This window comes from Tessaracoccus flavus (assembly GCF_001997295.1).
GTDB classification, from domain to species: Bacteria; Actinomycetota; Actinomycetes; order Propionibacteriales; family Propionibacteriaceae; genus Arachnia; species Arachnia flava.
This window is the reverse complement of the sequence record NZ_CP019605.1, coordinates 1-110,581: the sequence shown is the minus strand read 5'-3', so window position 1 is coordinate 110,581 and position 110,581 is coordinate 1. Positions and strand designations below refer to the sequence as shown.

At 67.8% G+C, this 110,581-nt stretch carries 114 protein-coding genes and 3 pseudogenes (1 of these 117 cut by a window edge); 56 read left to right on the top strand and 61 right to left on the bottom strand.

Features of this window, described 5'->3' with window-relative positions; translation table 11 throughout:
• Both RPIT_RS00570 and RPIT_RS00565 read right to left on the bottom strand, forming a co-directional pair.
• Window positions 1–348 carry the 5' portion of a DegT/DnrJ/EryC1/StrS family aminotransferase gene (locus RPIT_RS00570; protein ID WP_077339509.1) on the bottom strand. The gene continues 741 nt to the left of window position 1, outside the view, so only the first 348 of its 1,089 coding nucleotides appear in the window; its start codon is at window positions 346–348; the stop codon falls past the left edge of the window.
• Window positions 345–941: an acyltransferase gene (locus RPIT_RS00565; RefSeq protein WP_077339507.1), complete on the bottom strand. Its 597-nt coding sequence runs from the start codon at window positions 939–941 to the stop codon at window positions 345–347. The genes RPIT_RS00570 and RPIT_RS00565 overlap by 4 nt, the downstream gene beginning before the upstream one ends.
• Before the next feature lie 200 nt (window positions 942–1,141).
• Here RPIT_RS00565 and RPIT_RS15475 point away from each other — a divergent pair.
• Both RPIT_RS15475 and RPIT_RS00555 read left to right on the top strand, forming a co-directional pair.
• Window positions 1,142–1,576: pseudogene (locus tag RPIT_RS15475) on the top strand (glycosyltransferase family 2 protein); the annotation flags it as partial.
• A gap of 385 nt (window positions 1,577–1,961) precedes the next feature.
• Entirely contained in the window at window positions 1,962–2,888 is a 927-nt protein-coding gene (locus RPIT_RS00555; protein WP_077339503.1) for a TIGR03557 family F420-dependent LLM class oxidoreductase, read from the top strand.
• 37 nt (window positions 2,889–2,925) lie between these two features.
• On the opposite strand, the gene RPIT_RS00550 is transcribed toward RPIT_RS00555, so the two are convergent.
• Window positions 2,926–3,423 carry a hypothetical protein gene (locus RPIT_RS00550; RefSeq protein ID WP_077339501.1) on the bottom strand — a complete coding sequence of 166 codons (498 nt, stop codon included), beginning with the start codon at window positions 3,421–3,423 and terminating at the stop codon, window positions 2,926–2,928.
• A 1-nt stretch (window position 3,424) separates the two neighbouring features.
• Window positions 3,425–3,661, bottom strand: coding sequence for a helix-turn-helix transcriptional regulator (locus RPIT_RS00545; protein ID WP_077339499.1), 237 nt, complete (start codon window positions 3,659–3,661; stop codon window positions 3,425–3,427).
• A 402-nt stretch (window positions 3,662–4,063) separates the two neighbouring features.
• On the opposite strand from RPIT_RS00545, the gene RPIT_RS00540 reads away from it, so the two are divergent.
• Both RPIT_RS00540 and wecC read left to right on the top strand, forming a co-directional pair.
• On the top strand, window positions 4,064–4,450 hold the full coding sequence (locus RPIT_RS00540; RefSeq protein ID WP_077339497.1) for a hypothetical protein: 387 nt from the start codon (window positions 4,064–4,066) through the stop codon (window positions 4,448–4,450).
• A 103-nt stretch (window positions 4,451–4,553) separates the two neighbouring features.
• Window positions 4,554–5,780, top strand: a complete 1,227-nt coding sequence (gene wecC, locus RPIT_RS00535; RefSeq protein WP_226996292.1) for a UDP-N-acetyl-D-mannosamine dehydrogenase — start codon at window positions 4,554–4,556, stop codon at window positions 5,778–5,780.
• An 8-nt stretch (window positions 5,781–5,788) separates the two neighbouring features.
• Here wecC and wecB read toward each other — a convergent pair whose 3' ends face one another.
• Window positions 5,789–6,931 carry a non-hydrolyzing UDP-N-acetylglucosamine 2-epimerase gene (wecB, locus tag RPIT_RS00530; RefSeq protein WP_226996291.1) on the bottom strand — a complete coding sequence of 381 codons (1,143 nt, stop codon included), beginning with the start codon at window positions 6,929–6,931 and terminating at the stop codon, window positions 5,789–5,791.
• Between the two features lie 486 nt (window positions 6,932–7,417).
• Between wecB and RPIT_RS00525 the strand changes: the two genes are divergently transcribed.
• Window positions 7,418–8,464 carry an IS110 family RNA-guided transposase gene (locus tag RPIT_RS00525; protein WP_077339480.1) on the top strand — a complete coding sequence of 349 codons (1,047 nt, stop codon included), beginning with the start codon at window positions 7,418–7,420 and terminating at the stop codon, window positions 8,462–8,464.
• A 728-nt stretch (window positions 8,465–9,192) separates the two neighbouring features.
• Here RPIT_RS00525 and RPIT_RS00520 read toward each other — a convergent pair.
• The 5 genes from RPIT_RS00520 to RPIT_RS00500 form a co-directional block, all read right to left on the bottom strand.
• Window positions 9,193–10,089, bottom strand: coding sequence for a glycosyltransferase family protein (locus tag RPIT_RS00520; protein ID WP_143028231.1), 897 nt, complete (start codon window positions 10,087–10,089; stop codon window positions 9,193–9,195).
• A 221-nt stretch (window positions 10,090–10,310) separates the two neighbouring features.
• Complete coding sequence (locus tag RPIT_RS00515) at window positions 10,311–11,180, bottom strand: ABC transporter ATP-binding protein (protein WP_226996290.1); 870 nt, start codon at window positions 11,178–11,180, stop codon at window positions 10,311–10,313.
• Window positions 11,158–12,012, bottom strand: coding sequence for an ABC transporter permease (locus RPIT_RS00510; RefSeq protein ID WP_077339476.1), 855 nt, complete (start codon window positions 12,010–12,012; stop codon window positions 11,158–11,160). The genes RPIT_RS00515 and RPIT_RS00510 overlap by 23 nt, the downstream gene beginning before the upstream one ends.
• Window positions 12,013–13,188 carry a glycosyltransferase gene (locus tag RPIT_RS00505; RefSeq protein WP_077339474.1) on the bottom strand — a complete coding sequence of 392 codons (1,176 nt, stop codon included), beginning with the start codon at window positions 13,186–13,188 and terminating at the stop codon, window positions 12,013–12,015.
• A gap of 3 nt (window positions 13,189–13,191) precedes the next feature.
• A complete protein-coding gene (locus RPIT_RS00500) occupies window positions 13,192–15,744 on the bottom strand; it encodes a glycosyltransferase family 4 protein (protein ID WP_077339460.1) in 2,553 nt (850 codons plus the stop codon).
• Window positions 15,745–15,803: 59 nt separating this feature from the next.
• On the opposite strand from RPIT_RS00500, the gene RPIT_RS00495 reads away from it, so the two are divergent.
• Window positions 15,804–16,202: a DUF1801 domain-containing protein gene (locus RPIT_RS00495; protein ID WP_218121590.1), complete on the top strand. Its 399-nt coding sequence runs from the start codon at window positions 15,804–15,806 to the stop codon at window positions 16,200–16,202.
• A gap of 58 nt (window positions 16,203–16,260) precedes the next feature.
• Here the strand turns inward: RPIT_RS00495 and RPIT_RS00490 are convergent, their stop codons facing one another.
• Genes RPIT_RS00490 through RPIT_RS15470 form a run of 3 tightly spaced genes read right to left on the bottom strand, consistent with a single transcriptional unit; the run spans window position 16,261 to window position 17,829 of the window.
• Window positions 16,261–16,701 carry a VOC family protein gene (locus tag RPIT_RS00490; protein ID WP_077339457.1) on the bottom strand — a complete coding sequence of 147 codons (441 nt, stop codon included), beginning with the start codon at window positions 16,699–16,701 and terminating at the stop codon, window positions 16,261–16,263.
• Window positions 16,702–16,741: 40 nt separating this feature from the next.
• Complete coding sequence (locus RPIT_RS00485) at window positions 16,742–17,611, bottom strand: helix-turn-helix domain-containing protein (protein WP_077339455.1); 870 nt, start codon at window positions 17,609–17,611, stop codon at window positions 16,742–16,744.
• Window positions 17,612–17,661: 50 nt separating this feature from the next.
• Entirely contained in the window at window positions 17,662–17,829 is a 168-nt protein-coding gene (locus RPIT_RS15470; RefSeq protein WP_218121589.1) for a hypothetical protein, read from the bottom strand.
• A 9-nt stretch (window positions 17,830–17,838) separates the two neighbouring features.
• Here RPIT_RS15470 and RPIT_RS00480 point away from each other — a divergent pair, with 9 nt between their 5' ends.
• Window positions 17,839–19,005: a nucleotide sugar dehydrogenase gene (locus tag RPIT_RS00480; RefSeq protein ID WP_077339453.1), complete on the top strand. Its 1,167-nt coding sequence runs from the start codon at window positions 17,839–17,841 to the stop codon at window positions 19,003–19,005.
• A gap of 25 nt (window positions 19,006–19,030) precedes the next feature.
• On the opposite strand, the gene RPIT_RS00475 is transcribed toward RPIT_RS00480, so the two are convergent.
• From RPIT_RS00475 to RPIT_RS15170, 4 genes are read right to left on the bottom strand one after another with little or no spacing between them, the layout of a single operon-like run.
• Window positions 19,031–19,627, bottom strand: a complete 597-nt coding sequence (locus RPIT_RS00475) for a hypothetical protein (protein ID WP_077339451.1) — start codon at window positions 19,625–19,627, stop codon at window positions 19,031–19,033.
• On the bottom strand, window positions 19,611–21,260 hold the full coding sequence (locus tag RPIT_RS00470; protein ID WP_077339449.1) for a glycosyltransferase: 1,650 nt from the start codon (window positions 21,258–21,260) through the stop codon (window positions 19,611–19,613). The genes RPIT_RS00475 and RPIT_RS00470 overlap by 17 nt, the downstream gene beginning before the upstream one ends.
• Entirely contained in the window at window positions 21,215–21,700 is a 486-nt protein-coding gene (locus tag RPIT_RS15175; RefSeq protein ID WP_162274452.1) for a glycosyltransferase family A protein, read from the bottom strand. The genes RPIT_RS00470 and RPIT_RS15175 overlap by 46 nt, the downstream gene beginning before the upstream one ends.
• A complete protein-coding gene (locus RPIT_RS15170) occupies window positions 21,697–22,092 on the bottom strand; it encodes a hypothetical protein (protein WP_093664882.1) in 396 nt (131 codons plus the stop codon). Before RPIT_RS15170 ends, RPIT_RS15175 begins: the two co-directional genes overlap by 4 nt.
• Window positions 22,093–22,153: 61 nt before the next feature.
• Here RPIT_RS15170 and RPIT_RS00460 point away from each other — a divergent pair, with 61 nt between their 5' ends.
• From RPIT_RS00460 to RPIT_RS00435, 6 genes are all read left to right on the top strand, one after another.
• Complete coding sequence (locus RPIT_RS00460; RefSeq protein ID WP_143028230.1) at window positions 22,154–22,576, top strand: hypothetical protein; 423 nt, start codon at window positions 22,154–22,156, stop codon at window positions 22,574–22,576.
• A 96-nt stretch (window positions 22,577–22,672) separates the two neighbouring features.
• Complete coding sequence (argG, locus tag RPIT_RS00455) at window positions 22,673–24,103, top strand: argininosuccinate synthase (RefSeq protein WP_218121588.1); 1,431 nt, start codon at window positions 22,673–22,675, stop codon at window positions 24,101–24,103.
• Window positions 24,104–24,178: 75 nt separating this feature from the next.
• On the top strand, window positions 24,179–24,889 hold the full coding sequence (locus RPIT_RS00450) for a type 1 glutamine amidotransferase domain-containing protein (protein WP_077339441.1): 711 nt from the start codon (window positions 24,179–24,181) through the stop codon (window positions 24,887–24,889).
• Window positions 24,890–25,430: 541 nt separating this feature from the next.
• On the top strand, window positions 25,431–25,964 hold the full coding sequence (locus RPIT_RS00445) for a WhiB family transcriptional regulator (RefSeq protein WP_077339439.1): 534 nt from the start codon (window positions 25,431–25,433) through the stop codon (window positions 25,962–25,964).
• A 64-nt stretch (window positions 25,965–26,028) separates the two neighbouring features.
• Complete coding sequence (locus RPIT_RS00440; protein WP_077339437.1) at window positions 26,029–26,988, top strand: TIGR03885 family FMN-dependent LLM class oxidoreductase; 960 nt, start codon at window positions 26,029–26,031, stop codon at window positions 26,986–26,988.
• A gap of 9 nt (window positions 26,989–26,997) precedes the next feature.
• Window positions 26,998–28,659 (top strand): alpha-amylase family protein, encoded by a 1,662-nt coding sequence (locus tag RPIT_RS00435; protein WP_077339435.1) that lies wholly within the window; start codon window positions 26,998–27,000, stop codon window positions 28,657–28,659.
• A gap of 356 nt (window positions 28,660–29,015) precedes the next feature.
• Here RPIT_RS00435 and RPIT_RS00430 read toward each other — a convergent pair whose 3' ends face one another.
• The 3 genes from RPIT_RS00430 to serS form a co-directional block, all read right to left on the bottom strand.
• Window positions 29,016–29,558 carry a type 1 glutamine amidotransferase domain-containing protein gene (locus RPIT_RS00430; RefSeq protein ID WP_077339433.1) on the bottom strand — a complete coding sequence of 181 codons (543 nt, stop codon included), beginning with the start codon at window positions 29,556–29,558 and terminating at the stop codon, window positions 29,016–29,018.
• Between the two features lie 65 nt (window positions 29,559–29,623).
• A complete protein-coding gene (locus tag RPIT_RS00425) occupies window positions 29,624–30,424 on the bottom strand; it encodes an HAD family hydrolase (RefSeq protein ID WP_077339420.1) in 801 nt (266 codons plus the stop codon).
• A 49-nt stretch (window positions 30,425–30,473) separates the two neighbouring features.
• Window positions 30,474–31,742: a serine--tRNA ligase gene (serS, locus tag RPIT_RS00420; RefSeq protein WP_077339418.1), complete on the bottom strand. Its 1,269-nt coding sequence runs from the start codon at window positions 31,740–31,742 to the stop codon at window positions 30,474–30,476.
• A 183-nt stretch (window positions 31,743–31,925) separates the two neighbouring features.
• On the opposite strand from serS, the gene RPIT_RS00415 reads away from it, so the two are divergent.
• Together RPIT_RS00415 and RPIT_RS00410 are read left to right on the top strand one after the other, a co-directional pair.
• Entirely contained in the window at window positions 31,926–33,119 is a 1,194-nt protein-coding gene (locus tag RPIT_RS00415) for an MFS transporter (RefSeq protein ID WP_218121587.1), read from the top strand.
• A gap of 27 nt (window positions 33,120–33,146) precedes the next feature.
• Window positions 33,147–34,760 carry a bifunctional phosphatase PAP2/diacylglycerol kinase family protein gene (locus tag RPIT_RS00410; RefSeq protein ID WP_077339416.1) on the top strand — a complete coding sequence of 538 codons (1,614 nt, stop codon included), beginning with the start codon at window positions 33,147–33,149 and terminating at the stop codon, window positions 34,758–34,760.
• Here RPIT_RS00410 and pheA read toward each other — a convergent pair.
• Window positions 34,697–35,599 carry a prephenate dehydratase gene (gene pheA / locus RPIT_RS00405; protein WP_077339414.1) on the bottom strand — a complete coding sequence of 301 codons (903 nt, stop codon included), beginning with the start codon at window positions 35,597–35,599 and terminating at the stop codon, window positions 34,697–34,699. The two genes, RPIT_RS00410 and pheA, sit on opposite strands and share 64 nt — an antisense overlap.
• Before the next feature lie 199 nt (window positions 35,600–35,798).
• Here pheA and RPIT_RS00400 point away from each other — a divergent pair, with 199 nt between their 5' ends.
• Together RPIT_RS00400 and RPIT_RS00395 are read left to right on the top strand one after the other, a co-directional pair.
• The gene (locus tag RPIT_RS00400; protein ID WP_162274451.1) at window positions 35,799–36,089 is read left to right on the top strand and encodes a WXG100 family type VII secretion target; all 291 of its coding nucleotides are present in this window, start codon (window positions 35,799–35,801) and stop codon (window positions 36,087–36,089) included.
• Window positions 36,086–36,364: a hypothetical protein gene (locus tag RPIT_RS00395; protein WP_077339410.1), complete on the top strand. Its 279-nt coding sequence runs from the start codon at window positions 36,086–36,088 to the stop codon at window positions 36,362–36,364. The genes RPIT_RS00400 and RPIT_RS00395 overlap by 4 nt, the downstream gene beginning before the upstream one ends.
• 19 nt (window positions 36,365–36,383) lie before the next feature.
• Here the strand turns inward: RPIT_RS00395 and RPIT_RS00390 are convergent, their stop codons facing one another.
• The gene (locus tag RPIT_RS00390) at window positions 36,384–37,559 is read right to left on the bottom strand and encodes an alpha-amylase family protein (RefSeq protein ID WP_077339408.1); all 1,176 of its coding nucleotides are present in this window, start codon (window positions 37,557–37,559) and stop codon (window positions 36,384–36,386) included.
• 53 nt (window positions 37,560–37,612) lie between these two features.
• Here RPIT_RS00390 and RPIT_RS00385 point away from each other — a divergent pair, with 53 nt between their 5' ends.
• Window positions 37,613–38,263, top strand: coding sequence for a TetR/AcrR family transcriptional regulator (locus tag RPIT_RS00385; protein ID WP_218121586.1), 651 nt, complete (start codon window positions 37,613–37,615; stop codon window positions 38,261–38,263).
• A 12-nt stretch (window positions 38,264–38,275) separates the two neighbouring features.
• On the opposite strand, the gene RPIT_RS00380 is transcribed toward RPIT_RS00385, so the two are convergent.
• Genes RPIT_RS00380 through aat form a run of 3 tightly spaced genes read right to left on the bottom strand, consistent with a single transcriptional unit; the run spans window position 38,276 to window position 40,706 of the window.
• Entirely contained in the window at window positions 38,276–39,076 is an 801-nt protein-coding gene (locus RPIT_RS00380; RefSeq protein ID WP_077339404.1) for a DUF1206 domain-containing protein, read from the bottom strand.
• Window positions 39,077–39,114: 38 nt separating this feature from the next.
• On the bottom strand, window positions 39,115–39,978 hold the full coding sequence (locus RPIT_RS00375) for an Fpg/Nei family DNA glycosylase (protein ID WP_077339402.1): 864 nt from the start codon (window positions 39,976–39,978) through the stop codon (window positions 39,115–39,117).
• Complete coding sequence (gene aat / locus RPIT_RS00370) at window positions 39,978–40,706, bottom strand: leucyl/phenylalanyl-tRNA--protein transferase (RefSeq protein WP_077339400.1); 729 nt, start codon at window positions 40,704–40,706, stop codon at window positions 39,978–39,980. Before aat ends, RPIT_RS00375 begins: the two co-directional genes overlap by 1 nt.
• Window positions 40,707–40,827: 121 nt before the next feature.
• Here aat and RPIT_RS00365 point away from each other — a divergent pair, with 121 nt between their 5' ends.
• Window positions 40,828–41,520: an EcsC family protein gene (locus tag RPIT_RS00365; RefSeq protein WP_077339398.1), complete on the top strand. Its 693-nt coding sequence runs from the start codon at window positions 40,828–40,830 to the stop codon at window positions 41,518–41,520.
• A 22-nt stretch (window positions 41,521–41,542) separates the two neighbouring features.
• Here RPIT_RS00365 and alr read toward each other — a convergent pair whose 3' ends face one another.
• A complete protein-coding gene (gene alr, locus RPIT_RS00360) occupies window positions 41,543–42,658 on the bottom strand; it encodes an alanine racemase (protein ID WP_077339396.1) in 1,116 nt (371 codons plus the stop codon).
• A 425-nt stretch (window positions 42,659–43,083) separates the two neighbouring features.
• On the opposite strand from alr, the gene RPIT_RS00355 reads away from it, so the two are divergent.
• On the top strand, window positions 43,084–43,791 hold the full coding sequence (locus RPIT_RS00355; RefSeq protein WP_077339394.1) for a DUF4282 domain-containing protein: 708 nt from the start codon (window positions 43,084–43,086) through the stop codon (window positions 43,789–43,791).
• 214 nt (window positions 43,792–44,005) lie between these two features.
• Here RPIT_RS00355 and RPIT_RS00350 read toward each other — a convergent pair whose 3' ends face one another.
• Genes RPIT_RS00350 through pdhA form a run of 3 tightly spaced genes read right to left on the bottom strand, consistent with a single transcriptional unit; the run spans window position 44,006 to window position 47,589 of the window.
• On the bottom strand, window positions 44,006–45,529 hold the full coding sequence (locus tag RPIT_RS00350; RefSeq protein ID WP_077339392.1) for a dihydrolipoamide acetyltransferase family protein: 1,524 nt from the start codon (window positions 45,527–45,529) through the stop codon (window positions 44,006–44,008).
• Window positions 45,530–45,538: 9 nt separating this feature from the next.
• Entirely contained in the window at window positions 45,539–46,516 is a 978-nt protein-coding gene (locus RPIT_RS00345; RefSeq protein ID WP_077339390.1) for an alpha-ketoacid dehydrogenase subunit beta, read from the bottom strand.
• A complete protein-coding gene (pdhA, locus tag RPIT_RS00340) occupies window positions 46,513–47,589 on the bottom strand; it encodes a pyruvate dehydrogenase (acetyl-transferring) E1 component subunit alpha (RefSeq protein ID WP_077344138.1) in 1,077 nt (358 codons plus the stop codon). Before pdhA ends, RPIT_RS00345 begins: the two co-directional genes overlap by 4 nt.
• A 277-nt stretch (window positions 47,590–47,866) precedes the next feature.
• Between pdhA and RPIT_RS00335 the strand changes: the two genes are divergently transcribed.
• Window positions 47,867–50,311: a bifunctional metallophosphatase/5'-nucleotidase gene (locus RPIT_RS00335; protein ID WP_077339388.1), complete on the top strand. Its 2,445-nt coding sequence runs from the start codon at window positions 47,867–47,869 to the stop codon at window positions 50,309–50,311.
• Between the two features lie 516 nt (window positions 50,312–50,827).
• Here the strand turns inward: RPIT_RS00335 and argF are convergent.
• Together argF and RPIT_RS00325 are read right to left on the bottom strand one after the other, a co-directional pair.
• Window positions 50,828–51,820, bottom strand: coding sequence for an ornithine carbamoyltransferase (gene argF, locus RPIT_RS00330; RefSeq protein ID WP_077339386.1), 993 nt, complete (start codon window positions 51,818–51,820; stop codon window positions 50,828–50,830).
• A gap of 103 nt (window positions 51,821–51,923) precedes the next feature.
• The gene (locus tag RPIT_RS00325; RefSeq protein ID WP_077344137.1) at window positions 51,924–52,394 is read right to left on the bottom strand and encodes a low molecular weight protein-tyrosine-phosphatase; all 471 of its coding nucleotides are present in this window, start codon (window positions 52,392–52,394) and stop codon (window positions 51,924–51,926) included.
• Between the two features lie 89 nt (window positions 52,395–52,483).
• Between RPIT_RS00325 and RPIT_RS00320 the strand changes: the two genes are divergently transcribed.
• From RPIT_RS00320 to RPIT_RS00305, 4 genes are read left to right on the top strand one after another with little or no spacing between them, the layout of a single operon-like run.
• The gene (locus tag RPIT_RS00320) at window positions 52,484–53,170 is read left to right on the top strand and encodes a response regulator transcription factor (protein ID WP_077339384.1); all 687 of its coding nucleotides are present in this window, start codon (window positions 52,484–52,486) and stop codon (window positions 53,168–53,170) included.
• On the top strand, window positions 53,167–54,588 hold the full coding sequence (locus RPIT_RS00315; protein ID WP_226996288.1) for a sensor histidine kinase: 1,422 nt from the start codon (window positions 53,167–53,169) through the stop codon (window positions 54,586–54,588). The genes RPIT_RS00320 and RPIT_RS00315 overlap by 4 nt, the downstream gene beginning before the upstream one ends.
• Window positions 54,585–55,286 carry an AzlC family ABC transporter permease gene (locus RPIT_RS00310; protein ID WP_077339383.1) on the top strand — a complete coding sequence of 234 codons (702 nt, stop codon included), beginning with the start codon at window positions 54,585–54,587 and terminating at the stop codon, window positions 55,284–55,286. The genes RPIT_RS00315 and RPIT_RS00310 overlap by 4 nt, the downstream gene beginning before the upstream one ends.
• Entirely contained in the window at window positions 55,283–55,591 is a 309-nt protein-coding gene (locus RPIT_RS00305) for an AzlD domain-containing protein (RefSeq protein WP_077339381.1), read from the top strand. Before RPIT_RS00310 ends, RPIT_RS00305 begins: the two co-directional genes overlap by 4 nt.
• Window positions 55,592–55,608: 17 nt before the next feature.
• Here the strand turns inward: RPIT_RS00305 and RPIT_RS00300 are convergent, their stop codons facing one another.
• The 5 genes from RPIT_RS00300 to RPIT_RS00280 all read right to left on the bottom strand — a co-directional run bounded on the left by RPIT_RS00300 (window position 55,609) and on the right by RPIT_RS00280 (window position 60,275).
• A complete protein-coding gene (locus tag RPIT_RS00300) occupies window positions 55,609–56,085 on the bottom strand; it encodes a heme-binding beta-barrel domain-containing protein (RefSeq protein WP_077339379.1) in 477 nt (158 codons plus the stop codon).
• A gap of 132 nt (window positions 56,086–56,217) precedes the next feature.
• Window positions 56,218–57,693 (bottom strand): IS1380 family transposase, encoded by a 1,476-nt coding sequence (locus tag RPIT_RS00295; protein ID WP_226996287.1) that lies wholly within the window; start codon window positions 57,691–57,693, stop codon window positions 56,218–56,220.
• A 224-nt stretch (window positions 57,694–57,917) separates the two neighbouring features.
• Window positions 57,918–58,427 (bottom strand): hypothetical protein, encoded by a 510-nt coding sequence (locus RPIT_RS00290; RefSeq protein WP_077339377.1) that lies wholly within the window; start codon window positions 58,425–58,427, stop codon window positions 57,918–57,920.
• Between the two features lies 1 nt (window position 58,428).
• Window positions 58,429–58,635 carry a helix-turn-helix transcriptional regulator gene (locus tag RPIT_RS00285; RefSeq protein WP_226996286.1) on the bottom strand — a complete coding sequence of 69 codons (207 nt, stop codon included), beginning with the start codon at window positions 58,633–58,635 and terminating at the stop codon, window positions 58,429–58,431.
• An 812-nt stretch (window positions 58,636–59,447) separates the two neighbouring features.
• On the bottom strand, window positions 59,448–60,275 hold the full coding sequence (locus tag RPIT_RS00280; protein WP_077344134.1) for a TniQ family protein: 828 nt from the start codon (window positions 60,273–60,275) through the stop codon (window positions 59,448–59,450).
• Between RPIT_RS00280 and RPIT_RS00275 the strand changes: the two genes are divergently transcribed.
• Window positions 60,246–60,509: a response regulator transcription factor gene (locus tag RPIT_RS00275; protein ID WP_226996285.1), complete on the top strand. Its 264-nt coding sequence runs from the start codon at window positions 60,246–60,248 to the stop codon at window positions 60,507–60,509. The genes RPIT_RS00280 and RPIT_RS00275 overlap by 30 nt on opposite strands.
• Window positions 60,510–60,548: 39 nt before the next feature.
• Here RPIT_RS00275 and RPIT_RS00270 read toward each other — a convergent pair whose 3' ends face one another.
• Entirely contained in the window at window positions 60,549–60,884 is a 336-nt protein-coding gene (locus RPIT_RS00270; protein ID WP_077339373.1) for a DUF6966 domain-containing protein, read from the bottom strand.
• A gap of 112 nt (window positions 60,885–60,996) precedes the next feature.
• Here RPIT_RS00270 and RPIT_RS00265 point away from each other — a divergent pair, with 112 nt between their 5' ends.
• From RPIT_RS00265 to RPIT_RS16060, 9 genes are all read left to right on the top strand, one after another.
• On the top strand, window positions 60,997–61,386 hold the full coding sequence (locus tag RPIT_RS00265) for a LysE family translocator (protein ID WP_077339371.1): 390 nt from the start codon (window positions 60,997–60,999) through the stop codon (window positions 61,384–61,386).
• Window positions 61,387–62,528: 1,142 nt separating this feature from the next.
• Window positions 62,529–63,365: a C39 family peptidase gene (locus RPIT_RS00255; protein WP_162274450.1), complete on the top strand. Its 837-nt coding sequence runs from the start codon at window positions 62,529–62,531 to the stop codon at window positions 63,363–63,365.
• Complete coding sequence (locus RPIT_RS00250) at window positions 63,362–64,600, top strand: hypothetical protein (RefSeq protein ID WP_143028229.1); 1,239 nt, start codon at window positions 63,362–63,364, stop codon at window positions 64,598–64,600. The genes RPIT_RS00255 and RPIT_RS00250 overlap by 4 nt, the downstream gene beginning before the upstream one ends.
• Window positions 64,601–64,688: 88 nt before the next feature.
• Complete coding sequence (locus RPIT_RS00245; RefSeq protein WP_061613716.1) at window positions 64,689–64,919, top strand: hypothetical protein; 231 nt, start codon at window positions 64,689–64,691, stop codon at window positions 64,917–64,919.
• 2 nt (window positions 64,920–64,921) lie between these two features.
• Complete coding sequence (locus RPIT_RS00240; protein WP_077344133.1) at window positions 64,922–65,416, top strand: glyoxalase superfamily protein; 495 nt, start codon at window positions 64,922–64,924, stop codon at window positions 65,414–65,416.
• Window positions 65,413–66,249 (top strand): nuclear transport factor 2 family protein, encoded by an 837-nt coding sequence (locus RPIT_RS00235; RefSeq protein WP_162274449.1) that lies wholly within the window; start codon window positions 65,413–65,415, stop codon window positions 66,247–66,249. The genes RPIT_RS00240 and RPIT_RS00235 overlap by 4 nt, the downstream gene beginning before the upstream one ends.
• Before the next feature lie 297 nt (window positions 66,250–66,546).
• Window positions 66,547–66,861: a hypothetical protein gene (locus tag RPIT_RS00230; protein WP_077339363.1), complete on the top strand. Its 315-nt coding sequence runs from the start codon at window positions 66,547–66,549 to the stop codon at window positions 66,859–66,861.
• Window positions 66,858–67,256, top strand: coding sequence for a hypothetical protein (locus tag RPIT_RS00225; RefSeq protein WP_077339361.1), 399 nt, complete (start codon window positions 66,858–66,860; stop codon window positions 67,254–67,256). The genes RPIT_RS00230 and RPIT_RS00225 overlap by 4 nt, the downstream gene beginning before the upstream one ends.
• Window positions 67,257–67,713: 457 nt before the next feature.
• The gene (locus RPIT_RS16060; protein ID WP_418361362.1) at window positions 67,714–68,358 is read left to right on the top strand and encodes an ApeA N-terminal domain 1-containing protein; all 645 of its coding nucleotides are present in this window, start codon (window positions 67,714–67,716) and stop codon (window positions 68,356–68,358) included.
• Here the strand turns inward: RPIT_RS16060 and RPIT_RS00220 are convergent.
• Window positions 68,277–69,515, bottom strand: a complete 1,239-nt coding sequence (locus RPIT_RS00220) for an IS256 family transposase (protein WP_077339359.1) — start codon at window positions 69,513–69,515, stop codon at window positions 68,277–68,279. The genes RPIT_RS16060 and RPIT_RS00220 overlap by 82 nt on opposite strands.
• Window positions 69,516–69,736: 221 nt before the next feature.
• On the opposite strand from RPIT_RS00220, the gene RPIT_RS00215 reads away from it, so the two are divergent.
• From RPIT_RS00215 to RPIT_RS00195, 5 genes are all read left to right on the top strand, one after another.
• Window positions 69,737–71,065 (top strand): ISL3 family transposase, encoded by a 1,329-nt coding sequence (locus RPIT_RS00215; RefSeq protein ID WP_193432232.1) that lies wholly within the window; start codon window positions 69,737–69,739, stop codon window positions 71,063–71,065.
• Window positions 71,066–71,172: 107 nt separating this feature from the next.
• Window positions 71,173–72,504: an ISL3 family transposase gene (locus RPIT_RS00210; RefSeq protein ID WP_193432231.1), complete on the top strand. Its 1,332-nt coding sequence runs from the start codon at window positions 71,173–71,175 to the stop codon at window positions 72,502–72,504.
• 669 nt (window positions 72,505–73,173) lie between these two features.
• A complete protein-coding gene (locus RPIT_RS00205) occupies window positions 73,174–73,674 on the top strand; it encodes a class I SAM-dependent DNA methyltransferase (protein WP_218121620.1) in 501 nt (166 codons plus the stop codon).
• A gap of 974 nt (window positions 73,675–74,648) precedes the next feature.
• Window positions 74,649–74,909, top strand: a complete 261-nt coding sequence (locus RPIT_RS00200; RefSeq protein ID WP_157633314.1) for an MGH1-like glycoside hydrolase domain-containing protein — start codon at window positions 74,649–74,651, stop codon at window positions 74,907–74,909.
• A 51-nt stretch (window positions 74,910–74,960) separates the two neighbouring features.
• The gene (locus tag RPIT_RS00195; RefSeq protein WP_218121621.1) at window positions 74,961–76,769 is read left to right on the top strand and encodes a glycoside hydrolase family 13 protein; all 1,809 of its coding nucleotides are present in this window, start codon (window positions 74,961–74,963) and stop codon (window positions 76,767–76,769) included.
• A 51-nt stretch (window positions 76,770–76,820) separates the two neighbouring features.
• Here the strand turns inward: RPIT_RS00195 and RPIT_RS00190 are convergent, their stop codons facing one another.
• Window positions 76,821–77,492 carry an amino acid permease gene (locus RPIT_RS00190; protein WP_218121622.1) on the bottom strand — a complete coding sequence of 224 codons (672 nt, stop codon included), beginning with the start codon at window positions 77,490–77,492 and terminating at the stop codon, window positions 76,821–76,823.
• Between the two features lie 255 nt (window positions 77,493–77,747).
• Between RPIT_RS00190 and RPIT_RS00185 the strand changes: the two genes are divergently transcribed.
• On the top strand, window positions 77,748–78,347 hold the full coding sequence (locus RPIT_RS00185; protein WP_077339349.1) for an O-methyltransferase: 600 nt from the start codon (window positions 77,748–77,750) through the stop codon (window positions 78,345–78,347).
• A gap of 1 nt (window position 78,348) precedes the next feature.
• Here RPIT_RS00185 and RPIT_RS15465 read toward each other — a convergent pair whose 3' ends face one another.
• The 6 genes and pseudogenes from RPIT_RS15465 to RPIT_RS00155 all read right to left on the bottom strand — a co-directional run bounded on the left by RPIT_RS15465 (window position 78,349) and on the right by RPIT_RS00155 (window position 83,365).
• Window positions 78,349–78,549: a VOC family protein gene (locus RPIT_RS15465; RefSeq protein ID WP_077339347.1), complete on the bottom strand. Its 201-nt coding sequence runs from the start codon at window positions 78,547–78,549 to the stop codon at window positions 78,349–78,351.
• 7 nt (window positions 78,550–78,556) lie between these two features.
• A complete protein-coding gene (locus tag RPIT_RS00175; protein WP_077339345.1) occupies window positions 78,557–79,297 on the bottom strand; it encodes a hypothetical protein in 741 nt (246 codons plus the stop codon).
• 47 nt (window positions 79,298–79,344) lie between these two features.
• Window positions 79,345–81,375, bottom strand: a complete 2,031-nt coding sequence (locus RPIT_RS00170) for an ATP-dependent DNA ligase (protein ID WP_237267836.1) — start codon at window positions 81,373–81,375, stop codon at window positions 79,345–79,347.
• Window positions 81,376–81,592: 217 nt separating this feature from the next.
• Window positions 81,593–82,153, bottom strand: a pseudogene (locus tag RPIT_RS00165) (FGGY family carbohydrate kinase); the annotation flags it as partial.
• Window positions 82,154–82,167: 14 nt separating this feature from the next.
• Window positions 82,168–82,710, bottom strand: a complete 543-nt coding sequence (locus RPIT_RS00160; RefSeq protein ID WP_077339341.1) for a hypothetical protein — start codon at window positions 82,708–82,710, stop codon at window positions 82,168–82,170.
• A 16-nt stretch (window positions 82,711–82,726) separates the two neighbouring features.
• Window positions 82,727–83,365, bottom strand: coding sequence for an ATP-dependent DNA ligase (locus RPIT_RS00155; protein ID WP_077339339.1), 639 nt, complete (start codon window positions 83,363–83,365; stop codon window positions 82,727–82,729).
• A 22-nt stretch (window positions 83,366–83,387) separates the two neighbouring features.
• Here RPIT_RS00155 and RPIT_RS00150 point away from each other — a divergent pair, with 22 nt between their 5' ends.
• The 5 genes from RPIT_RS00150 (at window position 83,388) to RPIT_RS00135 (ending at window position 88,999) form a co-directional block, all read left to right on the top strand.
• Window positions 83,388–83,615, top strand: coding sequence for a hypothetical protein (locus tag RPIT_RS00150; RefSeq protein ID WP_040284067.1), 228 nt, complete (start codon window positions 83,388–83,390; stop codon window positions 83,613–83,615).
• 5 nt (window positions 83,616–83,620) lie between these two features.
• Window positions 83,621–83,890, top strand: a complete 270-nt coding sequence (locus RPIT_RS00145; RefSeq protein WP_226996284.1) for a hypothetical protein — start codon at window positions 83,621–83,623, stop codon at window positions 83,888–83,890.
• 260 nt (window positions 83,891–84,150) lie between these two features.
• On the top strand, window positions 84,151–84,513 hold the full coding sequence (locus RPIT_RS00140; protein ID WP_077339337.1) for a hypothetical protein: 363 nt from the start codon (window positions 84,151–84,153) through the stop codon (window positions 84,511–84,513).
• A 278-nt stretch (window positions 84,514–84,791) separates the two neighbouring features.
• The gene (locus RPIT_RS15160; RefSeq protein WP_162274448.1) at window positions 84,792–85,184 is read left to right on the top strand and encodes a hypothetical protein; all 393 of its coding nucleotides are present in this window, start codon (window positions 84,792–84,794) and stop codon (window positions 85,182–85,184) included.
• Entirely contained in the window at window positions 85,181–88,999 is a 3,819-nt protein-coding gene (locus RPIT_RS00135) for a family 16 glycosylhydrolase (RefSeq protein ID WP_162274447.1), read from the top strand. The genes RPIT_RS15160 and RPIT_RS00135 overlap by 4 nt, the downstream gene beginning before the upstream one ends.
• A gap of 117 nt (window positions 89,000–89,116) precedes the next feature.
• Here the strand turns inward: RPIT_RS00135 and RPIT_RS00130 are convergent, their stop codons facing one another.
• Genes RPIT_RS00130 through RPIT_RS00120 form a run of 3 tightly spaced genes read right to left on the bottom strand, consistent with a single transcriptional unit; the run spans window position 89,117 to window position 90,544 of the window.
• A complete protein-coding gene (locus RPIT_RS00130; RefSeq protein ID WP_077344132.1) occupies window positions 89,117–89,755 on the bottom strand; it encodes an MOSC domain-containing protein in 639 nt (212 codons plus the stop codon).
• A 22-nt stretch (window positions 89,756–89,777) separates the two neighbouring features.
• On the bottom strand, window positions 89,778–90,113 hold the full coding sequence (locus tag RPIT_RS00125; protein ID WP_077339333.1) for a transcriptional regulator: 336 nt from the start codon (window positions 90,111–90,113) through the stop codon (window positions 89,778–89,780).
• On the bottom strand, window positions 90,110–90,544 hold the full coding sequence (locus tag RPIT_RS00120; protein WP_077339331.1) for a hypothetical protein: 435 nt from the start codon (window positions 90,542–90,544) through the stop codon (window positions 90,110–90,112). Before RPIT_RS00120 ends, RPIT_RS00125 begins: the two co-directional genes overlap by 4 nt.
• A gap of 95 nt (window positions 90,545–90,639) precedes the next feature.
• Between RPIT_RS00120 and RPIT_RS00115 the strand changes: the two genes are divergently transcribed.
• Together RPIT_RS00115 and RPIT_RS00110 are read left to right on the top strand one after the other, a co-directional pair.
• Window positions 90,640–91,314, top strand: coding sequence for a TRM11 family SAM-dependent methyltransferase (locus RPIT_RS00115; RefSeq protein ID WP_077339328.1), 675 nt, complete (start codon window positions 90,640–90,642; stop codon window positions 91,312–91,314).
• Between the two features lie 86 nt (window positions 91,315–91,400).
• Window positions 91,401–92,570 carry a nucleotide disphospho-sugar-binding domain-containing protein gene (locus tag RPIT_RS00110; RefSeq protein WP_077339326.1) on the top strand — a complete coding sequence of 390 codons (1,170 nt, stop codon included), beginning with the start codon at window positions 91,401–91,403 and terminating at the stop codon, window positions 92,568–92,570.
• Window positions 92,571–92,587: 17 nt separating this feature from the next.
• Here the strand turns inward: RPIT_RS00110 and RPIT_RS00105 are convergent, their stop codons facing one another.
• From RPIT_RS00105 to RPIT_RS00090, 4 genes are all read right to left on the bottom strand, one after another.
• The gene (locus RPIT_RS00105) at window positions 92,588–92,818 is read right to left on the bottom strand and encodes a hypothetical protein (protein WP_077339324.1); all 231 of its coding nucleotides are present in this window, start codon (window positions 92,816–92,818) and stop codon (window positions 92,588–92,590) included.
• A 191-nt stretch (window positions 92,819–93,009) separates the two neighbouring features.
• Window positions 93,010–93,540 (bottom strand): O-acetyl-ADP-ribose deacetylase, encoded by a 531-nt coding sequence (locus RPIT_RS00100; protein WP_077339322.1) that lies wholly within the window; start codon window positions 93,538–93,540, stop codon window positions 93,010–93,012.
• Window positions 93,541–93,549: 9 nt separating this feature from the next.
• Complete coding sequence (arfB, locus tag RPIT_RS00095; RefSeq protein ID WP_077339320.1) at window positions 93,550–93,996, bottom strand: alternative ribosome rescue aminoacyl-tRNA hydrolase ArfB; 447 nt, start codon at window positions 93,994–93,996, stop codon at window positions 93,550–93,552.
• Window positions 93,997–94,035: 39 nt separating this feature from the next.
• Window positions 94,036–94,650, bottom strand: coding sequence for a YdcF family protein (locus RPIT_RS00090; RefSeq protein ID WP_077339318.1), 615 nt, complete (start codon window positions 94,648–94,650; stop codon window positions 94,036–94,038).
• Window positions 94,651–94,763: 113 nt separating this feature from the next.
• Here RPIT_RS00090 and RPIT_RS00085 point away from each other — a divergent pair, with 113 nt between their 5' ends.
• Both RPIT_RS00085 and RPIT_RS00080 read left to right on the top strand, forming a co-directional pair.
• Entirely contained in the window at window positions 94,764–95,210 is a 447-nt protein-coding gene (locus RPIT_RS00085; protein ID WP_143028275.1) for a hypothetical protein, read from the top strand.
• A 12-nt stretch (window positions 95,211–95,222) separates the two neighbouring features.
• Window positions 95,223–97,490, top strand: a complete 2,268-nt coding sequence (locus RPIT_RS00080) for a VWA domain-containing protein (RefSeq protein WP_077339314.1) — start codon at window positions 95,223–95,225, stop codon at window positions 97,488–97,490.
• Window positions 97,491–97,725: 235 nt separating this feature from the next.
• Here the strand turns inward: RPIT_RS00080 and RPIT_RS00075 are convergent, their stop codons facing one another.
• Entirely contained in the window at window positions 97,726–98,205 is a 480-nt protein-coding gene (locus RPIT_RS00075) for a nucleoside deaminase (RefSeq protein WP_077339312.1), read from the bottom strand.
• A gap of 74 nt (window positions 98,206–98,279) precedes the next feature.
• Here RPIT_RS00075 and RPIT_RS00070 point away from each other — a divergent pair, with 74 nt between their 5' ends.
• On the top strand, window positions 98,280–98,651 hold the full coding sequence (locus tag RPIT_RS00070) for a nuclear transport factor 2 family protein (RefSeq protein ID WP_077339310.1): 372 nt from the start codon (window positions 98,280–98,282) through the stop codon (window positions 98,649–98,651).
• Between the two features lie 67 nt (window positions 98,652–98,718).
• On the opposite strand, the gene RPIT_RS00065 is transcribed toward RPIT_RS00070, so the two are convergent.
• Complete coding sequence (locus RPIT_RS00065) at window positions 98,719–99,186, bottom strand: 5'-nucleotidase C-terminal domain-containing protein (protein ID WP_226996283.1); 468 nt, start codon at window positions 99,184–99,186, stop codon at window positions 98,719–98,721.
• On the opposite strand from RPIT_RS00065, the pseudogene RPIT_RS00060 reads away from it, so the two are divergent.
• From RPIT_RS00060 to RPIT_RS00050, 3 genes and pseudogenes are all read left to right on the top strand, one after another.
• Window positions 99,143–100,075 (top strand): annotated as a pseudogene (locus RPIT_RS00060) (acyl-CoA carboxylase subunit beta); the annotation flags it as partial. The gene RPIT_RS00065 and the pseudogene RPIT_RS00060 overlap by 44 nt on opposite strands.
• A gap of 12 nt (window positions 100,076–100,087) precedes the next feature.
• Entirely contained in the window at window positions 100,088–100,348 is a 261-nt protein-coding gene (locus tag RPIT_RS00055; RefSeq protein ID WP_176789343.1) for a hypothetical protein, read from the top strand.
• A gap of 18 nt (window positions 100,349–100,366) precedes the next feature.
• Window positions 100,367–100,726, top strand: coding sequence for a biotin/lipoyl-containing protein (locus RPIT_RS00050; protein WP_077339306.1), 360 nt, complete (start codon window positions 100,367–100,369; stop codon window positions 100,724–100,726).
• Window positions 100,727–100,974: 248 nt separating this feature from the next.
• Here the strand turns inward: RPIT_RS00050 and RPIT_RS14770 are convergent, their stop codons facing one another.
• Window positions 100,975–101,781: a hypothetical protein gene (locus RPIT_RS14770; protein WP_143028276.1), complete on the bottom strand. Its 807-nt coding sequence runs from the start codon at window positions 101,779–101,781 to the stop codon at window positions 100,975–100,977.
• 134 nt (window positions 101,782–101,915) lie between these two features.
• Between RPIT_RS14770 and RPIT_RS00040 the strand changes: the two genes are divergently transcribed.
• Window positions 101,916–102,398 (top strand): precorrin-2 dehydrogenase/sirohydrochlorin ferrochelatase family protein, encoded by a 483-nt coding sequence (locus RPIT_RS00040; protein WP_077339304.1) that lies wholly within the window; start codon window positions 101,916–101,918, stop codon window positions 102,396–102,398.
• On the top strand, window positions 102,398–103,156 hold the full coding sequence (cobA, locus tag RPIT_RS00035; protein ID WP_077339302.1) for a uroporphyrinogen-III C-methyltransferase: 759 nt from the start codon (window positions 102,398–102,400) through the stop codon (window positions 103,154–103,156). The genes RPIT_RS00040 and cobA overlap by 1 nt, the downstream gene beginning before the upstream one ends.
• 367 nt (window positions 103,157–103,523) lie before the next feature.
• On the opposite strand, the gene RPIT_RS00030 is transcribed toward cobA, so the two are convergent.
• Genes RPIT_RS00030 through cysD form a run of 6 tightly spaced genes read right to left on the bottom strand, consistent with a single transcriptional unit; the run spans window position 103,524 to window position 110,279 of the window.
• Window positions 103,524–104,585 (bottom strand): 2-oxoacid:ferredoxin oxidoreductase subunit beta, encoded by a 1,062-nt coding sequence (locus tag RPIT_RS00030; protein WP_077339300.1) that lies wholly within the window; start codon window positions 104,583–104,585, stop codon window positions 103,524–103,526.
• Window positions 104,582–106,432 carry a 2-oxoacid:acceptor oxidoreductase subunit alpha gene (locus RPIT_RS00025; protein WP_226996282.1) on the bottom strand — a complete coding sequence of 617 codons (1,851 nt, stop codon included), beginning with the start codon at window positions 106,430–106,432 and terminating at the stop codon, window positions 104,582–104,584. Before RPIT_RS00025 ends, RPIT_RS00030 begins: the two co-directional genes overlap by 4 nt.
• Window positions 106,433–106,457: 25 nt before the next feature.
• Window positions 106,458–107,138: a sirohydrochlorin chelatase gene (locus RPIT_RS00020; RefSeq protein ID WP_077339298.1), complete on the bottom strand. Its 681-nt coding sequence runs from the start codon at window positions 107,136–107,138 to the stop codon at window positions 106,458–106,460.
• On the bottom strand, window positions 107,135–108,046 hold the full coding sequence (locus RPIT_RS00015; RefSeq protein WP_077339296.1) for a sulfite exporter TauE/SafE family protein: 912 nt from the start codon (window positions 108,044–108,046) through the stop codon (window positions 107,135–107,137). Before RPIT_RS00015 ends, RPIT_RS00020 begins: the two co-directional genes overlap by 4 nt.
• On the bottom strand, window positions 108,046–109,359 hold the full coding sequence (locus RPIT_RS00010; RefSeq protein ID WP_077339294.1) for a sulfate adenylyltransferase subunit 1: 1,314 nt from the start codon (window positions 109,357–109,359) through the stop codon (window positions 108,046–108,048). The genes RPIT_RS00015 and RPIT_RS00010 overlap by 1 nt, the downstream gene beginning before the upstream one ends.
• Window positions 109,359–110,279 carry a sulfate adenylyltransferase subunit CysD gene (gene cysD, locus RPIT_RS15410; protein WP_157633360.1) on the bottom strand — a complete coding sequence of 307 codons (921 nt, stop codon included), beginning with the start codon at window positions 110,277–110,279 and terminating at the stop codon, window positions 109,359–109,361. The genes RPIT_RS00010 and cysD overlap by 1 nt, the downstream gene beginning before the upstream one ends.
• Window positions 110,280–110,581 lie beyond the last annotated feature (302 nt).

Genomic DNA, 110,581 nt, shown 5'->3' with positions numbered 1-110,581 from the left:
CTCGACCGACTCGGGATCGAGCGTGAAGTCGTCCAGCGCGATGTCGGCGAACACGGGGGTGGCGCCGGTGAGCGCTACCGAGTTCGCGGTGGCGGCGAACGTGAAAGACGGCACGATGACCTCGTCGCCCGCCCCGATGCCGGAGCTCAGCAGACCGAGATGGAGGCCGGAGGTGCCGGAGTTGACTGCCACGCAGGCGCGCCCCAGCCCGAAGTGCTCGGAGAACTCCTGTTCGAACGCGGCCACCTCGGGGCCCTGGGCGATCATGCCGGAGCGCAGCACGCGATCGACGGCTTCACGCTCCTCGTCGCCGATGATCGGCTTCGCCGGGGGGATGAATTCGGTCACTGTGTTACCTCCACGAGGGTTTCGTCTTGTTCCTGGTACTGCGCGCCGGTCTGCGGGCACACCCACAGCCCCTCGGCGTCGCCCCGCTCGAGCGGCACGCCAGCGCGGCCCACCCAGCGGATGCGCTTGGCGGGAACGCCCGCCACCAGCGCGAAATCGGGGACATCCTTGGTCACGACCGCGCCGGCCGCAACCATGGCCCAGCTGCCGATCGTCACGGGCGCCACGCACACCGCGCGGGCACCGATCGACGAGCCCTTCTTGCAGGTCACGCCGACGGGCTCCCAGTCGTCGCCGCGCTTGAGCTTCCCGTCGGGGTCGATCGAGCGGGGGAAGTGGTCGTTGGTGAACACGACGGCGGGGCCGACGAAGACGCCGTCCTCCAACTCAGCGGGTTCGTACACGAGTGCGTAGTTCTGCAGCTTGCAGTTGTCGCCCATCTTCACGCCGGTGCCGACGTACGCGCCTCGTCCGACAATGCAGTTCTCGCCGAGCACTGCCCCTTCGCGCACCTGAGCCAGATGCCAGATGGAGGAGCCTTCGCCGATAACTGCGTCGGGAGAAACGTCGGCGCTGTCCTGGATGCGAACCATTCACCAATCCCTTCGATCGCTGAGAGCGAGCATACCGCCTGAGCACTTGCCGACCGTTGTCGCCCTAGGAGCAGATCGCCCGATCCGGTGCGCCTCAGCCGAAGGATGATTGTTCAGCAGGCCCCCAGAGGAGCGCAGTCCCTCGACATCGCTCTCACTGGGTAGGCTCGCCGCAAGAACTCCGACTCGAAGGGCCCAGGATGGCCGACCATCACGCCCCAGCAGGCACCGAGCAGGACGATCCGGGCCTGGACGGCACCGACCACCGGATCCCGAGCGGCCCAGCCGATGGGCTGAGGATCTCCGTGGTCATCCCCTGCCACCTCGCACTGCCGTTCCTACCGAGTTGCGTGGACACGCTGACCAGCCAGACGCTGCCCCGCGACGACTTCGAGGCCATCTTCGTCTTCAACGGCCCCGAGGACGGCGGCTACGACGTCGCCCGCGACCTGCTCGCCGAATCCGGCCTGCACCACCAGCTGGCCCGCTCGAGTCGCGGCATCAGCCCTGCCCGCAACGTAGGGGCATCCGTCGCCCGCGCGCCCTGGCTGACGCTCCTCGACGTCGACGACTCCCTCACCCCGAACTACCTGGAGGCCATGCTCGCCTCAGCGACCGACGAGACGGTCGTCCCAGTGGCGGGGATCGTCGACGTCGGGGACGACGGGGTGGAGATGTCGTCACACATCAACGAGACGATCCTCGCCCGGGAGGGCATCGTCGACCCCGTCGACCTCATCCGGCCCCTGTCCATCTCGACGCTCAAGCTGGTCCCCATCGCGGCCATGCGACGGCACCCCTTCGACCCCGCCATGAGAAGCGGCGAGGACGTGGCGCTGTGGACCGACCTGTTCGAGGCCGAGGGACTGCGCTTCGACACGACGCCGGCGTTCAGAGGTGCTCGCTACCGGCGCGCCGTGCGGGAGCACTCCCACGGCCGCCAGGGCATGACGTGGGACTTCATGGTGGTCCAACGACTCGACGTCATCGAGGAACTCACGCGCCAGCAGCTGCGGGGCGGTGACCTGGGCGCCATCCGCACGTACCTCATCAACACCCAAGCCGACTTCATCGCGCGGTACCTCACTGAGCACCCCGATTCCCGGCCCGCACGCCTGGTCGGTGCTGGGCGCGGTGGCCCACGCCACCGAGCGGGTCGAGCTGATGACCTACGTGACCTGCCCGACGATGCGCTACCACCCGGCCGTCGTCGCGCAGAAGGCAGCCACCCTCCAGCTGCTCGCGGACGGCCGCTTCACCCTCGGGCTGGGCAGCGGGGAGAACCTCAACGAGCACGTGACCGGCGAGGGCTGGCCCACCGTCGACACCCGTCAGCACATGCTCGCCGAGGCCATCGAGATCATCCGGCTGCTGCATACCGGTGAGCTCGTCGACCACCACGGCGACCATTTCGACGTCGCCTCCGCCCGGATCTGGGACCTGCCCGAGGACGGCGTCGAGATCGCGGTCGCCGTCGGCGGGGAGAAGGCCGTGGACGAGCTCGCGCCGCTGGCCGACCACATGGTCGCCACCGAGCCGAGCGCCGACCTGCTGAAGGCCTGGGACGGCACCAAGGGCGCCCCGAAGATCGGCACGAAGGCCCGCGCGATCGGGCAGATCCCGATCTGCTGGGACCCCGACGAGGACACCGCGATCCAGCGGGCCCACGAGCAATTCCGCTGGTTCGCCGGCGGGTGGGCCGTCAACGCCGACCTGCCGACCACGGCCGGCTTCGACGGTGCGACCCAGTTCGTCCGGCCGGCGGACGTCGCCGACCAGATGGTCTGCGGCCACGACCTCGACAAGGTCGTCGAGGCCGTCAGGCCCTACTGGGAGGCCGGCTTCACCGACATCGCACTCGTCCAGATCGGTGGCGACACCCAGGAGGCGTTCCTCGCCGAGGTCGCCGAGCCGCTGCTCGAGAAGCTCCGCAAGGCGGCCGGCTGAGGCCCTCGTCGCACCGGCGCCCCCTCGTCGCTCGACGTCAGGCTTCCAGCCGGGCCAGCTTCTTCTCAACCCCGCGGGCTGCGGACTCGCCCAGGACCCAGTTGAAGGCGTAGAAGATCGCGAAGCCGCCGACCAGCTCGAGCGCGGCGAGCAGCGCCAGGCCCAGGGGACCCTCGATCGGCAGCAGGTCGCTCGCGTCGCCCAGCAGGATGCCGCCGAAGGTGAGCACGGTCATCGCCACGGCGAACAGCCCGGCGTCGACGGCGTAGGCGCGGCGGCGCTCGGCCCTCTCCGGCGCCGAGGGCCCGGTCGGCAGCTCCTGGCCCAGGAAGGTGCGCGGCGCCTCGGCCCCGAACATCCGCTGGATCAGCACGAACAGGCCCCCGGCCCCCAGCATGACCACGATCGCCGCCGTGTTGGTGACCTCCTGGGTGCGGAGATACTCCCACCCCAGGACCGCCACGCAGCCGATCATCAGCACGGCCAGTACGATCATCGCGGCGCGGCCAGCGTTGAGCTCTTGTCGCTCGTCCATCTCAGTTCTCGCTTTCTTCCCAGAAGAGGGTGTTGAGGTCGGTGTCCAGCGCGCGGGCGATGTCGATGCACAGGCGCAGGGTGGGGTTGTGGGCGCCCGCCTCGATCAGGCTGATCGTCTGCCGTGACGCACCGACCAGCTTGGCCAGGTCGGCCTGGGTCAGGCCCTTCGCGGCGCGAGCCCCTCGCATGCGCAGGTTGATCTCCTGCGCTTCCCCTGCTCGCTTCCCGGGTACCATATGTCATTTATACCTGACATCGTGACAGGTATGCAAGACACCCTGGCAACTATCTCTGACAGGCGGTCAGGAAGAGGAGCGGGTATGCAGTCAGCCGGGCGGCCGCATACCTCACCTGCCGCTCTGGCATTTTCGCACCCGTGCCCTACCTCACCTCTTTGTCGCTGGCCACGGGCTACGACGCGCTTCTGGTCAGCGACGTCGCCACCCGCGGCACCGGCCCGAAATTCAACCCTTACGTGCCCGGCGCTCTGAGCGATTACCGGGCGCAGGGCGCCCCATCTTGGCCCACAGCGAACCTGGCTCGATGCTGTCGCGCGAGCAGGTCGATTACCGTTCCCGGCTGGGCGATGCCCGATCCGTCGCCTCCGTCCTGTCAGCCCTCTCATCCCAGGAGAACCCATGAATGACACGAAGACCCTGTACCGCGCGAGCCTTGCCGGCTCGCTGGGTGCCAGCGCCCTCGCCACGATCCTCGCGGCGCTCGGCCTCAAGAACTGGGCGCTCGCGATGCTGGGTGTCGCCACCGGGGGATCCGTCGCCGCCTCGCATCTGAGGATGCGGCTGGTGGGCGGACAACGTCGGCGGGACCAGCGCGCCGAGGCAGCGCGGCTGTCGGCCATCGTGACCGAGCTCGAGCGGGTCCGCAGCTCACTCGACGGGTCCGTCGGCAGTGCTCGCGAGCACCTCGAGGCGCGGCTGGCCGACGTCGAAGCGGTGATCGCCAGCACTGAGGGTGTCATCCTCGGTGAGCTCATCACCCATCGGGATGACTCCGAGGGGGCCTAACGGCTCTCGCCGTGCGTCGCGGCTCGCTCTGCACCCATGGCGTAGAATCCGGCACGTCGCTCAGCCCCGATGGGGCAGTCCAACGAACAGAGATGGTGAAGACGTGTCCCAACCCGACGTCTGCGTAGTCGGCCTCGGCTACATCGGCCTGCCAACCGCCGCGATCTTCGCGCACAAGGGCCTGCGGGTCCACGGCGTGGACGTGAGTCCACGCACCGTCGACGCGATCAACGCGGGCAAGGTGCCGTTCGTCGAGCCCGATCTGGGTGGCTACGTCCAGCGCGCCGTCGCGGCCGGCAAGCTGACCGCCTCCGGCGATCCGGTGCCGGCCAAGGCCTTCATCATCGCCGTGCCGACGCCGTTCAAGGACGGGCACGAGGCCGATCTGTCCTACATCGAGTCGGCAACGCGGGCAGTGGCGCCGCACCTGAGCGGTAACGAGCTGCTGATCCTCGAATCCACCTCGCCGCCCGGGGCCACCGAGTTCATGGCCTCGATCGTGGCCGAGGAGCGCCCCGAACTGGCCGACGCGGACCTCAAGTTCGCCCACTGCCCCGAGCGGGTGCTCCCCGGCCGCGTGATGGTCGAGCTCGTCATCAACGACCGCATCGTCGGCGGGCTGACGCCGGAGGCCGCACAGGTTGCCGCGGAGCTCTACCGCGTGTTCTGCGAGGGCGAGATCCTCCTCACCGACGCGAAGACCGCCGAGATGGCAAAGCTCGTGGAGAACTCGTTCCGCGACGTCAACATCGCCTTCGCCAACGAGCTGTCGGTCATCGCCGACGAGCACGGCATCGACGTCTGGGAGCTCATCGAGCTGGCCAACCACCACCCGCGCGTCAACATCCTGCAGCCCGGCCCCGGCGTCGGCGGCCACTGCATCGCCGTCGACCCCTGGTTCATCGTCTCCTCCACCCCGACGCTCTCGAACCTCATCCGCACCGCCCGCGAGGTCAACGACGCCAAGCCGGACTTCGTCATGGACAAGGTGAAGGCCGCCATCGACGGCGTCGACTCGCCGAAGATCGCGGCGCTCGGCCTGGCGTTCAAGCCGAACATCGACGACCTGCGCGAGTCGCCCGCGCTCGCCATCACGGAGCGGCTGAGCGCAGAGCTGCCAGGGGCCCAGATCCTGGCGGTCGAGCCCCACGTCGACGAGCTTCCGGCCAAGCTCGCAGGACACCCCAACGTGTCGTTGGTAGCCACGGAGGCAGCGGTGCGCGAGGCGGACGTCGTGCTCGTCCTCGTGGACCACACCGCCTTCAAGAGCCTCGACCGCTCGCTCCTCGAGGGCAAGACTCTCATCGACACCCGCGGCCTCTACCGCTGACGACGCCTCTACCCGGCGAAGTCGGGGAGCCGTTCACCGACCTCGAGCAGCTGGGCGATCGCGGCCGCGCTGCGTTCGGCGGCGTTGCCGTCACCGTACGGGTTGACCGCGTGGCTCATCGCGTCGTAGGCCGCCCGGTCGTCGAGTAGGCGCACCGCCTCGTCGACGATCCGCTGCCGATCGGTGCCGATGAGCTTCACCGTGCCGGCCACCACAGCCTCGGGGCGCTCGGTGTTCTCCCGCAGCACCAGGACCGGCTTACCGAAGCTCGGCGCCTCCTCCTGGACGCCGCCCGAGTCGGTCAGGATGAGGGTGGCCCACTTCTGGGCGTGCACGAACTCGGGATAGTCGAGCGGCTCGACGATGACCACGTTCTCCAGCCCCTCCAACAGCGGGTACAACACGTCGCGCACGACGGGGTTCTTATGGGCCGGGAACACGAACAGCGTCTCGGGGTAGCGTCGGGCCAGCTCCGCGATCGCGGCGCCGATGTCGCCCATCGGCTCGCCCCAGTTCTCCCGGCGGTGGGTCGTCAGCAGGACCATCCGACGCCCGGCGGAGGACGCCTCGGCGAGCCGCTCGTCCTCGAACTCCACCGACTCCCCCGCCGACCAGTTGAGGGCGTCGATGACGGTGTTGCCCACCACTGCGATCGTGGCCGGATCGATCCCCTCCCGCAGGAGGTTGTCGCGCGACGTGGTGGTCGGCGCGAGGTGCAGCGACGTCACCTGGCCCGCGAGTCGACGGTTGGCCTCCTCCGGGAACGGAGAGAACAGGTTCCCCGACCGCAGGCCCGCCTCGAGGTGCACCACGGGGATCTCGTGATAGAAGCACGCGATCGCGCCGACGGCGACCGTCGTGGTGTCGCCCTGCACGACGACCGCATCGGGCTGAGCGTCGCGGAGCACCTCCGGCAGCTTGTCGAGGATGCGGGAAGCCAGCTCCGTCAGCGACTGGCCGGCCTTGAAGACGCCCAGGTCGAGGTCGGGCGTGATGCCGAACCACTTGTTGACCTGGTCGAGCATCTCGCGGTGCTGCCCGGTGCTCACGACGATGGGCGTCAGCACCTCAGACGCTTCGAGGGCCCGGATCAGCGGAGCCATCTTCACCGCCTCAGGACGGGTGCCGTAGATGACCATGACCTTCTTCAAAGCGTTCCTCCTGGCTCAGGGCTCCCGCCCGACGTCCGGCCCAGTCTATGGTCCCTGAGCTTGTCCTGCTGACCCCTGAGCTTGTCGAAGGGTAACGGCCGTGACTGTGGTCGCCGCCCTTGTGGTCGGGGCGGCGGTAGGCCACGACGCCGTTACCCTTCGACGGACGCTCGCTCGTTCCTCGCGAGCTGCTCAGGGACCTGTAAGTGTTGGTCTTGGCTGGCCCGGGGCTGGCTGGCAGGGTTTGGGTGTTAGTACCCGGGCCGTGGTGTGACCCGTCAGGGACCTGACCACATGTTCACTGGGTGTGTGTCTTCCTCTCGACTTGTCCGCTGTGGTGTGGGGGCTGGCGCCTGGCCCGGCCCACTTCAATGGCCTGATCAGAAGCTTGTCCAATCGTGACCCATTACAGGTCTGCCTTGTCGTGACTCTTCCCGGGACCAGACGCCAGCTGGCGACGGTATCGAGAAAGGGACACACATCGCCATGACCATCGTTGCAGACATCTATCCCTATGTCGTGGGCGTCGACACCCACGCGCGATCTCACACGTTCGCGATCCTGAGCCGCGGGCGGCTGGTCGACACGCAAACGTTCCCGACCAACCAAGCCGGACTCGCACGGGCGGTCGACTGGATCGGTCGCCGCACCGCAGGCGAGATCAGTGACACCGTGGTCTCGGCCGAAGGGACCTCCAGCTACGGGGCGCAGCTGGCGGGCATGTTGGCCGAGCACGGTTACCGGGTGGTCGAGGCCCCCACCCCCCACCGGGGACGTGACGGGAAAACCGACGCCCTCGATGCGCAGCGCGCCGCCCGCGGCGTGATCGACCTCGAGGACACCGCGTTGCGTGACCACCGCCGTCACGGTGACCTACGTGACGCGATCGCCGCGTTGAGCACGCTGCGTGCGCATTACACCGATCAGCGCACCGCGCTGATCAACATGCTCACCGCTCTGCTGCGGGTCACTGACCTGGGTATCGACGCCCGCGGCCCTCTCACCGCCACCCAGATCACCCAGATCGCCGGCTGGCGGCCCCGCCGCGAACCGGAACCGCTCCACATCCAACGCCAGATCGCCATCGCCCACGCCCGCGACATCGGCGACCTCGACCGTCGTCTGGCGGCCAACAAGAGCCAACTCGCTGACCTGACCGCCCGTCACAGCCCCCAGCTGCTCGACATCTACGGCGTCGGCCCAGTGAGCGCTGCGGTGATCATCGCCGCCTGGTCCCACCCCGGCCGGGTACGGTCCGAGGCGGCGTTCGCGAAACTCGCCGGTGTCTGCCCGATCCCCGCGTCCTCGGGTAACACCACCAGACACCGCCTCAACCGCGGCGGAGACCGACGACTCAACTGGGCACTGCACCAAATCATCACTACCCGCCTGTCCCACGACCCCCGCACGAAGGCCTACGTCGCCAGACGCGAAGCCGAAGGCAAAACCCCCAAAGAAATCCGACGCTGCCTCAAGCGCTACCTCGCCAGACAGATCTACCGAACCCTCACCGCACCACTTGACAACACATAGAAGCGTCGATCTAGGTCCCTGAGCTTGACAGGCTCAGGACCAACCAGCGTCGCCCTGAACGAGGAACGAGCGACCGCGCCTCCGTCTCCCCGAGTGGGGCGCGAGGAACGGCCGTTCGTCCCTCACGGCCGCTACTCAGCTTTTTGGCCGCGACGGCACCGTGACCGAGGGAAGCTGTGCGCCGTGTGAGGTGCCGAACGCCAACGCAGAAGACCGGAAGCCAACGAAGAGACCGGAACGCCAACGAAGAGACCGGAACGCCAACGAAGAGACCGCAATGCCAACGAAGAGACCGCAACGCCAACGTAGATCGGAACTCGCCGACGATAAACATCGACGCCCCCGATATTTCGGGGGCGTCGATGGGTTCCGGGGGCGAGTAGGTGAAACCGTTGGCGTTGCGGTGAAACCGTTGGCGTTGCGGTGAAACCGTTGGCGTTCCGGGGGAGCCGTTGGCGTTGCGGTGGAGCCGTTGGCGTCAGGGATGTCGTCGGGCACAGCTACCAGGTTCCGAGCCCTGACCCTCACCCCGGCTCAAGGCCGACTTCCAGGTGAGGTAGACGTGGTGGGCCGGATGCTCGTTCCTCGTTGTCTGATCCACTGCGTCTCCCCCGGTCAGCTTCGCCGCCGTTCCGGCACCGTGGGTGAGGGAAGGGGCACGTCCCGAGGGGTGCCATTCAGCGACATGTACGACCACTGTGGTCGTACATGTCACCAAATTGCCCCCTTCAGAGTGGGTCAAGAGAGGGTCCACTTCCAGGCGAGGGAGACGTGCAGAGGGCGGCGATCCGGCGGGCGGCCTCGTCGTAGGTGCTCGGCTTGTCGCGGAGCGCCTGGCCGGCGGCGCGGGCGTTGGCGACCAGCCGGGCGCGCTCGGCGTCGTCGGTGGCGAAGCGGCGCAGGGCGTCCGTGGCGGCGGTGGCACTGCCGACGATCATGCCCGCGCCCACCTCGTCGAGGAGCGCCTGGACGCGCGGGAGCGGCGTGGCCAGCGTCGGTAGGCCCATCGCGAGGTACTCGTAGACCTTCGACGGCATCGCGTCGCGGAAGGCCGGGGTGTCGGCCAGCAGGCAGAGGCCGACGTCGGCGCGCTCGGCGATGCGCCACGCCTCGCCGGGCGGGAGACGGTCGTGGAACGTGACGTGGCGCGCGTCGGGGCGCGACATCCGCTCCTCGAACCACTCTCGGTCGCCGGCTGCGACGGGACCAACGAGGTCAAGCCGCCAGAATCCCTCGTCGTCGGCGGTGCCGGCGACGGCCTCCACCATCGTCTTCAGTCCGCGGCTCTCCCGGTTGTCGCCGATGTAGATCGCGGTGAACGGCGCGGAGCGCTCCGACGTGTGTGCCGGCATCGCAGGGAGCACGGTGACGTCGGGCTCGTTGCGCATCACGTAGCGGCGCGGAGCCATGGGTGGGACGTGGTCGTCGGCCACCAGCACCAGGTCGGCACGCGAGATCATCCAGTTGAGCGCCGAGACCGCCGCCCGCAGCACCCTCAGCAGCGGTGCAGGCACCCACGAGCGGTCGCGCAGCAGCTCGCGGTAGTCCTCGTGGACGTCCGCCACCCACCGTCCGGGCCTGAGCCACGCCGTCAGTGACGTGTCCGGATCGATCGTGATGAGCACGTCGCATTTCCCCCGAAGCGGCCACACGAGCGCGCGAAGGCCACGCCGGAGCTTCCCGGCCGCCGGAGCAGTCGAGATCCGCGCGCCGGCCGGGCCCTTGGCGGGATCGCCGAGGCCGCGCACCCAGACGTCGCAGCCGGCACGACGAAGGGCCGCGACGGTGCGGTGCAGGCGGGCGTCGGCGACGTCGTGCCCGGTGGTGACGATGCCGACGGTGCCGCTCAGAAGTCCTCCATGACAATCGAGTCGTCGCCGACCTTGAGGAATTCGAGGTAGGCGTCGCAGATCTCCTTGGGCTCCCCCCGCTTGATGAGCCGGCCCTTGTGCAGCCAGATCACCTCGTCGGAGAGCTCCTGGATGGTGCCAAGGGCGTGGGAGACGAGCAGCATCGTGCCGGCCGTACCCATCAGCTCGCTCATCTTCTGGCCCGCGCGCTCCTTGAACTTGGCGTCACCTGCCGAGAGGGCCTCGTCGATGATGAGGATGTCGGGCTCCATGTGCACCGACACCGAGAAGGCCAGCCGGGAGAACATGCCCGAGGAGTAGGTGCGCATGGGCATGTCGATGAAGTCGCCGAGGTCGGCGAACGCGGCGATCTCGTCGAACTTCGCCTTCACCTCGGCCCGCGTCAGCCCGGCCGCGAGGCCGCCGAGCACCACGTTCTCGCGGCCGGTCAGGGCGGTGTTGAACCCGACGCCGAGCGCCAGGAGGGTGGAGACCTTCCCGTCGATCTCGATGCGGCCCTTCGTCGGCGGGAGGATGCCGGCCACCGCGCGCATGAGCGTCGACTTGCCTGCCCCGTTGGCGCCGATGACACCCGTGCACTGGCCCTTGGGCACGTCGAAGGTCACGCCCCGCAGGGCGCGGACCTCGCGGTAGTTGACCTTCTCGCCCTTCATGCCCTTGACCAGGGCGTTCTTCAGGGAGTTCTTGCGTTCGAGGTTGACCTTGTACGTGATGTGGAGGTCGTCGACGATGATGGCCGGATCGACGTGCGTGATCGAGGGGTCGACGGAGGCGTCGGCCACAGGCTCGGCGGCACCGGGGTCGCGCTCCAGGAAGTGGGGATCAGAGGCGGACAGCGAAATCACGCTCCCTCGAGATGAAGTAGATCGACCCGATGAGGAAGACGCCGAGGCTCCAGCCCACCGCCAGGGCGATGAACTTGCCCTGCACCGGGTTGCCGTTCAGGGCGTCGGACCAGACCCCGAACAGTCCGAACAACGGGTTGACGTACTGGGCGACCTGCCCGATGGTCCGGTCACCGAAGTGCTCGAGGAAGAACTCCGCCGAGTACAGCACCGGGGAGATGTACATCCAGATGCGGATGAAGTACGGCAGGAACTGTGCGGTGTCGCGGAAGTACACGTGCCACGTCGCCGTCATCGCGCCGAGGCCGGCCGCGAAGAGACTCATCAGCATGATGACGACCGGCACCCACAGCAGGTGCCAGGTGATCGGCTTCTGGTACGCCACGTGGATGATCGCGTACACCACCAAAGTCGGGACGAAGCGGCGAAGCGCGAGGTACAGGTTCGAGAGGATCAGCAGGTACTTGGGGAAGTTCATGTTGAGGATGAGCGACCCGGCGTTGGTCACCGACGTCGCACACGCCGTCACGACTCCCGACATGAAGAAGTACAGGAACAACCCGCCGGTGATCTGGCCGAAGTCGGCGCCCTGGCCGCGGCCGACGATGACGATGAGCAGGTAGTAGACCACCGCGAGCAGGAGCGGGTTGACGACCAGCCAGGCCTGGCCGAGCACAGTGTTGGTGTTGGCGGCACGCATGTTGGTGTCGCTCAGTTCCTTGGCGAAGTCCAGCCGGCGCCACAGTTCCCCGAAGTAATCGCCCAGAGGCGGGAGCCCAGCCTTGTGCGGGGTGTACACCCGGCGGGTGGGCTTCTCAGCTACCTTGGCCACTTAACCTTCTCCCCGAGTCCCGGCGGCGCCGGAGAACAGACGTGCATAGACCGCCACGAGGCGGGCGGCGTCGGCGTCCCAGCTGAGTGCCTCGCGCGCGGCCTCGACATTACACGCGTACCGCTGGAAATCGTGAACGACCCTGCGCATCGCGCCGGCCAGCCCCGCCGCGTCCCCGGGCGGGTACAGCGCCCCCAGGTCGTGCTCGCGCACCACCTTCGCCAGCTCGCCGGTGTCGGTGGCAACCACCGGCAGACCGAGACCGACGGCGTGGAACAGCTTGTTGGGCTGAGCCAGCCGGTGGTTGGCCCAGCGGTCGGAGTGGGTCACCAGTGAGATCCCGTTGGCCTGCATGAGGCGCGACGCCTCGTCCAGCGGCAGCGCCGGCAGCACCGTGGCGCGGCCCGGGTCGAACGTGCCCAGCCACGTATCGTCGGCCGGTCCGACGATGGTGACGGGCAGGTCGACGAGGTGGCTGGCCGCCGCAATGGCCTCAAGTTCGCGGAAGGCCGCCACGCGTCCGGCGTACACGAAGCCGGTGGGCTCGTCGGGGACGTCGGGCTTGCCGGGGTTGAGAGGGAAGGTGTTGCGCACGACGGTGACGTGGTCCCAGCCGTACTGGTCGCGCAGCGCGCCCGCGACTCCGTCGCCGACGGTGATCACGGCGTCGGCCCGCGAGCCCAGCCGCTGCTCGACGCGGCGCTCGCGGCGGTCCTGCAGCGGCGTCGGCCGGTACTCGCGCGGCAGGCCGGTCCAGAGCTCGTGGGAGTCGTAGACGAGCGGGACGCCCCGCTCGTCGGCAAGGGTGGCGCCGGCCTCGAGCGCGGTGAAGTCGTGCGCGTGGACCGCGTCGAACTGGCGGCCGCGGGAATCGGCCAGAGCGCCGTCGGCCCACCGCCCGAACGCGGAGCGGCGGTGCTGCGGCAGCAGCGCCCAGCGCGCGAGCTTCATCGGGGGCGAGAGCTTCCGGCCCGCCAGCGACTGTCCACCCTCGGGGCGGAACACCGAGGAGGTGCCGATCGAGCTGACCGTGATGCCGGGGTCCGGCTGGAACGTGTCCGGCACCGAGCGACCGATGATGTGCACCTCGTGGCCGGCGCCGACGAGGGTCCGAGCCTCGCGCAGTACCCGGGTGTCCGTGGCGACCGTCGTGGCCACCAGCATCAGGATCCGCATCCGCTACAGACCCATGAACTCGGCCAGCACCTGCGCGCTGTGCGAGCCGTCGTGCCAGCGGGCCACGTAGGCGCGCCCGGCGTCGGCCAGCTCGGCGGCCCGGTCGGGTCGGCCGATGAGGTCCAGCAGCACGTCGCGGAGGTTCTCGGCGGACGCCTCGACGATCGGGACATCGCCGTCGATGCGCTCGCGCACCCGGTCGGCCACGTGACCGATGACGACCCGGCCACCCGACATCGCTTCCACCGCGGTGATGCCGTAGTCGCCCAGCTTCAGCTGGTCGATGACGATGTCGGCCGCGAGCATCTCGGCGCGCATCTCGTCGCGGGAGAGCGCCGAACGGCCGACGTAGCGGATGCGCCCCTCCTCCTCGAGATCCCTGGCGATCTGATCGACGACGTCGGAGCCCTTGAGAGAGCGGCGCGACGGCGTGTGGAACACGACCGGAAGCCCTGCGTGCGCCATCGGCTGCTCCGCGTTGGACCACTCGACGGTATCGACGACCACCGGCAGCCACGTGGCATCGGGCAGGTAGTCCACCAGGTCGTTGGTGGTGACGAATTTCGGCCCCTCGAAGGCCAGCACGTGCGGGGTCAGGTCGTCGACCTGCTTCTGCAGGACCGCCGTCAGCTCCTCTTCCGGATCGCTGAACGGCGAGTCGGGTTCCGCGGCGGCGTGCCAGCGGGGGTTGCGGATGTCCGAGCCGTGGAACAGCAGCCCCTGCGTGATGCCCGCGTTGCGGAAGTAGTCGACCTCGTCGTAGAAGAACTTGCCGAACTTCGCGCCAAGGACGGGGCGCCCCGACTCGGTCAGCACGTGAGTCACGCGGTCGCGGAGCTTGGCGTCGAGCTGCTTCTGCCAGGCCGGAGAGATCCACTGGTGATAGGTGATCGTCTCGTCGACGGGGAACGTGAACGGCTGCTCCCGATGGAGCCACACGGACTCGGCGATCGCCTCCGGGTGGCGGCGCATGAGCGCACCTGCCCACAGCAGCGGCTGGCCGCCGGTGTTGGTGCAGCCGATGCGCAGCCACGGACGCTTCGCGAACAGGTCGGAGTCGGCCAGCCCGGCGCGGCGCCGCAGCATGTCGCGGCGGATCTCCGTGAGGTGGCTGGTGAGGTCGCTGGGCTCCAGCCCGGCGAGAAGCTCGGGAGTGGTGACGGCCTTCGCGACGTCCTGCACCGTCTCCTGGAAGTGCTCGAAGGTGTGCTCGGCGATCAGCTCGTCGGTGATCCTGGCGCGGTACTGCTCCAGGTTGCTGAGCAGCTTGCCCGTCTGCCGGACGATCGACGCAGGGTTGGAGTGCTCGAAGACCTCGCCGATGCCGAGCCGCGCGACCCGTTCCGAGAGCCACTCCATGTTGGAGGTGAGGATGGGCAGACGGGCCTGGACGGACTCGAAGTACTTGTTCGGCGCAGCCCAGACGTGGTTGCCGACCGGCAGGAAGGGGAAGATCGCCGCCGTCGCCGACGCCAGGTACTCCGCCACCTCGTGGGTGGGGGCGAACGGCACGAAGTGCATGCGGTCGCTGACGCCGTGCTGCCTGGCGAGTTGCTCGAGCTCCTGGGTGTAGGAGCTGCCTCGTCGCGCGCCGATGGCGAGGTGGACTCCCGGGAGGTCGGCCAGGGCCACCACGACGTCGTGCACACCGCGGTGGTAGCTGAGCCCGCCGGCGTAGACGAGCAGCGGCGCATCGCCGACGTCGAGGAAGTCGCGGATGGTCATCGGGCGTCCGGCGTCGGGGAGGTTCCCGATGGGTGCGTTGGGCACCAGCGGCGGGGTCACCGCGAGGTCATAGCGACGCTGGAGGAAGTCGGCGATCGGCTCACAGACGGTGACGGTGGCGTCCACCCGGTCCATGAACTCGGCCTCCAGGGCCGGGAAGCCCTTCGTGATGTTGGGGTCGTCGCTGGCCAGACCGTAGACGTACTCGCGCGCGTCGTAGACCAGACCCATCTTCTTGCCCTTGGCCGCCTGAAGCTCGGCGATCTTCACGCCCAGCGGCAGGAGGTGGACGTCGGTGACGATGACGTCGGGGTCGAGGCGGCCGACCGTGGCGCTCATCGCGTCGATCATCGTGGGCACGATCGGCAGCGCGGTGCGCCAGTCGAACGGCGCGTTGGGGTCGGCGGGCTCGGGAGCGGGGGCGACCTCCTCGACCTTGTCACGGGCCTTGGAGACGACGTCGCGCGCGGGCTGCACGACCCGGCGGTTCGCGGCCCGCGCGGCAGACGCGGCGGTCTCTTCAACGAGGGCGACGGCGCGCGCGACCTGCTGCGGCGGGCGCCGCTTGAAGGCCACCTGGAAGCCCTTGCGCACGACCCTCGAGAGGAGCGGCGGTTTGCTGCCGGGCGCGGCCGGGGCCCCAGGCTTGGGCCTGGCCTGGCACAGGTGGTACGGAATGCCGGCGATCTGGCCACGGTTCGGCAGACCCGTGCCGTAGCCCACCATGGTGACGCGATATCCGGCCGCGAGCAGGGCCAGCGCGTTGCGGTGCGCGCGCGCATCGATCTCGATGTTGTTGGGCAGCGCTATCACGGCGTGCGGCTGGGTCATGATCCTCCTCGCGTGGGGGCGGCGGTTCCTCCACCCCGGCCATCCTAACGGTGGAGGCCTTGCCCGAGCGGCGCAAAGCACAGGGGCAGGAGCTGTTGAGCCTCTTCGCGTCGGAGACCGGCGCGCACCCCCAGATGTGGGGCCCGTCCATCGTCGGTTTCGGGCACGTCCGGTACACCTACGCCACAGGCCGTTCCGGGGAGATGCCGCGCGTCGGGTTCAGCCCGCGCAAGGCGGCCCTCAGCCTCTACGGGCTCACGCTCTACGGCAGCAACGAAGACCTGCTCGAGCGGCTCGGCAAGCACAGGGTGGGCAAGGGCTGCCTGTACATCAACAAGCTCGATGACATCGACCTCGACGTGCTTCGTCAGCTCATCCGGCGGGGGTGGGCGGGGTCGACGGAGAACTTCTCCGACACCCACGACGGCACCCGGATCGAGGCCCTCGACGGTAGCTGATGCCCGGGCAGCCAGCGGGGCGGAGCCGCAGTGTGCGGCTCGGCCCCGCTTCAGGCACTCACTCCTGGGGCTGGTCGGTGCCGCCGACGTCGAACGACCACATGACGCCGAACTTGTCGAAGACCTGCCCGTAGTGGCCGCCCCAGGGGGCGGGCTCGAAGGGCATGTTGATGGAGCCCCCGCCGTCGACCATCTTCTGGATGTAGCCGCGGGCCTCCTCGACGTCGTCGAGGGTGTAGAGCATCGAGTAGACGGTGTCCTTCACCACGTAGCTCTCCCCCGGCATGGCGTCGCCGCCGGCGATGGTTCCGCCCGGGAGCTCCAGGGTGGCGTGGGCCACAGAGTTGGGATCAGGGGTGAAGGGCATGCCCTCCATCGGCGGCACGTCGCCGTAGGTGAGCACCTTGAGCTCGCCGCCGAAGATGTCTCGGTAGTGCTCGAACGCGGTCTTCGTGCTGCCGACGCCCTCGTAGGCGATGTAGGTGGCGAGAGTGGCCATGAGTTCCTCCTTGGAACGTGATTGATCTGGCAGCCTCAGCCTAGGATCGGCCACCGACAGATTCTTGTCCTGAGTTGCTGGCCTCCACAGTGACGCTGCTGAGGGCCCCCTCGAAGAAGAGCTTGGGCAGGTTGGGGGTGATCGGCGGGTCGGTCGGCACAAGATCCCGCAGCGTCAGGACGATCTCGGTGGGCTCGCTGAGCGGAAACGTGATGGGCTCGCGGCGGAGCTGTCGACGGTTGCGGTCCATCTGGAAATAGGCGCGCATCCCCGCCGAGCGCGGCACCTCCACCACCATCGCGTAGTACGTACCGTCGGGGATCTCGGAGACGGTGTACCCGCGGGTCCCGAGCAGGGCCACCCCCAGGTTCGGGGCTCCTTGGAGGATCAGGCTCGAGTTCAGCGCCACGAACAGGGCGCTGCCCGCCTGCGCGCCGTCGACGCTGATCCGCAGCTGAACCTGTTGGGGATGGGAGACCTCCGGGAAGTTCCGGTGGACGGCGACGAGCGGGTCGGTGCTGTCCATGTGCCGGATGAGGTAGGCGGCCAGGAACCGAAGCTGATCGCGGTATCGCGACGGCGCCATCCCGGTGTGCCGGGCGAACGAGCGGCTGAAACTGGAGGCCGACTCGTGCCCCGCCTCCACCTGCGACCGGATGACGTCGTGGCCGGCCACCAGCGCCTCGATGCCCCGCTCGACTCGGAGCGCGGCGAGGAAGTCGCGAAGCGGAAAGCCGAGATGCTCACGGAGCAGTCGCGAGAGGTGGAACCGGCTGAAGTGCGCGCTGGCCGCCATCTCCTCGAGCGTCGGTGGCGCGACATCGTCGGCTCGGACCGTGCCGAGGAGGCGGTCCAGTTCGGGGCGGGGGGTTGCCTGTTCTCCGCTGGCGTGAGCGGTGCGAGTCTGCACCCGCCCATCATGGCAACCCCCGCGACCGGGCACCAGAGGCAAACGTGCGGTCAGAAGCTGAACGTCGTGGCGCCGTCGCCGATCCACTCCCAGAACTGGACGGTGCCCGCCACCTCTGCGTTGCCCAGGAGCGGGGCCAGCCCCAGACGAAACTTCCAGTACAGCGCCGGGTTCGCGCTATTGTCGAGCGGGCCGCTTGAGAGGGTCAGGGGCCGCAAGGGGGAGCGATGAAGATCGGCGTAGTCGGGCTCGGGTACGTGGGTGCTGCGATGTCAGTGCTGCTGGCCGTGCGTCACGAGGTGAGGGCCGTCGACATTTCGGCGTCTCGGGTGCAGGCGATCGAGGCACGACGCGCGCCCATCGCCGACCCGGAGCTTCAGCACCATCTCGACACCCAGCCGCTCACTCTGACCGCGACGACCGATCCGGCCGAGGCCCTGCCCGGCTGCGACTTCGTCATAGTCGCCACCCCGACGAACTACGACCCGGAGCTCGACTTCTTCGACACCTCCACCGTGGAGAGCGTGATCGAGGACGTGAAGCGGCTCGCGCCGGAGTCGACCGTCGTCATCAAGTCGACGATCCCCGTCGGGTTCACCGCCCGCATGCAGCGGGAGCACCCCGACCTGACGATCCTCTTCTCCCCCGAGTTCCTTCGGGAGGGGCGCGCGCTCTACGACAACCTGCATCCCAGCCGGATCGTGGTGGCCGGGGACGGGCCCCGAGCCTCCGAGTTCGCCGAGCTGCTGCGCGACAGCGCCGAGGACCGCGAGGTCCCGGTCCTCATCACGGGCACCGCGGAGGCCGAGGCCATCAAGCTGTTCGCCAACACCTACCTCGCGATGCGCGTGGCCTACTTCAACGAGTTGGACACGTTCGCCGCGAACCACGGCCTCAACACGCGCGACATCATCGAAGGTGTGGGGCACGACCCGAGGATCGGCAACTTCTACAACAACCCGTCGTTCGGGTACGGCGGGTACTGCCTGCCGAAGGACACCCAGCAGTTGCTCGCCAACTACCGCGACGTGCCGCAGAACCTCATCCGGGCGATCGTCGACTCCAACCGGACGCGCATGGACTTCATCGCCCGCGACATTCTGGCCCTGGGGCCGGAAACCGTCGGGGTCTACCGGCTGGCGATGAAGGCGGGGTCGGACAACTTCCGCGAGTCCAGCATCCAGGGTGTGCTCGCGCGGCTCCGCGCTGCAGGGGTCGACGTCATCGTGCACGAGCCGCTGCTCCGCACCGACGAGTTCGTCGGCTGCGAGGTCGTCAACGACGTGGCCGAGTTCAAGCGCCGCTCGGATGTCATCGTCACCAACCGTCGCGCCCCGGAGCTGGGCGACGTCCAGGGCAAGGTCTACACGCGAGACCTCTACGGCTCCGACTGACGTAGCGATTCAGCAGCGCCCCGGATCAGGCGAGGCTCAGCCCGGCGCGGTGGAGGAGCCTACTGAGGGGCTCCGGCACCGCCACAGGCAGGTGCAGCTCGCGCACGTCCAGGTCGCCTGCCAGCAGGCACCCGATCGCCAGCGCGACGTCCAGTTCCCTCGCCTCGGTCTCAGCCAACATGAACGCGTTGCTGGGGAGCCACACCGACTGCGCAGTGCGCAGTGCGCCCGAGGCCTCATCGCTGCGGAGAAGGTTGACCGTCATTCCGCCCGGCGGCGGCTCCGATGAGTGGTCGGTTCGCCAGGCGAGACGAAGTGGCCGTCTCCCCGGCGGGCCGGTGCGCGGCGTCAGATCCACCGGTCCCGGCTGGACGGAGCAGACCGCGTGCAGCGCGGCGATAGCCTCCGCCAAAGCCGGCGACACCGGCGAGGGGAGTTGGAGCGGCCCGCTCGCCCAGGGTCGGAACAGCAGGTAGGCGGCCAACGCCAACCGGTCCGGGTGGACGGACCGCGGGGCGTAGTCCATGCGGAACGTATTGACGCCGGGACTGCCGTCATACTCCTGCGGTGTCGCCACCACCAGGTACTCGTCGAGCACCCCCTCCTCAACCGAGATCAGCATGTCGTCGCTCCTCCCCTGCCACAGCCCGGTACCACGCGTCCCGCAACGCCGGGAGCGTGCTGGCGTTCGACACTATGGCCTCACCCGGCCGGGCCAGCCATTCGCCCCACCAGTGGGGCGGCCGGGCCGGGTCGGCGACCGTCCCCGACTCGATGATCACGGTGGGGTGCCCGTCGAGAGTGATCCGGGCATACCCACCCTCGTCCCCGCGGTGGGCCATCGCGACGTCACCGGGGCGCTCCCCCACCGCCTCCCGGAGGACCCGCTCGGCCTCGGCGTCCTGCAGCGAGTGCAGGATCTGGGGGTCGAAGCTGTAGCGGCCAGTCCCCACAGGGGCCGCGAAGAGGTACGACGAGGAGGCCTCAGGACCCAGTTCGACCAGCTGATCCCAGGTCGGGGCGTCCAGCACGAAACCCTCCCGGACGCCGTCAGACCTCTCGATGGTGATGCTGGGCACCGCGTCGATGCCGTTCAGTTCCATCCGACGCAACCGGACGCGGCGGACGAGGTGATCGGGTAGGTACGCGGCCACCAGCTCATCCACGCGGCCCGTCTCGAGGAGCTTCACCCTCGGCTCCCCCGCCGAGGCCTCGCGCGTCGCGTCGAGCTGGTGGAGGGACGCGGTGAACGTGAGCCTGTTGTAGGCGGCGGATGCCGACCCCAGTTGATTGGTGTTGTCGGAGACCGTCACCTGATGCTCGTGCATGCGCCGGAGCACCACCGCTCTGCCGCAGGAGGCCCACCGCACGCCCGCTCGCAGGAGTCTGAGGGCGAGGTCGTTGTCGACCCCGCTGGTGAGGTTCTCGTCGTAGCGGACCCTCGCCATCCACTCCCGCGGAATAAGCCAGGTGCTGTGCCCCGGGGCACCTCCGGCGAGGGCTGCGGTCAGGACCGTCATCTCCTTGACCGACGTGAGCACCATCTCGCCCGTCGCGTCGTTGAAGTTCACGAAGCTGCCGAACACGGCGGTGAGCGAGTCCTCGACCGCCGCCAGCTGGCATTCGAGCCGCCAGGGCAGCATGAGGTCATCGTCGTCGAGGACGGCGATGAACTGGCCGCGCGCCTCGTCGGTGCCCCGGTTGCGGGCCGCGGCGATGCCCGCGTTGTCCTGGCGCACGTACCGGACCCGCGGGTCGGCGATGGAGGACACGTAGTCGGCGGTGTCGTCGGTGGATCCGTCGTCGACGACGACGATCTCGAAGTCCTGCATGGTCTGGATGAGGACGGAGTTGATCGTGTCTTGCAGCATGCGGCGCCTGTTGAAGGTGGACACGACGACGCTGACCAGCGGCGCCGCACCCCGCAGCGGGTGCCGCCACTGCATGGAGTTACGCACGAAGGTCCGGTCGTTTCTGACGATGTCCTTGTTGCGCCGGATCTGCCGGGTGGCCTCAGCCGACAGCGCGTGCGCCGCCGAGGTGAGCGGATGCCACATGTGGAACAGGTGGAAGGCGTCGTCGTGGGGCCAGCAGACCCGGGCACCGGCTCGACGCACCCGCTGCGCGAAGTCGTTGTCCTCCCCGCCGTAGATGACGAACCGCTCGTCCCAGCCGCGCACCCTCTCGACGATCTGCCGCGAGACCGCCGTCAGTCCCATCCCCCACCGGGGCCGCAGGGTCGCGACGCGACGCATCTCCTCCCAGTCGAAGCCCCTGTCCGCGACCGCCGCGTCCCCCCAGTCGGCAGGAAGGTCGAGGCAGCTGTACTGGATGCGAGGTTGGGGTCTGCCCCGATGATCTCGGCCGTGCGCTGCAGACAGTCGGGCGGCACGACCATGTCGGCGTCGGCGGCGACCAGCACGCGCCCCCTGGCTACGGCCATCCCGGCGTTCAGCGCCCTCGATCGGGACCACACGCCGTCGGTCTCCGTGCGCACGTAGACGGCGCCGCGGGACTCGAGGTAGGAGCGGAAGTGATCGAGTTCCTCACCCTCGAACTCAGACCCGTAGTCGGAGACGATCACCTCCCCCGGAATACCGCCCAGCGAGGCCCGTGCCGACTCGACGGCCAGCCCGATCCGACGCAGCCCCCAGTCCTTGAACGGGATGACGTACGACAGCTCGAGGTCGCTCACGAGGCCACCACCCAGCGCGCGGTGGTGGAGGTGGCCAGCGGACGGCCGTGAGCCAGGTCGGGCAGGATCGTTGCCATGACCCCCGCGCAGACGTCGGCGCCGCTGGCGACCGCCGTCGGCCAGGACACCAGGTCGACCGACAACCCCGCGATGGCGCGGCTGAACTTCACGGTGATCAGTGTGACCCCCGGCGGACCCGCGGGGAGGTAGACGAAATGGGCGTTGAGCTGCTCCGAGAAGGGCATATCGACGGGGATCACCTTCTCGTGGATGACCTGTGGCTGCGGATCGACCAGCACCAGCATCGAGCGATCCTCCACGGGAGCGGTCATCGCGAACGCCAATTCGATCGGTTCGCCGCTGTCGGCCTCGACCTCAATCCGCCATGTCATCGAGTTCCCCACTTCTCTCGCCCAGCCAGTCACAGTACCGAGGATCGCTAGCATGTGGCGCATGAATCGCACGCGCCTCGCCTATTCCGCAGTCACCGTCGTCGGGGCGATCGCCGCCCTCGCCGCGGCGGGGCTGGCGATCGGCGGATTGGGGAACTGGGCGCTGGCCTGCCTCGCCGTCGCCGTCCTTGGATTACAGGCCGCGGGCCACCTGCGCAACCGGATGCGGATCGCCAGTGACCGGAAGGCGCTGCTCGCCGCCCTCAACCGCATCGGCCGGGTCGAGCGCATGGTGAGCGAAATGGTCGATCGCGCCGCGCCTCCGGCCGACTGGGGGCAGCAGCTCGAGGCGACGGAGCTCAGGTCGCGCACCGAACTGGCGGCGATCCGCTCGACGTTGACGTCGCTCAGCGCATCGTTCGCCGACGTTCAACGAGCGGCGATCGAGGCTCGGGCGGTCGCCAACCAGCAGCGCCTCTCGTAGCCGGGGGTACGACCCGCTAGCACGCAGCCGACTAGCCGTCGCGTCGCGTCTTGTGACTCTGAGCAGCGGACGGACACCCATCCGCCACGCGTTAGAGTGACCGGCGTGTCTAAAGTTCTGACTTCTCTCCCTGTCGGCGAGCGCGTCGGCATCGCATTCTCCGGTGGCCTCGACACCTCGGTGGCCGTCGCCTGGATGCGCGAGCTGGGCGCAGTGCCGTGCACCTACACCGCCAACATCGGCCAGTACGACGAGCCGGATATCGACTCAGTCCCGGGCCGCGCCCTCCAGTACGGGGCCGAGCTCTCGCGCATGGTGGACTGCCGTTCCCAGCTGGTCGAGGAGGGGCTGTCGGCACTCGCCTGCGGCGCGTTCCACATCCGGTCGGCCGGCAAGGCCTACTTCAACACCACCCCCATCGGTCGAGCGGTCACCGGCACGCTCCTGGTCCGGGCGATGGTCGAGGACGACGTCTTCATCTGGGGCGACGGGTCCACGTACAAGGGCAACGACATCGAGCGCTTCTACCGCTACGGGCTCATGGCCAACCCGATGCTTCGGATCTACAAGCCGTGGCTCGACGAGGAGTTCGTGCATCAGCTCGGCGGTCGCGACGAGATGAGCCAGTGGCTCCTCGAGCGCGATCTGCCCTACCGGGACTCCAAGGAGAAGGCGTACTCAACCGACGCCAACATCTGGGGCGCCACCCACGAGGCGAAGACCCTCGAAGATCTCGACGTGTCCCTGGAGACGGTCCAGCCGATCATGGGCGTCAAGTACTGGGATCCGTCCGTTGCCATCGAGACCGAAGACGTCTCGGTACGCTTCGAGCTCGGTCGCCCCGTCGCGATCAACGGCACCCGGTTCGACGATCCCGTGGCGCTCGTCATGGAAGCCAACGCCGTCGGCGGACGCCACGGTCTCGGTATGAGCGACCAGATCGAGAACCGCATCATCGAGGCCAAGTCCCGCGGCATCTACGAGGCGCCCGGCATGGCGCTGCTGTGGATCGCCTACGAGCGGCTCCTCACCGCAATCCACAACGAGGACACCCTGGCCAACTACCGCACCGAGGGACTTCGGCTCGGGCGGCTGCTCTACGAAGGCCGCTGGCTGGATCCGCAGTCGCTGATGCTGCGCGAGTCGATCCAGCGCTGGGTCGCCTCGGCGGTCACCGGCGAGGTGGACATCCGCCTTCGTCGCGGCGACGACTACACCATCCTCGACACGCGCGGCCCGCACCTCAGCTACCAGCCGCACAAGCTGTCGATGGAGCGTGTGGAGGACGCAGCGTTCGGGCCGACCGACAGGATCGGGCAGCTCACCATGCGCAACCTCGACATCGCCGACTCGCGCGAGAAGCTGGAGCTCTACGCGGCCCAGGGCACCCTGCTGGCTGAGCACCAGGACCTCATCGGTCGTCTCGAGGCAGGCGGCGCCGCGGCGATCGCCGAGCTCGGGGCGACCGGCCCGTCCGAGGTGGACGACGCCGTCGCCAGTTCCTCGTTCGACACCGGCACGGACTGACGATTCCCCCCCAGCGGGGGTTCCGTCCGCGCGGCGGGGATGGCAGAGTGGAAGCACCGAACCACGGAGGCACCCATGTCGAAGACCACCCCCGCCCGCGTGCTCATCGTGACGACCAGCACGCCGTCCTACGAGAGGGCCGGGTACCGCACCGGCCTCTGGCTGGGTGAGCTGACCCACTTCTGGGACGTCCTTGAGAAGGACGGCCACCACCTCACGATCGCCAGCGTCGACGGCGGTCAGGTGCCGATCGACCCGGAGAGCCTCAGCGCCCCCGTGCTTGCCATGGGGGGCACGAAGAAGCGCTATGAGGACACCGGCTTCATGTCGATACTCGACGACACGGCCTCCCTCGACGATGTGGCCAGCGATGGCTGGGACGCCGTCTACCTCACCGGCGGTCACGGCACGATGTTCGACTTCCCGTACAACCCCGTGCTGGCCGATCTCCTCGTCACCACCTACGAGGCGGGCGGCATCGTAGCGGCGGTCTGCCACGGACCTGCTGGCTTCGTCGGGGCCACAGGATCCGACGGCAACCCACTCATCGCCGGGAAGAAGGTGACCGGCTTCTCGTGGCCGGAAGAGAAGCTGGCGGGGCGGGACAAAGTCGTCCCGTTCCGCCTCGACCACGCCCTCAAGGAAGAGGGCGCGACGTACACCAAGGCGCTGCGCCCCATGGCCGAGAAGGTCGTGCGCGACGGCACCCTCGTCACCGGACAGAACCCGACCAGTGCCGAGGGCGTCGGCAAGGCCGTCGCGAAGCTGCTCGCCAAATCCCGCTGAGCTACGTACAAGACCTGGTCGTGGTGAGCCTCTCGAATCGGGGGTTCGTTCCTCGCCCCCCCTGAAAGGGTCACTTTGGTGACATGTACGACCACAATGGTCGTACATGTCGCTGAACTGCACCTTTCGGGACGTGAGCCGTCCCTCACCCACGGCGCCGGCACGGCCAGAGCCCCGAGTAGGGAGCGAGGAACGGCCGTACCCAACGTCTCCCTGAGTAGGGAGCGAGGAACGGCCGCCGTACCCAACGTCTCCCTGAGTAGGGAGCGAGGAACGAGCGACCGTATCGAAGGGCTACGCTCGATTTCCCGCTGACCAGGGAGGGCGCCGCGGTATCCAGCCCTTTGATACGCCTTCGCTCGTCCCTGGTGAACGCTGCTCAGGGAAACGGTCTTAAGTACCGATACTCAGAGCTGCTTTCGCTGCGTACCCATTCAAAACTGGTAGATCGCCCCACGTCTGAGTGGCTCGGACCCATGCTTTCCTTGACAGTCTGGGGCTACTCATTTTGGACTCAAGATTTTGTCGAGAGGGATACGCGATGACCGCCGCCACACCGTGCGTTGTCTCCCCCAATGTCTTCCTGCATCCCCTGCTCGACGACGCTCCCCCGACAAACCGGGGAGAGCGCCGCGAGCAGGCGATGTTGCGAACCCAGGCGGCGAAGATGTGCGCGGCCTGTCCTCGACGGGGGCAATGCCTGACCGAGGCGGTCACGAAGTTCGACGTGGCGGGTTTCGTCGGGGGAACGACAAAGCGGCAACGCGCCGAGATCCGGGCCCGGCTCGGGGTGTCTGTGTCCCCGGAGGACCTGGACGGCTTCGCCGGGGTGAACTCGGGTCGGCAATTCAACAAGCACGAGATTCACCGCCTACGCGCCGCCAACCCCGACCAGCCGCTGAGCGTCATCGCCGCCAAGATCGGCTGCTCGGTCTCCACGGTCAAGCGCCACCTCAGACGGATCGAGGAGGAGGGCGGTCTCCACACAGCACCTGCCGCTGAGCCCCCCTCGATCGACGCAGTCCTCGCGGCGGCCGACGCCGTCTGCGGATCTCGTACGGATTCGGCGGCCTGACCCACTCGCTGCCGCGTCACCGACGGCCCTTGAATTCTCTGCGGTGACCGGGTGAGGTGGAGCCATGACGCGCATCGGTTTCCACGCCTCCCACGAGCAGATCGCCCCCGGCCAACTCCTCTCCGACGTCCAGCACGCTGAGCGCATGGGCTTCGACATGGCAATGTGCTCGGATCACTTCGCGCCCTGGTCCGAGCGGCAGGGGCATTCGGGTTACGCCTGGGCCTGGCTCGGCGCGGCCCTCGCCACCACCGGTCTCGAGTTCGGCTGCGTCTCCGCTCCCGGCCAGCGCTACCACCCTGCCGTCGCGGCCCAGAAGATCGCGACGCTGGCGGCCATGTTCCCTGGTCGGTTCTGGACCGCATTGGGCAGCGGAGAGGCGATGAACGAATCCATCACCGGGGAACGCTGGCCCGCAAAGCACGAGCGGGTGGCTCGGCTCGAGGAATGCGTCGACATCATCCGCCGCCTCCTCGCCGGTGAAGAGGTGAGTCATCAGGGGCTCGTCACCGTCGACCGGGCGCGGGTCTGGGACCGCCCCGACGAACAGCCACTTCTCATCACTCCCGCGGTGTCGCCGGAGTCTGCCGAACGGTCCGCCAGATGGGCCGACGGCCTCATCACGGTGAACCAGGACCCGGACACCCTCCGCGAGGTCATCGCAAGCTACCGCGGCGCCGGCGGACGCGGGCGCGTGGCGCTGCAACTGCACCTGTCCTGGGCGCCGACGCTCGAGGAGGCTGAAGCGATCGCCTTCGAGCAGTGGCGCAGCAACGTCTTCGGGGCTCCCCTCAGCTGGGACATCGATTCGGTCACCGGGTTCGACGCGGCAGCAGAGCACGTGACGATGGAATCGGTCCAACGGTCGGTGCGTATCTCGGAGCGACCGGAGCAGCACCTGGAGTGGATCCGGGAATACGCCGAGATGGGCTTCGACGACGTGTATCTGCACTTCGTCGGCCAGGAGCAGGGGGCGTTCCTCGACACCTTCGGTTCGGACGTGCTGCCGAAGTGCGATTGGTAGGGTCGAACGATGCGCATCACCGACACGAGCGACCTCTGGTGGAAGAGCGCGGTCATCTACTGCCTCTCCATCGACACCTTCCTTGACACCGACGGCGACGGTTCCGGCGACCTCGCGGGCCTGGCCCACCGCATCGACTACCTGGCCCAGCTCGGCGTCAACTGCCTGTGGCTGCAGCCGTTCTACCCGAGCCCCGGGCGCGACGACGGGTACGACGTCAAGGATTTCTACGGGGTCGACGACCGGCTGGGCAACCACGGTCAGCTCGTCGAAGTCATCCGCACCGCTCACGACCGCGGCATGCGGGTCATCACCGACCTCATCGTCAACCACACCTCCGACCAGCACCCGTGGTTCGTCGCCTCGCGCAGGAGCACCTCCAACCCCTACCGCGACTTCTACGTCTGGCGTTCCACCGACCCCGGCGACACGTCGGACGAGACCGTCTTCCCCGGAGAGGAGGACGGGATCTGGACCAAGGACGACCGCACCGGCGAGTGGTACCTGCACCACTTCTACTCCCACCAGCCCGACCTCAACCTCGCCAACCCCAAGGTCATGGACGAGTTGCTTCGCATCGTCGGGTTCTGGCTCCAGCTGGGGGTCGACGGGTTCCGGGTCGACGCCGTCCCGTTCCTGTTGCAGAACGACGACAACACCGGCACCAGCACGATGCCCGTCGATCCCCATCAGGTGATCAAGCAGATGCGATCGTTCCTGCAGCGACGCAAGGGCCACGCCATGCTCCTGGGCGAGGTCAATGTGCCGTTTGAGGAACAGCTCAAGTACTTCGGCGGCGACGTCGGCGACGAACTGCACATGATGTTCGACTTCATCTCCATGCAGGCCACCTATCTCGCCCTGGCGCGGCAGGATCCGGCCCCACTCGTCGAGGCGATCCAGTCCAGGCCGGAGATCCACCCGACCTGCCAGTGGGCCACCTTCCTGCGCAACCACGACGAGCTGACACTCGACAAACTGAGCGAGGAGGAGCGCCAGGAGGTCTTCGACGCCTTCGGCCCCGAGCCGGAGATGCAGGTGTACAACCGTGGTCTCAAGAGGCGCCTGCCACCCATGCTGGGCGGCGAACCACGGCGCATCCGGATGGCTTACAGCCTGATGTTCTCCCTGCCGGGCACCCCCGCCATCTACTACGGCGAAGAGATCGGGATGGGCGAGGACCTCGAGGCGCACGGACGGATGTCGGTGCGCGCCCCCATGCAGTGGAGCTCCGGCAAGAACGGAGGTTTCTCCACGGCGCCGCCGTCGAAGCTGATCCAGCGCATGGTCCCAGACGGCTACGGCCCCGACCACGTCAATCACGCCGACCAGGAGCACGATCCCGAGTCGCTGTGGAACTTCATGCGGATGCTCATCGGCATGCGGCGTCGTCGCCCGGAGATCGGCTGGGGAGAGTTCTCGGTCATCGACGTCGACGCCACGTCGGTCATGGCCCACCGCGTCGTGCTCCCCGAGTCCGCGATCGTGGCGGTCCACAACTTCTCCCCCGACCCGGTCACGGTGTCGCTGACCAAGGAGATCGCGCCGGAGGACGTCATCACGGACCTCCTCGACGGCGAACGTGTGGTCGAGCACGACGGCTCGCTCGAGGTGAATCTTGAGGGCTACGGCTTCCGCTGGTTCCGGATGAGCGCAGACTCCCAGGACTGACCGACGAGCGGAACCTGTTAGCAGTGCCAGACAACGTCCCTGACGCCAACGGTTCTACGGGGACGCCAATGGCTCCCCCGCAACGCCAACGGTGTCACCAATACGCCAACGGTCACGCCCATTCGCCCCCGGAACTCATCGACGCCCCCGAGATATCAGGGGCGTCGATGAGTCTCGCGGGCGATACCGGGTGAAGGTTGGCGTTCAGTTCGGCCCGTTGGCGTTGCGCGCTGCCCGTTGGCGTTCGGTTTTCCCTGGTGGCTGACGGGCGGTCCAGTTCCGTCCGTGTATCGCCGTGCCGACGGAACGACGACCATCCGTACGCCGGGCGCTCATCGCGCAGGCTCAGGATCGGGCTAGGCCTCGGCGAACGCCTTGACGATGCCCTCGTTGAACGCGGGGAGGTCGTCGGGGTTGCGGCTGGTCAGGAGGTTGCCGTCGCTGACGAACTCCTCGTCGACCCAGTCCGCGCCCGCATTCTTGAGGTCCGTGGAGATCGCTCCGGTGGACGTCATCCTGCGGCCGCGCACCGCGTCGATCTCGACCAGCACCCACGCGCCGTGGCAGATGGGCGCAACCGGCTTGCCCGCCTCCATGAACGCCCGGACGAAGGCCTGGGCCTTCTCCGACTGGCGCACCTCATCCGCGTTGAGGGTGCCTCCCGGCAGCACGAGGGCGTCGAAGTCGTCGGGATCGGCGTCGTCGAGGGTGAGGTCCACCGGGAAGTCGTCCCCGCGGTCCCAGTCGCCCTTGAGCGCCGTGATCGTGCCCGGCTTGTCGCTGATGAGGACCGGCTGTCCGCCCGCTTCCTGCACAGCCTGCCAGGGCTCTGTCAGCTCGGGCTGCTCCACGCCCCGTACCGAGATGAACGCGATTTTCTTACCGTCAAGTGTGCTCATCCCTCATGCCTACCCGATCAGATAGCCGAAGGACACCCCCTTACGGGGGTTGTTCACCGCGGAGGTCAGCTCGCCTCGGCGAGCGCCGGAAACCAACGCTCCAGTTCGTCGACGGTGCCGAGGTCGGTGAAGAAGCCGGTGACGTCGTCTGCCACCGCCTGGACCTCGTCTGGAGCGTCCCCCATCGCGACGCCCCGCCCAGCCCAGGCGAGCATCTCAATGTCGTTGCGACCGTCGCCGATCGCGAGGACGTCGGAGGGGTCGATGCCGAGCTCGCTGCAAACGATGCCCAGTCCGTGCGCCTTGTCGACTCCCATGGGTGCGATGTCGAGCCACGCCGACCACCCCACGAAGTAGCTGACCTCATGCAACCCCAGGTCCTCCACCATTGCGGCGAAAGCCTCCTCGGTGGTCTCCGGGTCGCGGACGATCACGCGCGAGACGGGGCGGGCCGCCAACTCCTCGATCGACTCGATCTTCACCCGTCCGAGCAGCTCGCCTTCGGGGAAGTGCCGTGACGCGCGCCAGTGCAGACCGTCACCGACGGCGATCAGGGCGTTCGGGGCCAACGCGGACACGCGACGGATGGTCTCCGCGGGGTCGAAGCGCGTCTCGTGGACGATGGTGAGCGGCGGGTTCGTCACCACCATTGCGCCGTTACTGGACACCGCCCAGCCCGACGGCAGGTCGAGCTCGTCGAAGACCGGTTCGGTGCCAAGCCACGAGCGGCCGGTGGCGAGCACGACGGGGACGCCCGCGTCGACGACGCGGCGCACCGCCCGACGGATGGGCGCCGGCATGACGCCGTCCATGTCGACGAGGGTGCCATCGATGTCGAGGGCCACGAGTTTCGGTGTGAATGTCATATCGATCTCCTTGGCCGCGTGCGGTGCTGTCACACGCGGCGGCGGTTGGTTAAGGCTCAAGCCTCTCCCGACCGCCCAGGTAGGGCCGCAGCGCCTCCGGCACGTGGATGGAGCCATCGGCCTGCTGGTGGTTCTCGAGAAGCATGATGATGATGCGGGTCATGGCACACAGCGTGCCGTTGAGCGTCGCGACGGGGCGTACGCCGTCGTCGAAACGAGCCCGAATACCGAGGCGGCGTGCCTGGAACTCGGTGCAGTTCGAGGTGGAGGTCACCTCTCGGTACCGCTGTTGCGTGGGAAGCCAGGCGTAGCAGTCGTACTTGCGGGCGGCGGAGAGCCCGAGGTCTCCCGAGGCCACGTCCAGCACCTGGAACGGCACTTCGAGCGCGGTCAGGAACTCCTTCTCGAAGCCGAGCAGCTTCTGGTGCCAGTCCTCGGCATCGGCTGGGTCGCAGTGGACGAACATCTCCACCTTGTCGAACCAGTGGACGCGGAAAATGCCGCGGGTGTCCTTGCCGTAGGAGCCCGCCTCGCGCCGGAAGCACGGGCTGTACGCGACGTACTGCCGGGGCAGCGTTCCCGCGTCGAGGATCTCGCCGGCGTGGTAGGCGGCGAGCGCGACCTCGGAGGTGCCGACGAGGTAGAGGTCGTCGGCCTCCAGGTGGTAGACGTCCTGGGCAGCCTGCCCGAGGAACCCGGTGCCCTCCATCGCGGACGGTTTGACGAGCGCCGGGGGGATCATGGGCGTGAAGCCCCACTCCGTGGCCTTCGCCATCGCCAGGTTGAGCAGGGCGATCTCCAGCTGAGCGCCGACGCCGGTGAGCACGTAGAACCGCGAGCCCGAGATCTTCGTCCCGCGCTCCATGTCGATGGCGCCGAGCTTCTCGCCGAGCTCAAGGTGGTCCCTGGGCTCGAAGCCCTCTGCGGCGAAATCGCGCGGCGTCCCGATCGTCTCGATGACGACGCCGTCGTCCTCGCCGCCCTCCGGCACGCCGTCGAGGACGAGGTTGCCGAGTTGCTTCATGAGGTCGTCGAACTTCGCCTCGGCCTCGACCGTGGCGCCCTGGGTGGTCTTCACGTCTGCGGCGAGCTGCTTGGTCCTCGAGAGCAGTTCCTGCTTCTCCTCGCCCTGGGCGCGGGCCACCTGCTTGCCGAGCGACTTCTGCTCGGCGCGCAACTGCTCGGACGTGAGGATGGAGGCGCGGCGGGCCTCGTCGGCTGCGATCAGCTCGTCGACGAGCTCGACCGAGGCCCCGCGGGCGGCCTGGGAGCGTCGGATGCGATCGGGGTCGCTGCGCAGCCACTTCGGATCAATCATGGTCCCACCTTACCGACGCCCGCTCCCCTCCCCCGCACCGACGGCGTGCGCGAGGGCCGGGAGAGTTGAGCAAGTGAGATGGGTCAACCACGCGACACGCCGGGGTAACAGCGTTACGGATTCGACGACCCATCTCATTTGCTCAACTCAGCCCCCACGACCGGACCAGCGTAGGGTTGGTGGGTGAAAACGAGGGAGCCGATCTCGGCGGAGATCTGGGTGTTGATCGCGGCGGCGATGATCATCGCGCTCGGGTTCGGCTTCGTCGCCCCGATCCTCCCGCAGTTCGCGGCGTCCTTCGACGTCGGGGTGATGGCCGCCTCGGCGATCGTCTCGGTGTTCGCGTTCATCCGCCTGATCTTCGCCCCGGCCGGCGGCGCGCTGGTCAACAAGTTCGGCGAACGCAACATCTACGTCCTCGGGCTCAGCATCAACGCCATCTCGACGGCGCTGTGTGGCCTCGCTCCCGACTACTGGACCCTCATCGTCTTTCGTGGGTTCGGCGGCCTCGGATCGGTGATGTTCACCGTCTCGTCGATGGCCCTGCTCGTGAAGCTCTCCCCACCGTCGCAGCGGGGCCACACGGCCTCGCTGTACGGCACCGCGTTCCTGCTGGGGAGCATCGCCGGCCCGATCCTCGGCTCGGCCCTTTCCGGGCTCGGGCTGCGGGCCCCGTTCTTCATCTACTCCGGGGCTGTGTTCATCGCGATCGCGATCGTGCTGATCTTCCTGCGGGACGCCGCGGGGGGACGCCCGACGTCGACGGATACCCGTGAGCGCATGTCGCTGGCAGAGGCCATGGGCATGCCCTACTACCGCGCCCTGCTCATCACCGCCTTCGCCCACGGCTGGGCCAACTTCGGCGTGCGCATCGCCCTCCTGCCGCTCATGGCAGCCTCAGTGCCCGCCATCGGTGCCGCCTGGGCGGGCATCGCGCTGACCCTCTTCGCCGCCGGTAGCGCCATCGCCCAGCAGGTCACCGGCAGGCTCGTCGACCGCTACGGGCGGCGCCCCTTCCTCGTCCTGGGGCTGGCCGTCTCCGCGCTCGCCACCGCGTTCTTCGGGTGGGGTGAGAATCTGTTCTGGTTCCTCGGCCTCTCGGCGCTGGCCGGCGTCGGCGCGGCGCTCCTGGGGCCCGCTTCGCAGGCGCTGCTGGGGGACCTCATCGGCACCGAACGAAACGGCGGCCAGGCGCTGTCCACCTATTCGATGGCACTCGACCTCGGGTCGATCGCCGGGACGATGCTCGCCGGCCTCATCGCCGACGTTCTCGGCTTCGGCTGGGCCTTCGCCGCCACCGGCCTCGTCCTCGCGGCGGCTGTCCTGCCCTGGCTGTTCGTCCGACGTCCACCCCGCACGCGCCTGCGTCCGGCCTGACCCCGGCCCCCGTGCCACAATCACGCCATGGTCAGGCGCTCTGAGTTCACCATCGTGGCCGCCGCACTCAGCGGGGCAGCGCTCCTGACCTGGACGCTCACCGCCCCGGTGGACCTCGACCCGCTCTGGAGGTGGACGGCCCCGCGCAGGGGTTGGGAGAGCGTGGCCGCCCACACGATGGCAACACTCACCTTCCCACCCTTCCTCTACGCGATGGCTCTCCTGATCGCACTGTGGGCGTCGCGGCGTCGGCTCAGCGCGCTGGCCGGTGCGACCGTGTTGGCCGTCACGCTGGCGGCGTCGCTGGCGCAGCTTTTCGCTTACTTCATCGCCGCCGCACCCGTCTCAGCACCCTGGCGCGCCCTGGCTGCTGACGCCTACCCCTCCCCGCGGGTCACGGCCGCGGTCACCCTGGGCATGACGGTGGTCACCATCGTCGTCGCAACCCGACGACGCGGCGGTCTCGTTGCCGCCTGGACGGCCGCCTCCACGCTCCTTGTCGCGGCCGTCGCCGCCAACGGCCTCTACCTGTCCGCCAGCCGCCCCACGGGGGTGATCGGGGCCGTGCTGCTGGGCGCCTTCGCCTGGTCGCTGGCTGGGCTGCTCGCCGACGTGCACCTCCTGCGTCCGCTCACCCCCGGCTCCGGCGCGGGGCGCGCCGCCGTCATCTACAACCCCACCAAGGTGCGCGACCTCGGCCTCCTGCGCCGCACGGTCGACGGGACCCTCGCCGACGAGGGATGGCGCCCTGCGCTCTGGTTGGAGACGCGCGCCGACGACCCGGGCCCGGGCATGGCCGAGGCCGCGCGGGGCGCGGGCGTCGATCTGGTACTGGTGGCCGGGGGCGACGGCACAGTCCGCAGCGTCTGTGGCGCCCTCGTCGGCGCCGACGCCACCGTCGGCCTGCTGCCCCTGGGCACCGGGAACCTGCTGGCCCGCAACCTGGGCATCCCGCTCGACCTTCAGCGCGCACTGGAGCTCGCTCTCACAGGCGTCCCCGGCCCGCTGGACCTTGTCCGGGTCACCGATCTCGACGACGGCAGCCAGTCCTTCGCCGCCGTCATGGCGGGGCTGGGTGCCGACGCTGCCGTGCTGCAGGATGCCGACGAGAATTTGAAGAACCAGCTCGGACCGGTGGCTTACCTGGTGGCGGGACTCTCGCACATCCGGGCCACCCCCGTGCCCGTACGGGTCACAGTCGACGACTCCGAACCCATCGAGCGCGATGCCTCCCTCGTGGAGGTGGGCAATGTGGGCGATCTCCAGGCCGGGGTGTCCCTGATGCCGCACGCAAGCGCCAGCGACGGGCTGCTCGACCTCCTCATCGCCTCTCCCAGGCATGTCGCCGACGTCGCGCAGATGATGGCCGGCGTGCTGACGCACTCCACCTACGAGCCGCTCCTCGACCGGGTCCGTGGTCACCGCGCGGTGGTGGAGGCCGCACGGCCGGTCCTGTTCCAGATCGACGGGGACGTGGTCGGCGAGGTGCTGCGTGTCCAGTTCGACGTGGTGCCGGGCGCAGTCCGTGTCGTGGTCCCACCGCGAGCTGCAGGCGCGGGTGGGGGCACTGCGGTGGCTCAGCCCCCGAGGCTCGCGACCCACTCCGCGGCAGCGTCGAACTCCTCGTCGGTGGAGCCGTAGCCGACAGCCGGCCTGCGCCCGTCCGCCCGGGGGTAGGAGCCGAGGAAGTGCACGCGCGGGCACACGCGGTGGAGTCCCTCGAGCGCCTCGGCGACACGCTTGTCGTCCAGGTGCCCCTCCACGTCGATGGAGAAGCAGTAGCTGCCCAGCGTCGTCTTCGTCGGCCGAGACTCGATGCGGCTCAGGTTGACGCCACGCACGGCAAACTGCTCGAGGATCTCGAGCAGGGCACCCGCGTGGTCCTCGCGCATGTACGCCACAAGCGTCGTCTTGTCCGCGCCGGTGCGCTCCGGGACCGACCCGGCCAGCCCCACCTCGACGAACCTGGTGACGGCCCCCGGGTTGTCCTCGATCTGATAGGCCAGCTCCGTCAGGCCGTAGAGCTGGCCGGCGACCCTCGCGCACACTGCGGCGTCGTACCGGGACTCGGGGCGCGCAACCTCGGCCGCAGCGCCGGCGGTCGAGCCGGCCTCCGTGACGGTCGCCTGCGGCACCATCAACGCCAACCAGTCGCGGCACTGGGCCGCGGCGTGACCGTGGGTGAGCACCTCACGCACCTCGTGCAACTGCGTGCCCGGACGCACGTAGAGGCCGAACTCGACGGCGATCACGATTTCACGACGGATGGCCAGCGGTTCGCCCGCAATCAGCTCGTCCAGCGTGGCCGACACGCCTCCCTCGACCGAGTTCTCGATGGGCACGACGGCACCGAGCAGTTGGCCCTCGCGTACTGCCTCCAACGCCTCGCGGACGCTGGCGAACGCCACCGCGTCCTCGGCCGAGATGGTGCGCAGCGCCTGGTGAGTGAAGGTCCCCGCGGGGCCGAAGTATCCGAGCACGGCTCTACATTAGGCCACCTGCGTGACCCGGCCCGTCCGCAGTCGGCGGGATGGAAGGACGGACGTCGGTTCTATTGGTGCGTGGACGACGCTGATATTTGACCCCATCGGCGCATAGTGTCGATGGTGCAGTCGGCATGGGGGGTGACGTTGCGCTACTGAGCCGGGGGGCTCACCGTCGACGATGAGGGAGCAGATCATGAGCGAACCCGCGGGCAACCGCGAAACGATGCAGCGCGCGGCCCAGCGCGTCGAATCCCGCCACCAGCAGATCCACGCCCTTCAGACCAGACTGCAGGGGCAGATGGCGGAGCTGGATTCCCGCTGGCACGGGCGGGCGGCATCCGCGTTCCAGGGCGATTACCGCCGCTTCGACACCGAGTTCGAGCGGGTGAAACAGGGCCTCGACCTCATCCATTCCTCGCTCGTGGAGTCCCTCCGCGAACAGGGTGGACGCAGCGCCACCCCCATCGTCGGGCCGGGTCGATGAACGTCGACATCAGCCACGGACGTCCGGGTCAGCCGGTGCGGCGCGCGTCCATCCCGACCGACGACGGCCTCGCGGAAGGCCTGGCCCGCCTCACCGCCGCTCAGGATGCGCTCGCCTCGCTGCTGGCCGACCTCCAGTCGGAGCTGAACGGCACCTCGGCCCTCTGGGGAGAGCGCGCCCGTCAGGCCTACGTGGAGGCGCAGCGCTCCTGGGAAGCGTCGACGGCGCGGCAGCGGCAGATCGTCGCGGACATACCCGCTCACGCCAGGGCCTGAGGGGGCGTGATCGGGTTCGCTAGACGACGAGGTGCTCGCCCGAGCCCTCGATGGTGACGCCCCCACCGACGAGGTCGATGTGGACATCCAGCGTGTTCCCGCTGCCCGTCACCCGGTAGGAGATGGCTTCGTTGGCGCGTCTGGTCACCTCGACATCGGCCGTCGCGAGCCAGGGGTTGCGACGGCGCAGCGCGATCGCCGCCTGGTAGTGGTGGAGCATGCCGGCACCGAGCGCCGAGAGGTCGGCGGGAGACGCAGGCAGGGGTGGCCGCACGTCGTCGTCGCCGCCGAGCCGGTCGGTCTTCAGCCCCGTAAACCCCTGCTCGTCGCCGTAGTACACCGACGGCGCGCCGGGGAGGGTGGTGAGCAGGTACGGGGTGATCGGCAGCTGGTGGGGCTCGACGAGGCTCGCCATCCGGCTGACGTCGTGGTTGCCGGTGAACGTGTTGGGAATGAACTCCGCGCTGAACGCGGCGTGCCGCTCGATGGCGTGGGCCAGCTCCCAGCCGTTGCGGTCCACCAGCGAGCTCCAGATCGCCTTCCACAGCTCGTACTGGGTCACCGAGTCGAAGGTGGAATCCCGCGCGATGACCGCGTAGTCCCCGTGGATCACCTCGCCGAGGAAGATCGCGGACGGGAACTCCGCGCGGACCCGACCAAGGACGTCGCGCCAGAAGTCCGCGGGCACCGCGTAGGCGACGTCGAGACGCCATCCCGCCACGCCCCGGCGCAGCCAGTGCGCCATGATGTCGGCCACCATCGCGCGCACTTCCGGGTGATCGTGGTTGAGCTCGACGAGGTCAGAATGGCCCTCCCACCCCTTCGGCTGATCACCCTGCCAGCGGATCATGTCCGGCCGGGCCGCGACCAGAGGATGTTCGCGGGCGACGTGGTTGAAGACTCCGTCGAGCACCACGTGGAGACCACGGCTAGCCGCCGCAGCGACCAGAGCGTCGAAGTCCTCCGTGTCCCCCAGCCGCGGGTCGATGCGGTAGTGGTCGAGAGTTTCGTACCCATGGGCCACCGAGGCGAAGACGGGGTTGAGGAGCAGGCCGTTGCACCCCAATTCGACGGCGTAGTCCAGCCACGCCTCCAATCGGCGCAGGCGCGGCTCGGGCGCACCGTGCTCCCCGCGAATCGGGGCGCCGAGGGCACCCAGGGGGTAGACGTGCCACCAGACGGCGTGCTCAAGCATGCGATCTCCTTAGTGAGTTGGAGTCAATAACTTTTACTGACTCTAGTTCAGTAATGGCTTTTCGGCAACTGGCCCGCTACTGTGCAGCCATGGCCCGCACCGACCGAACCCCACGAACCCGGATGGCCGCGGACGCTCGGCGCGATGACATCCTCGCGGGCGCCGCAGCCGCCTTCCGGGCGAGACCGTACGCCGACGTCCGCGTTGCCGACGTGGCGGAAGGGGTCGGCGCCTCGCCCGCACTGGTCTACCGGTACTTCACGTCGAAGGCGGGACTCTACGCGGCGGTGGTCCAGGCGGCCGACGATGCGCTTGCCTCTCAGCAGCGCTCCGCCGTCGCGTCGCTGCCCACAGGCTCCCCACCACGGGACAAGGTGCGGGCGCTACTCGAGGCGTACCTCGACCACGTCGCGGCCGATCCGACGTCCTGGACCAACCCGTTCCTCGCCGGCGATGAGCCGCCCGAGGCCCTGGCCGTTCGCGAGGAGGGCAGGTTGCGCCACGTGGCGGACCTGCGTGCATCCCTGGGGCTCACCCCCGACGCCTGGGCGCGGCACGAGATGTCGCTGCACGGTTATCTCGGATTCGTCGACCAGGCCTGCCTCCGCTGGGCCAACTCCGAATGCTCGCCTGACCTGCGGTGGGCAGTGATCGAGGCGTCACTCGGGGCGCTCGAGGGGGCGCTCGGCGACTGGCGGGTCTAGAAGGGCGGGGCCCTAGGCGGGCTTCGCCTTCCTCGCGCGGGCCAGGCAGAAGAGCCCGTAGGTGATCAGCCCGACGGCGATCCCGAACAGCACGACCCGCCCGAACGGCAACTGGGTGAAGGACTTCAGGGCGCCGTCCAGGCCACCGGTCTGCGACGGGTCACTCGTCCACACTGCGACGACGAACAGCACCCCGACGGCAGCCACGGCCAACCCCTTGGCCACGTAGCCTGCGATCCCGAGCGGGACGAACCACTTCTGGGATTTGGGCGACACGTCGACGTGCCGCATGAAGCGCTGACGCACTCCGCTGACGATCATCCCCACCCCGATCGCGACGATGGCGAGGCCGACGATGACCAGCAAGATCGAGCCCCAGCCGGTGGCCATGAGGCGAGCGCTGAGTGATTCGGTGGTGCCCTCTCCGCTGGAGGTGCCACCCGTGGCGTAGGTCAGTGCCACGACACCGACGGCGAAGTAGGTGACCATCCTCCCCAGGTCCTTGAGCCCCTGCCACAGGTCGTCCCGGAGCTGTCCGATGGCGGTAGCCAGGGTGTAGAGGCCGAGCCCGACCATCGACACGCCCACGACCCAGAGCGAGATCTCACCCAGCGGCGTCGATTCAATGGCGCGCATCGCTCCGCCCTGATCAGCCTCACCGGCAGCACCGCGTGCGATGCTGATCGCGATCAACCCGATCACCGCGTGCACGATGCCGTTGGCGACGTGCCCGGCGGCCGCCACCCACGAAGCTGCCGGGTGATCCTCAACGTCTTTGGCCGCGTCCTCGACCTTGCCCATCGCGTCTGACATGACGACATCGTAGGCCCACCCTGTCGGCCGCAGAGCCGCTACTTCAACAACTTGGAAAGCCGACGGTCAGCCAAGGGCTTTCCTCCGGTCTGGCACCCCGGGCAGTACTGGAGCGACGAATCGACGAACGACACCTCCGCGATCGTCGTCCCGCACTCGTCACACTGCTCGCCGGTCCGGCCGTGGACCCGCATGCTGGCCCGCTTCGCGTCCTTGAGTTCCTCGATGGGGTGGCCGCTCGCCGCAACGACGGCGTCGCCCAGGACCTGGCGGATGTGCCGGTACAGCTCGTCCACGCCCTCCTTTTCCAGGGAGTTGGCCGGCTTGAACGGGCTCAGCCTGGCTGCGTGCAGGATCTCGTCGGAGTACGCATTGCCGATTCCTGCCAGAGTCTTCTGATCGCGCAGGACGCCCTTGAGTTGCGCTCGGCCCGCGTCGGCCAGGATGCGGCCGAGGTCGTCTGCCGTGAAGCCTTCCGCCAGCGGGTCGGGACCCAGGGCCGCGATGCCCGGCACCTCGGCAGGGTCCTCGACGATGTAGACGGCCAGATGCTTCTGGGTGCCGGCTTCGGTGAGGCTGAATCCGGAGCCGTCGTCGAGGACAACGCGCAGGGCGAGCCCGGACTTCCCCGCCCGGGCTGGCACAGCGGGCACCTCGTCGTGCCACTTGACCCAACCGGCCCGGGCGAGATGGAAGATGAGGTGGATCCCCTGCGCCTCGATGTCGAGAAACTTGCCGTGTCTGGTGACACTCCCGATCTCGAGTCCGGCGAGGGCCTCCAGGCCGATGCGGTAGGTCTTGAGCGCCGAGAACGACACGAGGTGGCCAGCGGCGATCACCCGGCCCCGCAGCTTCTCTTCGAGCGCCTGTGCGAGCGCTGCTACTTCTGGGAGTTCGGGCATTACGCCTCCTCGGGACGTGGTGGTGGATGACTGTTCGGGGGTCCCACCCGCCGGCCTGGGACCGTGAGGGCGCCCGGCCACGGCGATTGCGGGAGGCCGAGCGCTACGTTGAGACGGCTCAGGTAGACGCGCCGCGGCACCTCGTAGGCGCCCAACGAGCCAAGGTGATCCGTCAGCCACTGCACGTCGACGAGGATCACCCCCGCGGCGGTGAGCTCCTCGACGAGCCTCATCAGCGCCACCTTCGAGGCGTCTCGACCAAGCTCGGGGTCGTGGAACATGGACTCGCCGGCGAAGAGTCCTCCGACGTGAACCCCGTAGAGGCCTCCGACGAGGCGTCCGTCGCGGTCCCAGGTCTCGACCGAATGGGCCCAGCCGGTGGCGTGCAGCCGGGCGTACGCGGTGCGGATGCGGGTGTCGATCCAGCCGTGGGGACGGTCGGGGTCGGCACAGGCGGCGACGACGTCGTCGAAGGCCGCGTCAACCGTCGTGGTGTAGCGCTTCGCGGCTCGTCGCATCGACCTCGTGACGTGCAGCCCGTCCACGGGTAGGAGCCCGCGCTGCATCGGGGACCACCAGCCCATCTCGGAATCCCCGGCGTTGATCGGCATGGGGAACACTCCGCAGCGATACCCCTCCAGCGCCAGGGCAGCGCTGAACTCATCGGTGTACCCGATGAGGTCCTGGCTCGGCCACTCGGACGGCAGGCCGAAGGTCACGCCCAGCATTTGTCCAGTCTGACAGGACGCTCCGACGTTCGTGAGTGTTTACCCGGGGGATTCCAGGGTCGGTAAGGGTCGACTCGCTTGGAGCGGTGTGCGAACCTAGGGTCACTGGAAAGGGGCCAGCATGAGTGAGCAGAATGTCATCGCCGTGGCCGAGGGGCTGACGGCCAACGTCTTCCACGAGATCCTCGACATCGCCATCGAGGGCAAGGGGAAACTGCCGGGCGCGAAGCATGCCGCCAAGCAGTTGCTCACCCAGCGCAACGATCCGGAGGCCGCGATATCGCGGATGGTCGCCCAGCACATCGCGATGGCCGGCGGCCAGGGATTCGCGACGAACTGGGGCGGGTTCCTGCTCTCCCTCGTCACCATCCCCGCCAACCTGGCTGCCGCGACGTTCGTCCAGGCGCGGCTGGTGGCGGGCATCGCGCATCTGCGCGGCTACGAGCTGTCCGACCCCCGTGTCCGCACGGCGATCCTCATGGTGATGCTCGGCCCCAGCGCCAACGCCGATCTCGTCAGCCGTGGCGTGCTGCCGTCGTCGCCCCTCGTGGTGGCCACCGCCCCCGTCTTCGATGCGCGGCTGGACGGCCAGGTCTCCCGGGCGCTGTTCGATCGGGCCATGAACCAGATGAGCGGAAAGCGCATGGGGGTGTGGGCTGCCAAGCGGATCCCGCTGGTCGGCGGCGGAGTCGGCGCGGCCGTCGACGGCTGGTCGACCTCCACCATCGCCCGCCACGCCATGGCCGAGTTCCCCAGCCGACGTCCCCGGTTGTCGCAGGGCAGCGTCGAGATGGGCGACGCCCCGAACAGCTGACGGTGTCGCTCGGTCACGCCGGTCAGTAGACGCGCGGGACCCGGTCGGTGATGAGGCAGGTTACTTCGTAGGTGATGGTGCCCATCAGCTCCGCAATCTCCTCGACCCCGATGCGCTCCTTCCCGCTGGTACCCAGCAGGACCACCTCGTCGCCCACCCCGACCGTCGGCAGGTCAGGGCCCAGATCGATCATCGTCTGGTCCATGCACACGCGCCCGATCACGGGGTACGAATGCCCGTCCACCAGCATGCGGCCGCGCGACGACAACAGTCGGGAGTAGCCGTCCCCGTAGCCGACGGCGACAGTCGCCACCCAGGTGTCGACCGGCGCCGTCCACGTGCGTCCGTAGCCCACCGTCTGCCCCGCCTGGACCCGCTTCACGAAGGTGATGCGCGAGGTCCACCGCGCCACATCGCTCAGCGGGTGGTCGCGGGGGGTGTGCGGATCCGGATAAGAGCCGTAGATCATGATGCCGGGCCGCACCATCGTGGACCTGCCGAGGTCGTGACCCAGGACTGCGCCGGAGTTGGCGCAGTGTACGAGCGGGACTGTGCCCACGACTCTTTCGACGTCGGCGACCACATCGTCGAACAGGCGGAACTGGGCTCGGGTGAACTCACCCCCCTCCGGAACGTCGCTCACCGGAAGATGGGTGAAAATGCCGCCGACCCGCAGGTTGGGCGAGTCGGCCAGCTGGGCTCCCAGCAGGGCGGCGTCTCCGGGTTCGGCCCCAACGCGGCGCATGCCGGTGTCGATCTTGAGATGGACCTCGACGATGCGCCCCCGAGCGGCCGCCGCCAACTGCGCGGCGCGGATCGCGCCGGCGTCGCCGACCGAGAGGGTCAGCTCGGCCGTGATGGCGTCGTCGAGGTCGTCCGCGAGCGTCGGTGTGAACTTCAAGATGGGCAGCGTGATGCCTGCGGCGCGCAGCTCCTCGGCTTCGCTCGTCAGCGCGACCCCGAGCCAGTCGGCCGACCCGCGCTCCTGGATGGAGCGCGCCACCGGAACGAGACCGTGCCCGTAGGCGTTGGCCTTCACCGCAGCCAGCACCGACCGCCCGTTGGCGCGGTCGCGGGCCAGCGCCAGGTTGGCGTGGATCGCCTCGAGGTCGACACGGAGCTGCGTGGGAGTAGGCATGCGCCTAGTGTCTCAGGTGTTGCGCGCGCTGCCCGAGCTCAATGACGCCAACCGGCAGCCCCGACCGCCAACGGGACGCACCGACGCCAACGGGTACGCACCGACGCCAACCCGCAGCACCCAACGCCAACGAGAACTCACCCGACGCCAACCCGCAGCACCCAACGCCAACCGACATCCGGTCGTACCACCGAAACTCAAGGATGCCCGCGATATATCGCGGGCATCGGTGTGGATCGCCGGCGTCCTCGCTTGCCAGATGGCGTTTGCCGCTCCTCGTTGGCGTTGCAGTGTCCCTGTTGGCGCTGCAGCTTCCCTGTTGGCGTCCGGACCAGATGGCTTCAGGTCTGGGTCCGGATCCTCGTGGCCCAGGGGGCGCGCGCTGACAAAGCTCAGCGGTCGGGCCGCCGTGGCAGACTTTCGGCATGTCGAACCAACAGTGGAACAGCGGGTCGCACGAGTGGAGGCCCAGCTCGGACGACGCCCAACAGGCCCCCGGCTGGCCGCAGGCACCAGATCCCACTCGGGAGTGGGAACGGCAGCAGCCGCAGGCTGCTTCGCAGGAGTGGCAGCCCCAAGGCGAGGCGGACACCCACGAGTGGCGACCACAGACGACCGGGTCCGGCGATGTCCACGCATCCCAGGACTGGTACACCTCCGCTCCAGGGTGGCAGGGCCAGGGTGGAGCTCAACAACCTCAGGCCCATGGCTGGCAGGGACAACCACCCGGCCAGGACTGGCAGGCGCAGCAGGCTGGGCCGGCCTGGCAGCAGGGTGGCGGTCAGTGGCCGGCCCAGCAGTCCGAGTGGGCGCAGCAGGGCTGGGGTCAACCACCCGCCGCACCGCAGGCACGATCGACGGCGAAGGCCGAGGCCAGCGGCCTGTTCGACTTCAGCTTCAGGAAGTTGGCCCTGCCAGGATCGGCTGGGCTGATCTTCACCATCGGTGTCGCCGCCGTCGCTGCGGAATGGCTGTTTCGCGTCGTCGGCCTGCTGATGAGCGAGTTCGCCCCAGGCATGGCCGTGGTGGAGGCGCTTGTCGTCGGGCTGGCCGCTGCGGTGTTCAAGATCCTCGTCCTGCGCGTCCTCATCGAGATCGGTGTGGCGCTGATCAGCCGCAACACAGGTCCCTGAGCAGTGACGAGCGCTCTGCGCGAGGAACGTCCGTCGAAGGGTGGTCCCTGAGCAGGGCCAGCTCGCTCTGCGAGCAGCCCGTCCGTCGAAGGGTAACGGCCCCGCGCCCTCCCGCCGCCCCCGACCACAAGGGCGGCGACCACAGTGCCGGCCGTAACCCTTCGACAAGCTCAGGGACCACGGACGACAAGCTCAGGGACCACGGACGACAGGCTCAGTAGAGCAGCGCCAGGGCCGGCTCAGCTAGGATCGAGGCGACATCGTGCAGGAACCGCGACCCCTGCTCACCGTCGACGATCCGGTGGTCGAACGCGACCGCGAGCGTCGTCACCCAGCGGGGCACCACCTTCTCGTCAGCGCCCTCGCCCACCACCCACGGACGGCGCTCGATCGAGCCCATGCAGAAGATCGCCGACTCGTCGCCGTTGATGATCGGTGTGCCGGCGTCGATGCCGAAGACCCCGACGTTGGTGATGGTGAACGTCCCCTGCGAATAGTCGCCGGGCTGGAGCTTGCCCTCCCTTGACACCTGCACCAACTGGTTGATGGCCTGACAGAGCTGCAGCAGGCTGAGGCGCTGCGCCCCCTTGATGTTGGGCACCATGAGCCCGCGTGGCGTCGCCGCAGCGATGCCGAGGTTGATGTCGCCGTAGTAGACGATCTCTTGACGCTCCTCATCCCACGAGGTGTTGAGGTCGGGGTTGCGGGTGAGCGCCAGGCAGATGGCCTTGGCGTAGACGAGCAGCGGTGAGACGCGCAGCCCGGTGAATTCGCGACGCTGCTTGAGCGTCTCGACGAATTCCATCGTTCCCGTGACGTCGATCGTGATCCACTCGGTGACGTGGACGTGGGTGTTGACGGATTTCACCATGTTGTCGGCCGTCACCTTGCGCACGCCCTTGATCGGCACGCGCCGCTCCGCCCGGCCCTGGTTGGGGTCGAACCCGCCGAGGCCCTCCGTCGGACCGAAACCTCCGCCGAACGCCGACCCGCTGAACGACGTACCGGCGTGCGACTGCCCCCCGGGCGCGCCGGATGGACTCCCCTGGAACGACGCCTGGTCGTTGAGGATGCGCCCCTGCTTGGGCTCGTCGTCGAGCATGCGGAAGGCCGCCGCCGCCTCAACGTCGCGACGGGTCACCGTGCCGTCCGGCCCGGTGCCGACGACGGAGTTGAGGTCGACCCCCAGGTCCTTGGCGTACTTGCGCACCGGTGGCTTGGCGCGCGCATCGCCGGGGTCGGAGGCGAGCACCAACTGCGATTCCGAGGGAGCGCGACCCGGGGTCGGCAACGGATCGCCCGATGCCTGCGCGTGAACGGTGCCCGCCGGATGCACCTCGTCAGCGCGACGTCCCGGCTCGTGCTGCTCGTAGGCGGCAGACATGGCGTCGGAGACCGAGCCCCGATCGGGCTGGCCGCGGCGCCGTCGGCGGGCGGCCCCCGTGTCCGAGGCTCCGTAGCCGACGAGGTTGGGGCCCGCCGCCTCGTCGGGCGCGTCGGCGCCGTCGTCGATCTCGACGATCGGGGCACCCACCTCGACGGTGGTCCCCTCGGCCACGATCAACCGCGTGACGGTGCCGGCGAAGGGGGACGGGAGCTCGACGAGCGACTTGGCCGTCTCGATCTCGACCAGGACGTCGTTGACCTCGATCACGTCGCCCTCAGCGACCCGCCAGGCGACGATCTCGGCCTCGAGCAATCCTTCGCCCGGGTCCGGGAGCAGAAATTCGCGCTTCACAGGTGCCTCCTAGTAGGCGAGCGATCGGTCGACGGCGTCGAGGATGCGATCCACCGATGGTAGATACTCCTCCTCCACCCGGGCGGGCGGATACGGCATGTCGTAGCCGGCCACCCGCAGGACGGGAGCCTCCATGACGTAGAAGAGGTCCTGCGCGAGCCGGGCAGCCACCTCAGACCCGAGACCGAGCGTGAGCGGAGCCTCGTGGACGACGATCGCCCGCTTGGTCCGACGGACCGACGACGTGATCGTGACCCAGTCGATCGGGCTGAGCGTGCGCAGGTCGACGACCTCGAGCGAGGTGCCCTCCTCCCCCGCAACCGCGGCCGCGTCGAGGCACGTCTTCACCATGGGTCCGTAGCACAGCAGCGTGGCGTCGGTGCCGTAGCGGGCGATGTTCGCCTGGTGCATGGGGGCGGGCCGCGCGGAGAAGTTCACCGTGTCCTTGACGTGGTAGCGCCGCTTGGGCTCCAGGAAGACGACCGGATCGTCGGACTGGATGGCCTGCTGGATCATCCAGTAGGCATCGTTGGCGTTCGAGCAGGAGACGACCTTGAGCCCGGGGGTGTGCGCGAAGTACGCCTCGGGCGACTCGGAGTGGTGCTCGACCGCGCCGATGCCGCCGCCGAACGGGATGCGGATGACCATGGGCATGGGGTTCTGCCCGGCGGTGCGCATGTGCAGCTTGGCCACCTGGGTGACGATCTGGGAGAAGCCGGGAAAGACGAAGCCGTCGAACTGGATCTCCACCACGGGCCGATAGCCCCGCATGCACAGACCCACCGCGGTGCCGATGATGCCCGACTCCGCCAGCGGCGAGTCGATGACGCGGTTCTCGCCGAACTCGGCCTGCAGTCCCTCGGTGATGCGGAACACACCGCCGAGCTTGCCGATGTCCTCCCCCGCCAACAGCACCTTCGGGTCGGCCTGCAGGGCACGCCGCAGCCCCCGGTTGAGGGCCTTGGCCATGGTCAGGGTCTCGCTCATGCGTTCTCCTCGAAGCTGGCCGCGTACTCGGCGTACTCGCGCCGCTGCGCCTCCAAGGCGACGGTGGGTTCGGCGTAGACGGTGGCGAAGAGCTTGTCCATCGTGGTGTCCTCGAGCTGCGGGATGGACGCCCGCGCGTCGGCCCCCAGCGCCTTGCCCTCGTCGTCGATGGCGGCCAGCCACGCGTCGTCGATGGCCCCCTCGTTGCGGAGGTACGTGGTGAGCCGCGCGACGGGGTCGCGCCCCTTCCAGGCCTCGTCCTCAGCGGCGCGGCGGTACTTCGTCGGGTCGTCGGACGTCGTGTGGGCGCCCATGCGGTAGGTGAAGGCCTCGATGAAGCTCGGTCCCTCCCCCGCACGCGCGCGCTGCATGGCCCAGTCGGTGACGGCCTTGACCGCGAGGACGTCGTTGCCATCCACCTGGACGCCGGGGAACCCGAAGCCCTGGGCGCGCTGGAACAGCGGGATCCGCGACTGCAGCGCGATCGGCTCGGAGATCGCCCACTGGTTGTTCTGGCAGAAGAACACGACGGGCGCGTTGTAGCTGGCGGCGAAGACGTAGGCCTCGTTGACGTCGCCCTGGCTGGCTGCGCCGTCGCCGTGGTACACGATGACCGCCGAGTTGTCGGCGTCATCGTCGTTGCCGACGGCGCCGTCGAACTGCAGCCCCATCGCGTAGCCGGTGGCGTGGAGGGTCTGGCAGCCGATGACGATCTGGTAGTTCTTGAAGGTCTCGAGCTTCTCCCAGTCGCCGCCGTTCGACCCCCGGAAAAGCCCGAGGAGGTTGGTCAGGGGCACTCCCAGCACCATGGCGACGGCGTGCTCGCGGTACGACGGGAACACGACGTCGCCCTCGCGCACTGCGCGGGCCGAGCCGACCTGCGCCGCCTCCTGGCCGAGCAACGGCGTCCACAGCCCTAACTCGCCGTGGCGCTGCAGAGCCGTGGCCTCCGCGTCGAACCGCCGGGCGAGGATCATGTCCCGTAGGAATCCGACGAGGTCGTCGGTGGTGCCCGTGAAGGCAAACTCATCGTGCTCGAGCCGCTCCCCGTCTGGGGTGAGCAGCTGCACCATGTCGTGGCTCTGACCGCGCACGCGGCCTCCTTCCGCAACTTACGTTTCCGTAGGTTACGCCAGCGTAGCTTATGGATTTCTCTCGGCCGGCGCCGTCGCCTTCTAAGAATGCCAGCCTCCTCGCGTGCCTTGTGGGAAGTAACCAAACCCCACCTAAAAGGTGTAGAGAGCGTTAACAACCCGGTATCGGCTTGACCCGCCCGCGTTTTGCGGAGAGAGTGACCACTGAGTCCCCTCGGGGGGGAATCTTCTCTATTCATCGATCCAACGGAGAGTCATGAAGAAACTGACCACCCGGGTGACGGCAAACCTGGCCGCTTCGGCCTTGGTAGCGAGCGGCCTTGCCTTCGCAGCCTTCACCCCTACTGCTACCGCCGCAATCGGCGAATGCGTTGCTGCTGACGAGAAGGTCAGCATCTTCGCCATCAACGACTTCCACGGGCGCCTTTCCGCCGTGCCGCGCCTCCTCACCCCGATCGAGCAGGCACGTATCGACGAGGGCGAAGACAACGTGCTGTTCATCAGCTCGGGCGACAACATCGGCGCCTCGACCTTCGAGTCGATGATCCTCGACGACGAGCCGACCATCGACATGCTCAACGCCGCCGACCTCGACACCAGCGCCGTAGGCAACCACGAGTTCGACAAGGGCTGGGACGACCTGGCCGGTCGTGTCGTGCCGCTGGCCGACTTCTCCTACCTCGGCGCCAACGTGTACGAAGAGGGCACCACCACCGTGGCCGCGCCCATGAAGGAATACGAACTGTTCGAGAAGGGCGGCGTCACCATCGGTGTCGTGGGCGCTGTCACCGCTGACATGCCCTCCCTGGTTTCGCCCGACGGCATCGCAGACCTCACCTTCGGTGACCCGGTCGAGGCCGTCAACCGCGTCACGGCGCAGCTCCTCGACGGCGACGACGCCAACGGTGAGGCCGACGTCGTCATCGCCTCGTTCCATGAGGGCGCCGGTTCCGGCTCCCTGACGGCCGAGCAGAACGCTGCCGAGTCCGAGGCGTTCGACGCGATCTTCAACGACGTCGACGACCGCGTGGCCGCCATCTTCAACTCGCACACCCACCAGGTGTACACGTACGAGACCGACGGCGGCGTGCCCGTCGTCCAGGCCGGCTCCTATGGCGAGCGACTCTCGCGCGTCGACCTCAGCGTCGACTCCGTCAACGATGGCGTCTGCGATGCCACGGCGAGCATCATCGACGTGCGCGGCGTCACCCCCATCGAGACGCCCCGCATCACGGCCGTGAACACGATCCTCACCGCCGCGAACGCTTCCGCCGCGGAACTCGGCGCACAGGTGATCGGCTACGCGACCGACGCCATCTCGACAGCTGTCGACGGCAGCGCGAACAACCGCAACGTCGAGTCTCCCATGGTCAACATGGCGGCCCAGATGTTCCACGACATGCTGGCTGGCGACGACGACGAGTTCATCGGTCTGCAGAACGCCGGCGGCACGCGTGACTCCTTCAACCAAGGCGACATCACCTACCGCGAAGCGGCCCTGACGCTGCCGTTCGCCAACTCGCTGTTCACCACGCAGATCACGGGCGAGCAGTTCGTCACCGTGCTGAACCAGCAGTGGCAGCCTGACGGCTCCTCCCGGCCCTTCCTCCAGCTCGGTCTGTCGGACAACGTCAGCTACACCTACGATGAGTCGCTCCCCGAGGGCGAGCGCATCACCGGCGTGTGGATCAACGGCGAGCCCATCGACATGGACAAGCTCTACACCGTCGGCTCCGGCTCGTTCCTGATCTCGGGCGGCGACAACTTCACGGAGCTCGGCAACGGCGTCAACACCCGCGACACGGGCCGCGCCGACCTCGAGGCCTGGGTCACCTGGGTCGCGTCCTTCGACGAACTCAGCCCTGACTACAGCAAGCGTGGCGTCTCCGCCAAGCTCGCCACCGGCACCCTGGTCGAGGGTGGGCCCGCGCTCACCTACACGTTCGGCCAGCCGCTCTCCGGCGGGGTTGCGCCGCAGACCCTCGACATGGATCTGAACCCGATCCCGGTCGACCTGACCGAGGAGCAGGAGGCTGCCTGGAAGGTCAGCCCGCCGCTCGACAACACCGAGGTCTACGCCTTCATCGGCGACGAAGAGGTCGGCTACGGCACCGTCGTCGACGGCGTCGCGACGGTCAGCGTCCAGCTGCCGAACGGCACCTCGGTGGAGGCCGGCGAGCAGATCGTCGACTTCCTGGTCCTGGATTCCGAGACGGTCATCCATGCCCTGGTCAACGTGCAGTTGAACCGTTACGTCCGCACCGCGCCGTACACCCTCGAGGGCATGCACACGATCAACGGCCGTCAGTGGCGCACCACCTGTGAGGACTACTCGCAGACCGAGCGCTGCCGCACCGAGATCTGGGCCTCCGTCGTCAAGCGCACCGGCAACACGTTCACCATCGAGCGTGGCTGGGCCTTCAACAACCTCACCTACCTGCCGTACATGACCCGTGCGCAGTGGGCGAACAACCCCATCGGCAAGACCGGCACCTTCGTCGGCACCGACGGCCAGCAGTGGCGCACCGAGTGCGACACCGCAGCCACCGGTGGCAACGGCTGCCGCACCTACCGCTGGACCACCGTGTACAACGCGGTCAAGTCCGAGAAGACCGGAAGGTACGACTTCACCCAGGAGAACAAGTGGGTGTTCAACAACCTCGTGCTGTTCGGTAACTACTACCGTCCCACGTTGAGCTGACACTCCCTGCTAGACCAGAGGTGCCCCGTCGCGTAAGCGGCGGGGCACCTCTGTCTCCCTGCACTACGTCGCCCTGAGTAGGGGGAGAGGAACGAGCCGCCTCCACGTCGGTGAGGGTCTCCCCCCCGTCGGCGGAGGTCTCCCCACGTCGCAACGCCAACCACTCGACGTCGAACGCCAACGGAAAGACGCGAACGCCAACGGAAAGACGGAAACGCCAACGGAAAGACGGAAACGCCAACGCGAACAGGGAAAGGCCAACCGTCAGCCGCAAATGCCAATCGACAAGGCCATACGCCGACGACACCCAGTGACGCCGGCGATATATCAGGGGCGTCGCTGAGTCTCGTCGGCGTCACGGGTTGTCGATTGGCGTTCCGGGCTAACCGTTGGCGTTCCGGGCTAACCGTTGGCGTTCCGCGGTGCCCGTTGGCGTTTCGCCGTGCCCGTTGGCGTTTCCCGTTGTCGGTTGGCGTCAGGACCCCCGCGTCGTCGCGGCTGCCACAGACGCAGAGGTCAGGTGAGCGTGGCCACCAGGATCGCCTTGATGGTGTGCATGCGGTTCTCTGCCTGGTCGAACGCGATGTTCGCCGGCGACTCGAACACGTCGTCGGTCACTTCCACGCCGTTGAGGCCGAACGCGGCATGCAGGTCGCGGCCGACGGTGGTCTCCAGGTCGTGGAACGCTGGCAGACAGTGCATGAACTTCGCGTGGGCGTTGCCGGTCTTCGCCATGAGCTCGGCATTGACCTGGTAGTCGCGCAGCAGTTCGATGCGTTCCGCCCACACCTCCTTGGGTTCGCCGAGCGAGACCCAGACGTCGGTGTAGACGAAGTCGACGCCGGCGACCCCCGAGGCGACGTCGTCGGTGATCGTGATGCGCGCGCCTGTCCGCTCGGCGAGGTGCCGTGCTTGAGCAACGATCTCGGCGGCGTTCTGCAGCGACTCCGGAGCCACCATCCGCACATCCATGCCCATCAGCGCGCCCGAGATCAGCAGCGAATTGCCGACGTTGTTGCGCGCGTCCCCGACGAAGGCGAAAGCGATCTCCCCGATAGGCTTGTCGCTGTGCTCCAGCATCGTCAACTGGTCGGCCAACATCTGGGTGGGGTGCCACTCGTCGGTGAGCCCGTTGTAGACCGGCACGCCGGCGTGGGCCGCGAGGGTCTCGACGACGTCCTGCCGGTAGCCCCGGTACTCCAGCGCGTCGTACCAGCGGCCAAGCACCCTCGCCGTGTCGGCCGCGGACTCCTTGTGCCCGATCTGTGAGCCGGCGGGATCGAGGTAGGTCGTCGTGCCGCCCTGGTCGGCGACTGCCACCTCGAATGCGCAGCGGGTCCGCGTGGAGGTCTTCTCGAACAGCAGGGCAACCTGCTTGCCCGCCAGACGCTTGGTCTCACGGCCTTCGCGGCGCTCGCGCTTGAGCTCGGCCGCCAGGTCGAGCAGCCCGCGCCACTCCTCCGGGGTGAAGTCGAGTTCCTTGAGGAAGCTTCGTCCTGTGAGGCTCATCCGCCGCGCCTTTCGCTGGTGAAGCCCTCAGGGTAACGCGCTGGCCCCACCCCGGCGTCCGGCTCCCGCTGACTGGTCAACCAAGGCCGGTCGACGGCTCATCTCAGCGACGCGCGGCCCGTTCCTGCACGGCCCGCAGGATGCCCTCCATCGCTGCCTCGAGGTCGTCGAGCGTCTCCTGGAAACCCGCCTCGTCCCCGTACCACGGGTCGATGAGCGGGGTGCCGGGGTCCATCGCGGGGTTGAAGTCGTTGAGCAGCACGATGTTGGAGGCGCCTGGAGCGATGCGCTGGAGGCGGTCGACGTGCAACGGCTCGGCGGCCACGACGAGATCGGCTGACTTGATGTGGGCAGCGCCGATTTTCCGGGCACGGTGCCCGTCGGGGTCGTAGCCCGCCTTGATGAGGGTCCGCGCGGCGCGGCGGTCGATGGGGTTGCCCGCCTCCTCCTCGGAAACGCCGAAGCTCTCGACCTCGATGTCGAGACCCTGCTCGTCGATCATCCGGCGCGCGATCCGCTCCGCCATCGGGGATCGGCAGATGTTGCCCCAACACACAAAAACAAGCCGTGCCATGGCGGACACCATACCCATCGGTCGGTCGCCGCGCCGCACCGGCAGCCGGGTACCATGAGACCGTCAGAGGAAGGTGGCAGGGTAGGGCTATGCAGATCTTGGTGGTGGATGACGATCAGGCTGTGCGCGACTCGCTGGCCCGGTCACTGACCTATTCCGGCGACGAGGTGGTCACCGCAGCCGACGGCGTCGAGGCGCTGGCGAAACTCGTCGGCTACACGCCCGACGCCATCATCATGGACGTCATGATGCCCCGCCTCGACGGGCTGGAGACCACGCGGATGCTCCGCCAGGGCGGCAACGACACGCCCATCCTCATCCTCACCGCGCGCGATGCCGTCGGAGATCGCGTCGACGGTCTGGACGCAGGCGCTGACGATTACATGGTCAAGCCCTTCGCCCTCGACGAACTCCTGGCCCGCCTTCGCGCGCTGACCCGTCGCTCCAAGCCGTCGACCGAGACCGAAACGAAGGTGCTGACCTTCCAGGACGTCACCCTCGATACCCAGCACCGCGAGGTCACCCGGGCGGGCCAACACATCTCGCTGACCCGCACTGAGTTCGCGCTGCTGCAGGTGTTCATGGAGCATCCCCGGCGCGTGCTGGAGCGCAACACCCTGCTCAATGAGGTCTGGGGCTTCGAGTTCCCGACGACCGCCAACTCCCTCGAGGTCTACATCGGCTACCTCCGGCGCAAGACGGAGGCCGGCGGCAAGCCACGGCTCATCCACACCGTCCGGGGGATCGGATACGTCCTGCGTGAAACTCCCCCGTGATCGGTAGCTGGTGGATCAGGTTCCGCCGCGGCCTCGGCCGTCTCCTGAGTGGCCAGTCGCTTCAATGGCGGCTGGCCTTCATGACGGGGGCGTCCGTGGCACTGTCGGTGCTGCTGGTCGGCTCCGCCGTCTTCGCGATCACCCGCTGGTCGCTGCTCGAGCAGCTCGACCGTGAGCTAGTCGGGGTCGCCCAGTCCGCCGCCCGGTCGATCCAGCAGAGCGTTGCCGACGGTCAGGACGGGTTCCGGCTGGAGCTGTTGGGCTCGGCGGACGGCCTGCTGAGCGTCGTCTCCTCCGACGGCACTGTGGTCAGCCTCCCCGGGGAGAGCGCAGCGATCCTGCCGCAGTCGGACGAGATCGCGGTGGCGCGGCTGCGCTCGGGGTCGTCGGCGAGGACCGTGATCGCTGACGGCATCACCTACCGCGCCGTGTCGGTGCCGCTGAATCTGACCGACGGCGACTACGCCGTTATGTACGCGCGGCCCACCGCCGCCCTCGAGGCCACCCTGGCGTCGCTGTGGCTGGTGATGGTGGCGGCCGGGATCCTGGGCCTCATGACGTCAACCATCGCCGCGCTGTGGACGGCCCAAGCCGTGCTCGCACCCGTGCGGCGACTCTCCCAGGCCGTCAAGTCCGTCACCCAGACCGACCAGCTCAACCCCATCCGGATCTACGGGCGCGACGATCTCGGGGAGCTCACCCGCTCGTTCAACACGATGCTCAAGTCGCTCCAGACGTCAAGGGAGCAGCAGACGCAGCTCATCGCCGACGCCGGGCACGAACTTCGCACGCCGCTCACGTCGATGCGCACCAACGTCGAACTGCTCGTGGCCGACGAGAAGTCCGGCATGCTCCCCGACGGCGCGCGGGCTGTGATCCTCGCCGACGTGGCCGCTCAGCTCGGGGAGTTCTCGGCCCTCATCGGCGACCTCGTGGCGCTGACCCGCGACGATCATCTGCAACGCCCCCACGAGCCCCTCGACCTGGCCGAGGTGGTGGATTCCGCCATCGCCCGTGCCAAGCGGCGCGGCCCCGGAATCCACTTCGACATCCAACTCGAACCCACCCCGATCATGGGCGACGCCTCGACTCTGGAGCGCGCCATTACGAACCTGCTCGACAACGCCGTGAAGTTCTCTCCGCCGGACGGCACGATCACCGTCCACCTCGAGGGCGGGGCACTCACTGTCATCGACGACGGCCCTGGCATCGACGAGGACGACCTGCCGTTGATCTTCGACCGGTTCTTCCGGTCCGACAAGGCCCGCAACACTCCCGGCACCGGGCTGGGCCTGTCCATCGTGCTGCACACCACACACGCCCACGGAGGCACCGTCAAGGCCAGCAACGCGCCCGGCCGCGGGGCGAGGTTCGTGCTGCGCCTGCCTGTCGTCGACCTCGTCGAGCACGAGCAGTGAGCCTCGCACCACCGATCGCCTCCACGGTCCGCGCCCTCACCCCGGCACAGCGTCGAGGCCTTTCCGTGGGTCTGGCCACGGGCCTCTACGGGATCTCGTTCGGAGCTCTGGCCGTCACCGCCGGGCTCAGCGTGTGGCAGGCCTCGGCGCTCAGCGCGCTGATGTTCACCGGAGGCAGCCAGTTCGCCTTCATCGGGGTCGTCGCCGGGGGCGGCGCACTCGGATCCGCGACGGCTGCGGCGTCGCTGCTCGGGGTGCGCAATGCCCTGTACGGGGTGACGGCCAACGCCATGCTGCGCCCCCACGGCTGGCGCAAGCTGCTCGCCGCGCAGGTGACGATCGACGAGTCCATCGCGACCGCGTCGGGTCAAGATGATCCGGATGAGGAACGGCGCGGCTTCTGGACCGCGGGTGCAGCGGTCTTTGTGCTGTGGAACCTCTTCACGCTCGTGGGAGCGCTGGCCGGCAACGCGTTGGGCGATCCGACGGTCTGGGGTCTCGACGGCGCGGCCGTCGCGGCCTTCCTCGGCCTGCTCTGGCCGCGGCTGAGCGGTCGGGACCCGATCGCGATCGCGGTGGTCGCGGCGGCCGTGACGCTGCTCGCGGTCCCGGTGGTGCCAGCAGGGCTCCCGATCATCCTGGCCGCATTGGTGGCGGCCCTGATGACGTGGGCGCACGTAAGGAGTAGGCAGCGGTGAGTGTCTGGCTCTGGATCCTTGCGGCGTGCCTCATCGCCTTCGGCACGAAGCTGGTCGGCTACCTGCTCCCCGAGCGATGGCTCGAGAACCCGTGGGTGCTGCCGCTCAGCCATGGGGTGACCGTCGGCCTCCTGGCATCGCTGGTTGCCACGAGCACGTTCAGCTCTGGGCAGTCGCTGGCGGTGGACGCACGGCTCGTTGCGTTGCTGGCCGCTGCCGCGGCGCTCCGGGTCAAGGCTCCGTACCTCGTGGTGGTCATCGTCGGCGCGGTTGCCGCTGCGCTCGCCCGCCTTATCGGGCTCTGAGAGAAGGCGCCCGCGGCTCAGCGCGTCGCGACCCGCTTCAAGGTTGAGGTGAGGTGGCGCCCCATCTCCTCGCCCACCGCCTCCATGTCGAAGGTGGTCGCCAGCTGGTCCCCGACCAGGTGGTAGGTGCGCTTGGTGGCGTGGACCACCTTGGCGGTGGTGGTGTTGGTGACCTTGGCGTTGAGGGTGAGCGTCAGCACGCCGTCCTCCACGGTGAGGGTGCCCTCGCAGGATTCCGTCTGGCCCATGGGCTGGGCGATGGTCATCTCGATGTGCCCGCCCTCCCCGATCCTGAGGTATCCGCTCTCGGTGTGCATCGGACGCTCGCCGTCGGCAGACCAGGTCCGCTGGACGTACTGGAGGAACGGCTTCCCGACGTCGGCGAACGTCAACTCCTCGCGGTACTCGAAACCCTCGATCGTCGGGTACTCCCCGCGCCCGAGGCCGACGTAGGTCCCGGCGAGCGCAGCGGCGGGCAACAGATTCACGTGCATACCCACAGGCTACGGATTATCCACAGGGTTGTCCCCAGGTGGGGAAAAGTTACGAGGCTGTAATTCGCTGCGGTAGCCGCCGCCTTCCCCTTGATGTTGTCGAGCCGCAGCCAAGATTGAACAAACGGCCCTCTATTTAAAATACCGTTCAAAGTAGAGCGTCGCCGAGCGATCACCCGACCCCAAGAGGCTGTGGTTGCTGTCATACGGAGCCGCAATATGACCCCCTACATGAGGCGTCATATAGGGGGTCATATTGCGCTGCCCAAGGCTCGTCTTGAGCGCAACCGCTGTATCACTGCCTGTATTGCGCGACGTATAGGGCGTCATATGCCAGAGAAGGGGCACGGGGAGATGCCCTCCCGGAGACCTCGCGTTTCGGCAAGCGCGCCCCACTCCTCCTAGGAGCTTGAGCCAGGCGACCAGGTCCGCGGCGATCATGGTCAGTGTCAGCCAGGTCTGGTTGATGCTGAACTCGCGCGACGGGAACCGGCCCAGGCCCGAGTCTTTGGCGTGACGGATCCGGTCCTCGACTCGGGCATGGGCCCGATGCCGGGCCTCGAGGAACTGGAGAGTCCCGCTCGCGGTGTTGGTGACGAACGCCTGGTAGCGCCAGCCGTCGGCCTCTTCGAACAGCGACAGTTGAGCCCCGGGGTGGGGACGTTCACGGCGAAGGATCACCCTCATCCCCGCCGGCCAGCCATCGAGATTGAGCAGTCCGGTGATCTCGGCAACTTCCCCGCCCTCTCGGACCTGACCATCGGCCTTCAGCGCCGCGGACCAGGACCCGACGGGCAGTTCGGTGATGGCGTGGCGCACGTTCTCCCCGATCGTGAACCCCACGCTGTAGTCCAGGCTGCGGCCTCTGACCTGGCCTTGCGCATGAAGCCAGTCCAGCAACTGGTGAGAGGCGCCGGCAGCGTCGCAGCGGATCAACAGGGTCCGGCGAGACGGCATCGGGATCTGAGTGATCGCCTCCCCGAGGACCTGAATGTGGTCGGCGGCGGTGTTCGAGCCTGCCCGACCCGTCCGTAGCGCGGCGAGGAACTCGCCCGTGTTGTCGCACCACACACCGATCGGGTGATACCCGAACGTCCTCTTGAACGTCGGGGCGGCCAACTCCTTCTCCGAGTGGGTCACCACGATCGTGGCATCGACATCCAACACGATCGTCTCTCCGAGGTCGGTCCCGGCGACCTTCGAGGCCGGGACACCGCCGGCGGCTGTCAGCTGGGCCCAGACGTGGCGCCGGACACGGGCCCGGGCCGTGGCGATCTTCCTCCGCCTGGCGTCGGTGACCTCATCCAACGCCCGCCACACCGTCGGAGCCGACGCGACCGGCCCCAATATCTGCCTCTGGTGACGCAAGACGTCGATGTCGGAGATCGCCTCACCGCCATCAGCGAGCAGCACCGCGACATCGGTCAGAACCTGACCACGGTCATGCACCGAGGGAACGAACGAACGCCGGGCCATCGCCGTCGATAGGGCTCCGGTCAGGCCGGTGTTCTCGGCCAGCATCCTCAGCCCGATGCTGCCGACGTGGGCGATCACCGCGCCACCATCGCCGGTCACGGACATGCCAGCAGACCACGAAGTACGCTTCACCTACGGAGTGCCTTCCACTTCAGGGGTTTTGAACAGTCGCATGTCCAAGTATCCCGTAGTCAGAAGGCACTCCGGCCTATCTACAGCACGCGTCGCTCACTCCGCCATGAACGATCGAGGCTAACCTCCGGCACCTCTCCCAACGGCGTCGACGGCGTCGCAGCAGGAAACCGGCGCCTGGATCAACCAAGCGCCGGTTGTGGAGTGATTGGAGCTCCGAAGGGCTACTCAGACTCGTAGCGCGCCAACTTCTTCTCGACGGAGCGAGAGGCCGACTCGCCTACGAGGTAGTTGAAGCCGTAGTAGATGGCGAAGCCACCGATGAGGCCGATCGCGCCGCCAACGACGTAGCCCGTCGTGCCCTTGAGGAAGGCGGGTGTCACGGCTTCGGCGTCGCCCATCGACAAGCCGACGACGCTGAGGGCCGCCATGGCGATGGCGAACAGTCCGGCGTCGATCGCATAGGCACGACGTCGCTCGGCCTTCGCTTCGGCTGTGCTCTCCGTGGGGAGTTCTTTTCCCAGAAAGGTCTTCGGGGCCTCGGCGCCGCCGATCATGCGGGTCAGCAGTAAGAACAGACCGCCTGTGCCGAGCAGGGTGACGATAGCCCAAGTGTTGGTGACGTCCTTGGTGGTGATGTACTCCCATGCCAGGACGCCGAGCGCCACCATGGCCACCAGTCCGAGAACGATCATTGAGGCTTTGCCTGCGTTGAGTTCTTGTCGCTCGTCCATGTCATTTACTGCTTTCTTCCCAGAAGAGGGTGTTGAGGTCTGTTTTTAGGGATTTGCAGATGTCGATGCAGAGGTTCAGCGTGGGATTGTGGTCGCCAGCCTCGATCATTGAGATCGTCTGCCTGGAGACTCCCACCTGTTTGGCTAGGTCTTGCTGGGTGAGGTCCAGCGCAACGCGAGCCATCCGCATCCGCTTGTTGAGTGGCATCCCGTCCTCCTTGTGATGTCAACTATAGACGACATTAGGTCAGATATGCAAGACATCGTGCATAGAAAATCCGACGTTTCTGTATGACTGGCAGGATGGGCGTCATGGCGAACCGACACGATCCGGCCCTGTCACACGAACACGCGCGGCTGGCCGCGTCGACGGAGGACTTGTCGCCGTGGCGGCTCTGGGGCCCCTACGTCTCGGGGCGCCAGCTAGCCCGAACCCAAGCCTCATAACGAGACATGTGGCCTGCGAGGGTTCAATGAGATCGAGTGGGTCGCCGGGCCCGGCCTGACGCCGATTTCGCGGGTGACAATCAAGATTGAACAAACGGCCGTCTATTTCAAATACCGTTCAGACTAGATCGTCGCCGAGCGATCGCGTCGCCTACAGGGATGCTGTTGGCATGGACATCTGTGAGCCGAGAGTCAGGCGATGAGCCCCCGGCGTCGTCCGCTGCAGGCCCGGCGTCGGTGGCGAGCGCACAAGGCTGCCCGTGAGCGCCGTCTCCGGAGCGCCACCGAGTTGGCGGGGGTGTTGGTGACCAATGGCAACTGCGCGTTTCCGGGTTCGGGATGGGACGCCGCTGAGATCGGCCACGCTGCTGCCGCCAGTAATCTCGCGGCGGCGACTGCGGCTGCTCCTGCGCTGCAGTTGTGTGCCGCGTGCCCGGTTGTTGAGGAGTGCCGGGAATGGGCAACTGTCGATCGCTATACCGGGTTGGCAGCGGGCAGTTCGTGGGTACGGGGCAGGGAGTACGACGCCAGCACGACGCGAAACAACTCCCGTCCGAGGGCACTGATGGCCAGCTAGGCGGAGTGCCGACGGTACCAGGCTCGGGCGGCCAACGCGTCGGCTGCGTCAATGATCGGCCGGCTGTGCAGCTTGCTGCGCAGGGCATCCCAGAGGTAGGGCACGTTCTGTTGCGCGCACCACGCCGCCAGGACACCCATCGTCTTCTCGGGCGTGGGTGCGGTCGCCAGAGGCGCCGCCGCTTCCAAGACGCTGGCCCGCTGGCGGGCATCTGCGGTGGACAAGACGGTTGCGCGAACTCGGCGCAGACCGACGGTGAGCGTGACGGCGTCTCTCCAGATGGCGAAGTTTCTCGGGTTGGCTTGGCCGATCTGGCGCAGAAAGTAGTGGGTCCGTCGTAGGTGTTCAGGCGCTGCTGGCTGAGGCTCTACTTCGCCTGCGGTTAGGTAGCAGCGGTGGTTGGTGCACGCAGTGATCCATGGAAGACGCCAGATCAGCAGGTGCGCACCGTTGACCGAGCACTGTGAGCACCGGGTACGCCGCCCACGCCGCCCCACCCAGGTCCAGGGCCGTCCCTGACCCGTCGTGGTCTGTCGCAGATGGCCGGGGAGGGCTCCTCCGGCCCACCTGTTCAGGGTCAAGGCGAGGACATCGCCCCGCCCAAGGCGGGTGAGGCTGACCCCTTTGTCCATCTGGTCCGGCGTGAGGATGTCGTCGTTGGGGACCCCGATGTCGCTGCACAGCCTGTCGAGATTCACGGCGTTGAGTTGGGCGAGGCGTTGCAGAAATGATGACCACGATTCTCCAGCAACGGGATGTGGGACGAGGGGCGCCGTCCAATCGGGAGGCAGGCTATGCGTGGCGGGCGTGCGGGAGGGCGGCACATCGACCCGGCCCTGGCGGCGGACGCCATCGCCGCCGGCGACTCCCCGCTCACGGCACGCGAGGCGGACGTGCTGCTGGCTGCAGTCGGCGTCGCCCCTGTGGAGGACATCGCCACCCGCGTCAGCCTCTCGCCTGGAACCGTCCGCAACTACCTGAGCGTTGCGCAGTCGAAGCTGGGGGCATCCACCCGCCACGAGGCAGTGCGCATCGCCCAGACCCGCGGCTGGATCTAGGCTCCGATAGCGGCGCTCTTCGTGGCCTCGGCCGCCCTGTCAGCGCCCCAAGGCGCGTGTCACAAACCGGGCATCAGCAACGGCTGCGCTGGCCTCTCGCCTGAGCCGATCGTTGACCTGCTCCACAGCGTCGCGGGTCACGGTGTGGCCGTTCAGTGGGTGGATGACGAAGTCATTGAAGCTGCCCATGCCGCCTCGGAAGCCCGCGAGCACGAGCTCAAACCCTGCCACACGGCTCGCCTCCACGTCCGCGATGGCACGCGAGATCCACTGCAGCCACTTCACCTCTCCTGCTTCCTGCAGGATGGCCTCGACCTCCCGAGCATGGGCGAGGAACGAAGCAGTCCGCGCCTGGACATCCTGATCATTCGTCATGCTGCCATCTTGCCTCACCCCCGCTGAGAACTAGTTCGACGCGAAGAGCCTGTCGGCAGATGCCGCACCACAAGTAGCATCCCGGTACCTACCCGTCACGATTCGAGGTGTCATGCCCACTTGGTTCTCACTCGTCGGGTTCCTCCTCGCCGTGACGCCCCTGGTGATGACGCCAGGCGCCAGCTTCACGCTGGTGAGCGCCAAGGGCGTCTCCGGTGATCGACGCGGGGCGTTCCAGATCATCCTCGGCACGGGTCTCGGCATCCTCACCCATGCGGTGCTCGCCGGGCTGGGTCTCGCGGTGCTCGTCATGCAGTCGGCCCAGGCGTACGCCGTCGTCCGACTTGTGGGTACCGCCTACCTCGTGGGCCTCGTAGTCTGGCTGCTGGCCAAGGCCCTCCTCCGCCGAGAGCCAGACCCGACCCCCGGGCGACAGGGGCGGCGTCCACGTCATGCGAGGAACCCCTGGCCGCCGCGTACCTCGCCAACGTCCTCAACGTGAAGGCCGCCGCTGTCTACCTGACGTTGGCGCCGCAGTTCCTGCCGGCCTCCGACGAAGAAGCGCTTCGCTGTCCCGCCAGTCCTAGCTACAGGACGGCGGAGACGCTGTGCAGCTACTGTCAGTCGGCCTGAGCCTTGCCAAGACACGCCCGACCTACATTGAACGGATTCCGAGATCCGGCCCGTTTGTTCAAACTTGAGCCCCGAATCTGTTCAAGCTAGGGCGCGGCTCGACAGATGTCGAGCCGCAGCCAAGATTGAACAAACGGCCCTCTATTTAAAATGCCGTTCAAAGTAGAGCGTCGCCGAGCGATCACCCGACCCCAAGAGGCTGTGGTTGCTGTCATACGGAGCCGCAATATGACCCGCTATATGAGGCGTCATATGGGGGGTCATGTTGCGCTGCCCAAGGCTCGTCTTGAGCGCAACCGCTGTATCACTGCCTGTATTGCGCGACGTATAGGGCGTCATATGCCAGAGAAGGGGCACGGGGAGATGCCCTCCCGGAGACCTCGCGTTTCAGCAAGCGCGCCCCACCCCTCCTAGCCCGAACCCAAGCCTCATAACGAGACATGTGGTCTGCGAGGGTTCAATGAGATCGAGTGGGTCGCCGGGCCCGGCCTGACGCCGATTTCGCGGGTGACAATCAAGATTGAACAAACGTCGCGGCAGGCGGGTCCGGGCTGTCGACTCGGGAGCAGCAGTTGGAGGCCGAGGTGACCGAGTTGACTCAGGCGTTGGGTGAGGCCGCTGTCGAGATCCGGGTGTGGAAGAAGTCGCGGAGGGCCGGTTGGGCCCTTCGAGGACCTCGAGGTGATCCGCATGGAGGCGGGCATGTCGACCGCGAGGTTCGTGAAGTTGATCGACATGCCTGAACGCACGTGGCGCCGGTGGCAGGCCAAGGCCCGTCAGGATCGCGGTCCGAAGGGGCCGTGGCCGCAGCCGGCTCGTAGGGCTGCGCGGGATCTGGTGGTGGGGCATGCGTACTATGGTGCGTAGGAGATCAACGCGGTTGATTCGATGACGGAAAAACCGCCACCCAACCAACCCCTTGATCATCGTCATAACCCGAACCTGTGGGAGTACAGAGATGCAACGCAGCATCCAGCCCGTACAAAAGCAACCCGACTGACCGTGGCAGTCATGACTACGTTCCTGCTCGCTATGCCTGTGCACGCTTGGGCAGACCCCGGAACTGAGACGACTGACGACATTCAGTTCGGGATCGACTACACCCCTCCGAGCGAGCGGGATGAGCAGTCGCCCGAAGCTCAGGAACACATCGCGGAAGCTCTGCTCACTTACCAAACGGTCGCTGGTCTGACAGCGAGCGATCAAGCAGCCATCGAAGCTGAGCTCGCCGAGCTGGAGAAGGATAATCCTGAAGCGGTTGTCGAGGCACGTGAAGATGCTGCGGCCAAGAGGATGTCACGCGCCGCCGCCGCCGTTCCACCCACCGCAAGGACTTTCGTGATGACTCACCAGAAGCAGGCCAACGGGTACTACTGCGGGCCGGCGACGGCATCGATGATCGCCAAGTACAAGGGCAAGTCCTGCTCCCAGGCGACCTTGGCAGGATCCACTTACCTGAAGACCGACGCCAATGGCGCGACCAAGTGGGCGCTCAAGGTGATGGCTCCCACGCTGAATAAGATCGTCGGTACCACCGAGTATCAGCAGATCCAGAGCCCAACGTTGGCCAGTCTGAAAGCCTCTTTCGTCAATAACATCGGAGAAAACTACCTCCCGGTCGCCGTCGACACCTACGAGTATGCCAACAGTGCTCACTACAACGGACATCCCAAGACCAAGAACATTGGTCACTGGATCGTAGGCCACGGGTACAGCAGGAGCGGCAGCACTCTCGCATTCCACGACCCCGCCCAGGGCGTGTGGTCAGGTGTCACCGTGCCAGAGACATTCACCTATTCTGCGTCGGGCTTCCATCAGTGGGTGACAACTAACGGGATCGTTGCGTGACCAAACTGCGTTCAGGATTCCGAACGGCAGGGCTGCTGGTCGCAGCAGCCCTGCTGTCGGGCTGCACCACAACGCCGCAGCCCACGATCGCGCCCGCCCCCAGCACTCCTCCCGCCGCCTCAACAAGCGAACCAGCAGATCCTCACACCCTTGTTGACACAGCAGGCGACGCCTTGGAGTTCCCCCTCGTGGAACTCGACGATGCCAAGCCATTGACCCTGCCCGAAATCGCGAGCATCACACCAGCTCAGCCTGGCCACGACCACACGATCCTCCTCGCCCTCAGCAACGGCAGGACTCTTGTCACCCTCTCCCCCAGCGAGAACTTCGAGGAAGCCGCGTTCGTGAAGAGCAACAGGGTCGGACTCCTCCGCGATGACGGCACCGTCGACCTCTTTGCCGACACTTCCAACATCCGCCCTGACGGCCGCCCACGTCAAACATACGCCGGCGACATCAACGAGCAATGGGTCGTATGGATGGAAACCAGCTCTGACAACATGTACGAGTCGAACTGGCGGCTCTTCGCCCAAGAACTCGACGGCGGCAAGCCAATCCTTGTGGCTGCCGCAGAGGACCAGCGCAAAGCGACAACGGAATTCCTCCCACTGGCTGGAGGTGACCCCTTCCCCCGCCTGTCAGAAGGGCTCGTGTGGTGGTGGACAGCGCACGAACAACCCGACGGCACTTTCCAGCCCAGGATCCTGGCTGCCGACCCCGCCGGTGGAGAACCCAAAGAGATGCTCGCCCTCAGCGCACAACTCTCACCAGTCACCGGAGGCATCGTGGCTGTGACACTCTCCGAAGCGGAAGATCATCCTCAAACAGGAATCGTCCGCATCGACACCGACGGCACAGTGACCGAGCTTGTCCGCTTCACTCAAGACTCAGAAGCAAGTTGGGGTGCCCAGCGGCTCGCTTCCAGTGGCAACATCGTCGCCATGTCCACGGGAGAGGCCGTGCTGATCATGGACACCAGCGCAACCCCCATAGCCCAGATCCCCATCCCGAACGACCGCGAGATATGGGACCTCGATGTCTGCGCAGGCAAGGTCGTCTTCACCCCATACAAACCCGAGGAAACAGACCAAGTGGCCGTCTACGACACAACCACCAACACACTCCAAACCATCCACGTGCCACGCGCCGAGACCGACAACTACTGCTCAGACCAACGCATCAGCTGGTCACAGAACGAGAACAACTGGACCAGCAACACCATCGCCATCTGGTGACGAGGTGCGTGGGCATCCCGACAGACCGGAGCTATCCGAACAGGGAGGGCCTCACCAGCCCTCACAGCCCGAGAAAGGGGCCACCAAAATGATCGACGACTGCATCGATGTTGAGGACGGCGGCTGCGCCGGCCCGGTGGAGCTGCGACAGACGATGTCGGGCAGCGGAGCATCCTTCCCGCGGTGCGAGCTGCACTACGAGATCTACGCCGAGCGCATGGCTGCGGTGATCGCCGAGATCTCGGCCCGATACCCCGTCACCCCGCCGGCCGACTGGAGCCCGCTCGACGCCGGCGAAGCCTGGGACGAGCAGTGGTGACCATGAACGACCAGACCCACTGCAACCTGTGCGCCGATGTCATGTGGCGGGCCGAGCTGCGCGCCGACATCAACCTCGAGCTGATCGCCGTCGCGTTCGGCTACAAGAACTGGAACACCTTCGTCGCATCGGAAGACGCGGGCCCCCTCACTGTGCCGATCATCCGCACGTTCCCCGGCCCGGAGGCCGACCGCTTCTACCTCCGGTTCCTGGGGTTCAGCGTCGACTGGGAGCACCGATTCGAGCCTTCGCTCCCGCTCTACCGGCAGATCTCCCGAGACGGGATCGTGCTACACCTAAGCGAGCACCACGGTGACGCCACACCCGGATCCGCAGTACGCCTCCGCGTCGCCGACGTCGCCACCCTCCAGCAGCAGCTGCTCACAAGCTCCATCTACCCACTACGCATCGGCCTCGAATCCCAAGAATGGGGAGACGAACTCGCAATCCCCGACCCCTTCGGCAACACCCTGATCTTTCACACACCACGCGAGTGAACACAGCACCCGCCGAAACCGTCCGCCGAAACCGGGTTGCGATCACCGTTTACGGAGCCATCAGAGCGGCAATCACAGGCTCTCCACCACAAACGATCGTTTTCGGCGCAGATCTGCGCCAGGCTGAGAACATGAACCATGCTCACTTGCAAGCGCTTGAAGAATCACTCCTCACCACTGCGGTGCGGGCTGACCGGGAACGGCTACTGGCGCTGCTGCATGAAGAGTTCGTCGAGGTAGGTCGTTCGGGCCGCCGTTGGACACGCGCAGAGATTGTGGAGTCGTTGGCGGACGAAGCAGAGCGAGAGACGCCACCCACCGATGAGTGGAGTTTCAACACTCTCAGCCCCACACTGACCCTGTTGACCTATCGCATATCCGGGCAAGAGTTCGACAGTCGTCATTCGTCCGTGTGGGATACGGCGGGCGATGTCCCTCGCATGAGGTTTCACCAGGGAACGCCTATCACTAACGACACCAGCCTGTTGGCCGAGGGCATGAGCAACATCATCGTTGAGCGACCCAAAGTGGTGTGCCTGTGCGGTTCGCTGCGCTTTCAGCGCCTGTTCGATTCAGAACGGAAGAGGTTGACCGCACGAGGCATCATCGTGCTCGCACCGGAGCCCGTCGACGAGGAGCCGACTGCGAGTATGCGTGCGACCCTCGGTGAGTTGCACCTGAGAAGGATAGACCTGGCTGACGAGGTTCGTGTTGTGAGCGAAGGCGGGTACATCGGGGACGCCACTCGTCGCGAGATCCTGTACGCACGCGCTACGAATAAGGTCGTCAGCGCAGTGGAGGCGAACGTCGTCCTCCCGACGTTCTCCGCATAGGTTCCGACGAGCGTTATCGGCGTCCCTTGCGAGTTCCGGGCAACGCAAGCCGCAAACGATCGTTTTCGGTGGGGATGCCGTCGACCTCGACCAGAGGGCCGACACGCCGAGGGATCGCCTGTAGATGCTCACGCTCAGTGGCGTGGTTCCAGGTGAGCAGATTGGCGTCACCCGAGCGGTCAGGTGGTCCGGTAGACCTCACGGCGAGCCGACCCGGCGGTATCGCCTTCGGAGCGGAATCTGCCGGACTTCGAGCTACACGACGCAATTCCGAGCAACACGTGCTTCGATACCTACATGGCGAAGAACAAGATCCGCATCGCTTTCACCGCCCTTCTCGTTTCCCTCCTCGCTCTCACTGCCCTCCCCGCTCAGGCCTGGTCCTGGATGGACTACCAAGAGAACTTCTCCCTGAAATCGAACTGCCAGGCTCGTGGCCAGTGGCTCGTCAAAAACGTCGTCGACCTTGGAGCCTTCGAGTGTCGCTACAACAGCAAGTCACGCACATACAGACTATGGGTTCTGCGCGATGATGAGTTCGGCTGCCGAACCGCCTTGTCGGCGACCAGGAAGAGCATCACTGCTCCGCAGGGATGCGGAGGCAGCGTATGATTACACCTCCCGACGAACTGATCAACGATCTCCGCGAAGCAGTCGCAAAGAACCAGATCGCACACTTCCTTCGTGACCCACACACCCAGGCAATCAGAGTTCTCGTGCACGATGAGACGGCCGGCCGGCACCTGGCCGACAAATGGCCTGGGCGGCTCCTCCTCGTCAACTCCCAGTGGACGGTAGACGAACTCACCCAGTTCGACTCGGTTATAGATGCCTTCCAAGGCCACGTACTCACTCACCAGGGCGGGATCAATCTCAACACCATGCAGCCCTACGTGACCCTGACCGTGGATCGGGACACACCAGAGGTACAACACCTACGTAACGCCGTGCCCTCCACCTACCTCACGGTGAGGATCAGCCCAGGCAGCGAGCCTCTGACCGCATGAAATGACTCAGCGTTCGATCGTGGGGTCCCCTCGCCCAAGGCACGCGGTACCGACCCCTCGTCGTCAGCCAGCAGCCCCACCCCGACCCACCCCCTTGGTGTGGTCGCACCTCTGAGTCTCGACAAGTTACAGGTTTATAAGACAGGCTCGTGGAGGTCGTTCTTTTCCGGCGAGTCCCGCGGGCGCTCCTGGCGAAAGCCACCACCTGGATCCGAACGCTTCTAGCCGGCATCGCCGCATGCGTCGTCTTGGGCATCACCTCCTCAGAGCCTGTCCTGAACCTCATCGCTGGACCGGCACCAGAACCCTCAACGAGCGTGAGCCCTTCCCCTTCTCCCACAATCACACCGTCGGAGATAGCCGACCCAGCGGCAGCTGAGCCGCCAGCCTCTGATCAGGACGAGCCGACCTCGTTCCTCGAGGAAGAATCAACGGGCTGCGCACCGAACTCCCCGCGTTGGCATCATGGACTGATCTGAGCAGTATCTCGATGGAACCGAGATCCGATCCGCAGGGCCGGAGCTTGGGGTGGGACGTGCTTCTGCGAAGCCCTGACAAGATCCGACTAAGCAGATCCTTGAACCTCTCCTTGGCCCCGAGCTGGGCCAGCGAGAATGTCGGTCACGGACGCTCTCTCTCCATACACGACCGCTTTGCGCTCACCACACATCGAAAGCGACCAGCCGATTGGGGGGATCACCTGAGACTCCATCGCCACATCAGGGATCTCCTCTCTATTTCTGCTTGGCGCCCTCTTGGCTTCTCCCGGGTTGAGGTCCAGCGCCTTGATGATCCCCAGAGGGCCTTGGCTGGCAACAAGCTGCATGACGCATGGAACCAGGTGGTGACTCCGCACTTGCCCATGGGGTCCGAAGCGCCTGCGTCTTTCGACTACTTGTTTGTGTTCAGTGACATCGGCACGACAGGCGTGGCCGCTTGGTTGAGACTGCTCAAGGACTACCAACGCTCCATGGGGATAGAGCCCCGCTTGGTGGTGGGCTTTGAGGTGTTCCTCGGTGCTCACTTGCCGCCCTCGATGGCGGCTCGGTCATCAGTATCCATGGTTTCGGCGAGGTTGGCCATGGATTCTTCGGAGAGGTAGCGGCGGTCGCCGGCGATCCACTCGTCGTGGGTGTCGGTGAGGACTGCGCCGACGAGGCGGATGACCGCGGCTGCGTTGGGGAAGATCCCGACAACGCGGGAGCGACGTTTGATCTCCTTGTTGAGGCGCTCGAGCGGGTTGGTGGACCAGATCTTGCGCCAGTGGGGCTTGGGGAAGGCGGTGAACGCGAGCACCTCGGCCTTCGCCTCGTCCATCACTCCTGCGATCTTGGGGAAGGTGGCGGCGAGTTGGTCACGGACTTCGTCCCAGGCCGCGGAGGCGGCTTCGGGGTCTGGCTGGGCGAAGATCGTGCGGAACACGGCCGCGACCATGTCGGCGTGGGACTTCGGGACGTGGGCGAGCAGGTTGCGGGCGAAGTGGACCCGGCATCGTTGATGTGCTGATCCCTGGAAGGAGCGTTTCAGCGCCGCCACGAGACCAGCATGCTGGTCGCTTATGACCAGCCTCACTCCGCCTAGGCCGCGCTGTTTGAGGCTGAGCAGGAAGCTACGCCAGAACGTCTCGTCTTCGCTGTCGCCGACGTCGAGGCCGAGGACCTCACGGCTGCCGTCGGCGGCGATCCCGGTGGCGACCACGACCGCCATCGACACCACCTGCCCGCCCTTGCCGGGCTTGTTGCGGACGTGCAGGTAGGTGGCGTCGAGGTAGAGGTAGGGGAACGCGGTGTGGTCCAGCGGTCGGGTGCGGAACGCGCCGATCGTCTCGTCGAGCTGCTCGCAGATACGCGACACCTCGGACTTGCTGATCCCTGAGTCGGCACCGAGGGCGACCACGAGGTCGTCGACGCTGCGGGTGCTCACGCCGTGGACGTAGGCCTCCATCACCACCGCATACAAGGCTTGGTCGATCCGACGGCGCGGCTCGAGGATGCTGGGGAAGAATGATCCCTTGCGGAGCTTGGGGATCCGCAGTTCTACATCCCCGGCCTTGGTGGCCAGCAACTTGGGTCGGGTGCCGTTGCGTTCGGTGACGCGGTCCTCGCTGCGTTCGTAGCGCTGCGCCCCGATCACCCCGGCGGCTTCGAACTCGAGGAGTTCCTGCAGCACAGTACGGACCGACTCGCGGATCATGTCGACGCCCTCGCCGGTGCGGAATGCGTCGAGCAGTTCGGACAGGGCAGACTGGGACAAGGCCATCGGTGATTCTCCTTCAGTGCGATTCTTGGTCGTTTCACACCGAAGATCTCGCCGATGGCCGCCTACTTCACGCCGCCTCGCCGGTGACCCTCAAAACCGGCTCTTCGTACCTGAGCGTGGGGTGAGCGTGGATCCGATGGCTGGCGTGTCGGTGGGGTGAGGTGGGTCGAGGCCCTCAAGAATCGGGGTTACCACACCACTCGATTCCGAGGACCTCGACGATGACCGATTCTACTTCCTGCTGCCGTGCGTCCAGCGGTTACTGCGAGCGCTGCGACCTTCTGCTGGGTCTGCCCGGGCTTCACGTGGTCGGTGTCCATCGCGACGACGCGGGGCTTCGGGTTGAGGTCGAATCCCGGCCGCCGGCGGTGATGGGCTGCCCCGCCTGCGGGGTCATTGCGCATGCGCATGGCCGGCAGCGGGTGGAGTTGATTGACGCGCCGTGCTTCACCGCGCCGGTGAAGCTGCGGTGGCGGAAACGACGCTGGTTGTGTCCCGAGCCGATGTGTCCGGTGACCTCGTTCATGGAACAAGACCCCGACGTCGCGCGGCCCAGAGCGTTGCTCACCGCGCGGGCGACGTCGTGGGCGATCGGGCAGATGCGGCGGGAGAACGCCTCGGTTCAGGGGATGGCCCGGCAGCTCGGCTGCACTTGGAGGACCCTGTGGCGAGCGGTCAAGCCGATCCTCGAGACTGCCGCCGCCGACGAGACCCGGTTCGTCGGTGTCACCTCGCTGGGCGTCGACGAACACATCTGGCATCACGTCTCCACCAAGCCCGTCGACCAGGGCGGCCGCGGCCCGAAGGAGTTCACCGGCATGGTCGATCTCACCCGCGACAAGGACGGACGCGTCCGGGCCCGGCTCCTGGACCTGGTCCCGGGCCGCTCTGGTGAGGCCTACACGTCGTGGCTGCGTGACCGCGGCGACACGTTCCGCAAGGGCGTCGAGATCGCCACCCTGGACCCATTCCACGGCTACAAGAATGCGATCGACGACCAGTTGGACGACGTCATCGCGGTGCTCGACGCCTTCCACGTGGTCAAGCTCGGCACGGCCGCGGTCGATGAGGTCCGCCGCCGGGTCCAGCAAGACATCCACGGCCACCGCGGCCGCAGAGATGATCCGCTGTATCGGATCCGCAACCTGCTGCGTGCCGGGAAGGAGCATCTCACCGACCGGCAGAAGACCCGCCTGGAGACCGCGTTCAGCGTTGACGACCGTCACGTCGAAGTCGAGGTCGCCTGGCACTGCGCCCAACAGCTCCGCTCGGTCTATCACCAGTCGAATCACGCCGACGGCCGCAGGGTCGCGGAGAAGATCCTTGCCTCGTTCCCGTCGTGTCCGATCCCGGAGATCGCCCGCCTCGGCCGCACCCTGAACCGGTGGCGAGACGCGCTCCTGGGCTACTTCACCACCGGCGGCGCCAACAACGGCGGAACCGAAGCCATCAACGGGTTGATCGAACTCGCACGCCGCGTCGCCCGAGGTTTCCGTAACCCCGGCAACTACCGCCTCAGAATGCTCCTCATCGGGGCTCTTCGTACCTGAGCGTGGGGTGAGCGTGGATCCGATGGCGGGCGTGTCGGTGGGGTGAGGTGGGTCGAGGCCCTCAAGAATCGGGGTTACCACACCACTCGATTCCGAGGACCTCGACGATGACCGATTCTACTTCCTGCTGCCGTGCGTCCAGCGGTTACTGCGAGCGCTGCGACCTTCTGCTGGGTCTGCCCGGGCTTCACGTGGTCGGTGTCCATCGCGACGACGCGGGGCTTCGGGTTGAGGTCGAATCCCGGCCGCCGGCGGTGATGGGCTGCCCCGCCTGCGGGGTCATTGCGCATGCGCATGGCCGGCAGCGGGTGGAGTTGATTGACGCGCCGTGCTTCACCGCGCCGGTGAAGCTGCGGTGGCGGAAACGACGCTGGTTGTGTCCCGAGCCGATGTGTCCGGTGACCTCGTTCATGGAACAAGACCCCGACGTCGCGCGGCCCAGAGCGTTGCTCACCGCGCGGGCGACGTCGTGGGCGATCGGGCAGATGCGGCGGGAGAACGCCTCGGTTCAGGGGATGGCCCGGCAGCTCGGCTGCACTTGGAGGACCCTGTGGCGAGCGGTCAAGCCGATCCTCGAGACTGCCGCCGCCGACGAGACCCGGTTCGTCGGTGTCACCTCGCTGGGCGTCGACGAACACATCTGGCATCACGTCTCCACCAAGCCCGTCGACCAGGGCGGCCGCGGCCCGAAGGAGTTCACCGGCATGGTCGATCTCACCCGCGACAAGGACGGACGCGTCCGGGCCCGGCTCCTGGACCTGGTCCCGGGCCGCTCTGGTGAGGCCTACACGTCGTGGCTGCGTGACCGCGGCGACACGTTCCGCAAGGGCGTCGAGATCGCCACCCTGGACCCATTCCACGGCTACAAGAATGCGATCGACGACCAGTTGGACGACGTCATCGCGGTGCTCGACGCCTTCCACGTGGTCAAGCTCGGCACGGCCGCGGTCGATGAGGTCCGCCGCCGGGTCCAGCAAGACATCCACGGCCACCGCGGCCGCAGAGATGATCCGCTGTATCGGATCCGCAACCTGCTGCGTGCCGGGAAGGAGCATCTCACCGACCGGCAGAAGACCCGCCTGGAGACCGCGTTCAGCGTTGACGACCGTCACGTCGAAGTCGAGGTCGCCTGGCACTGCGCCCAACAGCTCCGCTCGGTCTATCACCAGTCGAATCACGCCGACGGCCGCAGGGTCGCGGAGAAGATCCTTGCCTCGTTCCCGTCGTGTCCGATCCCGGAGATCGCCCGCCTCGGCCGCACCCTGAACCGGTGGCGAGACGCGCTCCTGGGCTACTTCACCACCGGCGGCGCCAACAACGGCGGAACCGAAGCCATCAACGGGTTGATCGAACTCGCACGCCGCGTCGCCCGAGGTTTCCGTAACCCCGACAACTACCGCCTCAGAATGCTCCTCATCGGCGACGGTCTACGACTATGACCCCACGCTCAGGTACGAAGAGCCTCAAAACCCCACCACTCCAAGGGACTCTCCTCTCCATGGGACCCCTTGTCGCACTTCTGGACCAGAAGGATGCTTATCTGGAGACACGACTTGTTCAGAGCTGCATTGCCCTCGAAGCGCTCGGCTATCAACTGGCGCTCGAGGCAGGAAAAATCTCCGGCCGGCGGAAGCGAGAAGTGAACCCACTCCCCAACTGGAAAGATTGGCAGGCGCGTTCGAACGAGTGTTACCGGGGCGCCAAACATCCAGACAACGACCTCCCAGATACCGCTGATCAACTACGCACTTATCGGGAGAACCTGTTGGTACTTCGCTACTGGGTTGCGGGACGCCTTGGCGTGCGCGCAGACAAACTCCGAGAGCATGCAGACCGTGGCCGCTAGGGCGGGTCGGTGGCGGCACGGTGCCGCCCCAAGAGCGAGTCATGCGACGGCGAAAATTGATGGTGCGCCGACTCAGGCGAACTCCAGGTACCTTCTACACGTCATCGGACAAGCTGCTTTCAAAAAGTGCGACTCGGGGAGTTAGCAAAACTAGCCTGCATCTCGACACCGTAGCTTTGTCGTTGTGGAGCCGCGCCCTCGTGTGAAACTTGGGCCTCTATTCTGAATAGAGTTCAAGGACGACCGATCCGGGAGGGCAGCGATGGCAGAAATTGATGCGGTGAGGTCAGCTTATGATGAGGTCGCCGACACCTACGAGAACCACATTCAGGGGACCGGAACCGAACGGCCGATCGATCTGGCGATGATCAGGCACTTCGCTGCCCTGCTGCCCAACCAAGCCCACGTCGTAGACGCCGGATGCGGGGCGGGCAGGATGCTGCCCCTTCTGGCTTCCCTTGGCTGCCAGGTGGAGGGGATCGACCTGTCCCCCGGCATGATCAGTCGAAGTAGGCGAGATCATCCGGGATTCTCGACGCAAGTGGCAAGCATGGACGACATGCCCTTCGGGGACGAACACCTCGACGGTGTCTTCTCCTGGTACTCAACGATCCATTCCCCAGACGACATGCTGCCCCCTATCTGCGCTGAAGTGCATCGGATTCTCCGTCCCGGCGGTGTGGCCCTGTTGCCTTTCAGGCCGGCTTCGGGGCGAAGGACGTCGGCGCGGCTTACGAATCAGCCGGCCACCGGATCAGCTTGATTCGCCACAACCGAACACCCAACGAGGTGATTGCAGTCTTGGAGACCGCTGGTTTCGACGAGATCGCGCGCATGAATCGCACAGCATTGGCCGGCGAGCGGGATGCTCAGGCAGTGGTCATCGTCCGCAAGAAATAGCGATGTCCCTTGCCATGGACACTGCAACGCTACGACACGCCCGGCCTACATTAAACGACCGGCCCTGATCAGCTGGTTTGTTCAATCTGCAGCCCGTGATTTCGTTCAAACTAGGGCGCGACTCGACATTGACTGTCGAGATGCGCTCTACTTTGTATAAACGGGCCTCTATATAATATAGATCACAAAGTTGGGGGCATCGTCCTTTGTCAGCGACACTTTGGGCATGGTTTCTCATCGAGAGTTCAGTACATGAGTCCGCGACGGAGGCTCCGGGCCAATCGTGAACGGTGGCGTGCGCAGCAAGTCATGCGTGACTATCGACGACGCACGGCCGCTGACCTTGCCGGAGTCTTGGCCTTGTTCGGCCACTGTGCAGTCCCGGGCAATGCTTGGACGGCGGCAGAGGTGGCCCACCGTTCCGCGCGGGACGGGGCTGAGGCTGCTTGCGCAGCGGAGCCGGCCATGCGTTTGTGCTCGGGCTGCCCGGTGATCCAGGAATGTCGGCAGTGGGCGTCAATCGACCGCTACACGGGTTTGGCCGCGGGTAGTTCATGGGTGCGCGGGTCCGAGTACGACGCGGCGACGACCATCAACAATTCGCGGCCGAGAGTCTCCGCTTGATCCACTGCCTGGCGGCCAATGCGTCTGCTGCGTCGATCATCTCTCGGCTTTGGAGACTGGACCGAAGTGCGTTCCAGAGTTCGCGGATGCCCATGGCTGTGCACCATGTGGCGAGGATTTCACAGCGCTCTTCGGGGGTGCTGGCCATAGCTAGAGGCGCAGCTGTGCGTAGGGTCTCTGCTCGTTGCTTGGGCGGCTCAATGCCCCTGCTGAGTGGTCCGTGCCGGAGGCCGCCTGAGATTGCGCGACCCCGACTTCTCCGAGACCCGGATGTGGCGCGGCCCCGTCTGGGTCAACACCAACTGGCTCGTCGCGCAGGGGCTTCGCCGCCAAGGGCTGATCGACAAGGCCGAACGCCTTGAGCGCGCGACCCTCGAACTGGTCGCGGCGCAAGGACCCAACGAGTACTTCCGCCCCGACACCGGGGTCAAGCCCCGAGGGCCACGACGGTGTTCGGATGGTCCGCCGCGCTGACCGTCGATCTGGCGGTGGCCCACTCCTGAGCCCTGGTCTAGGGTGGTCGCCGTGACCTTCCTCGGCCAGCCCCACCACGACCCCTCCGAGCTCTACGTCTCGGACCCCCACCCCCACCGGGGCGACACCGTCGAACTGCGCGTGCGCGTGCCCGCCGGCCAGGTGGCAGCGGTGCACCTGCGGCACATGCACGACGGCGAGGCGGCGTTCGTCGCAGCCGCGCCCACCGACGGGCCCGGGCCCGACGAGTGGTGGGCCGCGCGGGTGCTGGTGGACAACCTGACCCTCCAGTACCGCTGGTTCCTCGTCATGGCCGACGGCGGCACCGCTTGGCTGAACGGCTCCGGCGTCCACCGTCGAGACGTCACCGACGCGGCCGACTTCCGCCTCATCACCACCGCCGCGCCCGCCTGGGTGGCCGACGCCGTCGTCTACCAGGTCTTCCCCGACCGGTTCGCGCGCAGCGCCCGCGCCGACGAGCGGCCGACTCCCGAGTGGGCACATGGCGCCCGCTGGGACGAGCCGCTGCGCACCTACGACCAGCAGCAACACCGCCAGATCTACGGCGGCGACCTCGACGGCATCATCGAGCGCCTCGACCACATCGCCTCGCTGGGCGCGACCGTGCTCTACCTCACACCCGCGTTCCCGGCCGACACCAACCACCGCTACAACGCCAGCACGTTCGACCGGATCGACGACCTGCTGGGCGGCGACGACGCCATGCGCCGGCTCATCGACGCCTGCCACGCCCGCGGCATCCGGGTGATGGGCGACTTCACCGCCAACCACACCGGCGCGACGCACGAGTGGTTCCTCGCCGCGCAGAACGATGGGAACGCCCCCGAGCGCGACTTCTACTACTGGACCGACGAGTACCCCGGCTACGCCTGCTGGCTCGGGTTCAAGTCGCTGCCCAAGCTCAACCACGCGTCGCCCGGGCTCACCGAGCGCCTCTACGGCGAGGATGGCGTAATCCGACGCTGGCTACGGTTCGGGCTCGACGGGTGGCGCATCGACGTGGCCAACATGACCGGCCGCCTGGGCGGGATCGACCTCAACCGCGAGGTCGCCGCGCGGACCCGCGCCGCCGTCGACGCCGAGGGCGACCGCTGGCTGGTGGCCGAGCACTTCTACGACCTCCACCACGACGTCGACGGCAGCACCTGGCACGGCGCCATGAACTACGCAGCGTTCTCCCGGCCCGTGTGGGGCTGGCTCGAGCGGCCTTCGACCAATGCCGAGGACGCCCACTTCTCGGTGACGCGGCTGCTGCCGTCGATCGACGGACCGGCGATGATCGAGACGATGGCGGAGTTCATGGCGCAGGTCCCCTGGGCCGTGACGACGGCGTCCTTCAACATCGTGGGCAGCCACGACACGGGTCGGATCCGCTGGCGGGTGGGCGACGAGGGTCGCGCCATCGCCGCGCTGGGCCTGGCCCACACGCTGCCCGGCGTGCCGATGGTCTACTACGGCGACGAGATCGGTCTGGTCGGTGAGACCGGCGAGTACGGGCGCCGCCCCTTCCCGTGGCAGGCCGAGGAGACGTGGGCGACCGGCACCCTCCAGGCAGTGCGCGAGCTGGGCGCGCTGCGGCGCGACTCGCACGCCCTCCGCCACGGCGGTCTGCGCTGGATCGGGGCGACGGAGGACGCCGTCGCGTTCGTGCGTGAGTCGCGGCAGGGGTCGGCGCTGGTGGTCGCCGCTCGCGAGGCGACCGGGCAGAAGACCGTTCCGACGGCCCTGCTGCCGGGCATCGAGTCCGGCCGCCTGGCGCTCGGCAGCGGGATCCGGGTCGAGGGCAACCAGGTCGTGATGGAGGCCGAGCGCGGGGGCATCGCCGTCTGGGTCTGGTGACACACGACAGCGACCCGCGGCGGGTGCCGGGGGTCGCTCTCGTGTGAGGGGTCAGGACGCGGGCGTCGGATCGCCCTGCTCTGCCGGCGGAACGTACTCGCCGCGGAGCATCTGCTCGGCGGAGGGACGCAGCTCGTCGGCCGCGGCCTTCGGGTCGGAGACCTTCAGGCGCTTGATGTAGCGCTCGTACCAGAGGATGGCCAGGCCGAGGAACACGACCACGCCGCCCACGTTGTAGACGAGGGTCAGCCAGATCTCCTGGCCCAACGGGATGGTGCCGGCGATGAACACGGAGGCGAACACCACGAGCAGGAAGGACGCGACGGCCAGGCCGAAGCTCTTGCTGCCCATGCGGAACTCGCGGGCCACGTTGTCGTACTTGCGGCGCAGGACGAAGTAGGCGAGCAGGATCAGCAGCGGAGGCAGCAGCGCCGTGGCGGCGGTCATGTTGATGATGATGCCGAGCAGGTCGTTGATGTTGCCGGAGCCGAGCGCCGGGATCACGAGGATCGGGACGACGATCGCGAACTGCAGCCAGGCGGCGCGCCACGGGATGCCGTCCTCGTTGAGCTCCACGAGCTTGCCGCCGAAGATGCCCTTGGGGATCTCGGAGAAGAAGATCTTCACCGGGGTCGAGATCCACATCAGCAGCGAGCCGAGGGTGGCGGCCAGCGCGGGCAAGGCGGTCCACCTCCACGACCTCGGCGTGCCGGTGGTCCTCATGACCCCACTGGCCGACGACGACGCCGCGGCGCACATTCGTGGGTCGCTGCCCGACGTCGCCGTCGAGGCGCTGCCGACGGCGGCGACAGAACACCACTCAGGGCTCGTCCGCGGTCATTCGCCCGTCGAGTCGGGAGAAGTCCCAGCCCACCATCGACGCCGCCGCGTGCGCGCGGTGCCACCGCGCCAGCGCGTCGTCGGCCGTCGGGTCGTTCACGGGCCCATCTTGCCCACACCCTGTGCTTGGATGCACGCATGAGCTCCACCACTCGACCCACGCCCGACGGCTCCTCGCTCCGCCAGACCCTGGCCGTGCTGACCGCAGCGGCGGAGGATCTGGGCTTCGTGCAGTCCTCCGAGGGCGACCTCGGCCGGCTGCTTCGACTCCTGGTCGCGTCGCGCCCGGGCGGCAGTTTCCTCGAGCTCGGCACCGGCGTCGGTTACGGGGCGGCATGGCTGCTCGACGGCATGGACGCCGACTCACGACTGGTCTCGGTGGAACTCGAGGACGACCTGCAGCGGATCGCGCGCGCCACCTTCGACGACGACCCTCGCGTCGAGTGGGTGCTGGGAGACGGCTCGGAGTGGCTCCGCGAGGCGGTCGCCCGCCCGGAGCGGTTCGACGTCGTCTTCGCCGACACCTGGCCCGGCAAGTACCACGACCGCGACCTCGCCATGGAACTGGTGAAGCCGCACGGCTGGTTCGTCCTCGACGACCTGTACCCGCAGCCGGGCTGGCCCGACGGCCATCAAGCCAACGTCGACCGCCTCATCGCCGACATGCAGTCAGTCGACGGCTGGCGCACCGAGTTCCTGCCGTGGGGCTCGGGACTCATGCTGTGCGTGCGCGACTGAGTCACACCACGCAGAACTCGTTGCCCTCCGGGTCCTCCATCACGATCCACTCGCCCTGAGGGGGCTGCCGGAACTCCTCCACGACGTCGGCACCCGCGGCGACCAGCTTGGCCGCCTTGGCGCGCATCACGTCCCAGTCCTTCGGCTGGTCGGGGCCGCGGCGCGGTGGCCGCGGCTCCTGCGGCCCGACGGAGCCGGTCACGGCCGGCTCAGCCCTGGGCCAAGAGGCCGAGGATCTCCGTGGCGTTGGCGGCCAGGGCCTCGATCGGCGCCTCGCCACCCTCGGCCGCGGGCTGGGTGAATTGGAGCATGCCGGTCTTGGTCACCGCGAGGCACGAGGCGCTGAGCCGCAAACCGTCCGCGGCCGGGAGGGTGCCGCAGACGAAGTCACCCACGTAGGCCGGGTTCTCGAAGTTGGCCACGGTGGCGCCCCACTGCCAGAAGGAGTCGTTGTAGTACCGCACGGAGAGCACTTGGTCGCCCTTGCCGTACGCGACGGCCGAGCCGTCGGAGTGGTGGTCCGAGGTGGCCGGGTCAGCCGTCCACTCGCCGACGGTGTCGGGGATGTTCGTGCCGAGCGTCGGCGCGGTGGCGTAGTTCTGCGGCGGGAACTCGCCCCAGTCCTCGTCGGGGGGTTCGGCGGCAGCCTCGCTCGTCTCCTCGACCGGGCTGGGCGACGGCGCCTCGCTCGTCGCGGGAGCCGACGCCGACTCGGTCGCGGTCTCGGTGACCGTCGCTTCCGTCGTCGCCTGGGTCGGCTCGGCCGGGGCCGTCTCGGTACTGACAGCCGTCGAGGTGACCGTCACGGTCGGGGTGGGCGACGCCGTCGGACCGTCGCCGGGCTGGGTCAGCAGCACATAGAGGCCGATCGCCCCGAGCACCGCGATCACGCCGACGATGATCCACACGTTGGCGTTCGAGCGCCGTTCGTCCAAGCGTCGTTCTTCCATCTGTCTTCCCCTTCCGGCGACGGGTCGAGTCTAGGAGAACGGTCAGGTCACCCCAGGACTGATCCCAAGTCGTAGCTCACCGGCTCCTCGAGCTGCTCGTAGGTGCAGGACTCTGGGTCGCGGTCCTCGCGCCACCCCACCCACTGGGCCGTGTGCCGGAATCGGTCGCCCTCCATGTGGTCGTAGCGCACCTCCACGACGCGCTCCGGCTTCAGCGGGGTGAACGACAGGTCCTTCTTCGCGTTCCAGCGCGAGTGGGCGGCCGCCGTCGGGGTGCGCGGGAAGGACTGGTCGCGGTTGTCGGGCGTCACCTCCTCCGGCTGCGCCCAGGCCCACGGGTGTCCCTCGAACGTGGTCACCAGCGGCTGGAGCTCCTCGAACAACTCCTTGCGGCGCGCCATCGGGAGGGCGCCGATCACGCCCACAGAGTTGAGCTGGCCGTCCTCGGTGTAGAGCCCGAGCAGCAGCGAGCCGATGGCGTCCTTCTCGTCCTTGTAGAGCCGATACCCGGCGACGACGCAGTCTGCGGTCCGCTCGTGCTTGAGCTTGAACATGACGCGCTTGTCCTCGACGTACGGCTCGTCGAGCGGCTTGGCGATGATGCCGTCGAGCCCCGCCCCCTCGAACTGCTCGAACCACCGCTCGGCCTCGGCCGGGTCGTCGGTGGCCTTGGTGAGGTGGATCGGCGGCTCGGCGTCCTTCAGCGCCTCCACCAACGCGGCGCGCCGCTCGCGGAACGGCTTCTCGACGTAGTTGGTCTGGCCGAGCGCCAGCAGGTCGAACGCGACGAAGCTCGCGGGCATCGCGGCGCTGAGCTTCTTGATGCGCGACTCGGCAGGGTGGATGCGCTGCTGCAGCGCGTCGAAGTTGAGGCGGTCGCCCGACTCCGGGTCGATCATGATGATCTCGCCGTCGATGGCCGAGTGGTCCGGGAAGTTCTCGATGATGGCCTCGACGAGCTCGGGGAAATAGCGCGTCATCGGGCGCGAGTTGCGCGATCCGATCTCCACCATGTCTCCCGAGCGCCAGATGATCGAGCGGAACCCGTCCCACTTGGGCTCGTAGAGGTACTCGCCCTCGGGGAGCTTCTTGACCGGCTTGGCCAGCATCGGCCCGTACGGCGGGGCGATGGCGGTGCCCCACTCGGCGTCGCGCTCGGCCTTGGGTGCGAGGTACTCGTCGTCAGCCCGGTCGGCCTTGCGCTTCGACGGCGGCACCCGGGGCGGCTCCCCGGGCATCTTCGGGTAGTCGGGCGGGAAGTTCAGTTCGCCGAGGCCACGCTCGAGGTCCGCCTCCCAGAGCTTGAGCGCGCCGGCGACGTCGCCCGCGTGGTCGTCGATGTCGGCCCAGGCGCACGCGCGCTTGGCGAGGATGCCGGGCACGGTGGCGACGGTGAACTCGCGGGGGTCGGCGTCGGGTAGCTCATCCCAAGTGAGCGGCGTCGACACCGGGGCGCCCGGCAGCGGCCGCGGCGAGTAGGCAGCCGCGATGGTGCGGTCGCGGTTGGCCTGATTGAAGTCAACGAAGACCCGCTCCCCGCGCTCCTCCTTCCACCACGCGGAGGTCACCAGTTCCGGCATGCGGCGTTCCAACTCGCGTGCGATCCCGATGACGCCGTGGCGCACGTCCTGAAACTCGTGCGTGGGCTTGATGCGCGCATAGACGTGGATGCCGCGGTTGCCGGAGGTCTTCGCGTAGGCCTTCAGCCCGGCCTCCGCCATCACGTCGCGCAGCGCGAGGGCGGCGGTGACGGCATCGCGGAAGTCGCGGCCGGGCTGCGGGTCCAGATCGATGCGCAGCTCGTCGGGGTTGTCCAGGTCAGCGGTGCGCACGGGCCAGGGATGGAAGGTGATGGTGCCCATCTGCGCCGCCCAGGCCAGTGCCGCCGGCTCGTCGAAGACGAGTTGATCGTGCCGGCGTCTCGACGGGTAGGTGCAGGTCACCGTGCGGAGGAACGACGGCGCACCACGCGGGGGCCGCTTCGAGAAGAACTCCTCGCCGTCGATCCCCTCGGGGAACCTCTGGAGCGTCATGGGCCGGTCGCCGCCGAGGCGCAGGAACGGCTCCGAGACTGCCACCAGGTAGTCCGCGAGGTCGCGCTTGGTGTAGCCGTCGTCGGGCCACAGGACCCGTCGAGGTGGACGACGTGTCCACGTTCTGCGGCCGCGACACGGTATTCATGTTCTCGGGGCGGTGACCCCCTGAATCGGTGCCCGTGGGCCAGGCGCCCGGACTGAGGACGGTCGACGACGAACGTGCCTGATCCAACTGGGCCGACAGCGCGCCCGCTGCGTCACCAGCGACGCCACCGTTCAGGTGCCACACCACCCACGTGTCGATGGTGCCCATGACCAACTCGCCCGCCTCGGCGCGCTCGCGGGCGCCGTCGACGTTGTCGAGGATCCACTTCACCTTCGGGCCGCAGAAGTAGGTGGCCAGCGGAAGGCCGACCCGGCTCTTGTACCGGTCCTGGCCCTCGTCGCCGCCCAGCGCCTCCACGATCTGCGCGGTGCGCGTGTCCTGCCAGACGATGGCGTTGTAGACCGGCTCGCCGGTGGTCCGGTCCCACACGACGGTGGTCTCACGCTGGTTGGTGACGCCCACGGCCTCCAACGCATCGGCGCCGATGTCGGCCTTCGCGAGCGCCTCGCCGACGACGTCCTGGACCGCCTGCCAGATCTCCATCGGGTCGTGCTCGACCCACCCGGCGCGCGGGAAGACCTGCTCGTGTTCCTTCTACCCGGCAGCGACCACCTGGCCGCCGCGGTCGAACACGATCGCGCGCGTGCTCGTCGTGCCCTGATCGATCGAGAGGACGTACCTGTCGTTCATCGCCTGCCTTCTTCGTTTGTCCAACGATGGCACAGGCGCTATCCGGAGACAGCCGCCGCGATGAGTTCGTCGGTCAGCGTCGCCAGTTCGTCGACCGTGAGGTCGAGCGTCTGGGCCTTGTACGCACCGTTGGCCAGCACCCGGATGCAGACGCTGAACAGTTCGTCGACGGTGCCGCAGGTGTTCTCGCCCACGTACGCGGCGTCCGTCATCTCCTCCACGGCCTGCTTGTACGTGGACTGGCCCTGCTCCCACCAGTCGGCCTCGACGGACTTGGTGCCCGACTTGTAGTCGATGACGGTGCCGAAGTCCGACACCCGGGGCTCGCCGGCCCACTCCCCCACCTGTGCGGGGAGGGAGCCGGTCAGTGCCGGCGCCGTGTCGAAGCCCCTCGGCGGCATCGCGCCCCAGTCGTAGTCGGACGTCGATGCGCTCGCCGACGACGCGGGCGAGGCCGACGCCGACGGGGACACCGTGGTGGGCTGGGCGCTCTCGCTGACGGACTCGCTCGGGTCTGCGGTGGGCGAACACGCCGTCAGGAGGGACAGCGCGGCCGCGACGACGATTCGCTTCGGGCTCATGCAGAAATCCTAGCCATCAGTAGTTGACCCCCGTCGTGTCGGTGGGCCCCGTGGTCGCAGAAGAAGTGTCAACATTCTGAGGGTTCGAAACCGTGTTCATGTTGTCCGGCCCAGCAGCGCCTCCCTGCGTGCCAGTCGGCCAACTTCCCGGGCTCAGGACGGTCGAGGAAGAACGGGCCTGGTCCAACTGCTGGGACAGGGCGTTGGCCGCGTCACCAGCCACCCTGCCACCCAGGTCAGCTACCACGGCCTGCAGCGACATTGAGATGACCCGTGCTGCGGCGCAGGTTCGCCGATAATACTCAGATCCGTTGGAGGCCAGCGAGCCGTTGTTGCTCGCCACCGTCTTGGCCGCATTGACGTAGTTGGTCTGGCCGAGCGCCAGCAGGTCGAACGCGACGAAGCTCGCGGGCATCGCGGCGCTGAGCTTCTTGATGCGCGACTCGGCAGGGTGGATGCGCTGCTGCAGCGCGTCGAAGTTGAGGCGGTCGCCCGACTCCGGGTCGATCATGATGATCTCGCCGTCGATGGCCGAGTGGTCCGGGAAGTTCTCGATGATGGCCTCGACGAGCTCGGGGAACTCGCAGGCGAAGTCAACCGCGTCTCCAACCGGATCCGCGGCCTCCTGGATGTTCCCCACACTTGACCCGCTCATGTTCGCAAGTTACCTTGGATCGATGGAGGATCCAGTCATCGCCCCGTCCGCCCTCAAGCATGGCCTGGGTGAACATGAGATCCTCCACGCCTACCGCAACCCGGTCCGGATCTGGGATCTCGGCGACGGGTTCACCATGATCGTGGGTCCCAACCAGTCCGCGATCTTCTTGGAGGTCGGCTATGTCGATGGCGATCAAGTGCACGTCATCGTCCACGCAATGAAAGCCCGCGAGAAGTTCCTGAGGTGATGACCATGCCACGCACTGTTGACGAGATCCTGCAGCACGCCGACGAGCTGGCGGCGCGCTTCGAGTCCTACGAACCCAATCCAGACGACGAACTCGACGCCGGTGCAGTAGCCCTGCTCCGAGCAGCGGTCGCGGAGCGATCCGAAGCCGAGCGCCACGTGATTGACGCCATCCGCACAGCCCGCGAAGCCGGCATGCCATGGTCAGCGATCGGCGCCTTCGTCGGCACCAGCGGAGAGGCCGCCCGCCAGCGCTACGCAAGCAAGGTCGCCTGACGCACCAGGTGCGGCATGTACGGATGTTCGGCAGTCCCACGGCCGACCGGTTCGGAGCCCAGCGAGCGTGCCGTCGTGTCAGTCGGATGCCCGCAGCAGCGCCTACACCTTCGGAAGTCCGTGTGACCAATCGGCATCAAGGAGCTGGTTGATCAGACCTACGTACTGCGCCCGATCGAAAGCCAGATCCCGATCCCCAGGCCAGTCCTGTCCCGGATCATGAGGCGCGTACGGCTTTTAGCGCGATCCCCGATGTCACCGTGACGATCCCGCCCCAGGTGGGCGCAGCCGCGACCTGGACTCTCGCCGACTCCGAGCGCGTGACCGCCACGTCGACGACCGTCACTATCGAGGTCACTCGCGCAGAATGCTCCAGCGGGATGACCGGGGCGATCGCCCAGCCAGTTGTCTCACTCGGCATCGACGACATCATCATCCAGGTCGACGCCGAACCGCTCCCTGGCAACGAGCCCCAGAACTGCCAGGGCAACGACAGCGTCCAGATGACCGTTTCCCTTCACGAGCCCATCGGCGATCGCGCCCTGGTCGACGCCGCCTGCCTCAAAGGCCCGGCAGTCCGCACCAGCTTCTGCGAAACCGGAGCCACCCGCTGGAGCCCATGACGTCGCCAAGCGACTGTGGCCCACGGTGGCCCCAGGTCTGCTTTCGCTGGTCGCTGTCACTGCGTGGTTTGCATCCTTGGCTGTGCAGCCCTCCGTCGGGCCGTGAGCGCACTCAGCTCCTCAGGTCCGAGCCTCACCTCGTGGGAAGCGGTGTCGGCAGACATCGGGTCGTTTGGCTCCGGAGCCCGATCTGGTTTCGCGGCATGGACCCACTCCGACGGGCGGGGTGTTCCCAGCTGCAGGGTCCGAGAGGGCTGGCCCGCTGTCAGACTGGGCCCATGGAACGCGTAATGCCGCCCGCGGAAGAGCGGTTCGACCCGATCACCGGGCGGTGGATCAACGATCCACTTCCCGATCCCGCCCGAGCCTGGGTTAACCCAGCCGGCGACGCTCCCGTGACCACCGGCTACGGTGCGAACATGCCGAAGCAACCGCGCTCGCGCTGGGCGATACCGCTGGTGGTGCTCACTGCACTATGGGGTTTGGTATTGATTGTCATGACCGCCTTTCTGATCGCGATGTCTCTCAACGGTCAACCCTTCAGCCCATCTGCCCTGATAGCGGGGGCGGCTGTCGCCTTCGGCGCCTTCACCTACACCGCATCGCCTCGCCGGCGAAGCGGTGCCCATATGGGGGTCACAGCTGCCCCCCGGAAAGGAATCCCGCAATGATTGACCGTACAAAGATGGTCGGGAAGGGTTTAGCGATCGCGCTGGGCCTCTCCCTGATCGTCGTTCCCATGGCATCGGCTGCACCGCCGCCGCCCATAGTCGTCGAAGACTTCGAGTCCGGGCTCCCCCAGGGGCAGGACGGCTCGGTGGCCGTCGGCTACAACACATTCCAGGACCCGAACAGCACCGTCAGCCTCACGACGACCGATGCCCCGCCGGCTCCTGTGCCCGGCGCTGCGGCGGCCAACACGGTCGCCCAACTCGTCGTCGACGTCGTCTCGTACGCCGGCTTCACCCACAGCCTCACCAACGAGACCGCGGACCAGTGGGTGCCTGAGGACTGGAGCGCCTACGAGGGCATCTCCTTCTGGATGTATGGCAACAACTCGGGCACGAGCCTGTTCGTCGATGTCCTCGACAACCGCACCGACCCGGCCGGCGACCGCGACGACGCTGAGCGATTCAGCGTGGCCTTCGTCGACGACTTCACCGGGTGGCAGCTGAAGGAGTTCCCGTTCGCCAGCATGTCCCGCAAGGACATCGGCAACGGCGCTCCAAATGACGGCTTCGGTCTCACCGAGATCCACGGCTGGGCACTCGGCTCGATCACCACGGATGCGCCCCAGACGTACTACGTCGACGACGTCACCGTGTACGGCGAGGCCCCGGAGCGGGCCCTCACCGCCGGCTTCTCCGCGATCAACTACTCGGTGGTCGAGGGCCAGTCGGCCACGATCACGGTTCGGCTGAGCAAGCCAGCCGATACTGAGGTTGGCGTGTCCTACCGCACCAGCATCGGCTACGCGGTAGCGGATGAGGATTACACCCCCGTCGAGGGGCGGCTGATCTTCGCTCCCGGGGAGACCCAGAAGACCTTCTCAGTGGCAACGCTTGACGACGCCAAGCATCAGGGGGACCGGGCGTTCCAGGTGGAGCTGTTCGACTTCCTGGAGGGTCTCGGCATCGGTCAGCCTCCGGTGGCGCGCGTCCTCATCACCGATGACGAGAGCGTCGACCCGACCCTGATCGAGGACTTCGAATCAGAGCCGTTCCTGTGGTCGGCCGAGAGCGGCGACATCGAGCGCGTCGTGCTGCAGCCCGACGACGCCGACGCCCAGCCCGGCCAGACCGCCGCCGAGGGCGTGCTGCGCGCCTCTGGCGACGCCACGTTCGGGCGCAAATTCGCTGGCGCCCAGGACTGGAGTTCCTCCGAGACCATGCAGTTCTGGTACTACGGCCGCGGCGACGGCAGCGAGGTCGACGTCACGCTGACCAACTCGGCGTTCACCAACCAGGAGCCGGCCGACTGGCCGCTCGTCTGGTCTGACGAGTTCGACGGCGCCGCCGGCACCCTCCCCAACACCGACCTGTGGCGCCCCGAGATCGGCGACGGCACCGTCAAGGGCATTCCGGGCTGGGGTAATGACGAGCGCCAGTACTACACCTTCGATCCCGAGAACGTCGCTATGGACGGCGACGGCAACCTGGCCATCACCGTGCGGCGCGCCGACGGCGGGGAGTACCTCTGCTACTACGGATCCTGCGAGTACACCTCCGCGCGCCTGATCACGCAGGATCGCTACGAAGTGCAGTACGGCCGCATCGAAGCCCGCGTCGAAGTGCCCACTGGTGGCGGTCTGTGGCCGGCGTTCTGGATGCTTGACACCGATATCGACGAGGTCGCCTGGCCGCAGTCGGGCGAGATCGACGTCATGGAGCACGTGGGGCGCCTGCCCAACGAGATCTTCGGCACGTTGCACGGCCCCGGCTACTCGGGTGGCCAGAGCTACGGCCGCTGGGTCGACACCGGCGCCCCCGTCGCGGGCGAGTTCCACACGTACGCCATCGACTGGATGCCTGATCGCATCACGTGGCTGTTCGACGGTGAGCCCTTCTTCACGGCCACGCCGGACGACCCGTTCCTCGAGGGCAAGGAATGGGTCTACAACGACCCGTTCTTCCTGCTCATGAACGTGGCCATCGGTGGCAACTTCGGCGGCACCATCGATCCGGACCTCGAGCTGCCGGCGTCGACGTTGTTCGACTACGTCCGGGTCTACCAGCCCACCACCGTCGACAACGACTACACCGCATCGTTCACCGACTCGGCCGCCGGGTGGCAGCTGGTCACCGTGCCCTTCGCCAGCTTCGAGGGAGAAGGCGCGCTGGATCGCACCGCGATCAGCGCCATCCGCTTCGACGCTGGTCAGGGCGCGCCGATCATGCTCGACCAGCTGAAGCTGTCCTGCGCGGACAACCCCGTGGTGACGACAGCCTCCGACAGCGGGGCGGGCTCGCTGCGTGCCGCGGTGAACTCCGCCTGCGCAGGATCGACCATCACGTTCGACGATGCGCTCGCAGGGGAAACGATCCGCCTCACGTCCGGTCCCATCGTGTTCAACAAGGCACTCACCGTGGATGCGTCCGACGCCTCCGACGTGACCGTCAGCGGCACGGACCGGGACCGCGTGTTCATCGTCGAGGCCAACGGCGAGGTGACGATCCACAACCTGGCCGTCACCGACGGGCAGGCGTACCAGTTGGGCGGCGGCATCCTGAACAACGGGGCGCTGACCCTCGACACCGTCGCCGTGCACGGCAACACGATGACCACCGACAACGGCGACTTCTGGCAGGGAGGCGGTGGCATCTACACCGGTGAGGGCGGCACGCTGACCCTCGTCGACAGCACTGTGGCCGACAACCATGCCGACTGGTCCGGCGGTGGAATCTACGGCTTCCTCGGCTCCACCACGACGATCGTCAACTCGACGATCAGCGGCAACTCCAGCAACGACACCGGTGGCGCCATCCGCACCGCCGGCGATCTGAGCATCGTCAACTCGACGATCAGCGGTAACTCCGCTGCCGGGTGGCACGGCGGAGCCATCTTCCACACGGACGCCGCGCTGGTGATCGACCATTCGACGATCACCGACAACCGTGGACCCGACGCCGCACCGTCGGCGATCTTCCTCGGCACGTGGACCGACACGCGTCCGACTCTCGATCTCAGCAACAGCATCGTGGCCGGAAACCCCGGTTACGCGTGTGAGCTGTACGCGAGCGGAGGCACTGTGGTCGCCACCTCCGGTGGAGGCAACGTCCTGCAGGATGACACCTGCAAGCCGGCCGAGTCCGATGTCGTCACCGATGATGCCGGCCTCGAGCCTCTTGCCGACAACGGCGGGCCGACGCTCACCCACGCGCTGATTGCTGCTAGCCCCGCCCTCAACGCGGCAGGCGAGTCGGACCTCAGCGAGGATCAGCGTGGCCTCCCGAGGCCCTCCGGAGCGGCGGCCGACGCCGGCGCCTACGAGGTCCAGGTAGTCACGCCGACGCCCACGCCCACGCCCACGCCGAGCGAGCCGACCACCCCGGTGTTCGTGCCCACCGCGCCCTACACCAAGCCCGGACTGCACACCATCAACGGCCGTCAGTGGTCGACCACCTGCGAGACCTACTCGCAGACCCAGAGGTGCCGCACCGAAATCTGGGCCTCCGTGGTTAAGCGCACCGGCAACACGTTCACCATCGAACGGGGCTGGGCGTTCAACAACCTGACCTACCTGCCCTACATGACCAGGGCACAGTGGGCCACCAACCCGCTGGGCCACAACGGTCAGTGGACCGCCGCTGACGGAACCAAGTGGCGCACCGAGTGCGACACCCCCGCCACCGGCGGCAACGGCTGCCGCACCTACCGCTGGACCACCGTGTACAACGCGGTCAAGTCCGAGAAGACCGGTAGGTACGACTTCACCCAGGAGAACAAGTGGGTGGTCAACAACATCGTGATGTTCAAAGCGAACTGATCGACCACATTCCTGGGCCCGGTGCATCGCACCGGGCCCAGGCCTATTGACGAAAGCGATTCGACGGCCCCCGGGCGGCACTGCCGCCCGGGGGCCCTTTTGTTGCCGTGGCGCGGGTCAGTCGACGAGTTTGACCAGGCGCCGGTGGTAGAGGGGAGGCAGGCAATTCGCCGCGACGACGCTGCGCGCGGCCTCCTTGTCGCCTTGCGCCGCACGGAAGGCCGTCAGCATGTCGATGTCGTGCTCGGGTCGGCCAACCACCTCGATGACGTCACCCGCCGTGATCCTGCCTGGCGCAATCACCCGCAGATAGGCTCCGCACCGCCCGCGCTGCGAGAAGCGCTTGACCCACCCACGCTCCCCCAACCAGGCCGCGAACGTCCGGCACGGCTGCCGGACGATGGAGATCTCGAGGACGGCGGTGCCGATGTGGAGGCGCTGGTTGACCAGCATCGCGGCCAGGTCCAGGCCCACCGTCGTGAGGTTCTCCCCGAAGCTGCCGTTGGGCAGTTCCCTGCCCAGTTCGGCCTGCCAGTAGTCGAGTTCCTCGCGGGCGTAGGCATACACCGCCTTCTGGGCGCCCCCGTGATGCGCGGAATCGCCGACGGTGTCACCGTCGACGCCCGAGCCGTCACCGTAGGACGGACCTGGGGCGCGGACGTCGATGAACGGTTGGGGTCGCTTGTCGATGCCGCTCACCCTGTCGGCGCCACCCGGGTCGCGCTGGGAGACGGCGACGTTGGTGGAAAGGATCATCCCGGTCACGGCTTGATGCTACCTACCCCGACGATCCATCGTGGGCAGCAGCAGACCCGCCGACGATCTGTTCGAGGGCGGCCATGTGTCCATCGAGCGCCTGACGGCCCGCGGGTGTCAGGCACACCCACGCCACCCGTCGGGCATCAGAGCGCTCCGAGGAGGCGGTCTTGGACACTGTCACGTAGCCGGCTTCGCTCAGAGCCTTGAGGTGCCGCGACACCTGCGGGGCGGGAAGCTGCAGTGCCTCCTCAAGCACGCGGAACGCCAGAGCGTCGACGTTGCGCAACAGCCCGCACACCCGGAGCCGGGCGGGGAAATGGATCAGCTCATCGAAACGAGCCTCGACCTGAGTCACGACGCCGCCGCGGCACGGGCTCGGCGGTCGATGGAGCGCGCCATCCCGACGGTGACCGCCGCCGCCGCGAGGGCGGGAACTGCCACCCACGCGGTCAGCTGGAGAGAGATCAGTCCCAGGGCCACGGAGTACGCGGTCAAAGTGATGGCCAGCCAGATCACCGCGAGCACCCACACGGATGCTCCAGAAATCCTGAGTTTGACGCCCATCTGCCTCCTCGCGAGGAGGACGAGCACCGCGACGCTGACCAGCGCCATGGTGTAGCCCACGGTTCGGTCCCCGACGGCTGGCGAGGCGACCCACACGCCGGTGATGAGGCCGAGAGCGATGGGCACCCACCACGGGGTCTCGGTCATGGCGTTCAGGCGGACGCGATCGTCGCGCAATTGGTCGAGCATGGCGGAGGCGTGTTCCGGGGAGTGAGGTTCCATGGACCGCAACCTATCCGAACACTTGCCTCAGATGCAATTCACTTTGGGCAAGTAACTGCGCTGGGCGTCCGTGAGCAGGGGCCTACGATGCAGGAGTGCGACTTCGCCCTTACCTCTTCGTCGAGCATGACACCGTCGTGGCCGAGCGACACCCGTCAGCCGATGAGGACGTGCACTTCTCCCGCGCACTCGTCGCCGCCGTGCTGGAGGACCTGACCCAGCCCGACGACAGAGTGCTCGATCCGTTCGCGGGATTCGGGACCACGCTTCGGGTGGCCGAGGCGATGGGTCGGCGCGCGGTGGGCGTCGAACTCCTGCCGGAGCGGTGCGCTGCGGCCGCCGCTGCAGCCCCGTCATCGCTCGTCGTCCAGGGCGACGCTCGGCGCCTCACTCGACTCGTGGAGGGCCCGTTCGATCTGGTGCTGACGTCGCCGCCGTACATGGCCTCGGACGACGGCTCCGAAGATCCGCTGTCGGGATACCGGGGCGCCAGTTCCTACGCTGACTACCTGCGCGACCTGCGCAGCATCCTGGCCCAGTGCCTTGGCCTGCTCTCCCCGGAGGGGCACCTCGTCGTCAACGTGGCCAACATCGACAGCGGCGTGCGCTATACCCCGCTCGCCTGGGACGTCGGTCGGCTCCTCGGCGAAGTGGGGCGCCTCACTCAGGACGTCTTCGTGTGTTGGGACCGACCGTGGCACGACCTTGCCGGCGACTATCTCCTCGTCGCCCGTAGGGCCGACGCACCGATCGGTCCCGTGGGTCGCTAGACGACGCAGAACTCGTTGCCCTCCGCCTGGCCCCGTGAATCCGAGGGCACCCGGCAGGAATACGGTCGCGGGCCTATCGTGGACGCATGGCACGCATCCTCGTGGCTGGTCTGCCCGCCTTCGGCCTCGCCAACCCCTCGCTCCCCCTCATCCGCGCCCTGGTCGATGGCGGACACCACGTCGATGTCCTGCAGGGGGAGGCTTTCCGGGGAGGGGTCGAGCGCGCCGGCGCGACCCTGCTGCCCTTCGGGTTCTACCTCGACGGCGCACTGACCGAACCGCGGCAACTGATCCGGTACGGACGCCGGCTCTTCGCCGACATGGCCGCCGCCATGATCACCCTCGGCCCCCGCTACGACGCACTGATCGGCACCGGCATGCAGCCGCACCTGACGGAGGTTGAGCGGGCCGTTGACCGGCCGGTGATTTTCGCGAGCCCCGTGTTCTTCCAGAACGACCGGACCGCCCGCCACTTCGCCGACATCGCCGTCGGGCTGCCCGCCCCAGTCCGGCGCCTTCTGCGGACCCCAGCCCTGCGTCGGGTGGCGGGGGCGGGCGCAGGCGCGGCCGTCTTCGGGACCGATGTCGGCGACATCATCGACCTGCTGGGCATGCGCTCGTCGTCCCTCAACCTCACCGTCGCCACCCGCGAGTACCAGCCGTACCCGGACGACTTCCCCGGCGGGGTCTTCCTCGGGCCGACACCCACGCAACGACGTCCCGATCCGGAGTTCCCCATCGAGCGGGTGCGGGGCCACGACGGTCCTGTCATCTACGGCACGTTGGGCACCGTCTTCAACACGTGGACGCCCTTCTTCCGCACCCTCGCCGACGCCTTCGCCGGCACCGACGCGCTCGTGGTGCTCACAACCGGCAGCCGCGAGGGACTCGCCCGGCTCGGCGAGGTGCCGGAGAACGTGATCGCTCGGTCGTTCGTGCCGCAGACGGAGATCCTTGAACGCGCCGATGTCTGCTTCACACACGGCGGGTTCGGCACGGCGACCGACGCCGTCTCGCTGGGGGTGCCGCCGGTGCTGACGCCCATGGGCGCCGACCAGTTCTTCAACGCCTACCGGCTCGCCGAACTCGGCGCTGGCGTGGTGCTGCCCAGGCGTGAGTTCACCGTCGAAGCAGTGCGCGCGGCAGCGGACACCGCCCGTCACGGCGACAGGTCAGGCCTGGAGAGGCTGAGGCAGTCGTTCGCGTCGGCCGGAGGTCCCGCTCTGGGCGTGCGGGCGATCGAGTCGGTGCTCTGACCCCGCGCGGATCAGGCTCAGTACTTGCGTCGTCCCCACCGGAAGTACGCGGCAGGGAGGATCCCCATCGAGGACACTGCGCTCAGGGCGGGAATCCACACCTTCTTGGGACCGTTGATCTCGGTGGCGTCGCGCTTGATGATGTCGATCATCGCCACCACCCGCAGGACCACATCCGCCGTGCCCCCGACCGCCATGATGGCCTTCAGCCACCCGGGCAGATTCTCAAACTTCTTCTTGACGCTCATCGCGAACCTCCTGCCGTCAGCCTACGCCGGGCCACGAAGCCACACGCCAACTGAGGCGAGAAGTGCAGGGGGATAGTCGCCCTCAACCCTCCACACTTACGCTCGATGGGGGGTCTCAGCGTGACCACCCGCTCAGGGGTGGCGCCGAGCGCAATCTCAGAGGGTAAGTGCCCCCGTGTCTGGTGCTGAGATCAGTCTGCGGTGGGCGCGAGGGCAGTCTTGAAGGCATCCAGCAGACGCGCGGAAAACAGCACGAATCGAACCAGCTCCACCCCGGGGGCCTCGGTTGATCGCACCGCGTCGACGGCGACCTGGGCCACCTCGTCCGCATCCCATCCGTAGATGCCCGCGCTGACCGCAGGCAACGCAATGCTCCGAGCGCCCAGGCTGGACGCGAGCGTCAACGAATTGCGGAAACAGGCCGCGAGCAACGCGGGGTCGCTCTGCCCGGCGTGCCGGTTGGGCCCCACGGTGTGGATCACCCAGCGCGCGGGCAAGCGGTGCGCGTCGGTCGCGACGGCCTCCCCCGTCGGCAGACCATCCGGCAGCTCGGTCATGCGGAGTTGACGACAGTCGGCCACCAGTCCGGGCCCGGCCGCGCGATGGATGGCGCCATCGACGCCTCCGCCTCCGAGCAGGCTCGAGTTGGCGGCATTGACGATGGCGTCCACCCGCTGAGTGGTGATGTCGCCGAGGACGGCCTCGAGAGCTGGCGTGGTCATGGCCCAACGCTACGCCGAATCGCCGGGGCGACGGCGCGCTGCCTTCGTCTCCGCACGCTTCCGCTTCGAGCTCAGCCGCCGCTCCACGGATCCCCGCGTGGGTCTCGTCGCCCGACGCTTCGGCGGCGGAGGGGCCAGCGCCTCGCGGAGGATCGCGGCCAGCCGCTGGCGGGCGGCCGAACGATTCTGAAACTGCGACCGTTGCTCCGACGACTCGACGGTCAGCACCGAGCCGGCCAGTCGGTGGCGGAGTCGGTGCAGCGCGCGACGTCGCTGCGCGTCGCTCAGCACCGACGAGGTGGCGATATCGAACGAGAGCTGCACCTTGCTGTCGGTGGTGTTGACGCCCTGCCCGCCAGGACCCGACGCGCGGGCGAAGCGCTCGGTCAGCTCACCGCCGGGGATGACGAGACCGTCCGGGATCCCGGGGCCCGGGTCCACCGTCAGCTCGCTCATGGGACGAGTCTAGAGCGCTCGATTCGAGCGGGCTCCTACCTATTCGACGGGGAGGCGTGGGGCCCTCCGCTCCCGGTAACGGGCGATCACCTCGTAGACGAACGTCCCTGTCTTGAGCACCGGCCGCTCCAACCAGCGGTGGTCGCGGGCGGGGGCGAGTTTGGCGGCGAGGTCGGGGCGCTGCCGGGCCAGGAACTGGCGCGCCCGCCAGCCGTGCATCGGGTCCGAGACGATCCGCACGACGTCGAACTCCTCGACGAGCGGAGCGGAATACTGCAGGTTCTCCCAGGTGCTGCGCGCCTCCTCCTCCAGCACGATCACGTGGTCGGGGATCCCGAGCGTCTGCGCGTACCCGGCCATGACGGCGGCCTCGGTGACCTCACGATCCCCGGTCCTGCCCGTGAACACCACCCGGTGAACTCTCGGGTTCATCGTCCTGGCCGCGATGCCACACCGCCAACGTTGCAGCGGGTGGAGCGACCCGTCGTCGCGGCTCGGGCAGCCCAGCACGAGGATCGCCTCCGTGCCGCCCTCGGTCGCCCGGTCCCCGTACGACTGCGCGGACGCCCACCGATGGGCGAGGTCCGGCAACAGCGCCAGCGCGCCCGCTCCGCCTAGGCACGCGACGACGGCTGCTCGATGACTGCGGGACATGGCCTCATCCTAGGCAGCGAGCGCAGGCCGTCGAACCCGGCTCAGTCATCCTTCGTCGACGATTTTCGCCGGATCGACTCTCGGGCCCGGGGTCGTGAAGTATGGTCTCGACCATGACTGGGGGGTGCGTTGCGACGCCGCGCAGAGCCCTGCCACGACGCCTTGTGCTCATGGCCGCGATCGGCTCGGCGCTCACCGCCTGTCAGGAGTCCGACGACATGTCGCAACTACCCATCCTCACAGACGATCCGATGGCGGATGAGGCACTCCTGGGCCTGCGCCTGCTGAGCGCCGACGAGCACGGCTACCGGACAGCCCTCGGCAAGCCCCGCTACGCGGAGGTCACCCGCACCTTCGCCGTCGGCTCCGACCCCGATGCGATCCTCGCGGCCGCCGTCGAGGAGGCGGGGGCCTCCGGTTGGGCGGAAGCCACACCCCTGAACCAGGACCTCATGGTGTGGCAGGGCTACAAGGAGGAGCCGCGCCGCACCTGCAGCATCTCGCTGGACCGCGCTGCCGAAGAGCTACGTCTCACCCTCACCGTCGTCGAAGCCCCCTGACTGGAGTCCTCAATGAAGAAGACCCTCGCCCTGATGTCCGTCGCCGCAGTTGCCTTCAGCTCCGCGACGATCCCCACGGCCACATCGCAACCAACACCGGTCACCAACAAGCTGTCCATAGTGCAGCTCGGCGACTCGTTCAGCGCCGGCAACGGCGCCGGGTCCTACTACGGCCCACCCCAGTGCCTCCGCAGCACGCTCAACTGGGGGCAGCACTTCACCACGTGGGTCAACGAGCTCGGCATCAGTGCCACCTACGACAACCGCGCCTGCTCGGGGGGTGTCACCGACAACATCCTGAATTCGCGCGTGCTCGACCGCCAGGACAAGAAGTCGCTGTTCGCAGAGTCCGCGGAGGACGCCCTCGCCAAGCTCGAGAGCGCCGACGCGTGCGGCGCAGGGACGAGCGACGACATCGAGTCCGTGGACTACAACATCGGCGACGGCGGCTTCCTCGGCCGCCGCTACACCTACGAGTGCCAGCTCACCCTCAAGCCCCAGGCCGAATTCGTCGGTGCCCAGACCGACCTGGTCCTCATGACCATCGGCGGCAACGACGTGAACTTCGCCACGATCGTCGAGGGCTGTTTCGCCCCGCGCATCTGGACCATCACCGACGGCGCGTCCCTGGAGGCCTGCCGCACAGCGGTCGAGGCCGCCGATGACCAGCTGGGCACCACGATGGCCACGGTCGAGGCGACGATCAACGCTCTCCTGCGTGACCGGATGACGGGCCGCCCCACCTCACAGGTGGTGCTGATGGGATACCCGCTGCTGGCCACCGCCCCCGCCTACGTGTTGGAGGACGACGGCGAGTCCTACGACGCGTCCAAGGCCGTCCGCGACCTCGGCTTGAAGGCGGTGGGCCTCCAGCGAGAGCTGGTCGATCGACTCAACGAAGCCTGGGGTGGCCGCGTCGTCTACATCGACGATGTCACCACGGCCTTCGCCGGTCACGAGCCCGACCCGGTCCTTCGTCGGGCCAACCCCCAGCGCTGGCTGAACGAGTTCCTGGAAACCAACGGCGACGCGGAGGAAGGCGAGGAGACCTCGAGTTCGCGGTCCTTCACGCCCGAGTACTTCTTCCACCCGAACCGCATCGGCCACCGCGAGTTGGCCAAGCTTGTCCAGACGTCGGGATTGACCGAGAACGCACCGCTCATCGGCGGCAGCAGCTCCGACATTGACGTGGTCTTCGCCATCGACACCACCGGCTCGATGCGGGACGACATCGCGTCGGTGAGGACGAACGTGGCCACGATCGTGGAGGACATCCGCGAGCGCTCCGGCACGGCCCGGTTCGCGCTGGTCACCTACCAGGACCACCCGTCGGCCGGTGGAAGCTCCGGAGACTACCCGTCGCGCGTCGAGGTGGACTTCACCTCGGAGACGTCCGTCCTGCGCGCGGGTCTGGACGCGCTCGAGCTGGGCCACGGCGGGGATGGACCCGAGTCGGTCTACTCCGGAATCGACGCCGGCCTGAGCCTGCAGTGGCGCCCCGGAGTGCGCAAGACGCTCCTGGTGCTCGGCGACGCGCCGCCTAAGGATCCGGAACCGGTCACGAACCTGACCTGGCAGCAGGTGGCCGACAAGGCGTACGCCGTCGATCCCGTCCAGATCTACGTCGTGGACACATCCCGGGCTGCCGACGCCAACCTCACGGCCCTCGTGGAGGAATCCGGCGGCAAGGTCTTCACGGCCGGCGACTCCGGTGAAATCCCCGACCTGTTCGTCGAGGCCGTCACGGAGGTGCTCGACAAGCCCTTCGCCTGGCTGCAGGGTCCGTACGTGGCGAAGGTCGGGTCCGAACTCGTGCTCGACGCCCGGGGAAGCCACGCCACTGGGGCCTCGATCACGAGTTACGAATGGGACTTCGACGGCGACGGCGAGTACGACGCCACCACCAGCGCCCCGACCGTCACCCACCGCTACGACGAGGAGATCCGAGGGTTCGTGGGGGTGCGGGTCACGGATGAACGCTCGCAGCAGTCCGTCGGGAGCACGCGCCTGAACATCACGCGCGACGGCGACGAGATCCCCGACGAGTTCGACAACTGCCCCGACGTCTCGAACCCGACGCAACAGGACGCCGACGCCGACGGGATCGGCGATGAATGTCAGGCAGAGGGTCACTTCACGATCGAGGACGTCGGGCCGGGTCCCAGCGATCCAGAGCCGACGCCCCCGCCGGCCACGCCCACGCCAACGCCGTCCCCGACGCCCGTACCGTCCCCGACGCCGCCGGTGATCCCCCCTGGCCTACCGAACTCGGGGAGTTGACCGGGATCGGGTGACGCCAACCATCACGACCGAACGCCAACCGAGAAGAGCAAACGCCAACGCGACAGCGGGAATGCCAACTGACAAGCACGAACGCCGACGAGACTCAGCCTTGCCCGTGATATCTCGCGGGCGTCGCTGAGTCTCGTCGGCGTCACCGGATGGCCATTGGCGTTCTGCGTTTTCGGTTGGCACCAGGGCGACAGTCCACCTCCGGAGCCCCCTGAGGTTGGGCTCATCTGCCCCCGGTCCGCCGCGCGTGGAGGGCGTGGACACGCTCGGCCAGCTCGGGGTCAGGGCCGTCGACCACCGCTGCTGGGACCACCTGCTGGATCGGCAGGGCCGCCACCGGGGCGTCGGGGCAGCCGAGGTCCCGCAACCACTGGCTGAGCTGCGCCGACGACGAGGCGTAGACGATTCGCCCGAGGCCGACCCAGCCGTGGGCGGCCGAGCACATCGGGCAGTGCTCACCCGAGGTGTAGACAGTGGCCGCGGCTCGCTCATCGGGCGTCAGGTTTTCGGCAGCCCACCGCGCGATGGCGAACTCGGGGTGCTGCGTGTGGTCGCCGGCCGCGACGTGGTTGTGGTCCTCGAACAGCACCTCACCGGCGGCCGAGACCAGGACGGAGCCGAAGGGCTCGTCACCGCGGGAGAGCGCGAGTTCGGCCAGCTCGACGGCGCGGCTGAGGAAACGGCGGTCGGCGTCAGTGATCATCGCCTCAGCCTAGTCCGGGCGAGCTGACGCCGTTTCGGCCCCCGCGTTGCGCAGACCTCGGTAGCGTCACCTCCATGGCCACGCTCGACATCAACCATCTCCTGTCCACGGAGCACAACGGCTGGCTCGCGCTCAGCGAGGGCACCGGCGCCTCCTTCTACGACGCCCTCCTGACCGACGACGCGGTGATGGTGCTGGTCGGGGGCGGGATCCTCAGCCGCGACGAGGCCGTCGCCTCCCTGGAGAACTCCCCCACCTGGGACAAGTACGAGATCACCGATCCTCGGCTCATCGAGGTCGGCCCCGACGCCGCGGCCCTGGTGTACCGGGCCAGTGCGCTGCGCGGCACCGAGGACACGTTCCGCGCCGCGATGACCAGCCTTTACCGCGTCGTCGACGGCCGGTTGCGGCTGGCGATCTACCAGCAGACGCTCATCACCCACTGACGCGCAGGGACGCGCAGAGGGCGGGCGCCGAAGCACCCGCCCTCCAGTAGCGGAGACTCGCGTCAGGTCACGGCACGGGAACGCCGTCGACGGTGAGCGTCCAGTTGGGGACGTAGAAGTCCGCCGGATCGATCGTGCCCTTCTCCACGGCCCAGTCGATGAGCAGCTGGCGGATCTCCAACAGATCGTTGTAGACCACCGGCGCCGTCGACACGTGCGGGAAGTTGCCGCCGCCGCTGCGACGGTAGTTGTTGAGCGCGACGACGAACTGGTCGTCGTCTGCCACGGCGGAGCCGTCGGGCATCGTCAGGTTCTCGATCCTGGACCCGACGGGCTGGCTGAGGTCGATCTCGTAGTTGATGCCGGCGAGGATGTCGCTGTTGTAGTCCGGCACCTTCTGCCCGGCGTAGACGACCGACGTGTCGGCCTCGGGATCGAACGTGTCGCCGGCGGCTACGGTGCCGAAGTACTTCGCCGAGTACTCGAGGAACGAGGAGGTCACCCAGGATGACCTGGGCGGCGCCGATGCCCACATGTCCCGCTCCGGCGTGGTGCACTTCGTGGCCGACGACGACGAGCAGGCCATCCTGATCGCCAAGAAGCTGCTGAGCTTCCTGCCGCAGAACAACACCGAGGATCCGCCGATCGTCGATCCAGACGACGTGGTGGAGTCCAACCCGAAGCTGCGCGAGATCATCCCCGTCCAGAGCAACAAGGGCTACGACGTCCGCGAGGTGATCGCCGAGCTCGTCGACCACGCCGACTTCCTCGAGGTCCAGGCCGGGTGGGCGATGAACATCGTCGTCGGGTTCGGCCGGGTGGTGGGCCGCACCGTCGGCATCATCGCCAACCAGCCGTCCGTCATGTCCGGGGTGCTGGACATCGACTCCTCCGACAAGGCCTCCAAGTTCATCCGGTTCTGCAACGCGTTCAACATCCCGGTGGTCAACCTCGTCGACGTCCCGGGCTTCCTCCCCGGCGTCGCGCAGGAGCACAACGGCATCATCCGTCACGGCGCCAAGATGCTGTACGCCTACTCCGCTGCCACGGTCCCGAAGATCACGGTCGTCATGCGCAAGGCCTACGGCGGCGCGTACCTGGCCATGTGCTCGAAGGACCTGGGCGCTGACAAGGTGTTCGCCTGGCCCACTGCTGAGATCGCGGTCATGGGCGCCGAGGGTGCAGCCGGGGTGGTCTTCCGCAAGGAGATCGAGTCCGCCGAGGACAAGGACGCCAAGCGCGCCGAGCTCGTGGAGGAGTACCGCGAGACGTTCTCCACCCCGTACATGGCCGCCAGCCGTGGACTCGTGGACGACATCATCGACCCGGCCGACACCCGTCGCCAGATCGCACTGGCCCTCGAGCTGCTCGTCGGCAAGCGCGAACTCCGCCCCGCCAAGAAGCACGGCCTCGGCCCTGCCTGATCGGAGATGGTGATGGAAACGAACCAGAACGAGGAGCTCGCCGCCCAGGTGGCGGCCCTCGCCGAACAGGTGGCGACGCTGCAGGCACGCCTCGCGGCGCTCGAGGAGAAGCAGGAGATCCCGGAGGCGGACCTGGTGGCCATCGGTGCCGCCGTCGCCGCCTACTTCGGCCACAAGGCGAAGATCCGGGCCGTCCGCTTCGGCTCCCAGTCCCGCTGGGCTGCCGCCACCCGCGAGCGCGCCCACGACCGCCGCGTCCCACACGTCCGCTGACGAATCACAGGAGACATCATGAAGCTGAAGGTGACCGTCAACCAGACGGAGTACGAGATCGACGTCGAGGTCGAGGAGGAGGAGCCCAAGGGGCTCGGCCCGATCATCATCGGCGTCAACGCGGGGTCGAACCAGATCCCCACGAAGGCGTCCGTGTCAGCGGTCAGCTCCAACGCCGTCGTGGCGCCGCTGGCCGGCTCTGTGGCACGAATCCTGGTCAGCGAGGGGGATGAGATCGAGTCCGGTCAGGTCCTGCTGATCCTCGAGGCCATGAAGATGGAGACGGAGATCACGGCACCGGCCGCCGGCAGGGTCGCGCGCATCCTCGTCGCCCCCGGCGAGCCAGTGCAGGGCGGCCAGGCACTGATCGAGTTCTGAGACCTGCCGCGCAGACTCCCCCCGAGTCGCGCGCGGCACATCCCTTGGGCCTCGTTCCCCCGACAGGGCCCCAGGGTCGGTATCCCAGTGGGGTGAACTTCCCGGTCCTCCGGGAACTTCACCCCACTGGAGCGTCCGTGCTGACCCCCGGTTGAGGAGACGCCGGGCCAGCAACAACAGAAGTGGGGCCCGGACACTGTCCGGGCCCCACTCGTGTTTCAGTTGTCAGCTGCTTTCAAGTCGGCAGGTCAGTTGCCGGCGCTCGGCAGGCCAACGCCCCGGTAGGTCGACTTGACCGTCGGCTTGCTGGTGGCGGTCGGCTTGCTGGTGGCGGAGGGCTTGCTGGTCGCCGTGGGCTTGCTTGTCATCGTCGGGCTGCTGGTCATCGTCGGCGTGACGGTGGCCGTTGCGGTTACCGTCGGCGTGGCGGTGGCGGTGGGTGTGGCGGTGGCGGTGGGTGTGGCGGTGACCGTCGGCTTCACGGTCGCAGTGGGTGTGGCGGTGACCGTGGGTGTGGCCGTTGCCGTGGGCGTGGCGGTGACCGTCGGCTTCACGGTCGCAGTGGGTGTGGCGGTGACCGTGGGCGTGGCAGTCATCGTGGGCGTGGCGGTGACCGTCGGCGTTGCGGTGACCGTCGGCGTGGCGGTGACCGTCGGCGTGGGGCTGGGGCTCATGGTGGGCTCGGGAACCCAGCACAGGATCACGTGCGAGATCTTCTTGCCGCTGACGTGGTTGAGTACCTGACCGTCGCTGATGGGCCGGATGACCTGGTTGGTGGGCGTCCCCTCGTCATTCGAGTTCTCGGAACCCGCCTTGAGGATCGCGGCGTACCAGTCGTAGCCCTCCTGGGCCGTGGGTACGGTGTACGGGGTGCTGACCGGTTCGTACTTCTCGCACTCGATGCCTGCGACGCCGAAGTAGTTCTCCCAGTAGCTGGCCTTGTTGGCCTCAGGCCCGTCATGCTCGTCGGCAAGAGCGTTGAGCCCGCCCCCGACGAGTCCGAAGGCTGCAACCAGACCGGCTGACAGCGCGACCATTCTGCTCTTGCTCTTCATGTTTCCCCCGAAACTATGTGCTTTCGGCGGACGGCTTTCGTCCACCAAGCCCACGGGAGAAGCGTCGTGTGTGTGTACCCCTCCCCCGGGGGTCCAACTCGACGTTGACACTGCCCAGAACTAGACTTTCGGCCATGTCCGCACCGAATGACCACGAGCCCGGATCGCCGGCCTACCTGGCGGGTCTGCTCCTGCGGAACCGTGACGTCCTCGTCGTCGGCGCGGGCCACGTCGCGGAACGACGACTACGACGGCTGCTGGAGGTGGGCGCATCGGTGCGAGTGGTGGCACCCGAGGCCACGAAGGCCATCGCGGCACTCGACGAGGAGGGCCTCGTCGCTTGGCGTGCCCGCCCGTTCGTCGACGATGATCTCGATGGTGCGTGGTACGTCATCGCTGCGACCGACTCGGCTGAGGTGAACGCGGCCGTCGCGTCCGGGGCCGAGGCCCGCCACACCTTCTGCGTCCGAAGCGACGAGGCGTTCGGGGGGTCGGCCTGGACGCCCGCCACGTACAACGTCCAGGACCTGACCGTCGCCGTGATCGGCAACCGTGACCCGCAGCGCTCCAAGGCCGTGCGCGAGGCCATCCGGCAGTCGTTGGGGGACGGGTCCTGATGCGCTTCGAATTCGCGCCCGGCACCGTCGTCCTGGTCGGCGGCGGCCCCGGTGACCCCGGCCTCATGACGGTCGCCGGGCTTTCGGCCATCCAGCAGGCCGACGTGATCGTGCACGACCGCCTCGGCCCGCTCGAACTCCTCGACGAGGCCGCGGACGGTGCCGAGGTCATCAACGTCGGCAAGATCCCCCGAGGGGCCTACACCCCGCAGGAGGAGATCAACCGGCTGCTCGTGGACAGGGCACAGCAGGGTCTGCGCGTCGTCCGTCTTAAGGGCGGCGACAACTACGTGTTCGGTCGTGGCGGGGAGGAGTGGCTGGCCTGCGCCGAGGCTGGTGTTCCGGTGCGGGTGATCCCCGGCGTCACGTCGGCGGTCTCCGTGCCGGCGATGGCCGGGATCCCGGTGACGCACCGCTCCCTCTCTCAGGGATTCTGCGTGGTCAGCGGCCACGTGGCACCGGACGATGAGCGCAGCGCCGTCGACTGGGGCGCGCTGGCGCGCTGCGGGCTGACCATCGTCATCCTGATGGGCGTCCACAACCTCAACCACATTGCCGATGCGCTCATCGCTGGGGGCATGGAGCCGGGGACCGCGGCGGCCGTCGTGGCCGACGGCACCACCCCCGGGCAGCGGACGATCCGGAGCCGCCTGGATCGGGTGAGCAACGAGGCCGCAGGCGCCGACGTCCGCCCGCCGGCGATCGTCGTCGTGGGTGCGGTGGCGGGGCTGACCCTCAACGCGCGCGAGCCAGACTAACTCATTCTGGATGAGGCGCCCTGCGTCGGGACCCTGCCGCAGCTGGATGCCCTCGCCCGAGGCGGCGAACATGCCGGCCCAGTTGGTCTTGCCCGCGGTCGGTACTAAATGGCCTAAGTCAGGTCAATCGAGTGCACTGATATCAGGGAAACCACCGTTTCCCTGCGCCAGCCGACTGACCCCGGCCGGGCGCGGGCAGCAGTGTAGCTCGTCGTCCCACGGCACCCTCCGGTCGGCGAGTGCCCTGATATCAGCTCACTCGATGGACTTGATGGGACTTAAGACGGTTACATCTGCATCGAGTGTGCAACCAGCAGGGGCTGGGGCGGGGACTCCCCAAGAAGCGCCCTGCCATAGCCCACTGCGGTCAGGCGGTCCAGGTGTCGTGGCCCGTGACCAGGGACTGCAGGTGGGAGATCCGGTCCGCGGCGGCGGGCATCGTCACCTGGGCGCGGGCGGCGTCGTCGTGGACGGGGCGGCCTACGTCGCGGAAGATCCCGATCGGCGACTGGCTGAGCCCGTGGCTGTCCGTGAGCGACGCGATCGCCACGGCCTGGGTGACGTCGTCGGAGAACTCGTCGTGGACGACGACGGTGCGGCCACCGACCTCCGTCGTCGGGACCACACTCAACCGCCCCGTGACCGCGTCGCGGACGACGCTCTTGGCCCCGCCGGCGAAGGTGATGGGTTCACCGTGCCGCAGGGAGATGATCGCGGGGGAGTCCGGCGCCTTCAGGCCGTCGAAGACGCCGTCGTTGAAGATGGGGCAGTTCTGGTAGATCTCCACGAGCGACGCGCCGCGGTGACCCACGGCGCGGGTCATGACCTCCTTCAGGTGCGCTCGGTCGGAGTCGACGGTGCGCGCCACGAACGTCGCCTCCGCGCCCAGCGCAAGCTTCACCGGGTTGAACGGGTGGTCGACGGAGCCGGCCGGGCTGGACTTCGTCTGCTTCCCGGACTCCGAAGTCGGCGAGTACTGCCCCTTGGTGAGGCCGTAGATCCGGTTGTTGAACAGCAGGATCGTGATGTTGGTGTTCCGCCGCAGCGCGTGGATGAGGTGGTTGCCGCCGATGGACAGCGCGTCGCCGTCGCCGGTCACCACCCACACCGCCAGGTCGGGCCGGCTCATCGCCAGGCCGGTGGCGATCGACGGCGCACGCCCGTGGATGGAGTGCACGCCGTAGGTGTCGAGGTAGTACGGGAACCGCGAGCTGCAGCCGATCCCGGAGATGATGACGGTGTTCTCGCGGCGCACGCCCAGTTGCGGCATCAGCGACTGGAAGGCCGCGAGCACGGCGTAGTCCCCGCAGCCGGGGCACCAACGCACCTCCTGGTCGGAGACGAAGTCCTTGCGGTTGGCCGGTTCGATGGCCAGCGGGACGCCCGCCAGACCGCCGGTCAGCCCGGTGTGGGTGAGGGTGGTGCTCATCGTGGGTCCTTTCCGTCGATGATTTCCAGCAGGTCGGTCTCGAACTCCGACGGCGAGATCGGCAGCCCACGCACGCGCGAGTAGGTCTCGACGTCGACGAGGTACTTGGCGCGCAGCAGCAGCGCCAGCTGCCCGAGGTTCATCTCGGGCGCGATGACCCGCTTGTACGAGCGCAGGATCGCGCCCAGGTTCTTCGGGAACGGGTTGAGGTGCCGCAGGTGCACGGTGGCCACCTTCCGGCCGCGACGGCGCACGCGCCGGGCGGTCGCGCCGATGGGTCCCCAGGTGGAGCCCCATCCGATCACGAGCACGTCGGCCTCGCCGCTGGGGTCGTCGACGACGAGGTCCGGGATGGTGTCGGCGATTCCTTCGACCTTCGCCTGCCGGATGGCGGTCATGCGCTCGTGGTTGCCCGGGTCATAGGAGACGTTGCCGGTGCCGTCGGCCTTCTCGATGCCGCCGATCCGGTTCTCCAGGCCGGGTGTGCCGGGGACCGCGAGCGGCCGCGCGAGCTTCCCGTCGCGCAGGTAGGGCAGGAACTTGCCGTCGGGGCCGTTGGGCTCGGTGGCGAACCCCGGGTCGATGTCGGGTAGCGCCTCCAGGTCCGGGACCAGCCACGGCTCGGCTCCGTTGGCGAGGTATCCGTCGGAGAGCACGATGACCGGGGTGCGGTAGGTGAGCGCGATCCGGGTGGCCTCGATGGCGACGTCGAAGCAGTCGCCCGCGGACTGGGCCGCTATCACGGGAACGGGGGCCTCGCCGTGGCGCCCGAACACCGACTGCAGCAGGTCTGCTTGCTCGGTCTTGGTGGGCATGCCCGTCGACGGGCCCGCGCGCTGCACGTCCACCACGACGAGCGGCTGCTCCAGCATGAGGGCCAGCGAGATGAACTCGCTCTTCAGCGCCATGCCGGGGCCAGACGTCACGGTGACGCCGAGGCTCCCGCCGTAGGACGCGCCGAGGGCCGACCCGATGGCCGCGATCTCGTCCTCGGCCTGGAACGTCATCACCCCGTGGTCCTTGTGGCGCGACAGCTCGTGCAGCACGTCGGATGCGGGAGTGATCGGGTAGGCGCCGAGGAACAGCGGCAGCCCGGACTTCGCGGCGCCGGCCATCAGGCCCAGCGCGAGCGCCTTGTTGCCGGTGACCTGCCGGTAGGTGCCGGGGGCCATGGGGGCGGGGCGGACCTCGTAGCGAACCGTGAAGTCCTCGGTGGTCTCGCCGTAGTTGTACCCGGCGAGGTACGCCGCCCGGTTTGCGTCGCGGATGGCGGGGTCCTTGCCGAACTTCTTGTCCAGGAACTCCAGCGTGGTCTCGACGGGGCGGGAGAACAGCCAGGTCAGGAGCCCCAGCGCCACCATGTTCTTGGAGCGGGCGGCGTCCTTGCGGCCGAGGCCGAACTCGGCGACGGCGGCCGTGGAAAGGCCGGTGAGGTCCACGGGGTGCACCTCATGGTCCTCGAGCGACCCGTCGGACAGGGGATCGGCGACGTAGCCGACCTTCGCCAGGTTCCGCTTGGTGAAGTCGTGGGTGTCGACGATCAGGATGCCGTCGCGGCGCAGGTCGGAGATGTTGGCCTTGAGGGAGGCGGGGTTCATCGCGACGAGGACGTCGGGGCGGTCCCCGGGGGTGCGGATGTCGTCGTCGGCGAAGTGCAGCTGGAAGCTGGAGACGCCCGCGATGGTGCCCTGCGGTGCGCGGATCTCCGCCGGGAAGTTGGGCAGGGTGGCGAAGTCGTTGCCGATGGCGGCGGCGTCGGCGGTGAACCGGTCCCCGGTCAGCTGCATGCCGTCGCCGGAGTCCCCGGCGAAGCGGATGACCACGCGGTCCAGTGGGGTTGTGCTCACTTCAGAATCAACTCATCTCACGTATTCAGGCGGCCTGGGCGAGCGCGGCGGTGGCGTACCTGCCGACGATCGCCGAGACCAGGAGGGGGTGGGTGCCGATCGGGTCGGCGACGGTGGGAACACCCAGGGCAGCGGTGTGGCGCTGGTAGAGGCCGGGGGCCAGGGCGTGGGTGGCGACCGACAGCGTGAGGTGGCCCTGGGCTCGCAGCTTCTCGGCGGCCGCCTCGAGGGTGGGCTCGGAGGCGTAGATGAACCCCGGCTCCACCGGGCGCCCCACGAGCTGCGACAGGCGGCGTGCCGCCGCATGCACCTCCGCCGTCGCGCCGGGACGCTTGGACCCGATCGCGGCCAGGACGACGGCGTCGCCCAGCGGCCCTGCGGCCAGCAGGCGGTCACCGATGGCGCGCACCAGGTCGGGGCCCACGTGGTCGGTGGCGACGGCGCGGCCGCCGGAGGCCGCGACGGCATCCCGCACGTCGTGCTCCACGTGGTAGCCGGCGGCCAGGAAGGCGGGAACGATGACCGAACGCTCGAAGCGCTGGACGGTCTCGGCGAGCAGCTCGTCGTGGATGTCCACCCAGCCCAGCTCCACCGGAACCCCCGGCAGCTCGGCCGAGACGGCTGCGCGCAGCTGCTCGGCGAACTCGGTGCCGGGGCGGTGCCGGGTGCCGTGCAGCGCGATGATCAGCGTGGCGGGGCCGCTCATGCCGGCTCCGGTTCAAGGGTCTCGCTACGCTCCGCCACGACGGCAGCGGCCTGGCGGCGGTGCTGCACCAACGAGTGGCCCACGAGCGTGAACCACAGCAGCACGACGGCGCCCAGGGCCACCCACTGTGTGGTCGGCGAGGCTCCGAGCGCGGCGAGGACGTTGCGGAGGTTGGTGACCACGATGAGGCCGCCGACGGCGGTGCCCAGCACGCGGGCGGGAAGCTTGGTGACCAGCCACGCGGCCAGCGGGGCCGCGATCAGCCCGCCCACCAGCAGGACGCCGACGATGCGGAAGTCCAGCCCGCTGGTGCCCAGCGCCGCGAGGAACCCGATGGAGGCGAACAGCGAGACGAGGAACTCGGAGGTGTCCACCGAGCCGATCACGGTCCGGGGTGCGGTCTTGCCGGCGCTGAGCAGCGACGTCGTGGAAACCGGCCCCCAGCCGCCGCCGCCCGTGGCGTCGACGAAGCCGCCGAGGAGTCCCAGCGGAACCAGGAACTGCGACGTGTGGGGGGTGACCCGGGCGTGGGAGACCGCGGGCGGCCGGAACGCGAAGCGGGCCAGGATGTAGGCGCCCAGCGCGGCCAGGATGACGGCCATGAGGGGGCCGGCCCATACCGTGGACAGGTTGGACAGGAACGTCGCGCCCGCGAACGCGCCGACCGCTCCGGGGACGCCGAGCCGCAGCACGAGCGACCAGTCGACGTTCCCCAGCCGCCAGTGCGACAGCCCGGAGGCGACGTTGGTGCCCACCTCAGCGAGGTGGACCGAGGCGCTGGCGAGCGCGGGGGTCAGCCCGACTAGCAGCAGCAGCGAGCTGGACGTGACGCCGTAGCCCATGCCCAGCCCGCCGTCGACGAGCTGCGCGGCGAGCCCGACGAGCCCGATCAGGATCAGCTTGCGCATCAGATCGACCAGTTCGGGGTGGCGTCGATCTCGACGGCGGCGTCCTCGGAGAAGGCCTGGTCGCCGCGGATCATCCCGGCGGCGAGGTTGGTGCCCGACTGCGGGTCGACCAGCAGGAAGGAGCCGGTGCGGCGCGAGTCCGCGTAGGCCTCGGCCATGATCGGAGCCGCCAGCCGCAGCCGCACGCGGCCGAGGTCGTTCAGTTCGAGCGAGTCGGTCGCCTGCGGGCGCAGGGTGTCCAGGTCCAGACGGCCGTCGATGTCCCTGACGACGGCCTGCGTGGTTCGGGTGGTGTGCTTCACGAGGACCTTCTGGCCAACGCGGAGCGGGCGCTCGGCCAGCCACGCGACCATCCCGTCGAGGTCCTGGGTGGGCTCCGGGGCCGCGTCGACGCCGGCGATGAGCTCACCGCGGGTGATGTCGATGTCGTCGGCCAGCCTCAGTGTCACCGACTGCGGCGCGAACGCCTCGGCCAGTTCACCGTCGGCGGTGTCGATGCCCACCACGGTGGTGCGGCGGCCCGACGGCAGCACGACGACGGGGTCCCCGACGCGCACCACCCCGGAGGCCACCTGTCCTGCGTAGCCGCGGTACTCGACGTACCTGGGGTCCAGTGCGGCGTCCTGCGGACGGATGGTCAGCTGGACGGGGAAGCGGAAGGGCCGCACCGTGGCATCGGCCGCGGGCAGGTCCTCCAGCAGCTCGAGCAGCGACGGCCCGTCGTACCAGGACAGCTTCTCGGACCGGTCGACGATGTTGTCGCCGACGAGCGCGGAGACCGGCAGCACGCGGATGGAGGGGACACCCAGGTCGTCGGCGATGCCGTTGATCTCGGCGTCGATCTCCGCGAACCGCTGCGCGGAGTAGTCCACAAGGTCGATCTTGTTCACGGCCACCACGATGTGCGGCACCCGCAGCAGCTGGCCGACGGCGAGGTGGCGGCGGGTCTGCTCCAGCGCACCCTTGCGGGCGTCCACCAGCAGCACCAGCACGTCCGCCGTCGACGATCCCGTGACGGTGTTGCGCGTGTACTGCACGTGCCCGGGGCAGTCGGCCAGGATGAACGTCCGCTTGGCGGTGGCGAAGTAGCGGTAGGCGACGTCGATCGTGATGCCCTGCTCCCGCTCGGCCCGCAGGCCGTCGGTGAGGAGGGCCAGGTCGACGTGGCCCAGGCCCTTGGCGAGGCTGACACGTTCGACGGCCTCCAGTTGGTCCGCGAGCACGGCCTTGGAGTCGTAGAGGAGGCGTCCCACGAGCGTGGACTTGCCGTCGTCCACGCTGCCGGCGGTGGCGATTCTGAGCAGGGTGCTCATCAGAAGTACCCCTCCTTCTTCCGGTCTTCCATGGCGGCTTCGGTGACGCGGTCGTCGGCGCGGGTGGCGCCGCGCTCCGTGATGCGGGTGAGGGCGACCTCCTCGATGACGTCGGCGACGGTCAGTGCGTCGGACTCGACGGCGCCGGTGCAGGACATGTCACCGACGGTCCGGTAGCGCACCAGGCGGCGCTCGACGCGCTCCCCGTCGCGCGGCTGCGAGACGTCCCCGACGGCCAGCCACATGCCGTCGCGGCTGAACACGTCGCGTTCGTGGGCGTAGTACAGGGCGGGCAGGTCGATGTTCTCCGAGGCGATGTAGCGCCACACGTCGAGCTCGGTCCAGTTGGACAGGGGGAACACGCGCACGTGTTCGCCGGGCCGGTGCCGCGGGTTGTACAGGTTCCACAACTCGGGGCGCTGGTTGCGGGGATCCCACTGGCCGAACTCGTCGCGGAGGCTGACGACGCGCTCCTTGGCGCGGGCCTTCTCCTCGTCGCGGCGGCCACCGCCGAAGACGGCGTCGAAGCGGCCCTCGGTGATGGCGTCGAGGAGGGGCTGGGTTTGCAGGGGGTTGCGGGTGCCGTCGGCGCGCTCCAGGAGCCGGCCGTCGTCGATGTAGTCCTGCACGTGCGCGACGACCAGCCGCAGCTTCAGGCGCTCGACGGTGGCGTCGCGGTGCGCGAGCACCTCCGGGAAGTTGTGTCCGGTGTCCACGTGGAGCACGGGGAAGGGCACCGGCGCCGGCCAGAACGCCTTCGCCGCGATGTGCAGCATGACTATGGAGTCCTTGCCCCCGGAGAACAGCAGCACCGGGCGCTCCAGCTCGGAGACGATCTCACGGAAGATGTGGATCGACTCGGACTCGAGGGCCTCCAGGTGGCTGAGTGTCCTGGTGGGGAGCTCCTCGACCTCGCTCATGGGCGTTTCCTCCTGCTCGGGGCCCACGTGCAGGCCGCATTCGGTCTTGGTGAAGCCGGCCCAGCGGCCGGCGCGGGGGTCCTCGCCGGGGGCGACGGGGCGTGTGCAGGGCTCGCACCCGATCGACGGGTAGCCCTCGTCCAACAGGAAGTTCACTGGCACGCCGTTGGTTCCGGCGTAGGCCATGACCTCTTCGGTGGTCCAGCCGGCGACGGGGTTGATCTTGACCATCTCGTGCGCGGCGTCCCACTCGACGATGCCGGTGTTGGCGCGAAGGGCGTTGTCCTCGCGGCGAACGCCGG

Excerpts from the sequence above, each read along its gene's own strand:
- RPIT_RS00565 (WP_077339507.1), bottom strand. The coding sequence starts at position 941 with ATGGTTCGCATCCAGGACAGCGCCGACGTTTCTCCCGACGCAGTTATC.
- RPIT_RS00550 (WP_077339501.1), bottom strand. The coding sequence starts at position 3,423 with ATGGACGAGCGACAAGAGCTCAACGCTGGCCGCGCCGCGATGATCGTA.
- RPIT_RS00545 (WP_077339499.1), bottom strand. The coding sequence starts at position 3,661 with ATGGTACCCGGGAAGCGAGCAGGGGAAGCGCAGGAGATCAACCTGCGC.
- RPIT_RS00540 (WP_077339497.1), top strand. The coding sequence starts at position 4,064 with ATGAATGACACGAAGACCCTGTACCGCGCGAGCCTTGCCGGCTCGCTG.
- RPIT_RS00525 (WP_077339480.1), top strand. The coding sequence starts at position 7,418 with ATGACCATCGTTGCAGACATCTATCCCTATGTCGTGGGCGTCGACACC.
- RPIT_RS00505 (WP_077339474.1), bottom strand. The coding sequence starts at position 13,188 with ATGCGGATCCTGATGCTGGTGGCCACGACGGTCGCCACGGACACCCGG.
- RPIT_RS00500 (WP_077339460.1), bottom strand. The coding sequence starts at position 15,744 with ATGACCCAGCCGCACGCCGTGATAGCGCTGCCCAACAACATCGAGATC.
- RPIT_RS00490 (WP_077339457.1), bottom strand. The coding sequence starts at position 16,701 with ATGGCCACTCTCGCCACCTACATCGCCTACGAGGGCGTCGGCAGCACG.
- RPIT_RS00480 (WP_077339453.1), top strand. The coding sequence starts at position 17,839 with ATGAAGATCGGCGTAGTCGGGCTCGGGTACGTGGGTGCTGCGATGTCA.
- RPIT_RS00475 (WP_077339451.1), bottom strand. The coding sequence starts at position 19,627 with ATGCTGATCTCGGTTGAGGAGGGGGTGCTCGACGAGTACCTGGTGGTG.
- RPIT_RS00470 (WP_077339449.1), bottom strand. The coding sequence starts at position 21,260 with ATGCGTCGCGTCGCGACCCTGCGGCCCCGGTGGGGGATGGGACTGACG.
- RPIT_RS15170 (WP_093664882.1), bottom strand. The coding sequence starts at position 22,092 with ATGACATGGCGGATTGAGGTCGAGGCCGACAGCGGCGAACCGATCGAA.
- RPIT_RS00460 (WP_143028230.1), top strand. The coding sequence starts at position 22,154 with ATGAATCGCACGCGCCTCGCCTATTCCGCAGTCACCGTCGTCGGGGCG.
- RPIT_RS00450 (WP_077339441.1), top strand. The coding sequence starts at position 24,179 with ATGTCGAAGACCACCCCCGCCCGCGTGCTCATCGTGACGACCAGCACG.
- RPIT_RS00445 (WP_077339439.1), top strand. The coding sequence starts at position 25,431 with ATGACCGCCGCCACACCGTGCGTTGTCTCCCCCAATGTCTTCCTGCAT.
- RPIT_RS00440 (WP_077339437.1), top strand. The coding sequence starts at position 26,029 with ATGACGCGCATCGGTTTCCACGCCTCCCACGAGCAGATCGCCCCCGGC.
- RPIT_RS00435 (WP_077339435.1), top strand. The coding sequence starts at position 26,998 with ATGCGCATCACCGACACGAGCGACCTCTGGTGGAAGAGCGCGGTCATC.
- RPIT_RS00430 (WP_077339433.1), bottom strand. The coding sequence starts at position 29,558 with ATGAGCACACTTGACGGTAAGAAAATCGCGTTCATCTCGGTACGGGGC.
- RPIT_RS00425 (WP_077339420.1), bottom strand. The coding sequence starts at position 30,424 with ATGACATTCACACCGAAACTCGTGGCCCTCGACATCGATGGCACCCTC.
- serS (WP_077339418.1), bottom strand. The coding sequence starts at position 31,742 with ATGATTGATCCGAAGTGGCTGCGCAGCGACCCCGATCGCATCCGACGC.
- RPIT_RS00410 (WP_077339416.1), top strand. The coding sequence starts at position 33,147 with ATGGTCAGGCGCTCTGAGTTCACCATCGTGGCCGCCGCACTCAGCGGG.
- RPIT_RS00400 (WP_162274451.1), top strand. The coding sequence starts at position 35,799 with ATGAGCGAACCCGCGGGCAACCGCGAAACGATGCAGCGCGCGGCCCAG.
- RPIT_RS00395 (WP_077339410.1), top strand. The coding sequence starts at position 36,086 with ATGAACGTCGACATCAGCCACGGACGTCCGGGTCAGCCGGTGCGGCGC.
- RPIT_RS00390 (WP_077339408.1), bottom strand. The coding sequence starts at position 37,559 with ATGCTTGAGCACGCCGTCTGGTGGCACGTCTACCCCCTGGGTGCCCTC.
- RPIT_RS00385 (WP_218121586.1), top strand. The coding sequence starts at position 37,613 with ATGGCTTTTCGGCAACTGGCCCGCTACTGTGCAGCCATGGCCCGCACC.
- RPIT_RS00380 (WP_077339404.1), bottom strand. The coding sequence starts at position 39,076 with ATGTCAGACGCGATGGGCAAGGTCGAGGACGCGGCCAAAGACGTTGAG.
- RPIT_RS00375 (WP_077339402.1), bottom strand. The coding sequence starts at position 39,978 with ATGCCCGAACTCCCAGAAGTAGCAGCGCTCGCACAGGCGCTCGAAGAG.
- aat (WP_077339400.1), bottom strand. The coding sequence starts at position 40,706 with ATGCTGGGCGTGACCTTCGGCCTGCCGTCCGAGTGGCCGAGCCAGGAC.
- RPIT_RS00365 (WP_077339398.1), top strand. The coding sequence starts at position 40,828 with ATGAGTGAGCAGAATGTCATCGCCGTGGCCGAGGGGCTGACGGCCAAC.
- alr (WP_077339396.1), bottom strand. The coding sequence starts at position 42,658 with ATGCCTACTCCCACGCAGCTCCGTGTCGACCTCGAGGCGATCCACGCC.
- RPIT_RS00355 (WP_077339394.1), top strand. The coding sequence starts at position 43,084 with ATGTCGAACCAACAGTGGAACAGCGGGTCGCACGAGTGGAGGCCCAGC.
- RPIT_RS00345 (WP_077339390.1), bottom strand. The coding sequence starts at position 46,516 with ATGAGCGAGACCCTGACCATGGCCAAGGCCCTCAACCGGGGGCTGCGG.
- pdhA (WP_077344138.1), bottom strand. The coding sequence starts at position 47,589 with ATGGTGCAGCTGCTCACCCCAGACGGGGAGCGGCTCGAGCACGATGAG.
- RPIT_RS00335 (WP_077339388.1), top strand. The coding sequence starts at position 47,867 with ATGAAGAAACTGACCACCCGGGTGACGGCAAACCTGGCCGCTTCGGCC.
- argF (WP_077339386.1), bottom strand. The coding sequence starts at position 51,820 with ATGAGCCTCACAGGACGAAGCTTCCTCAAGGAACTCGACTTCACCCCG.
- RPIT_RS00325 (WP_077344137.1), bottom strand. The coding sequence starts at position 52,394 with ATGGCACGGCTTGTTTTTGTGTGTTGGGGCAACATCTGCCGATCCCCG.
- RPIT_RS00320 (WP_077339384.1), top strand. The coding sequence starts at position 52,484 with ATGCAGATCTTGGTGGTGGATGACGATCAGGCTGTGCGCGACTCGCTG.
- RPIT_RS00300 (WP_077339379.1), bottom strand. The coding sequence starts at position 56,085 with ATGCACGTGAATCTGTTGCCCGCCGCTGCGCTCGCCGGGACCTACGTC.
- RPIT_RS00290 (WP_077339377.1), bottom strand. The coding sequence starts at position 58,427 with ATGGACGAGCGACAAGAACTCAACGCAGGCAAAGCCTCAATGATCGTT.
- RPIT_RS00285 (WP_226996286.1), bottom strand. The coding sequence starts at position 58,635 with ATGCCACTCAACAAGCGGATGCGGATGGCTCGCGTTGCGCTGGACCTC.
- RPIT_RS00275 (WP_226996285.1), top strand. The coding sequence starts at position 60,246 with ATGCGTGGCGGGCGTGCGGGAGGGCGGCACATCGACCCGGCCCTGGCG.
- RPIT_RS00270 (WP_077339373.1), bottom strand. The coding sequence starts at position 60,884 with ATGACGAATGATCAGGATGTCCAGGCGCGGACTGCTTCGTTCCTCGCC.
- RPIT_RS00265 (WP_077339371.1), top strand. The coding sequence starts at position 60,997 with ATGCCCACTTGGTTCTCACTCGTCGGGTTCCTCCTCGCCGTGACGCCC.
- RPIT_RS00255 (WP_162274450.1), top strand. The coding sequence starts at position 62,529 with ATGACTACGTTCCTGCTCGCTATGCCTGTGCACGCTTGGGCAGACCCC.
- RPIT_RS00245 (WP_061613716.1), top strand. The coding sequence starts at position 64,689 with ATGATCGACGACTGCATCGATGTTGAGGACGGCGGCTGCGCCGGCCCG.
- RPIT_RS00240 (WP_077344133.1), top strand. The coding sequence starts at position 64,922 with ATGAACGACCAGACCCACTGCAACCTGTGCGCCGATGTCATGTGGCGG.
- RPIT_RS00230 (WP_077339363.1), top strand. The coding sequence starts at position 66,547 with ATGGCGAAGAACAAGATCCGCATCGCTTTCACCGCCCTTCTCGTTTCC.
- RPIT_RS00225 (WP_077339361.1), top strand. The coding sequence starts at position 66,858 with ATGATTACACCTCCCGACGAACTGATCAACGATCTCCGCGAAGCAGTC.
- RPIT_RS00220 (WP_077339359.1), bottom strand. The coding sequence starts at position 69,515 with ATGGCCTTGTCCCAGTCTGCCCTGTCCGAACTGCTCGACGCATTCCGC.
- RPIT_RS00215 (WP_193432232.1), top strand. The coding sequence starts at position 69,737 with ATGACCGATTCTACTTCCTGCTGCCGTGCGTCCAGCGGTTACTGCGAG.
- RPIT_RS00210 (WP_193432231.1), top strand. The coding sequence starts at position 71,173 with ATGACCGATTCTACTTCCTGCTGCCGTGCGTCCAGCGGTTACTGCGAG.
- RPIT_RS00205 (WP_218121620.1), top strand. The coding sequence starts at position 73,174 with ATGGCAGAAATTGATGCGGTGAGGTCAGCTTATGATGAGGTCGCCGAC.
- RPIT_RS00190 (WP_218121622.1), bottom strand. The coding sequence starts at position 77,492 with ATGAGGACCACCGGCACGCCGAGGTCGTGGAGGTGGACCGCCTTGCCC.
- RPIT_RS00185 (WP_077339349.1), top strand. The coding sequence starts at position 77,748 with ATGAGCTCCACCACTCGACCCACGCCCGACGGCTCCTCGCTCCGCCAG.
- RPIT_RS00175 (WP_077339345.1), bottom strand. The coding sequence starts at position 79,297 with ATGGAAGAACGACGCTTGGACGAACGGCGCTCGAACGCCAACGTGTGG.
- RPIT_RS00160 (WP_077339341.1), bottom strand. The coding sequence starts at position 82,710 with ATGAGCCCGAAGCGAATCGTCGTCGCGGCCGCGCTGTCCCTCCTGACG.
- RPIT_RS00155 (WP_077339339.1), bottom strand. The coding sequence starts at position 83,365 with ATGAGCGGGTCAAGTGTGGGGAACATCCAGGAGGCCGCGGATCCGGTT.
- RPIT_RS00150 (WP_040284067.1), top strand. The coding sequence starts at position 83,388 with ATGGAGGATCCAGTCATCGCCCCGTCCGCCCTCAAGCATGGCCTGGGT.
- RPIT_RS00145 (WP_226996284.1), top strand. The coding sequence starts at position 83,621 with ATGCCACGCACTGTTGACGAGATCCTGCAGCACGCCGACGAGCTGGCG.
- RPIT_RS15160 (WP_162274448.1), top strand. The coding sequence starts at position 84,792 with ATGGAACGCGTAATGCCGCCCGCGGAAGAGCGGTTCGACCCGATCACC.
- RPIT_RS00135 (WP_162274447.1), top strand. The coding sequence starts at position 85,181 with ATGATTGACCGTACAAAGATGGTCGGGAAGGGTTTAGCGATCGCGCTG.
- RPIT_RS00130 (WP_077344132.1), bottom strand. The coding sequence starts at position 89,755 with ATGATCCTTTCCACCAACGTCGCCGTCTCCCAGCGCGACCCGGGTGGC.
- RPIT_RS00120 (WP_077339331.1), bottom strand. The coding sequence starts at position 90,544 with ATGGAACCTCACTCCCCGGAACACGCCTCCGCCATGCTCGACCAATTG.
- RPIT_RS00110 (WP_077339326.1), top strand. The coding sequence starts at position 91,401 with ATGGCACGCATCCTCGTGGCTGGTCTGCCCGCCTTCGGCCTCGCCAAC.
- RPIT_RS00105 (WP_077339324.1), bottom strand. The coding sequence starts at position 92,818 with ATGAGCGTCAAGAAGAAGTTTGAGAATCTGCCCGGGTGGCTGAAGGCC.
- RPIT_RS00100 (WP_077339322.1), bottom strand. The coding sequence starts at position 93,540 with ATGACCACGCCAGCTCTCGAGGCCGTCCTCGGCGACATCACCACTCAG.
- arfB (WP_077339320.1), bottom strand. The coding sequence starts at position 93,996 with ATGAGCGAGCTGACGGTGGACCCGGGCCCCGGGATCCCGGACGGTCTC.
- RPIT_RS00090 (WP_077339318.1), bottom strand. The coding sequence starts at position 94,650 with ATGTCCCGCAGTCATCGAGCAGCCGTCGTCGCGTGCCTAGGCGGAGCG.
- RPIT_RS00085 (WP_143028275.1), top strand. The coding sequence starts at position 94,764 with ATGACTGGGGGGTGCGTTGCGACGCCGCGCAGAGCCCTGCCACGACGC.
- RPIT_RS00080 (WP_077339314.1), top strand. The coding sequence starts at position 95,223 with ATGAAGAAGACCCTCGCCCTGATGTCCGTCGCCGCAGTTGCCTTCAGC.
- RPIT_RS00075 (WP_077339312.1), bottom strand. The coding sequence starts at position 98,205 with ATGATCACTGACGCCGACCGCCGTTTCCTCAGCCGCGCCGTCGAGCTG.
- RPIT_RS00070 (WP_077339310.1), top strand. The coding sequence starts at position 98,280 with ATGGCCACGCTCGACATCAACCATCTCCTGTCCACGGAGCACAACGGC.
- RPIT_RS00065 (WP_226996283.1), bottom strand. The coding sequence starts at position 99,186 with ATGTGGGCATCGGCGCCGCCCAGGTCATCCTGGGTGACCTCCTCGTTC.
- RPIT_RS00055 (WP_176789343.1), top strand. The coding sequence starts at position 100,088 with ATGGAAACGAACCAGAACGAGGAGCTCGCCGCCCAGGTGGCGGCCCTC.
- RPIT_RS00050 (WP_077339306.1), top strand. The coding sequence starts at position 100,367 with ATGAAGCTGAAGGTGACCGTCAACCAGACGGAGTACGAGATCGACGTC.
- RPIT_RS14770 (WP_143028276.1), bottom strand. The coding sequence starts at position 101,781 with ATGAAGAGCAAGAGCAGAATGGTCGCGCTGTCAGCCGGTCTGGTTGCA.
- RPIT_RS00040 (WP_077339304.1), top strand. The coding sequence starts at position 101,916 with ATGTCCGCACCGAATGACCACGAGCCCGGATCGCCGGCCTACCTGGCG.
- cobA (WP_077339302.1), top strand. The coding sequence starts at position 102,398 with ATGCGCTTCGAATTCGCGCCCGGCACCGTCGTCCTGGTCGGCGGCGGC.
- RPIT_RS00030 (WP_077339300.1), bottom strand. The coding sequence starts at position 104,585 with ATGAGCACCACCCTCACCCACACCGGGCTGACCGGCGGTCTGGCGGGC.
- RPIT_RS00020 (WP_077339298.1), bottom strand. The coding sequence starts at position 107,138 with ATGAGCGGCCCCGCCACGCTGATCATCGCGCTGCACGGCACCCGGCAC.
- RPIT_RS00015 (WP_077339296.1), bottom strand. The coding sequence starts at position 108,046 with ATGCGCAAGCTGATCCTGATCGGGCTCGTCGGGCTCGCCGCGCAGCTC.
- RPIT_RS00010 (WP_077339294.1), bottom strand. The coding sequence starts at position 109,359 with ATGAGCACCCTGCTCAGAATCGCCACCGCCGGCAGCGTGGACGACGGC.
- cysD (WP_157633360.1), bottom strand. The coding sequence starts at position 110,279 with ATGAGCGAGGTCGAGGAGCTCCCCACCAGGACACTCAGCCACCTGGAG.